This is a genomic window from Leisingera sp. S2M4, assembly GCF_055398055.1.
The window spans coordinates 2,880,827-2,992,155 of the sequence record NZ_AP040861.1; the positions used below are offsets into that span (position 1 = coordinate 2,880,827).

The window sequence follows — 111,329 nt, forward strand, 5'->3', positions numbered from 1 at the left end:
CTTCCGCAGCGATGACGTGGCGATGGGCGGCGAGGGCGCGCCGCTGGCGCCGTTCTTTCATTTCGCCTGCGCGAAATACATCGGTGCGACCCGGCCGTTGTGCTTTCTGAACCTCGGCGGGGTGGGCAACCTCACCTATGTCGATCCGCGGTTTGAACGTCCCGAGGACGCGGGTGCGCTGATTGCCTTTGACACCGGCCCGGCCAATGCGCCGGTCAATGATCTGGTGCAGGAGCGGCTGGGCATCCCGTGGGACGTGGACGGCAAGGTGGCGCGGTCCGGCACCGTGGAGACCGGCGCGCTGGAGCTGTTCCTGGCCGAGCCCTATTTCGCGCGAATGCCGCCCAAGTCGCTGGACCGAAACGATTTTGCCGAGATGGTCTCCTTGGTCAAGGAACTGTCTGATGCCGATGCCGCGGCCACGTTGACGGCGATGTGCGCCGCCGGGGTGGCGCAGGGGATGGAGCATTGCCCGGAGCCGCCCGAAATGGTGCTGGCCACTGGCGGCGGGCGGCATAACCCGGTGCTGATGGAGATGCTGCAGGTGTCGCTGGACTGTCCGGTGAAGCCGGTGGAGGACGTGGGGCTGGACGGTGACATGCTGGAGGCGCAGGCCTTTGCCCATCTGGCGGTGCGGGTGGCGCGGGGGCTGCCGACCTCGGCCCCCGGCACCACGGGCGTCAGCGCCTGCGTCGGCGGCGGCGTGGTCAGCGTGCCCGGCGAGGCGTGACAGGCGGCAGCTGGGGCGAGAGCTTCTGAAGAGTTCGCCATGGTCCGCGTAACGGGGCTGCGCCCGCCGACAGGTCAGCGCGGGATGTCGAAACCGGGCGCTGCCAGCTCGAAGCCCTCGAACTGGAAGCCGGGTGAAACCGTGCAGCTGACCAGAGTGTAGTCGCCAGTGCTGCGGGCGGCCTGCCAGTGGCCCTCAGGCACCACCAGCTGCGGTGCGCCCTTGGCCAGATCGGGCGTCAGCAGATGGTCCTGTGCCGGGCCTGCATCGCTTGCCGCCATCGACAGCACCAGCGGCGCACCGGCGTGGTAGAGCCAGATTTCCGCCGCATCGACACGGTGCCAGTGGCTGCGCTCATCGCCCTTCAGCAGGAAATAGATGCAGGTGCCGGTGGGGCGGCCGTCATTTTCGGCGCGCCAGGTTTCCTTGTACCAGCCGCCCTCGGGGTGTTGCTGAAGGCCGAGGTGCTCAATGATCTGGTCCGCGGTCATCTGGGGTATCTCCCGTTTGGTGCTGGTAAATCCCGGTTCCGGGCATATGTTTGGGCCATGACACTGATGATCCCGTTCGACAATACATACGCCGCCCTGCCTGGGGCCTTCCACAGCAAACTGCCGCCGGTGCCGGTGAAGGCGCCGGACCTGCTGGCTTTTAACGAAGACCTGGCCGCGGTGCTGGGCATCAGCGCCGGGGACGCGGCCGAGATGGCGCAGGTCTTTGGCGGCAACATTGTGCCCGAGGGGGCCGAGCCCCTGGCGCAGCTTTATGCGGGGCACCAGTTTGGCACCTACAATCCGCAGCTGGGCGACGGGCGCGCGATCCTGCTGGGCGAGGTGGTGGGGAGCGACGGCATCCGCCGCGACATCCAGCTGAAAGGCTCGGGGCGCACGCCCTATTCGCGGGGCGGCGACGGGCGTGCCTGGCTGGGGCCGGTGCTGCGTGAATATGTGGTAAGCGAGGCGATGCACAGCTTGGGCATCCCCACCACCCGCGCGCTGGCGGCGGTGGCCACGGGCGAGACCGTGTGGCGCGAGGGCGGCCTGCCCGGTGCGGTGCTGACGCGGGTGGCGGCCAGCCATCTGCGGGTGGGCACGTTCCAGGTCTTTGCCGCGCGCGGCGACACCGACAGCCTGCGGCAGCTGACGGAGTATGCGATTGCCCGCCATTATCCGGACGCCGAGAGGCCGATGGGGCTGCTGCGGGCGGTGCGCGACGCCCAGGTGGCGCTGATCTCGGCCTGGATGTCGGTGGGGTTCATCCACGGGGTGATGAATACGGACAATTCCTCCATCTCGGGCGAGACGATCGACTACGGGCCTTGCGCCTTCATGGATGTGTATCATCCGAATACGGTGTTTTCCTTGATCGACCGGGGCGGACGCTATGCCTATGCCAACCAGCCCAATATCGCGGTGTGGAACCTCGCCCAGCTGGCCACCGCGCTGATCCAGCAGCTGGAGGATCCGCAGGCGGGTGTCGAGGAAGCCACCGCGATCGTGCATGCGATGCCGAAGATGCTGGAGGAGGCCTGGCTGGCGCGGTTCCGGGCCAAGCTGGGGATCACCTCGGCGCGCGCGGGCGACCTAGAGCTGGTCACCGGCCTGCTGGAGCGGATGGCCCAGAACCAGAGCGATTTCACCAACACGTTCCGGGCGCTGGGCACAGGCACTGCGCGGGACCAGTTCACCGATCCGGCGGCCTTTGACAGCTGGGCCGAAGGCTGGCGGGCGCGGCTGGAGGGAGAGCCGGACCCGCAGGCGCTGATGCGCCGCACCAACCCGGCCTTCATCCCGCGCAACCACCGCATCGAGGAGATGATTGCCAGCGCGGTGGCCGGGGATTTCGCGCCCTTCCACCGGCTGAATACGGTGCTGGCGCGCCCCTATGAGGACCAGCTGGAGCACGCAGACCTGCAGCGCCCGCCCGCGCCGGAGGAAGTGGTGCAGGCGACCTTCTGCGGCACCTGAGCCGCCGGTCCGTCTCAGCCCGGCTGATCGTGGTAGACAAGGTCAAAGCATTCATCCGCAGCGGGCGGTTGGAAGTGCTTGGCAAACTGGTGGAACTGCGCCTCGGTTGCGGCAAAGGGGTGGTCCCCGCTTGCGTTGCGGCTGCGCAGCCGTTCGAGGCAGACCGCATCCGGCGGCAGCAGTACGTGCATCTGGTGGCGCAGGCCGCTGCGGCTGACGAGGCCGCGCAGCCAGTGCCGCTGCTGGCGCGTGTTGGCGGCAAAATCCAGCACCACCGACAGGCCGCTGTCCAGCAGCGCCGCGACGTGCGGGGCCATGATGGATTGCAGCCGACCGCTGCAGCGCAGGTAATCGGCGCCGGTGCGGAGCTGATCGGCAAACAGCGCCGCGAGCCAGCGGTCCTCGGCGATCAGAAGCGTGCCGGGCTGGCGGGCAAGCTGAGCCGCCAGGGTGGATTTGCCCGCGGCGATCTTGCCGCAGAACATGTGGAGCGTCGGGTGGGAAGAAGTCATGGAAGGACCCCGCGTGCGGTGCGGTGCGCCGGCTTTGCATAGAAGGTGGGAAGAAAAGTGTTCAGACAGGGTGACCCGGCCCGGCGGTTCAGGCCGGGATGGTAATTCGGATGCTGGCCTGCGGGCCGGTTGTCTGAGCGGTGGGATCCATACGCCAGACTTGCACCGGACCGCCGTCCGTGTCCAGCGGTGCCGCAGGAGCTGGGCCAGCCAAGGCGGCCCGATCTGCTTGTAAGGCGGCGCTGGACGGGTCAATCTGGCGGCAGGACAGCGGAGGGCGCAGATGCCGGATCATCCACCCCGGAACGGGTTGCGGATCGCGACCTATAACATTCAGAAATGCGTCGGCATGGACATGCGACGGCGGCCCGAGCGTATCCTGCAGGTGCTGGAGCGGCTGGGCGCGCAGGTCGCGGTCCTGCAGGAGGCCGACAAGCGGCTGCCGCCGCGGCCTGCGGCGCTGCCGCCGTTCCTGGTCGAGGAAACCGGCTGGCAGGCCGCGGACCTGGGCGGTGCGGGCTCTTTGGGCTGGCACGGCAATGCGGTCCTCTACCGCGGCGCGATCGAGCTGATGGACAAGGGCCACATCACGCTGCCGGGGCTGGAGCCGCGCGGCGCGGTCTGGGTGCGGCTGGATACGCCGCTGGGGCCGCTGCGGGTGATCGGTGCGCATCTGGGGCTGACAGGGCGCGCCCGACGCGAACAGATGCGCGCGCTGGCCCGCGCCGCCAAGACCGATGATGCGGCGGTGGTGCTGGCGGGGGATTTTAACGAATGGTCCCGCGCGCCGGTGCTGGAGCATATCGCGCCCTCCCTGACCTTCCTGCCGCGCAAGGCCAGCTTTCCGGCGCTGCGGCCGCTGGGCGCGCTGGACCGCATCGCCCATTGCCATCGGCTGAAGGCGGTGGCGCATGGGGTGCATGGCGCACGGCCGGCGCATGTGGCCTCGGACCATCTGCCGGTCTGGGCGGATTTCCAGGCGGTGTGAAACGTTCAGGGTGCTATGGCAACGGGGGAAAGGGGCTCCCGCGCCTGCGGGTGTTTCAGGCTGCGCCTGAACCGCCCTGGCAGGCTTGGGCCCGGCGCTGCTGCGCAGCGCAAGGGGGGGGCACAGGAGGCCGGTTGCGGATCGATTGCCGATGCGCCGCGCCGCTCATCTGGCCATGGATTTTATGCTGAGAGGCGCTGACGGGCAGGTCTGCCCGTCAGCGCCATTGCAAGTGTGTGATCCGCCAGCACCGCGTCAAGGGCAGGCCGCGCGTGCCGCGCGGTCCCTGCGGGACCCTTGACCCGGCGCTGGCGGATGGGGCGCGATCAGCGGGCGCGCTGCTTCTGGCTGCGGCGGCGCTGACCGCCGGGCTTGGCGCCCTGCGGTCTGGCGTTCTGGCCGCCCTGGGCACCGTGGCCGCCCTGGCCGCCACCGCCCCGGCGACGCGGACCGCCGCGACGGCCGCCGGGCTTGCCGCCCGGTTTACCGGCGGGGGCAGCGGGATCGGGCATCGCCTCCCAGGCGCGGCCGGAGGCCACGGGGATGGTCAGCTTCATCACCTTCTGGATCGCCTTCAGCTCATCCATCTCATCCGGGGCGCAGAAGGCCACGGCGGCGCCGTCCTTGCCCGCACGGGCGGTGCGGCCAATGCGGTGGACATAGGCGTCCGGCACGTTCGGCAGCTCGTAGTTGTAGACGTATTTCACATCCGGGATGTCGAGACCGCGAGCGGCCACATCGGTGGCGACCAGCACCTTGATGTCGCCGGACTTGAAGGCGGCAAGGGCGCGCTCGCGCTGGCCCTGGGATTTGTTGCCGTGGATCGCGGCAGCTGCAAAGCCAGCCTTGTCCAGGGTCTTCATCAGCTTTTCCATGCCCCATTTGGTGCGCCCGAAGACCAGCGTGCGTTCGTCCTTGTGGGTGTCCAAAAGCTCCTTCAAGAGGTTCAGCTTTTCAGCCTTGGCGATGAAGTGCACCGACTGGGTGATTTTGTCCGCGGCCTTGCCCGGGGGCGAGACCTCGATCCGGACCGGGCTTTGCAGATAGGAATTGGCGATCTCGTTCATCTGCTTGGGCATGGTGGCCGAGAACAGCATGGTCTGGCGTTCGGACGGGATCAGCGCCGCGATCTTGCGCAGGGTATGGATGAAGCCGAGGTCCAGCATCTGGTCGGCCTCGTCGAGCACCAGGAAGTCGCAGGAGCCGAGGTCCAGCGCGCCGCGATCGAGGATGTCGATCAGGCGGCCGGGGGTGGCGACCAGGATGTCGGTGCCCTTACTGATGCGGGAAATCTGCGGGTTGATGGAGACGCCGCCGACCACCAGGCCGACCTTCATCGGGGTGCCTTCGGTCAGCCCCTTCAGGGTGTCGGCGATCTGGTTGGCCAGCTCGCGGGTGGGGGCCAGCACCAGGCCGCGCACGGTGTGGGCGGCGGGCTTGCGGCCGTATTCCAGCATCCGCGCCACCAGCGGCACGCCGAAGGCGGCGGTTTTGCCGGTGCCGGTCTGGGCCAGGCCCAGCACGTCCTTGCCGTTCAGCGCATGGGGGATGGCGCGGGCCTGGATCGGGGTGGGATCGTTGAGGCCCATGTCCTTGAGCCGGGCGAGGAGCTGCTCGGGCAGCCCCATGGTCGAAAATTCAGTCACGTATTGTCCTTTCACGGCCCTGCGGATTGCACGAGCCGGATCCACCGCAACGCGGTGGTATCTTGCGGGTCAGGGACCTCGGGCGTGCACTGGCCGGATACCAGGCTGCTGGCCTCTGAAATCCCCACGCGTGATTTTGGGAACGGCGGCATATCACTAGACCCCGGACGATTGGTTGAGCGCTGATAGGCGCGGCCGGTTTTGGTCTCTGCTCACGCGGCAGGGAGGGATGCCTTTGCGCTAGATGGCTGTGGATAAGGCGAATGTCAACTGTTGATGAGGGCGAAAAGCCTGTTTTCGGCGCTGGGCGCATCCGCTAAAGAGAAAGGCCAGAAGACCGCGAGGACACCGATGCGAGAGACGATAATCGCCCGATGCGAGGCCAAGGGGCTGCGGATGACCGGCCAGCGCCGGGTGATTGCACGGGTGCTGCAGGACAGCGACGACCACCCGGACGTAGAGGAACTTTACGCGCGCGCCAGCGCACGGGATGCGGCGATCTCGATCGCCACGGTGTACCGGACCGTCAAGCTGTTCGAGGAAGCCGGCATCCTGGAGCGGCTGGAGTTCGGCGACGGCCGCGCGCGCTACGAAGACGCCGACCGTGAGCATCATGACCACCTGATCGACATGAACACCGGCGAGGTGATCGAGTTCTGCGACCCCGAGATCGAGGAACTGCAGGAAAAGATCGCCCGCAAGCTGGGTTACGAGCTGCGCGGCCACAAGCTGGAACTCTACGGGGTGCCGCGCAAGGCGGACTGAGGTCACCGGCACTGCCCACCCGGCGATTCCGCGGGCCGGGAGCTTGCGGCCATGGATAATGCGCCGTTGCATCACGAATGGTGATGCGACGCCCCACAGCAAGTCATGGGCGCAGGTCGCAATCAGAGTTGTCGCGCCGCAGAATTGTCGCTTTTGTCCCCGGACGTCCGGCACGCCCGCCGGCAAGCAACAGGAGCGCGCTTCAATGAACAATCTGCATGGCATTCTGCTGGTCATCGCGTCGATGGCGTTCTTCACGCTTGAGGACATGTTCATCAAGCGCCTGTCGGGCTCGCTGCCGGTGGGCCAGATCCTGATGCTGCTGGGCATGATCTGCGCGCTGGTCTTTGCACTGTTGGCCAAGTCCCAGCGGGCGGCGCTGTTTGCGCCGGCTGCCTGGCAGGTGAAGCCGGTGATGCGCGCCGCAACCGAGATGGTTTCGGCCATGGCCTTTGCAACGGCGCTGGCGCGGGTCGAGATCTCCACGGTTGCGGCCGTGTTCCAGGCGACGCCGCTGGTCATCACGATGGGGGCGGCGCTGTTTCTGGGCGAGGACGTGGGCTGGCGGCGCTGGTTGGCGATCTGCACCGGTTTCGCCGGGGTGCTGTTGATCATCCGACCGGGGCTGGACGGCTTTGAGCCCGCGGCCCTGCTGGTGGTGATTGCGGTGTTGGGCGTGGCGGCCCGGGACTTGTTGACGCGCACGATGAACAGCGCGGTTCCGTCTTCAGTCGTGAGCTTTCAGGCCTATATCACGCTGATCCCGGCGGGCGCCTTGTTGCTCGCCTTCACGCCGGGCGATGCCCAGATGCTGGAGGGCGTGGAATGGGGCATGTTGCTGGGGGGCAGCCTGTTCGGCGTCCTGGGGTACTACGGGATCGTGGTGGCAATGCGGGTTGGGGATGCGGCGGCGGTGACACCGTTTCGCTACACGCGGTTGCTGTTCTCGATCCTCGTGGGCGTGGTGGTCTTTGGCGAGCGGCCCGACGCGCTGACCCTGGCGGGGGCAGCGCTGATCATCGGTTCCGGGCTTTACACCTTCGTGCGCGAACAGCGGCTGGCGCGCCAGGCCCGGCGGCGGGCGGCGCAGCTGCAGGCCGGTCGCGCCACGGCCTGATGCCCGCATCCCCATCCTGCGCTGACCGTTGGCGCAAACAGTGAAATGTTAGCCCTAAACTCCCGAGAATAGGTGCGTTAGCGATAACGAGGGCGGTTTACTTTTCCGCGCCGACTGCTATGACGCTGGCAACGGAACGCGCCGCTTTTGGCCCAATCAAGGATGGACAGATGAGCACCATTATCGACATTCACGCCCGCGAAATCCTCGACAGCCGGGGCAACCCGACGGTGGAGGTCGACGTCGTGCTGGAAGACGGCACCATGGGCCGCGCCGCGGTGCCCTCGGGTGCATCGACCGGCGCCTATGAGGCGGTGGAAAAGCGCGACGGTGACACGTCCCGCTACATGGGCAAAGGCGTGCTGGAAGCGGTGGCCGCTGTGAACGGCGAGATCGCCGAGGAGCTGGTGGGCTTTGACGCGACCGAGCAGGTCGCGGTGGACCAGGCGATGATCGAGCTGGACGGCACCGACAACAAGGGCCGCCTTGGCGCCAACGCCATTCTGGGCGTCTCCATGGCGGTGGCGAAAGCGGCGGCGGATTTCACCTCGCAGCCGCTCTACCGCTACATCGGCGGCGCCTCTGCCCGCGTGCTGCCGGTGCCGATGATGAACATCATCAACGGCGGCGAGCATGCCGACAACCCGATCGACATCCAGGAATTCATGATCATGCCGGTGGCCGCGGAAAACATCCGCGACGCGGTGCGCATGGGCTCCGAAGTGTTCCACACCCTGAAGAAAGAGCTGTCGGCGGCGGGGCTGAGCACCGGCATCGGCGACGAGGGCGGCTTTGCCCCCAACATCGGCTCTTCCCGCGAGGCGCTGGACTTTATCCTCAAGTCGATCGAGAAGGCGGGCTACAAGCCGGGTGAGGAAATCTACCTGGCGCTCGATTGCGCGGCGACCGAATACTACAAGGACGGCAAATACGTTCTGGCGGGAGAGGGCAAGACCCTGACCTCGGAAGAAAACGCCGACTACCTGGCGGCGCTGGTCAACGACTATCCGATCATCTCCATCGAGGACGGCATGTCCGAAGATGACTGGGATGGCTGGAAGCTGCTGACCGACAAGATCGGCGGCAAGGTGCAGCTGGTGGGCGACGACCTGTTCGTGACCAACCCGGCCCGTCTGGCAGATGGTATCGAGCGTGGCGTGGCCAACTCGATGCTGGTGAAGGTGAACCAGATCGGCACCCTGACCGAGACCCTTAAGGCGGTCGATATGGCGCATCGTGCGCGTTACACCAACGTGATGTCGCACCGCTCGGGCGAGACCGAGGACGCCACCATTGCCGATCTGGCAGTCGCAACCAACTGCGGCCAGATCAAGACCGGCTCGCTGGCGCGCTCGGACCGGTTGGCGAAATACAACCAGCTGATCCGCATCGAGGAAATGCTGGGCGAAGTTGCGGAATACGCAGGTCGTTCCATCCTGAAGTAAGCGCAGGACCCAATGACGTCGGCGGGCTCGCTCCCGCCGTGGCCCCGCCAGGAAACTGGCGGGGTTTTTCGCGAGCGCGCGGCAGTTGCCCAAAAAACCTGTCCTTCTGTGGCCGTGGTCACAGAAGGGTGCGGTGGTTTTATGGTAAATTTTCGGTGTGCAGCGCGTTTGACGTTGCCGGAAAGGGGAACAGGCCATGACCATGCGAACGCTTCGCACAGTCGCAATCTGTGCATGTCTTTCAGCACTTTTGGGATGCAGTTACACCGGGAGTTATCCGTTCAGCGGCGCTCCGGTTTCGGAGGCTGATCCGGTACATCGGATGAATATCGTTTCGGTAACGGCCTTGCCACAGGGGCTGTAAGTACCGCGAGGCCGAAGACGCGGTGGCGCTGACGCCCTGAACGGGCCGGGGTAGGGCGTCAGCGAGGGCGATCAGATCAGCACGGTGCGGTGTAGTAGGTGCCGTCACCGCGGGAATAGGCGCACTGCTTGGTCTGGTTGTTCTGCGCAACCATGGTGCCGGCAGCGGCGCCACCAAGTGCTGCGATCAGCTTCCAGTCGTCGTCAGCCTTCAGCGCGTCGGCGGCAATCAGGCCAGCGGCGGCACCACCGGCGACACCGGCCACGGTGCGCTGTTCCGGCGTCATGTTGGTGCAGGCGCCCAGGCCCAGGGTAGCAGTGCTTGCAAGAACGGCGATCCAGCGGAAGGTCATGTAAAGTCTCCATTTGCATAGGTTCATGCAGCCCGCTGTCGGGCCGCAGATGACAGTAGAACTCTTGCTGTGAGAGAATTGTTCCGCAAAAAGTGAACGGCTGGCGGGAACAGGCGGAAAACCGCTGTGCCCCCTGTTTCGCCGTGGCCAGGGGCGCGCCCTCAGAGGTCCTTGGTCATCAGGATGTAGTTGGCGCGCGGCTGGAACCGGGTGCGCAGGTAGAGCCGCTGGGCGGTTTCATTGGTGCGGTCCACTTCAAGATGCAGGGCCCGCAGGCCGGCGGATGCCAGTGATTTCGGCAGTTCGGTCAGAACCTCGGTTGCGATGCCGCGACCGCGTACGGCGGGGCGGATGTAGAGCTCATCGACGAACCCGTCCATGCCGCCAAATTCGACCGACCAGCCAAAGGTAATGATGATGTAGCCGATCGGTGCCCGGGTGGGGCCGATCAGGTAGACCGCACCGTAGGGGTGCCCCTCCAGCAGCGGCGCGATTCCGGCGCGGCGATGCTCATCGCTGCTGTCCAGGCCGGTTTCGGCGTGAAAGGCGGCGACCAGAGACAACACCTGGTCAAGGTGCTCGGGCTTGGCGAGATGCAGGGCGGCGCTCATAGCCGCGCCAGCCGTTGTGTCAGCAGCTCGAAGAAGCCGTCCGCATCGGCGTCGCCGATGAACAGCGCGTTGGGCGTCCGGTCCGTCACCCGCCACCAATCGGCGACGGTCATGCCCAGAGTGAGATCAGAGCGGGTCTCGACCTCGACATTGACGTGGCGGCCGGAAAACAGCTCGGGCCGCAGCAGCCAGGCGATGACGCAGGGGTCATGCAGCGGCCCGCCTTCGGAGCCGTATTTTTCCACGTCGAAGCGTTCGAAGAAGTCCAGCATCTCGGCCGTGAAGTGACCAACCCGGCTGTCCAGTGCGCGGATCGCCTCGATGCGCGGTCGGGTGGCCAGCACCTTATGTGTCACGTCCAGTGGCATCACGGTGATGGGTGCGCCGGATTTGAACACGATTTCAGCCGCTTCCGGGTCGACGTAGATGTTGAATTCGGCCGCGGGGGTGATGTTGCCGACCTCGAAATAGGCGCCGCCCATCATCACCACTTCCTGCACGCGGCTGATGATGTCGGGGGCGGTGTTGAAGGCGGCGGCGATGTTGGTCAGCGGCCCCAGGGTGCAAAGCGTCACGGTGCCGGGATCGTGGCTGCGCAGCGCATCGATGATGGCGTCGACCGCGGAACCCTCCGCCAGTGGCATTTGCGGCTCCCACAGTTCCGGGCCGTCGAGGCCTGTTTTCCCGTGCACGTGTTCTGCCGTTACCAGCGGCCGGTGCAGCGGCGCAGGGCAGCCGGCGTAGACGGGCACATCGGTGCGTCCCGCGGCCTCTAGCACGATGCGGGCATTGGTCTGGGTGCGGTGCAGCGGGACGTTTCCGGCCACGCAGGTGATGGCCAGCAGGTCCAGCTCCTCGGGGCTGGCCAGCGCCAACAGGATGGCGACGGCATCGTCTTGTCCCGGGTCGGTGTCGATGATGATCTTTCTGCGGCTCATGGTCCTCTCCGCTGTTGATTGGGCATCCATCGGTGCGGTCGCGGTGGCGGATTGATCCGCCTTGTCTGGCCGGGGCGGGGGGCTTGGTGTTCCTGCCAGCGGCGGTGCGGGGTTGCGATGCCGGATTTCGAGTATTTGAAGAAAGATGAAAGCCGGGTCAGGCTTCGCCGCGCTCGTCCGCCTTGACCGCCTCCCACAGCGCGTCCATTTCGGCAAGGTCGCTGTCCTCGGGGCGTTTGCCGCGGGCGGCGAGCCGGGCCTCGACGCCCTCGAAGCGGCGGGTGAACTTGGCGTTGGCGGCGCGCAGGGCGGCTTCGGGCTCCACTCCCAGATGGCGGCCGAGGTTGGCCATCACGAAGAGAAGGTCGCCGAATTCCTCTTCGACCTCGGCTTGGGTGAGGCTGTCGCGGGCCTCGACCAGCTCGGCGCATTCCTCGTGGATCTTGGCGATGACGTTGTCGGCCGAGGGCCAGTCAAAGCCGACCCGCGCGGCGCGTTTCTGCAGCTTGTAGGCGCGCAAGAGGGCGGGCAGGCCGATGGCGACCCCGTCCAGCGTGCCAGTCTCGGATTTGTCGGCGCGCTCGGCCGCCTTGATTGCCTCCCAGTCCCGGGTCTGCTGTTCGGAAGATTTCTCACGGCTCTCGTCGCCGAAGACATGCGGGTGACGGCTGACCATCTTGTTGGCCATGGTGGTGACCACGTCCTGAAAGGTGAAATGCCCCGCCTCGGCGGCCATCTGGGCGTGAAAGACCGACTGGAACAGAAGGTCGCCCAGCTCGCCCTTCAGCTCATCCCAGGCTTCGCGTTCGATGGCGTCGGCAACTTCGTAAGCCTCTTCAATGGTGTAGGGAGCGATGGAGGCGAAGTCCTGCTCGATATCCCAGGGGCAGCCGGTCTTGGGGTCGCGCAGGCGCGCCATGATTTCCAGCAGGCGTTCGATGCCGGCGGTTTCGTCGTGGATCAGGTCAGTTTCGGGCATTGCGGCTCAGCTTGGTTCAGTGTCAGATGCATCATCCCGAGTCTGGAACAGGAGTCCACCCCCATGCCGGTCGTCAACCGAATTGCCGATTATGCCGATGAAATGAAGACCTGGCGGCGGCATCTGCACCAGATCCCGGAACTGGCGCTGGACCTGCCCAAGACCGCGGCCTTCGTGGCCGAGCGGCTGCGCGAGATCGGCGTGGACGAGCTGCACGAGGGCATCGCCACCAGCGGCATGGTGGCGATCATCAACGGTCAGGGCGAGGGGCCGACCATTGGCCTGCGCGCGGATATGGATGCGCTGCCGATCCCGGAAGAAACCGGTGCCGATTATGCCTCGACCCATGCGGGCAACATGCATGCCTGCGGCCATGACGGCCATACCACCATGCTGCTGGGGGCGGCGAAATACCTGGCGGAGACGCGCAACTTCAAAGGCCGCGTGGCGCTGATCTTCCAGCCCGCCGAGGAAGCGATCGGCGGGGCCCGCATCATGGTCGAGGAAGGCATCATGGAGCGCTTTGACATCGGCGAGGTCTACGCGCTGCACAATGCGCCGGGTCTGCCGGTCGGGCAGTTCCTGACCACGCCGGGCGCGCTGATGGCGGCGGTGGACACCTTTCACATCCATATCCAGGGCAAGGGCGGTCACGGCGCCATGCCGCATGAGACCCGCGACCCGGTGATGGCCGCCTGCGGGATTGCCCAGGCGATCCAGACCATCGTCAGCCGCAACCACCACACGCTGGAGGACCTGGTGGTCTCGGTCACCCAGATCCACACCGGCACTGTCGACAACGTGATCCCCGACACCGCCTACATCAACGGCACCGTGCGCACCTTCAATCCGCAGGTGCAGAAGATGGTGATGCAGCGGATGCAGGAAATCGTGGCGGGGCAGGCCGCCAGCTACGGCGTCGAGGCGGAGCTGGAGTATGAGGTCGGCTACCCGGCGACCATCAACGATGCGGAAAAGGCCGGGTTCGCCGTGGAGGTCGCGCGTGAAATTTCGGGCACCGACAATGTCGAACCTGACGGCGGCCGCGAGATGGGGGCAGAGGATTTCTCCTATATGCTGCAGGCCCGCCCCGGTGCCTATCTGTTCCTGGGCCAGGGCGAGAGCGCCGGGCTGCATCACCCCAAGTATGACTTCAACGACGAGATCGCGCCGATCGGTGCCTCCTTCTTTGCCCGGCTGGTGGAGCGCGCGCAGCCCCTGAGCTGAGCAGCAGCCGCTGCGGAGAGGTGACAAGCGCGCCGGAAGCCGGTATTTGATCAAATTACTGGCGGCCATCCGGCCGCGTTCACAGCAGAGAGGTGACGACATGGCGCTGGAAGATGCCAAAACGCAGGTTGACCAGGCTTTTACCCGGGATGATCTGAAAGGGCTGACGTTCGAGAATACCTTTGGCGGGGCGCTGTCCTTCCTGCGTCGCCGATATACCAAGGACCTGACCCATGCCGATATCGCGGTGACAGGCGTGCCATTTGATCAAGCCGTCACCAACCGCCCCGGCACCCGGCTGGGACCGCGGGCGATCCGCGAGGCCAGCGCCTTGCAAAGCCCGGATGCGCCCTATGGCTGGGGTTATGATCCGCTGAGCGAGCTGGCAATCGTCGACTATGGCGACCTGGCGTTCGACTATGCCAATGTTCCGGCCCTGCCGGAGACGCTGACGCAGCACATCCGCGGCATCCTGGAGACCGATACCGCATCCGTCACGCTGGGCGGTGACCACTACATCAGCTTTCCGATCCTGAAGGCCTATGCCGAGAAATACGGCCCGATCTCGCTGGTGCAGTTCGACGCCCATACCGACACCTGGCCGGATGATGATTTCTCCCGCGTCGATCACGGCACCATGTTCTACAAGGCGGTGAAATCGGGGATCGTGGATCCGGCGACCTCGGTGCAGGTGGGCATCCGTACCACCAACGAGGACACGCTGGGCGTGAACATCATCGACGCCCCCACCGTGCATGAGATCGGCCCGGATGAGACCGCGCGGCGGATCAGGGAGATCGTCGGTGAGCGCCCCGCTTACCTGAGCTTTGACATCGACGGGCTGGACCCGGCCTATGCGCCCGGCACCGGCACGCCGGTCTGGGGCGGGCTGACCTCGGCCCAGGCGGCGCGCATCCTGCGTGGCATTGCGGGCATCAATCTCAAGGGCGGCGACGTGGTCGAGGTCTCTCCCCCCTTTGACACCACGGGTGCAACTGCTATTGCCGGGGCACATGTGGCGATGGAGATCATCTGCCTTCTGGGCTGGAACATGAGGGACAATGACTGAGTTCAATCAACCGATCAGCGGAAATGACCTGGCGCGGTTTTCGGGCCCGAACACCTTCATGCGGCTGCCGCAGGCAACCTCGCTGGAAGGTCTGGACGTGGCGGTTCTTGGGGTGCCGATGGATATCGGCACCTCCTGGCGGTCGGGGACACGCTTTGGCCCCAAGCAGATCCGTGCCGAAAGCGCGATGCTGCGCCCCTACAACATGGCGACCGGCGCGGCGCCCTTTGACAGCCTGAACGTGGCCGATATCGGCGATCTGGCGATCAACACCTTCTCGCTGCCGGATTCGCTGCGCATCATCCAGGAAAGCTATGAGGCCATTCTCTCGGGTGGGGTGATCCCGATGGCGATGGGCGGCGATCATTCGATCACCCTGCCGATCCTGCGCGCCATTGCCGACAAATACGGCCCGGTGGCGCTGGTGCATGTCGATGCCCATGCGGATGTGAACGACGAGATGTTCGGCGAGCGCGAAACCCACGGCACCGTGTTCCGCCGTGCCTACGAGGAAGGGCTGATCGTTCCCGACAAGACCTATCAGATTGGCATCCGTGGCACCGGCTACGCGGCCACCGATTTCTCCGAGGCGCAGGGCTGGGGCTTCCAGCACTTTCCGGCGCAGGAGCTGTGGGGGCGCTCGCTGCACCAGATGGGTGCGGAAATTCGTCGCGATATCGGCAATAGGCCGGTCTATGTCTCTTATGATATCGATAGCCTTGATCCGGCCTATGCGCCGGGCACCGGCACGCCTGAAATCGGCGGGCTGACCACGCCGCAGGCGCTGGAGCTGATCCGTGCGCTGCGCGGGATCAATATCGTCGGCTGCGATCTGGTCGAGGTCTCGCCGCCCTATGATCCCTCGGGCAATACGGCACTGGTTGGCGCCAACCTGCTGTATGAGCTGCTGTGCGTGCTGCCGGGAGTAAAGACGAGGTAAGCGACCGGCGCTGGGCAGGACCTGCCGCCGCGGCGGGCGCGAGGAGGAGGCAGGGCTTGACCTTGATTGCGCAATGAAGCGACTGATGCTGCTGGTCTGGCTGGCCCTGGCTGCAGTTGTCGCTGTGCTGGGCTTTATCCGCTTGGCGCCGAGCGATCCCCTGGACTGGAACACCCAGCCGGAACTGTCCGAGGACAAGGAGTTTCAGGGCGGCGTCTTCCGGGTGGTGCGCACCGGCCCCGGCGGGCTGGAGCGCTTCCATCAGATCGCCAGCTCGGCGCCGCGCACCAGTGTTCTGGCGGGCGGGCCGCAGGACGGCATGGTGACTTATATCACCCGCACCCAGGTGCTGGGCTTCCCCGATTACACCACGGCTGCGCAGGATGGCGACTTGCTGAAGGTCTACGCGCGCCTGCGCTTTGGCCGCTCGGACCTGGGGGCCAACCGCGAGCGCATCAACCGATGGCTGGCCGAGATGGAGTGGGACGCGCCCTGATCTTCTCGGCGGTCCTCCCGCCGGTTCGCGGGTTTCTTGCAAAACCCCTCACCGTTGGGCGTGGCACCGCGCAAGGGCGCGGTGCGGGCGCTTCCCCGCGAAGAAACTGGCTGTGTTTCGGTGCTGTCAGGGATCAGAGCTCCCCTTAAGGCGTGTCCCGCGTGAGATCGTCATTCCGCGTCAAGGGCAAGCTACGCTGGCCTGCGGTCGCTGCGCCACTATTGATCAGGTGTTGCGCGAAGCAATGGCGGGGCTTTCCATTGCTGGGAGGTGACTGTAGGCTGGGCGAAAGAGCATTGTTTTAATTGGATAAAGAGGGATTTCCATGAGCAAGAAATTTACCGGGCCGGGGTTGACGCTGGCCTGTTGCGCGCTGTTGGCTGCCTGCGGTGGTGCCCCCGCGAGCAATGAGCTGCGTTTCAACTATGACGGGAATGGCCGGTTCAGCGGTGGTGCCGGTGCTGACTGGACCGAGCAGGAAATCCGCTCCCACGCCGCGAACACCTTGTGCGGCAATCGTGCGGTTGCGGAGTTCCAAGTCTCCGTCCTGCCAACCGCACCGGATTACAAGATATTTTCGGGCAGATGTGCCGCTGGGGGACCTGCCGCGGCCATCGCGGGCACAGGCCAGGACCACATCGTTGCTCAGCCGCCGACCACATCAGCGCCGACAACGGTGCCGACGGCAAGCAGCGGCGTCTGGGACGGCTCCACCCCATTCGTGGACTAAAGTGACGGGGCGGGGATGCCGGGAGCAGCCAGGGCATTCCCGTTGAGCTTCTGCCCGCCCGCTACAGGCGGCGCGGGTCTGGCCGCGAAGGGGGCGCGAGCTGGGGCAGCTCCGGCGGCGAGGGCGATACCGAGGGGGCTGTGGGCAGCGAGGCCGACAGGCAGCTGCTTTGCACCTCGCGCCACATCGGCACGTTCAGCGACATCTGGCACTGCGCCATGAACATGCGCCCGTCCACCTGCAGGCAGCGCATCTCGCCCAGTTCGACGCGGGCACCGGATTTATCGGTGCAGTAGCAGTCGATGGTTTTGCCACCCGGTCCGGTCACATCCGCCAGCGCGGCTGTGGAAGGCAGGCCCATGAAGATTGTGCTAATAAGGACTCTGGCATGTCGCATGGCTCTAGCATATCACATGGGGGTCAACTGCCAAAACATGAACAAGAATAGGCGCGTCCATGATCCCCGAGGAACGGCTGGAACAAATCCTGCAACGGTTTCAGTATCTTGAAGCTGCCATGGCGGATGGCGCCGGGGGCGGCGACATTGCGGCCCTCGCCAAGGAGTATTCTGACCTGCGCCCGGTGGCCGAGCAGGTGAGCTCCTACCGCAAGCTGCTGAGCGATCTGGCGGAGGCCGAAGCGATGCTGGGGGATCCGGACATGAAGGATCTGGCCGAAGAAGAGATCCCGGCGCTGAAGGCCGCGATCCCCGAGGCCGAGCGCGCGTTGCAGCTGGCGCTGCTGCCCAAGGATGCGGCCGATGCGCGCCCGGCCATGCTGGAGATCCGCCCCGGCACCGGCGGCGACGAGGCGGCGCTGTTTGCCGGAGACCTTCTGCGCATGTACCAGCGCTACGCCGAGGCGCGCGGCTGGAAGTTTGACATCATCGAAGAGCAGGCGACCGAACTGGGCGGCATCAAGGAAGTCGTGGCGCATATCAAGGGCGAGAATGTCTTTGCCCGGCTGAAGTATGAATCCGGCGTCCATCGGGTGCAGCGGGTGCCTGCGACCGAAAGCGGTGGGCGCATCCACACTTCGGCCGCCACTGTGGCGGTGCTGCCGGAAGCCGAGGACGTGGACATCCAAATCGATCCGAATGATCTGCGGATCGACACCATGCGGTCGTCCGGCGCGGGCGGGCAGCATGTGAACACCACCGACTCCGCCGTGCGGATTACCCATCTTCCTACCGGCATCGTGGTGACGAGCTCGGAAAAATCGCAGCACCGCAACCGCGAGATCGCGATGCAGGTGCTGAAGGCGCGGCTTTATGATGCCGAGCGGCAGCGGATCGACAGCGAGCGCTCGGCGGACCGCGCCAGCCAGGTCGGCTCGGGCGACCGTTCGGAGCGTATCCGCACCTACAATTTTCCGCAGGGCCGCATGACCGATCACCGCATCAACCTGACGCTTTACAAGCTGGAGCAGGTGATGGGCGGTGACCTGGACGAGGTGATCGACGCGCTGACCGCGGACAACCAGGCGCGGCTTCTGGCCGAGATGGGGCAGTGACCATGGCGGAAACCGCAGCACAGGCGATGGCGGCGGCAACGGCACGGTTGCGGGGGGCAGGGGTACCCGACCCGGCGCGGGACGCGCGACTGTTGCTTGCGCATGCGGCGCGGATCGAGGCCAGCCGGGTCACGCTGATCGCGCCGGAAGAGCTGGAGAGCGAAGTTGCAGAACGGTATGAACAGCTGATTTCGCTGCGGGCGATCCGCGTGCCGGTGTCGCACCTCTTGGGGGAACGGGAGTTCTACGGGCGTCGCTTCAAGGTGTCGCGGGACGTTCTCGACCCGCGCCCGGAAACCGAGATCCTGATCGAGGCCGCCTTGGCGCAGCCCTTCACACGGGTTCTGGACCTTGGATTGGGGTCGGGGTGCATCCTTGTAACTCTGCTGGCCGAACGGCCGGGGGCAACGGGGCTGGGGGTCGACATCAGTGAGGCCGCCTGCTTGCAGGCCAGCGCCAACGCTGTCTTGCACCGGGTGGAGGCGCGTGTGGACATTCGCCAATCGGATTGGTTTTCCGACGTCGAGGGGCGCTTTGACCTGGTCGTGTCCAACCCGCCCTATATCGCGCTGGAAGAAATGGAGGGGCTGTCGCGGGAGGTGCGGGAGCATGAGCCTGACATCGCGCTGACCGATGGTGGCGACGGGTTGGGTGCATATCGGATGATTGCGGCGGGTATCGCGGCGCACCTGGAGCCCGGTGGCCGGCTCCTGCTGGAAATTGGCCCGACACAGGGCGCTGCCGTCAGCGCTTTGCTCGAAGAGGCGGGGATGAGCGGTATCACCGTTCTGCCGGACCTTGATGGCCGGGACCGGGTTGTCTGCGCGCATTTGCCGCCTTTCAGCGAAAAATAGCGCGATAAATAGGGTTTTCGTCAGAAAAAACGCCGAAAACCCCATTGTGCCCCTTGTCTGAGGCTCCAAAAACGGGTTACTCAAAGAAAGCCGCTCGAGGAGAATGCCTTATAGGCGTTCCCGCGGCTACAAGCCCAAAATAGCTGATGATCCGGCGCTGAGGCGCGCATGTTTGGGTCTGCGGCGCATCAATTCAAGGCTGACGTTAGGCAGATGAGATCTTCCAAATCACGTTCACGTTCCAAGTCGAACCGTAACCGCCCGAACGGCGCCAATGTCGTGAACCGCGTGTTCGACAGCTCCGGCCCCGAGGGTAAGGTGCGCGGAACCCCGCAGCAGATCATCGATAAATACAACCAGTTGGCCCGTGACGCCCAGCTGAGCAATGACCGTGTTGCGACCGAGAATTTCCAGCAGCACGCCGAACATTACCTACGCATGCTCAACGAGGCGCAGCGTGAGATCGAGGCGCGCCGCGAGGAGCAGGAACGTCAGAACCGCGAACGCCAGGCTGAGCGTGACCGCGAGCGCGCCGAACGGCTGGAGCGCCAGGAGCGCGAGGCCGCGGCAGCAGCTGCAGCCCCGGCGGATCCGGCTTCGGCACCCCAGCCCGAGGTGATCGACCCGCGCGGTGACAACGGCAACGGCGAAGGCAGCGGTCTGGTGGAAACGCCGGAAAACCACGGCCAGGAGGATGCCGCGGCCGAGGCGCAGCCCAAGAAGCCAGCGCAACGCAAGCCGCGCACCCGCAAACCGGCCGCCAAGGCCGACGCGAAATCTGACGCCAAGGGCGAAGTGCAGCCCGACGCACAGCCGCAAGCGGGCTCCGACGAGGGCGGCGCGGCCGCTGCCGACAGCAGCGCAGAGGCCAAGCCGGCCAAGAAGCCGCGCACCCGGACGAAACCCAAGCCCAAGCCCGAGGACGGTCCGGCGGAAGCGGCAGAGTAAACCCTTTGCCACGAGCCTGGCCACTCCATGACATCAGGGCTGTACGCTCGATAAAAAGACCCCCGCAGCCCAAGGCTTGCGGGGGTCTTTTTATCTGAGTCCGGCCCGGGCAGCGTAATGGCGCGCAAAAGGCGCAGGTCTTAACTGTGAGGGAAAGGCTTGACCGGTGGTGAGCCTTGAGTGGGTCGCCTGGCCCGAACTCCGCTTACCACAGGGCGGGGTCGTCGAACGGCTGGAGGCACGTGCAGGGCCCCTGCAGCGGCGCAAAGGAGGCGGCATCCGTCGCGGTGTCGGCCGTTGACATCGCCTGCCAACCGACGGGCTGGCTCAGCGGGTGCGGCGGCGGCAATTCTTGTGCCGTCACCTGACGAAAGCCGAACCGGCCATAGTATGCGGGATCGCCGTAGGTGACCGCAATCTCTGTACCGTCCAGCCGCAACTGTTCCAAACCAAATCGGATCAGGGCCGAGCCAACGCCCTTGCCTTGCCAGTCTGGATGCACGGCAACCGGTGACAGCAGGGCCACGCGGCGTTTGTCCTGCGCGTAGTGCAGCGGAGAGAACAGAATACAGCCCGTCAGGGTCTGTTCCTGCTGGGCTGTGAAGACCAGTACATGGTCCTTAGCAGGCGCGGCCAGCAAAGCGGTCACCAAACCTGCTACCAGAGTGCCTTCCTCTGCATTAGCAGCGTCGGTAAAGGCCGTTTGGAACAGCTGGGAGATCGGCTTTGTCTCCGGAGAGGCTGGGGCGGAGAACTGCATGCCTGCCATCCGGGATCAGCGTTGCGCCGCGGCTGCCACGTGGCGTGCCAGCGCGCAGAAGGCTTCGAGGCTAACCTGCTCTGCCCGTTCGGTCGGGGGGATGCCCGCCGCATGCAGCAGGTCTTCGATCTCGGGAGAAATGCCCTTGAGCGAGGCGCGCAGCATCTTGCGACGCTGGTTGAAGGCGGCGGCGACAACGCGGTTCAGCACCGCCGCATCGGCTTCGAAGCGGGGCGCGGGCAGGGCATCCAGATGGACCACGGCGCTGGAGACCTTGGGTGGCGGGGTGAAGGCACCGGGAGGCAGCGACAACACGATCCGCGCATCGGCACGCCATTGCGACAGGAGTGCGAGGCGGCCATACGCCTTCGAGCCGGGCTGGGCGACGATGCGCTCGGCCACTTCGCGCTGGAACATCAATGTCAGGCTTTGCCAGAAAGGGGGCCAGTCCTTTGGCGTCAGCCAGCGCACCAGCAGTTCGGTGCCGACATTGTAGGGCAGGTTGGCGGCGATGCGGATCGGCGGCGTCAGATGCGCCAGCGTGTCGATCTCCAGTGCGTCACCATTGATGACGTCAAACCGGCCCGGATAGGCGTCGGCAATTTCCTGCAGCGCGGGAAGGCAACGGGCGTCCTTTTCTACTGCGAGCACCCGCCGGGCGCCTTCGGCCAGCAGCCCACGGGTGAGGCCCCCCGGCCCGGGGCCGATCTCCAGTACGTCGCAGCCCGACAAATCCCCCGCCTGACGGGCGATCTTGGCGGTGAGGTTGAGGTCCAGGAGGAAATTCTGGCCCAGCGACTTTCGCGCCGACAGCTGATGCTTCGCGATCACCTCGCGCAGGGGGGGCAGGGAGTCGATTGCGCTCATGTGGCTGAGGTACCTTGGGGCAGGGCGCAGGGCGCGCACGGGAAGGGGATGTTGCGGCTGGGGATATGTCCCGGCAGGCAAAGAATCAAGAGCTGGCAGCCATGGCCTGCGCCAGCTTCAACGCTTCGATCAGGCTGGTCGGGTTGGCCTTGCCGCTGCCCGCGATGTCAAACGCGGTGCCGTGGTCGGGTGAGGTCCGGATGAAGGGCAGCCCCAGCGTGACATTGACGCCGCGATCGAAATCCAGCGTCTTGATCGGGATCAGCGCCTGGTCATGATACATGCAGACCGCAGCGTCATAACGCGTGCGGGCGGCGGCGTGAAACAGCGTATCGGCGGGATGCGGGCCGGTAACGGCCAGCCCTTCGGACTGCATCTGTCGGACCAAGTCATTGATCCAGTCCAGTTCTTCATGGCCCATGGCGCCGCCTTCGCCCGCGTGGGGGTTCAGGCCGGCCACCGCGATGCGTGGGGCTGCGATGCCGAATTGCCGTTGCAGGCCGAGCGCGGTGATCTCGATGGTTTCGCGCAGGAGGGCAGGGGACAGAATGGATGGTACATCGGCGAGGGCAATGTGGATGGTGGCAGGCACCACGCGCAGCTGCGCGCTGGCCAGCATCATCACCACGCGCTCGCATCCCGCCAGTGCTGCCAGAAACTCCGTGTGACCGGGATAGGCAAAACCGGCGCCGTCGATCAACGCCTTCTTGTGGATGGGGGCCGTGCACAGGGCTGCGGCCTCGCCTGCCTGCACCAGCTGGACCCCGGTCTCGATCGCGCGGATCACACCTGCCGCATTTGCGGGGTCGGCCTGACCTTTGCCCGTGCTGCCCTGAAAGGGCAGCCGCAGGACCGGCATCGCATCCGTGCAGGCGGACAAGGCTTCCATCGGCGCGGTGATTTCACGAATGGGGGTGCCCGGAGGCAGGTGACGGGGATCGCCGATCCAGAAGAACGGGCAACTGTCGCGCAAGGTCGCCCACGCCTTGGCGGCGATTTCCGGGCCGATCCCTGCGGGTTCGCCGCAGCTGAGTGCAATCGGCCCGGTGCGGGTCATTTGATCTCGATGCGCGCGTTCGCACGCAGCTGTTGCAGGTAGCTGTCGGACAGGGAGGTCATCCGCTGCACCGTCAGCGCATTCGCCACCGCCTCACGGGTGGCGCCTTCGCCCAGATCCGCAGTGCGGCCGCAGAGCATCAGCACCATCAGGGTTTCGCCGTTGTTGCGGCTCAGCGCGGTCGAGGTTTCACCATTGTCGAGCTTGGCGAGCTCCAAAGCGATGTCATTTGGGATCTCGGCGGGCGGCAGGCTGTGGATTTCCAGCACGGAGGGATCTTGGTCCTTCGCCAGCCCGTAGAAATCGTCGCAGGTGTCAACGCTTTGGGCGACTTTGCGCGCCTTGGCCAGGTTTTCCGGCGTGCGCGGGCCGGGCAGGTAGTAGGTTGCGTATTCGATGGCTGTGTAGCGGGGGGCTGCCCCTTCGACTTCGCGCACACCGCGCATCTGGAACAACGCGATCGCGCCCTGCAGCGGCATCGGTTCGGAAATTTCACCCGGCTTCAGGGCCAGCACCACTTCCTGCAATTGCGGCGGCAGTTTGGTCAGCGTGACCCATGGCAACCGGCCGCCCTCGTCGCGGCTGGCGGCGGCAGAATACTGCGCGGCAGCGGCCGAGAAGGCGTCATACCCCTTGAGGCGGGAGACGTGCTCCACCAGTTCTTCGACCTGGGCGGCGTTCTGTTCTGTTAGCGGCACAATAAATTCCGACAACAGCACCTGCACGGTGCCGCTGCCGGCCTGCCCCATGGCGCGGTCAATCTCTGCGGCTGTGGGGCGGGCGCGGGACAGGAAGCGGGCTCGGGTGTATTCCCGCCAGCCAAGGCCCACCGTGGTGAAATCGCGCAGCGTCTGCGGGTCGACACCGTTCTGGCGCAGCACCGTCAGAAAGTCGTTCAGAGACAGGTTGGCGCGCCCCGCCAGTTCTTCCATGCCCTTGGTGATTTCTTCCTCGTTGGGCAGAATACCGGCCTGCTTCAGGACTTCGAGTTTCAGCCGGTCGTTGATCAGCTCCTTGCGGGCGGTTTCCACCGGATCGCCGGGAACCCGCAAGGCGGCCTGGAAGCGGGCGCGCTGTTCCAGTTCGTAGCGGGTGATGACCGCATCGTTGACCGTGATCGCCGGGGCAAAGAGGTTCTGCGCGGCGGCGGGCAGGCCGGTCCAGGCCAGCCCGGCAGCCAGTGTCAGCGCGGCTGCGGTGTTGAAAGCGCGGGAAAGGATGGATGCCGGGAACCGGGATTTCACGTCTTGCTGCATGACCGCCTGTACTGTTTGCTGCCGCTGTTCACGGAAAAACCGTTCAGCGAGATGGTAAAGCCGAAATCCGTCGTCGGCTCAACACTTGTTGTCGAGGTATAGCGACGGTTGACCGAAACGTCGACCGTCACGCATTCGTTGCTGTAGGCCACCCCAAGCCCTGCGCGGGTGGCGCGGGCATCGGACACATCATATCGCAAGCGGGCGCTGGCCGACCAGTTCGGGTTGAGGTCATAGCGACCATCGAGCCAGAGTTCCGAGGTCTCTTCGTCGCGTTCTTCGTCCGGGTCGGTGCCCAGCCAGAGATAGGTGCCCGACAGGCTGGAGCGGTGGGTGGTCCAGTCGCCGCGCAGCTCAGCCTTGGAGAAGTTGAACGACCCGTTCAACAGCCCGCGTGTTGACAGCGCCAGGCCTTTGCCGAACTTGATCTGCCCGGCCAGCAGCAGGTCCGAGGACGTGCCCCCAAGACCCGAGCTTTTGGTAAAGCGCGGGTCAGCTTCGCTGCGCAGAACATGACCGGCGGTGGCGTAGGCCTGCCAGCCGCTGGGGGCGTAGCGCGCCCAATTGGCCCCGTACACCAGCGTCAGCCCGTCTTCGCGCGCATCCGCCTCCGCAAAGCGGGACAGAGACAGCAAGTTGCCTTGATCGAATTCGACGAAACGGCTCTCTTCACTGGCGACGTCACCGCTGCCTTCATTGCGCCAGCCAATCTGCAGGATGGGCTCCAGATACTGGGTGGCGCCAGAGGCCTCCTGGCGTGTCATCGGCAGGCGGAATGTCACCGCGCTGCGCGGCGTGAACCGGGTCAGCCTTTCGGTATAAAAGCTGTCGTCATAAGAGCGGAAGGCGTCGGCGGCCCCGCCAATTTCCCACTCGGCCAGGATGCCGTAGCCAAGGCGCCAGCTGCGGCGCCACTCGATGTCGGCGGTCAGCCGGGTCAGGTCGCGGCCGTTGCTGGCGGTTTCCGTCCCTTCGAGACTGGAGCTGCGGTGGTGGCCGTGCCCCTGCAACGTCAGCCGCAGCTCGCCGCCCGTCAGGGCCGGATGATGGCGGGTCTGGTAATAGACCTCGGCGATGCCGGAGGGAATTTCGCTTTGAATTTCGCTGTCCCGCAGCGTCTTGTAGTGCGTCAGCGATGCGCGCAGAAGGCGATCGCGGCGGGCCCGCTCCAGAACGATGTCAGACCGCAAGCGGTCGAGATCGGGGAGGCCGTAGTCAGCAAGATAGGCATCGTCGGAAACGGTCTTGAAGTCGAAGCTGAGCTGATAGTCGCGCGGCAGCTGAAAGCGCCCCTCGAGGAAGGCATATCCACGGCCTTCGCCACTGTAGAGATCGTCGCGGGTATAGGCGCCGTTGAACTCGATCCGCCCAGTGCGAAAAGCCTGGCGGTAGCGCAGGTCCAGAGTTCGGGTGCTGGAGGAGATATAGGGCGCCAACGTCAGGTCACGGTGCGGGCCGAGCGTGAAGAAATACGGCAGCTTGATGCCGGTTCCGAGGTTGGAGGTGGAGCGCAGCGACGGGATCAGGAAACCGGTGGCCCGATCCAGTGACGGGTCCGGCAGGCGCAAGGCCGGGAAATAGACAACCGGCACATCGAGAATGCGAAACTGGGCGCTTTCGAAATACAGCTGTCGTTCGAGTTGGTCGTGGGTGACACGTTCGGCGCGGATCTGCCACAACGGAGGGCGCCCGTCGTCGCAGACATCACAGGAGGTCGCGGCGGTCTTGTACAGTTGCGTATAGCGCCCGCCGACACGCGACATCTGCAGCGAAGCCAGCTGAAGTTGCTGCTGAAACACCATGCGCGCGCCGGTCAACAAACCGTTGCGCAGATCGCGGTCCAGTTCCGCGGCGCTGGCCAGAATGGTGATCGTATCGCCTTGGTCGATGCGGATCGGCCCCTCGATGTCGAGGGTGCCGGTGGTTTGGTCGAAGGTGATCTTCGCGGCGCGGAGGCGGGTGTCGCCCTGGAAGGCTTCGACGTTGCCCTCGGCGACCAGCGTGCGGTCCGGCGTGATGAACAACTGGTCGGCGACCAGCATCGCAGGCGCGGTCTGCTCCTGCTGTGACACTGCCTGCGCCTGTACAGGCGCGTCAGCGAGCGCCAGCCAGGGCAACACGGCGGAAAGCAGCAGCCTGTGGCGCAAATTACCCGTCTTCGGCATGAAGGAGCAGTCCCAAAGTCAAAAGTATCGCGGCAACGGGGGGCGCCCAGGCCGCAAGGGCCACCGGGATCTGCCCGTTCTCGCCAAGGATTTGCGCGAAATTGCGGATGAAATAAAGCCCGAATCCCAGCAGGACGGCCATCAACACGGCAAGTCCGGTTCCGCCGAAGCGGGCATGGCGCATGGTAAAGGCAGCGCCGACCAGCACCATCGCGATCAGGAACAGTGGTCGGGCGAGTTGCGCCTGGTAGAGCACCTCGTATCGTTTGGTGCTGAAGCCAGCCTGCGAGAGTTCGCGGATGGTGGCGGGCAGATCATAGATAGAGATGCCACTGGAGGTGCCCAGCGTGTCGCGGATGCGATCAGTTGTCAGCGTCGTCGGCAGGCGCAGTTCGGCGTGCCGCACGGCGCCACCTTCCGGGTTCAGACCGGCCACCAGTGGCCAGGATTTAACGTCCTTCAAGATCCAGACACCATCTTCCAGCCGTGCCGAATCTGCGGTGATCCGGCGGACTGGGCCGCTGTCCTGCGCGTAACTGTGGATCGACACATCGTGCAAAGTGATCTCGGCAGCGTCGCCGCTGTAGCCCTTGGCGTGGATCACCGACTGGCCCTGGCTGCCGCCCTGACGCAGCCACAATCCCTCGCCGCTGAGCGACAGCGCCGAGGGGCCGCCATTGCGGTAGGTCTCCGCCAGGTCCTGGTAGCGATTGGTGGTGGCCGCCACGATCGGGTTCAACATGCTGACCGCCAGCCCGCCAATCACCGCGGCCACGAGAACCGGCGCCGCCAGGGCCCGGATGCCGGAGCGGCCGACTGCCCGGGTCACCACCAGTTCGCTGCTGCGGGCAAGGCCGACAAACAGCACGATGGTGCTGAGGATCATGATCAGCGGCAAAAACTCACTGAGCGCCGCAGGCAGGTTCAACAGGGTAAGGCCGATCAGCTGAGCCATGCTCAGATCGGCCGAATCGAAACGTCGGATCTGCTCGTTGAGATCGATCAGCAGCACCAGCGTCATCAGCACGGCGACAATCACCATGAACCATTGAACAAAGCGGCGCGCATAGTAGAAATCGAGCGTCATGCGGCGGCCTCCGGCGTCGCGGCGAGGATCCTTTTGGGCCGCCCCGCGAGGATCAGGAACACCAGCGCGAGCGCCAGACCCAATGCGGTCGGCGCATAAATCAGCGGCCACAGGTCGGGGTTCTTCACAACCGGTTCCGACACCACGCCGCGCAGCCCTTCGATGAAGATCAGGATGACAAACGCCAGCATCGCCTGACGCCAGACGCCAAACCGCGAGAACGTGCCGAGCATCAGCGTGGCGAAACCAATCAGGGTAACCGCGATACAGACCAACGCGCGGGCGAACCGCAGGTGCAGTTCCTCGGCCTGGGCGCCGGGGCTGTGGCCGTCCTTTTTCTGTACCTCCGCGCGGTTGCGCAGCAGTTCCAGGCTGGGGATGGCGCGGATATTGCGTGCGGAACTCTCAGCTTTGTTTGCCAAGACACTGATATCGTATGAAAAATCAGAAAAGAACGTGGTCGACAGCTGCTGGTTTCGGTGCGTCAGACGCTGCGCCATGCCTTCGACCATGATGAGGTGGGCACTGTCCTCGTCCCGGACCAGGAAGGCACGCGCGCCGGTGTAGGTGACGGTGACCTCGGGGTCGCGCCGGTCCGACAGGAACACGTCATTCAAGGTGCCGTCAGGATCGATCTGGCGGATATAGAAGGTCACCCCGTTGGCCGGGTGCAGGAAATCCCCTTCGCTCAGCAGTTTTGCGGTGATGTTGCGGGAGACTTCGCTCTCGCGCCGCTCGAGCTGATTGATTGAGGTCGGCAACAGGTAGTGGGTCAGCGCCGACATCATGAGCGCCGTGATGATGCCAAAGACCAGAGCCGGTCGCGCCATCTGCCAGGGGCTGGTGCCCGTCGCCCGCAGAACGGTCAGCTCGCTCTCGCTGTTCAAGCGGTTGGTGACCCAGACCGAGGCGCCAAAGGCGGCGATCGGCAGCACCATTCGGATCAGGTTGGGGAGGGTCAATGCGGTGAATTCAAGAAATACCAGCGCCGACTGGCCATTCCCGATGAGCCGGTCAAACAGCACAACCGCACGATTGACCCAGAACACCGCAACCAGAATCAGCGCGAAGAAGCCGAAGAACAGCAGGTACTGAGACAGTACATATCTGTCATATCTTGACACCCGATCCCCCCAGATCCTGCCATTGTTGTTTTGCCGGACCTTAGTGGATTTGCTGCGCGGGGAAAACTGCATTCTGGGGTTGATGCGAGATCCGCGCAGGCTCTGGCCGAAGCGAGGTCTGGTCAAGCGCGACCGCGCGCGATAGCTGTTTGCTCAACAAGCAACCGACCCAGCAGGAGAACGTGGCATGAGCAGCCTCACCCCGATCCGTTTTGCAGACTATGACCCCAAGGCCCTGTCCGGCATGACCGGCCGTGTTGCGGTGCTGGTCACGCCCGAGGGTAGCATGGATCAGGCGGCGCGGACCGCCAACCGGTTGAGCAAGGGCGCCATTGCCCGCCTGATCGAATCGGACGGTTTCAAGAAGGTGAAATCCGGGCAGGTTGTCTCCATTACCTGGCCCGCCGGGATGCAGGCTGAAGCCTTGGATGTGTTGGTGCTGTCGCGCAAGCTGACCCCGGTGGAGGCGCGCAAGGCCGGGGCCAAGCTGGCCTCGGTGGCAGCGGGCAAGCCACTGACGGTGATGGTCGGAAATATGAACAAGGCGGCGGATTTGACTTTGGGGATTGCCCTGCGTGGCTACGAATTCGAAAGCCACAAGACCGCCACCGACGAGGCACCCCGGGCCGAGGTGACGATTGCCAGCAAGGTGCCGTCCGATTTGGAGGCGACCTGCGCGCCGTTGTTGGCCGTGGCCGAGGGCGTGCATATGACACGCGATCTGGTCAACGAACCGGCCAATGTGCTGACCACCACCGAATTCGCCCGTCGGATCGACGAGATGAAGGCCATCGGCCTGGAGGTCGAGATCCTTGAAGAGGCGGACCTGGAAAAGCTGGGCATGCGCACATTGCTCAGCGTCGGGCAGGGGTCCGACAGCCCCTCCAAGGTTGCGGTGATGCAGTGGAACGGCGGTGCCAAGGATGCCGCCCCGCTGGCGCTGGTCGGCAAGGGCGTGGTGTTCGACACGGGCGGCATCTCGCTGAAGCCGGCGGGTGGCATGGAAGACATGACCATGGACATGGGGGGCGCCGGCGTTGTTGCCGGCACCATGAAGGCGCTGGCGCTGCGCAAGGCCAAGGCCAATGTGGTGGGCCTGGTCGGACTGGTCGAAAACATGCCATCGGGCAATGCCATCCGTCCCGGCGACGTGGTGAAATCAATGAAGGGCGACACGGTCGAGATCATCAACACCGACGCCGAGGGGCGATTGGTGCTGTGTGATGTGCTGTGGTATGCGCAGGAACGTTTCAAGCCTGCGGCCGTGATCGACCTGGCGACCCTGACCGGTGCCATCATCATCGGTCTCGGGCACGAAAATGCAGGCGTGTTTTCCAACGATGATGCCCTGTGCAACGCTTTCCTCAAGGCCGCAAATGCGGAAGGCGAGGGCGCCTGGCGGATGCCCCTGGGCAAGGCCTACGACGATCAGTTGAAATCGCGTATCGCCGATATGAAGAATGTCGGTGGCCGCCCCGCCGGCTCGATTACCGCGGCACAGTTCCTGCAGCGCTTCATTCAGGACGGTGTGCCGTGGATTCACTTGGATATTGCGGGTGTGGCCTCTGTCAAATCGGACACCGATTTTGCACCCAAGGGCGCAACCGGCTGGGGAGTGATGGCGCTGAACCGTCTGGTCTCGGACAAGTTCGAGGCGGAATAATCACGCATGGGGGCTGCCTATTTCTATCACCTGACGCGCGCGCCGCTGGAGGAGACGCTGCCGGTGCTGCTGGGCAAGGCCCGCGGCGTCGGATGGCGGATCGCGGTGCGCGGGCGCGATCCGGAGCGACTGGCCTGGTTGGACGATTGCCTGTGGCAGGGGCCTGCTGACAGCTTTCTGCCCCACGGCCTGGCGGGTGGCCCTCATGATGCGTTGCAGCCGATTTTGCTGACCACGGCTGCCGAGGCGGCAAATGCGCCAGACTGCGTGATGGCGGTGGACGGTGCCGCCGTCAGCCCGGAGGAGGTGCAGAGCCTGCAGCGGGTGTGCATTCTTTTCGATGGGACCGATCCGGACGCCGTCCAGCACGCGCGTGTCCAGTGGAAGTCCCTCACCGACGCGGGCTGTTCTGCCCAATACTGGTCCGAAGAAAGCGGGCGGTGGGAGAAAAAGGCGGAAAAATAGCGCCTCCGCCCGATTGGTCGGCGAGTTTTCGCCGGTTCCTCACGGGATTGTTTCAATTGTGCAGGAATTGCTCGCGTGAGCGTGCAACCCACAGTATGCCTGCTGCCAGTAAGGCTGGGACAAGTCGATCACGAGGGACGGATGAAGGTACGAGGTGTTCTTGGGCGAGCGCGCCTGACATTTGTGGCTGGCGCAATGTTGCTGACACTTGCGAATTGCGCGGACATGCAAAGCGGCTCGGTCAGTCGCGCCGAAGTGGACATGGAACGGCTGACCTTTGCAGTCGACGTGGCGCAGACGATGCGGTCCAAGGGCCAGAGGGTCTGGTGTGTACCGTTCGCCCGCAACGCCAGCGGGATCGAGATCTACGGCAATGCAAGAACCTGGTGGAACCAGGCCAAAGGCCAGTACCAGCGCCAGAAGACGCCGCATACCGGTGCGGTTATGGCCTTCACCGCCACAAGGTCCAATCCGCTGGGTCACGTGGCTGTCGTCTCCGAGGTCGAAGGGCCGCGTCGGATTCGGGTGAACCACGCCAATTGGCGCCGGAACCGGGTGTCTCTGGACATGGCAGTGGTGGATGTGTCGAAGAACAACGACTGGTCCGCCGTGCGTCTGGAAAGCAACCCCGGCGCACTCGGCCGGGTCTATCCGGTGACCGGCTTTATCCTGCCGCCCGCCAGCAAGGGCTGAACCGACCCGGCGCTACATGGCTGCGGGGCGGTGGCAACACTTGTCTCCAGCTACTTCAGGCAAAGGTGTCTGCTTCCAGCGCCGTCTTGGGGCTGGAGTCGCGGCTGACCGGCGGCGGTCAGCGGGTCAGCACCAAAGCGCCATTGCGGATCTCGATGCTGGACCAGCGTTGCAGATAGCCCATGCCAAGCAGGGATTGCTCCAGCTCGCCCTCGTTCACCCAGACGCGCAGATTGCGATCGGTGATGCCACCCAGTGAAATCTCGTCAATCCAGACCGAGGCGGTGCGCACCTCGCCGTTGGCGGTTCGCGCGCGTCCAAGATAGGCGAGGGCCTTGGTGTCGATGCCCGCGCGCTCTGCATCGCGCTCATTGAGGACAACCTGGCTGGCACCGGTGTCGACTAGGAACTCGACCGGCGTGCCGTTGACCTCGAGGGTGAGGTAGTAGTGCCCATCGCGCGAGCGTGGAACTTCGACGCGGCCAGTCTCTTGCGCGACGCTTTGCTGCGGGCGCACGGTCTGGCGGATGTCATCCCACAGCCCATAGGAGGCAATGACGCCGAGAAAAATGAAGATCCAGACCGCGAACATTTGCGCGGCCTTCCCAAGGGAGTTGCGGTTCTGGACAAAGACCCAGGACCCGACCGCAACAAGCAGGATCACCAGATAGATAACTCGTCCGATTTCATAGTCGCCCATCGCGGCACCTCCCCCTTGTTATGTAGGTGGGCAGGGCGGTGGTGCTAGGCTGCAAAACCATAAGCGCGCAGTCCGTCGAGGACGAATTGCACCGACAGGGCGGCCAGCAGCATGCCCAGAAGCCGGGTGACCACGGTGATGCCGGTCTTGCCCAGCAGGCGTTCGAACAGGCCGGAAAACAGGCACATCACCAGCAGGATTGCCAGCACGCAGACAACAACGCCCATGACCATTGCGAAACCGGCGAACCCCGGTTGCTGGCCGGTCAGCAGGATCACCGTCGCAATCGAGCCGGGTCCGGCGATCAGCGGGATCGCGAGTGGAAAGACCGAAGGGTCGTCAATGTCGTCGTCTTCACTGCGATCTTCGCGTCGCTTGTTACGGCGTTCAAACAGCATATCCAGCGCCGTCAGGAACAGAAGTACGCCCCCGGCGATACGAAAGGCGGGCATGGAGATGCCGACGAAGCCCAGAACCGCCTCGCCAAGAGCTGCAAACAAGGCCAGCAGAACCGCGGCGATGACGGTGGCGCGGATCGCGATGCTGCGACGTTGGCGCGGGGTCATGCCTTGGGTCAGCGCCAGGAAGATCGGTGTCAGCCCGATCGGGTCGACAATGACGAACAGGGTCACGAAAGAGGTGATCAGGAATGCGGTGTCGATCATTGCGCCTCGGCCTGCTCCAGCTTTTCAAGGGCGTCCATCCACAGGGTCTCCGCCCGGGCCAGCGCCTCGATACATTCGGCATGTTTCTTCTGCCAGGTCTCGATGTCGGCTGCTTTGCCCGGCTCGTACAGGCTAGGGTCGGCCAGCTTTTCGTCAAGCTTTTCACGCATGTCGGTCAGCTTTTCCACACGCGCTTCGGATTTGCGCACCTCTGCGCGCAGCGCCAGAAGCTGATCGCGGGAAGCCCGTTTCGGTTTGGCGGTCTTGATCGCCTCGGCCTCGGCCTTGGGGGCAGGTTTGTCCCGTGCCAGCAGCAGCGCGCGGTAGCTTTCCAGGTCGCCGTCATAGGGTTTGACCGTGCCGTCGGAGACCAGCCAAAGCCGATCCGCCACCAGGCTCAGCAGATGCATGTCGTGGCTCACCAGGATGACGGCGCCGGAGTAGGCTGTCAGCGCCTCGACCAGGGCCTCGCGGCTTTCGATATCCAGGTGGTTGGTCGGTTCATCCAATATCAGCATATGCGGTGCGTCGATCGTCGCGAGCAGCAGGCTGAGCCGGGCCTTCTGGCCGCCAGACAACCGCCGCACCTCGGTCTCTGCCTGGGCAGCCCCAAGGCCGAAACCCGCCAACCGAGAGCGCCACCGGCCCGGGGCTTCCTCCGGGCGAAGGCGGCGCAGGTGGTCCAACGGGGTTTCATCCACATACAGCTCATCAACCTGGTGCTGCGCGAAATAACCGATACGCAGTTTGGAGGACCGCGTCATCGAGCCAGCCATCAGCGGCAGACGGTCCGCGAGAAGTTTCGAGAGGGTCGATTTGCCCTGACCGTTCTTGCCCAGCAGGGCGATCCGGTCGTCCTGGTCTATGCGCAGGTTCAGCCGTTTCAGGATTTCGGTGTCCCCATACCCGGTGACGCCCCCTTCGATCTGGATGATCGGGGGCGACATCTCCTCCGGTTCGGGGAAGGTGAAGGCGCGCAGGGCGGCTTCCTGCGGGGTGGTGATCGGCTTCATCTTGGCGATCATCTTGAGCCGCGATTGCGCCTGCACCGCCTTGGACGCCTTGTAGCGGAAGCGGTCGACAAAACTTTGCAGGTGCGCGCGCCGCGCCTCCTGCTTCTTGGCCTCGGCTTCGGCCACCGCCAGCCTGGCGGCGCGGGTTTCGGCAAACGTATCGTAGTTGCCCTGATAGAGCGTGAGCTTCTTGTCTTCCAGATGCAGGATCGCGCCCACAGCCCGGTTCAGGAGGCCCCGGTCGTGGCTGACGATCAGCACCGTATGCGGGTATTTGGCCAGGTAGCTCTCGAGCCAGAGCGCGCCCTCGAGATCCAGGTAGTTGGTGGGCTCGTCGAGCAGCAAAAGGTCCGGTTGGGAAAACAGCACCGCTGCGAGGGCCACCCGCATCCGCCAGCCACCGGAAAAGTCCGAACACGGGCGCTGCTGGTCGGCATCGTCAAATCCCAGCCCCTTCAGGATCGAGGCAGCGCGTGCTTCCGCTGACCAGGCATCGATGTCGGCCAGCCGGGTCTGGATCTCGGCAATACGGCCGGCGTCCGTAGCGGTGTCCGCTTCGGCCAGCAGTGCGGCGCGCTCGGTGTCGGCGGCCAGCACCGTATTCAGCAGCGACACATCCGACGAAGGCACCTCCTGTGCGACACCGCCGATGCGGGCGCGGGAGGGCAGGGTGATGCTGCCGGATTCCAGCGCCAGCTCGCCCCGGATGATGCGGAACAGCGTGGTTTTACCGGTGCCATTGCGCCCGACCAGACCGACCTTGTGCCCGGTGGGAATATTGGCGCTGGCGCCCTCGATGAGCGGGCGGCCTTCGACCGAATATGTGATGTCCTGAATGCGTAACATGAGCAGCGGTGTGGCGCAGCCGTCGGGGGCTGTCAATCGGCCTGCCGCCTTGGGCGGCTCGAAAATCTTGTACCAAGATGCGCGCGTGCGTGTACGCGCTCTGAAAACATCTTCCCAAGCGCGCCAAGCCATGTTAGGCGGCGCGCGGAGTTTCCGGCCCAGGGACATCCCCCGCGGCCCATCAATCAGGAGAATGCCAAATGGCTCTGGAACGCACTTTCTCGATCATCAAGCCCGATGCAACCCGCCGCAACCTGACCGGCAAGATCAACGCCAAGTTTGAGGAAGCCGGCCTGCGCATCGTGGCGCAGAAGCGCATCCACATGACCAAGGAACAGGCTGGCAAGTTCTACGAAGTGCACGCCGAGCGCCCGTTCTACGACGAACTGTGCGAGTTCATGTCCTCCGCGCCGGTTGTCGTGCAGGTTCTGGAAGGTGAAAACGCTATCGCGAAGAACCGCGAAGTCATGGGTGCGACCAACCCGGCAGACGCCGCACCGGGCACCATCCGCGCCGAGTTCGCCGAGTCCGTTGGCGAGAACTCCGTGCACGGCTCCGACGCTCCGGAAACCGCTGCTGCGGAAATCGCATACTTCTTCTCCGGCATCGAGCTGGTTGGCTAAGCCATAGACGCTGGCTGATTTCAGCTGGTTTGAGGGGGCTGCAGCTTTGGCTGTCAGCCCCCTTTTTTCATCGATCCAATGTGCGGCTCAGCGGATGCTGCCAAGCCGGACGATTGCGCGGCCTCCCACGGTGGTGCATGCCGACATAAGAGGGCGCCATTTTCAGCTCGCGCGGCGGCGTGAGGCTGGAAAAGGGTTTGCGACCCAAGCGCTTAGGAAGCGGCTCCTTTGGCGGTGTTTCCTCGAGGTGGCGGCGCAGGAGGGCCGTGTTGCGAGTATTTGCCTTCCACGCCACGTCGAACAGGTCACCGACCAGCGGCACCGACCCGATGAGGGCATCGACACCGATATTGGCAGCCATCCGCGCCAGTATCGGGGCGGAAGCACCCATGCGGTAGCCGGAGTAGAGGATGTATCCGGCAGGGATCAGGGCGACAGCGTCGCCGACGCCGGGCACAAGCCCGGCAATGCTGTCCCAGCCAATCCGTACCCCGAGTACGGGGATACGGAAGGCGCGATCCATACGCTGAGCAAGACGATCCAGGGTTTCGAGCTTGCGCTCCTGAAGGGGGCTAAGGTCAGACATGTTCAGGTCTCCTCGCGATGATCCAGACCGCATGGACGATACCGGGGATGTAACCCAGCAGAGTCAGCAGAATGTTCAGCCAGAAATGTTTGCCCAGACCCACTTGGAGGAACACGCCAAGTGGCGGCAGAATGATGGCGAATATGATACGGATCAGGTCCATGCCGGGTCTCCTTGCTTCGCGTTGCACTCGTCAGGACAACGATTGAAACCGGCAAAAGGTTGCATCCCGGACAGAGGCGGCCCTTGGGGCTGGCTGGAGAGAGGCGCTGAGAGAAGGGCGACAGGCCGCGGCGCGGGCAGTCACCTGCCGTTCAGAGCGTCTTCAGATCGGCGACGCTGGCCCGCACGCCAATGGCGTCGAGTTCTTCCAGGAATTTGCTGTCGTGCTGCGGGCGGGCCTCGGCCTTGATCGCGTCAAAGCGTTTGCGCAGCTCTTCTTTTTCTCTGCCCTTGCAGTCATTCCACGGGCGTCCCTGCAGGGCCATGACCAGCGCGTAGTAACCGATGAAATGCGGCCGCGTGCCACTGCGGAGCAGGCGTGCGTAGGCGGCATCGGCACCGATTTCGCGCAGTTCCTCGGCCGAGTGGATACCCGCGGCGCGGCAGGCCTCTTCATATGCCGGGCCAAGGTTGCGAATGCTGGAGATCGGAGTGTTCATGGTTTGTTTCTATCGCGTCGCGCAAGGTTTGTCACCCCAAGATGTCTGCATGTGGCCGACTCCGGTCTCGCTATCTGCCACCTCAGCGCGGCGTTCCCTCTTTGCGCACGGCGCTGAACCACTCCGCCATGAAACGGCGCCGTTTCTGCGCATCGAGATAGACCAGCAACCCGGGGCCGAGGTGAATGGGTCGATGTCCGCTGGTGGTGTCGGTCAGGGATTCCGGCGGCGGGCTGAAGGGAAAATCCTCGGCAAGCGGGCGGGACCAGCCGGCGGTCACCAAGTGATCAACGAAGGCCTCTGCGCGTTTTGGCTGAGCGCCGCCGCGCAACAGTACCGCCGAGCGCATCATCAGATGGGTATAATCGACCGGATCCACGACGATGATCTTGTCGGCCAGATCCTTGCGCGCCCGGGCATAGCTGCCAAGGACGTTGTAGGCGACCAGAATGTCACCGGCGGCCACGCTTTCGATCATGGCGGCGGAACAGCAGAACAGCTGCGGGCGCAAGCTGCCGATCACCTCCATCAGCCGCCAGTAGGTTTCCGACGTGCGGGCATCCTGGGTGGCAAACAGGTAGCCCAAGCCACTGAGGGACACGTCATAGGTGCCCACTTTGCCGCGAAAACGCTCAGGTTTGGCGCGCAGCAGGGTGACCAGATCCTGCCGGGTGCGGGGAACCTCCTGCTCCTCGAACCCTTTGGTGGAAAAGACGATCGAGGCCGGTTCCATCGAAAACGCAAAGACATGGCTGCGCCACTCGCCCCAGGGGGGGATACGTGCGGTCGCGTCTGACTGGTAGGGCCTTGTGTAACCGTCATTGGCAAGCTTGGTCTGCAGATCCATCGCGGAGGAGAGTGCGACGTCAAACTGGTGCTCGCCCTCCAGGATCGCTTTCATGACCTGACTGCTGTTGGCCACGGTATAGTCCACCGCGGTCCCCGGGTTGCGGCGCAGAAAACTGTCGATCAGCGGTGCAAGAATATGCGTGTCGGTGGTCGAGATGACCCTCAGCGGAACGCCGTCCGCCGGGCCGATCCATCGGTGTTCTTCGATTTCAAAGCTGCGAGCAGGCTGGGCGTGGACGAACAGAAACAGCGCCAGCAGCAACTGGGTCGCTAAGGTCATCAACTTCTGCAGGTGCTTCATGGGGCTGGAAAACACAGGGTAACGCATGCGCCTGCTCCTGTTTCGCAATTCTTGATGAGGAGTTGGCCCGCGTGTGCCTCTGCAACCTCGCGGGCGATGGTCAGCCCCAGGCCGGAGCCAATGGTGTCGCGGGCATTGGCGCCCCGCACAAAGCGTCGGGTCAGTGCTTCGGTGTCCTCCTTGCCAAAGCCGCCAGCCTGGTCTTCGACCGTGATCCGCGCGAGGCCATCACGGGTTTCCACCCGGATCCACACCTGGCTGTCTTGCGGCGAATACTTGATGGCGTTGTCGAGGATATTGCGCACCGCGTTCTGGATCAGAATGCCGTCGCCGCAGGCGCGAACATCGGTTTCTGCGGCGAAGTGCAGTGTGATTTCCTTCATTTCTGCAACCGGTTGCAGCCTGTCGGCAAGCTCGCGGGCCAAGGCCGTCAGGTTGATGTCATCCTGCTCCAGGCTGTCGGTGCGAAAGGAGACCATGGCGTGGTCGAGAAGCTGCCCGGCGGCGCGCGAGCTTTCGTCGATGGCGCGGATCATCTCGCGCAGACCCACCCGGTTGGCCTCCTTGTCGACCCGCATCAGCATGACCTCGGCCTGGGTCCGGACGGTGGCCAGCGGCGTGCGGACGCGGTGGGCGGCCTCGGCGATGAAATCCTCGGACCGGCTGAGCGACGTCTGCAGGCGGCTGATGAAGGTGTTCAGCGAGGCCACCAGCGGGGCCATTTCCGAAGGCACCGGACGCGTCACCGGGCGCAGGTCCTTTGGGCCGCGCCGCGAAATCGCCGCAGTCAGCGCGCGCAGCGGCGTGATGCTGGACTGCGCGGACCAATAGGCCAGCGCCGAGGCGAGCAGGAAGAAGGCCACCCCCAGGTGAAGCGCCGAGCGGAACAGCTGGCTGAGCTGCACGTCCTGCCCGGTGCGGGTCTGCGCCACCGAGACCTGCACCAACACCGGTGCGCCGCTGACGGCCAGTCGCCGCGACAGAGTGACCACACGGATGCTCTCCTCCTTGTATTCGGCGGTCTGGAACAGCGGCTGGGCAACCTGGCCGGTGGAGCGGCCGACGGGCAGATCGGCATAGCCAGTCAGCAGTCGCCCGGCAGTGGTAATCCGGTAAAAAACCCTGTCGTCGCTGACATTCCCCAACATCGACAGTGCCGCGTAGGGGATGTCGGCGGTGATTTCGCCAGACTGTACGGACACCGAATCGAGGATCGAGCTGGCCGAGGCCAGCAGGATGCGGTCGTGGCTTTCTTCTGCCACGTTGCGCACGAACCCCAGCACCGCAAAGAACAACAGCGCGGCCAGCAGCGCCGCGCTGCCCACCAGCTGCAGCAGCAGGCGGCGGCGGATCGAGCCGCTGACATTGACGGTGCCGCTCATTCCAGCGACAGCCGATAGCCGAGGCCGCGCACGGTGGTGATTTGCGCCGAGGACCCCGCCAGATGCTTGCGCAGCCTTGCCACATAGACCTCGATCGCATTCTCCGAGACGTCCTCGTCATAGGAAAACAGCCGATCAACCAGCTTGGCCTTGGAGAAGATCTGGTCTGGAGCGTTCAGGAAGACCTCCAGCAACCGCAGCTCCCGGTTGCGCAGGGTGGCGGATTTTCCGGCCACGGTCAGCGTGCCGGCCATCGGGTCGAATTCCAGATTTCCGAATCGCCGGATGTTGGAGCTGACCCCGCCGCGGCGCCGCAGCACCGCCCGACAGCGCGCCTCCAGCTCGGCAAAATCGAATGGTTTGGTGATGTAGTCATCGGCGCCCAGATCCAGCATGCCGACCCGGTCGGAAATCTCGGAACGGGCGGTCAGCACAATCACCGGGGTTTCCTTGCGGTGGTCGCGATGGTCTTTCAGAAAGCTGCGGCCGTCGCCATCCGGCAGCATAATATCCAGTAAAATCAGATCGTAATCCGTGGTGCCGACAAAGGCGGTCGCGGTGGAGACATCGGCGGCGTGGTCCACCACATGGCCGTCCAGGCGCAGCCGGTCCAGCAGGGCGCTGGCCAGGCTCTCGTTATCCTCGACCAGAAGAAACCGCATGCCGGGTGATCCTTTCCTTACGCGCCGTGACAGGTTTGTGTCAGCTTGCTGTGTTCCCTTTCAGTCATGGGCGGCAAAACCGCGCTTTGTCAAATGGGAGGACATAATGACGAAATTTACCCTTACACGCCGGGTGGCGATGGCCGCGGCGGCGGCGGCACTGGCATTCGGCAGCCCGCTGAAGGCGGCAGAGCAGGTGGTTGACAGCATCCACTTCCTGATCCCCGGCGGCGCTGGCGGCGGCTGGGATGGAACCGCGCGCGGCACCGGTGAGGCGCTGACCAAATCCGGACTGGTGGGCAAGGCATCCTACGAAAACATGTCCGGCGGCGGCGGTGGCAAGGCGATCGGCTACCTGATCGAAAACGCCGACAGCAACCACGGCACCTTGATGGTGAACTCCACCCCGATCGTGATCCGCTCGCTCACCGGCGTGTTTCCGCAGAACTTCCGTGACCTGACGCTGGTGGCAGGCACCATCGGTGACTACGCAGCGATCGTGGTGGGCAAGGACAGCCCGATCAATTCGATGGAAGATCTGCTGGAAGCCTATCGGGCAGACCCGCGCGGCACGGCCGTTGGCGGCGGCTCGGTTCCGGGCGGCATGGACCACCTGGTTGCAGCGATGGTGATGCAGGCCGCGGGCGAGGATCCGACGGCGGTGAAATACATCCCCTACGACGCGGGCGGCAAGGCGATGGCAGCGTTGCTGTCGGGCGAGATCGCAGCCCTGTCGACCGGTTTCTCCGAGGCAATCGACCTGGCCAACGCGGGCGAGGTGAAGATCATCGGCGTTACCGCGGATGAGCGTGTCGACAGCTATCCGGACGCACCGACGATGAAAGAGCAGGGGCTGGACACGTCCTTCGTGAACTGGCGCGGCTTCTTCGCGGCACCGGGTCTGCCCGAGGACAAGCTCGCCGCCTATCAGGAGGCGCTGGCCAAGATGTATGACACCCCCGAATGGGAAGAGGTCCGGGCGCGCAACGGCTGGGTCAACATCCACAACTCGGGCGATGATTTCCGCAGCTTCCTCGAGGAGCAGGAAAAGGTCATTGGCGATCTGATGAAGCAGCTCGGCTTCCTCTGAGCGCCCACCCTGACGCTGCCGCGGCATGCGGGGGCATTGCCCTCGCGCTCCCGGGGTATTGAAAGCAAAAGGAAGGCGAGGCCTGGGCCTCCCTTCCGAGGATAACGGCACTGCCTTCCCCGTGTACGGCCCTTGGCTCATCAGCCTTCGCCGCGGGGCACGTCCCGCAGGCCATGGTTCACAGACCCTTTCCTATTGCCGAAAAATCTCCCGGGGGCCGCGTGCTCCGCGCGGCGGGGACTACGCTCCCCGCCTGATCGAAACATCCACCACAGGAGCCGCAAATGGCACTCGACCGCTGGATTGCCCTCGTCATCCTGATGATCTGCCTAGCCTATGGCTATGCAGCCTTCTTCACCATGGACGCGGGGCTGCCGCCGTTCATGAAACACAACCCGATCTGGCCCAGCACCTTCCCCAAGGTCCTGTCGGTGATGGCCATTCTGGCCGCACTGTTCATCCTGCTGGGGTTCGAGAAGGGCGCCGACGAGCCCAAGCCGATGGACATCAACTACCGCCGCCTGGCGGATTACAACCTGGGCCAGGCGCTGATGCTGCTGGGGCTGATGGTGGCCTATGCGCTGCTGCTGCGTCCGGCGGGCTTCCTGCCCTCGACCGTGGGCTTCCTGGTGCTGGGCGCCGTTGCGCTGGGCGAACGCAAGCTGCACATCCTGCTGCCCGTTGCCGCCGCTGCGGCCGGTCTGGTCTGGTATCTGGTGCAGGTGGTCCTGGGTATTTTCCTGAGCCCCTGGCCCGCATTTTTCATGAACGGAGGCTGACATGCTCGAAGGTATCATGATTGGCCTGGGAACGGCCTTCTCTCTTACAAACCTGTTGATGGTGATCGGCGGTTGCCTGATCGGCACCTTCATCGGCATGCTGCCCGGCCTTGGGCCGATGTCGATCATCGCCATCATGATCCCGGTGGCGATCTCCATCGGTGATCCCTCTGCCGCGCTTATCCTGCTGGCGGGTGTCTACTACGGCGCGATCTTCGGCGGCTCGACATCGTCAATCCTTATCAACGCGCCCGGCGTGGCCTCAACCGTGGCGACCAGCTTCGACGGCTACCCACTGGCGCGTCAGGGCAAGGCGGGTAAGGCGCTGACCGTTGCCGCCATTGCCTCGTTCTCCGGTGGCACAATCGGGGCGATCCTGCTGATGATCTTTGCCCCTGCGCTGGCCAGCGTGGCGCTGCTGTTCCATTCGGCCGAGTATTTCGCGTTGATGGTTGTGGGCCTGTCGGCGATTGCCGCCTTTGCTGGCTCCGGTCAGGTGGGCAAGGCGCTGTTGATGACGCTGCTGGGGCTGATCATGGCCACGGTGGGCGAGGGCGCACTGTTCAACATGCCGCGTTTCACCATGGGCGTCATGGACCTGCAGTCCGGCTTTGGCTTCATCACCCTGGCGATGGCGATGTTCGCTCTGCCGGAGGCGATGTACCTGGTGCTCGACCCCTCGCGCTCCAACACCGAAGGCGGCAGCAACGAGATCAAGGACCTGCGCATCACCCGCGAAGAAGCCAGGGCGATCACCCCGGTAATCGGCCGCCAGTCGATACAGGGCTTCCTGATCGGCGTGCTGCCGGGGGCAGGGGCCACCATTGCCTCCTTCCTGGGCTATGCGGTGGAACGCAACATCGCCTCCAAGGAAGAGCAGGAGCAGTTCGGCAAGGGATCGGTCAAGGGGCTGGCGGCGCCGGAAAGCGCCAACAATGCCGCCTGCACCGGGTCTTTCGTGCCGCTCCTGACGCTGGGCATTCCCGGCTCTGGCACCACGGCGATCCTCTTGGGTGCGCTGATCGCGCTGAATGTCTCGCCGGGGCCGCGGCTGATGGTGGATGAGCCGCAGATCTTCTGGGCGGTGATCATCTCGATGTATCTCGGCAACCTGATCCTTCTGATCCTGAACCTGCCGTTGATCCCCTATATCGCCAAGGTCCTGGCGGTGCCGCGCAACTACCTGATTCCCTTCATCCTGTTCTTCACCCTGATGGGGGCCTACATCGGCCAGAACAACGCCACGGAGCTGTTGATCCTGGTGGGACTGGGGATCTGCGCCACCGTGCTGCGCTTTGCCGACTATCCGCTGGCACCGCTGCTGATCGGTTTCATCCTGGGGTCGATGCTGGAGAACAACTTCGCCCGCTCGATGCAGCTCTACGATGGGCTCGGCTTCATCCTCGAGCGGCCAATGACCGTTGGCCTTCTGGGGCTGGCAGTGATCCTGGTGGTGCTGCCCAGCTACCGTGCCAGACGGGCACGGCTGCGCGCCAAGGGTGTCGCAGACGCAGACTGAAACAGAAAATGGAAGGCGAAAGCCTTCCATTTTTCTTTCTGGCGGGGGCGTTTCGGAATTTACTGCGTTGCCCGCTTTTGGCGGCGCCTCAACGGCCTTCAACGAAGGCATGACAGCGGGAGAGGTGTTCAACGAGATCGAGTCAGGGGCGATCCAGCGAACGCAACGGTGCGTTGCCTTGGGCAAGCAATCCAGATCTGTCTTCTGATGTAGTGCTTTTTGTGCTTTTCAACCCGAATGAAGAGGGGTTGGCTCCGGCGGTAGGGCGCGCAATGCACCATCAACACTACTGAAAACAAACGATCTTTCGCTCCGAATATCTCATCGAATCCGGATGTGTAAGAGTCTGTGCCACGATTGTTGCTATAGAGCAAGTTCTTGGCGCTTACAGTTGCATACCTACACTGCGCAAATGTAGGCGTAACAAATGTTTCCTACAGTAAACCACACGCTTCGGCAAAGCGCGTTCCAAAAGCGGTAAACTGAACTTCCAAATTGAGTTGCGGACCGAACGCATGCGGCGAGAAAAGTTGCTCTGGTGCAGATGCTTGCCGTTTTGCAATCTCCTGGGTCTCTCGAAGGCTTTCGTGGAACTCTTCAAGTGCCTGAGCCACATCCCTTTCATCACGAATTCGTGGCCCAAAGGATGACAGGTTATGAAACTGTTGGACTGGTGTTCTCTCAATAACACCTTGCCTCATTAGGTTGTCGGCCCAACTTGGTGATCCTTTTTCGGCCAGCCCATATTCTTCGGACTTTTTTTGAATGGCCGCGACCGCTCGTTTTTGAAGCTCCGCATTCTTCTTCCGTATTTTCTTTGCCTGATCCTCTTCCTCGGGCGTAAAACTCATAAGAGATTTGGGCGTAAATTGCTCAAAATTCTCTCCTACTTCTGCGTCTGTCCGTTGGATAAAGGCAAGCAGATCTATGATCTTCGCATCCATTGGCGAAAGGCTTTCAAGGATGCTGATATACGGCCGCTCAGCTTCTGTTTCTGCGTCAGGCTTGAGGGCGCGTGCGAAGAGGCCAGCCCACATGCCCCGGACATTTTCATCATCGGCCAGTGATAGACCATTCATCAGCAGATGAAGCTCTTCTTCCTTGGGCGGTGTAATGTCCTTCATGTCCACGTCGGCAGCATCAAGCTTCGCGCGCACTTCTTCCATGCCAAGTTTGGCGTTCAATTCACGTTTGCGCCTCACCCGGTCTCCGAGAATGCCAATACCATCCGCAACAAGGTCCCCCACGGCTTCAGCAGGCTTCCGAAGCAGGCCTCGGACCACATCGCCGAGTGCTGCATCAATCTCTTTGCCAACACTAACATCTATGGAAGTTTTTGGGCTACCGCCGCCTTCGCTCACCACGACATACTCCAATGCATGTTTCTATTGTCTGACCTGATTTTCTTACGGTTCAACGTCCTCATCGGAGACGCTCTGGGGTGAGCCATTGGGTCGACCCTTTGTTGCCTTCGATGCGCCGCTTGTCCCAGTAAGACCGACGATTGCGTTCTTTTGTTCGTTAACGAAATCCATCAGCTTATTCTTCGCGTCAGGGACTTCTGCGAAGAACGCTTTGATGGTCGGATTGTCGAGCGCCTCTTGCAGGGGTGAGCTGTGATCGACCTGCGAGACAAAACGGCTGGGCAACTCATCAAGTCGGGTCAGGGCAGAGCCAAACAGTTGCTTGGCAAACTCTTGATCAAGATTAACAGCTTCCTTCCTGTAACCTTCGTAGGCCTTTGAGATCGAAGCTTTGAACGCATAGTCCTCTGCCAGCTTGAAGCTTTGCCCAATGTTTTTTGTCGAAAGCCACGCAAGCCAAATGGGGCCACCCACCCCCAGAACGGTGACTAAGAGATTGAGTAGGATGACGGATGTCGATGCGTTGTTGCTCAATAGGCTCTCGTATGCTTCGAGCCTGAAATATCCGATCCCGACGGCGCAACCAAGAGCTACCGCCAGCAGGAAGACCCAGAACCAACCTGTTTTGGTCAGCGATTTTGATCGAGCCTCAAACGCACCAGCGAGACCGGCAGAGGTAGTGATACGGTAATTTTCATTGCATCTATCAACAAGTTGCTGTGATTGGTCTGCCAGTGACGAAGTGTCCTCATGCAGACTCTCAACCTTTGAGCGAACCGTTTTGGTCTCTTCCAAGTTGTTTTGAATAAGAGCGGTATTTTTCTGCGCTTCAGCCAACAGCTTTCTGAGTTCACCATTGTTGCGTCGCAGTTCTTCCATGTCGGTGGGAAGCTGCTCAGCGGCATCGTGCGCTGTTTCTATGGCTTTGATTTTTTCTTGAAGGCTCTCAGTGCGAGGGCTGAGATCCGCAAGGCGCTTCTCAATGCTGTTGATTTTTCTTGAAAGGTCTTTGGGGATGTATCCTTTCGTCTTGACTTTGTCCCAGTCCACATCGGCCGGCCGAGCCGGAAGATTGGCGTTGCAAAACAGCAAAAAGTCAAACGTAGATTTTGCGACTGAATACGGATCGCTGGTGAAATTGGCAAAATCGACTTGCTCGGCTTGGTTGGCGATAAGCGCCCAAAACTCATCCGCTGCGACGGTTTCAGGCTTCCCCTGATCCTCTGCCAGTTCACGTAGCCTGTTCGCAACTTCCCTTGCCAGAAAACAGGCATCTTCCGGAGTAAGTGCTGCCGCAGGCCAGTTCCTTTCCTTGAAAGTCGTGTCCCGTGGAATATGAGGAAGCCAAATCTGTTCGACACGATTTGCGATCCCTTCAAAGGCGACAGCTACTTCTTCAAGAGTCTTCATAATCTACTCGCTGATTTCAAATGCCACGTTGACCTATACCAAGCATAGAACCTGAATTGAAACACCTGAGTGGGATCAGCTTCAGATTGTGGGTGTCAGTTTCCAAGACTGACCCAATTCCGCCCCAAGAGCTATCAAACTCGCTTTGTAAATAGCGGGTTACACCCATCTCCCGTTAGCCAAACGCGTTAGACTAACGGAGATCCTCACATGACCGCGCAAATCGTCAATATCACCCCTGAAGTTGAAGCCGCAATCCACGCAGGTGAGCTGGCCAAAATCGAAATCACCGAAGCCCGCATGAGGCTGAAAGACGGTGTTTTCACGCTCAACGCCAAAGATCTTTTGCCCCAAAAGACAGAACCTAACGGAGACAAGAGTAAACCCAAATCAGGCGCGGAACGGCAGCGTGCGCTGGCTGAACGTAAGAGAGAAGCTGGTCTTGTCAGGGATTGGGTTCACAAAAGCGTTCTTTCGATGGCGAAAGAATTCGGCAAGCCTGAAGAGTTTGCGGCGGAAATCGAAAGGCTGCGGGCCCGTGCAGAAGAGGCTGAGGCAATGGTCGTTTCAGAAAAGCAACGTGCCGATGCCGCCGTGGCCGAGGTGCAGCGACTTAAATCCCGGCGCTGGTGGTGGTTCTGGCGCTGACAACCCCGCGCCTTGGGCTATTCGCCCAGGGCGCAGTCCCCGGCCATTCTACTTCGTTGCGGGATAGCGCCGGGGGCGTCGTCGTTATCCACCCTCGGACGCTTTCGCAGTCTGATCCCGCGTCGCGCGGCGGCTTCGATCAAAGCCACTTCTACATCAGTCAGGAAATCATAGATTTCGACTGAAGACATGCCCCATCCCTGAAACCTCATAAGATCCACATGCGAACACCTGCCACCGTCTACAACGACAGGCAGGTCCCACGGATCTTGATAAAAGAACGGCTCCAGTTGCAGGGAATAATAGGCCAGCCTGTCGCGAATTTTGATGAAATGCAGAAACTGTGGCGGCACATTCAGGATGCTGTAGTCACGCTCTTCCAGGTCTTTCATGAATTTCTGCTGGGGTGTCATCTTACGTCCTGAGATTCAAAACTCTGATCCAAAATCAGGTTCAGCTTGCGGGATACACCGTGGCCGCTTGCGATCCTGATATTGCGAACGGTTTTCGCATCGCGCCTGACTTGAACCTCTTGCTTGTCCAGAGTGGCTGCACGGCGCGCAGAGAACTGCTCAAAGGCTGATTTCTGCTCTGACAGCGCCTTCTGACCTGCCAGCAGTTCCGCCTCTCTCTGCGCCAAAGACTGCGCCTGTGCCTTATTCCGCGCTGCTTCTTGCTTGTTTCGCTCCCGCGCCACGCGGTCAGCTTTCGAGAGCGCTCGGGCATTGTCATGCAGGCGCTCGCGGTCCTTTCTCAGGCCATACTCTTCAGGCTCCACCCTATCCCTCGCGGTGAACTTTTTACGTTCCGGCGGCATGACCTCGGATAGCTGCATTTCACCACGCAGATATTCAAAGAAGGCGTCTTGCAACGCTGATCCTTGTGCTCGTGTATCGTCGCGCGGAATGGGCTTGCCTGTCTTACGGTCGATGAGCGCTTTGCCCGTTTTCTTGTCTGTCTTCACATATCGCTTGCTGGCCTGCTCTTTGGAGAACTTGGACACGCTGGCTTTCTTGACGACGCGCCCATCTTTGTAACGAAAATCGTATTTCGGTAGCAGGAAAGCATCCACGGTGTGCCTTCCAGTTTCATCGCGGTCGAGACGAGCGGCAAACACGGCATCGCCCCCATGAAACTCATTCAAGAATGTCACAGCATGATCGAGCATCCGCTGTTGCTGCGCCTTGGCTGTCCCGTCGATGAGGTCGGTGGGAAACTGCACAAGCGCATGGATGCAGGCTGTGCGGCCCGATTGCTTGACACCATCCATGTGTCGTGCGCGGGCCGCTGTCAGATCCAGTGTGCCGTAAACGAGCGGTTCTTCATCCCGCACGCGGCGCTTCTGGCTGCTTTCATCCTGCCGTTTCCCGTGCTTCTCTGCGCGGCTCAGACCCGACGATTTCAGCGCTTCCTGCCGCACCGCGCCTGACTTTCCCGCATTCTGTTTTTTGTCGTTTCGCATGGGGTTCAGGTAAGGCAGAAATTATCCGATCCAAAAATCGGATAACCCGCTAACCCTTTTGCTGTGCGCAAAAGGCAGGCCCTCCGGGGGGGGGCTGCGTTATCTTCAGCCGAGGTTTTCGCTTTAGGGGACACAGTCCAGATGCGAGTAGAAATCGCCCGTTTCAGAAAGCGCCCCTCCGGCCACTCGGTGTCTTTGTGGCGCATCCGTATCACGACATCTGTGTAGCCTGGGCGCGATCCCTCTTGGACAAGCAGCACGGCGAAGGTGATCTTGGTTTCATCAGCCCATTTTTGCAGTTGGGGGCGCAAGTGCCGCTGGATTTGGCTTGGAACAAGATTGGGCAGCGTATGGTCCGGTTGGGCGCCATATCCCTTTTGAGGCCCCAGCAGGCGAAATTCAGGCCTACGCTTTTTACGATGAAGCGGGATCTGTGCAAGCAACGCACCGCCAAACTTGCCATGACACAGAGCGATTTCGCTGGCGTCGATCAACCCATAGACATCCATGCCTGCCATTACGTCAAAGAAGTTCTCAGAAAACCGCCAAGTCAGGTAACGACCATTCGACGCAATTTCGAGATGATCGAAGATCCCGGGGATGGCGACCAGCTCGGCAACGGGTTTACGCAGAAAGCGGCTTGATCCGGTTTTGGACGGGAACCCCAGCTCGCGGAGTTCGGCGACCAAGACAAAGTGGTTCTGTGATCCTTCGTCTCCCTCGAACATGGGCCAGCCTTCTTCGGTTTGATCTTGCAGGAAGATTAACGCGAGGAAAAGCTTGGCTGTGGCGGCAGAGAACCCGGCCATTTTGATGAACTCCGCCACATATGCAGAGATGCGAAATTTGGTGTGATTGTAGTGCATTTTCATGTTCCTTTCTTGGTAGGCGGAACATGGGAACGTGGGCTTTGGGGCAAAAAGATTCCGGTAAAGATTTTCTGCGCATATGCTGGTGCGGTCGCCCCCCCTGCGAAATCACCTGCAAAAGTGCTGACGTAAGTCGCCAGATCCTACGGAAAGCCTGCATGCGTGACAATTTTGAACCCATAAGCTACTGATGGCGTGTAGAAATCCCCACACAGAAATGATGAAACATAGAAATCCAGAAACCGGGAAATGACATTGGTTTAGATGTGTTAGAGGGCAAACAGGTTGCCCCGTCTGCCCAAACTCAACACCTGTTTCCAAGTGGCTACCGCTCAAATTTCCTGTGCAAAGGAAGGTTCGCAGGTCACACCACGTGCAAGCGTTTTCGCGTTGCTTGCAAGTCAGACACTTTCGCCTTCTTGCTATCGGCAAAGGGGCTTTGGATCATCGAAACGTCGATGTCCACACGCTGCACAATCTCGTGCAGATATTCGAGATCATGACCATCGCCCCCGTAGTGCTTGAGGTTCACCGTATCCATCTCATGCCCCATCAGGATGTGGCGCAATTCACTCTCGGTGCGGGCCTTGATTTGCTCGACGTTGAACTGCGTGCGGAAGCTGTGAAAGTCGATGCGCTTTTCATAGACATCGTTGGCCTTGCGGAAGCGTGTAAAATCCTTTGTGAAGTTTTCTGACAGGGTTTTGCGGTTCTTACCACGCGTCAGGTGCGGGAACAGGCGATCTTCACCTTCGCGCCGCCGCATAGCCACCAGATCAAGGAAGCCAAGTGCAATCAGACTGTTGTGGAGAGGCACACGGCGCGTTGCCGCTTTGGATTTCAAACGCTGCCATGGTGCGCCTACCTTGATATCGAAATAGACAATACCGTTTTCGGTCCGGATATCGTCAAGGCGCAGCTGTAGCACCTCTTCTTCACGTAGACCGTGGAGAACCGCAATAATCACCGCCCAGAACAATGGATCGCCAATGTCGGTAATCTGTCCTTGGAATAGCGGGGTTCGGAACAGCTTCGGCAACTCATCTCCCCAGATCTTACGGCTGTTGTCTTCTTGCAGAATTTCGAGACGTTCCAGCTCCCCCTTGGACCACATTACATATTCCATGAAATTCTCTGAGAGGTAGCCAAGGGCCTCCATATAGCGCACGACGCGTTGGGCGTCCTGCATATGCCGATAGACCGTGTTCACGCGAAGCCGCGCGATGTTTTCCTGATGCTCAGCGGCTTCGATGTTGCCCTGACTTGCACCGGCTTTTTTTAACTGCGCGTGAACAAGCGCCTTGTTTTTCTGCTCCTCAAAGTCCGTCGCCTCAACGATTTCGCGGATCGTTCGGATTTCCTTGGAGGATTTGCCGTGGTTCGCTGGCACCCTCTGGATGATCGAAAACGCCTCAATAAAATCCGCTTTCGTCAGATCGCATAGCTGTTTGTCGCCAATGACGTCGATCATCAGCTTAGCGTTGGCCTTCAGATTTGAAAACGAGTTTCGCTCCCAAGACTCGCCTTTGGCTTTGACTGCAAGCTCTTCCGGTCGCTTGCCCTCTTTGCCCGCCAAACGTGCCTCACTGTATTTTTCATATGCTTCCGACAGTTTGATAGACGCCTTTTTCGGCGCCTTTGGGGGCGAAGGTTGGATCGGTTCAGACGCGGTCGGTGGCGCGCTGACAGGCGCAGAAGTGGTTGCGGTCGCAGGCTCTGCTACCATTTGAGCAACGGGGGCTGCATGAACCGCAATGGCCGCAGGTTCTACACGATAGGCAGGCATTGAGGGCGCAGCGTCCGCCTTCATCGCCGTCTCAAAGAAACGGCTGCGGCCAGAGAAAACACCCTGATCACGCTGTGCCCGCTCAACACTCAGATCCAGCAAAACGCGGGTCGCCTCATAGGCCAGAGCCACCCAATCACTGTTATCTTCGGAAACCTGCACGCCCAGACGCTCCGCCGCAGCGCGGACAGGCTCTCGCGCCACCTCTCTGTTGCGCAAAAGCAGGGCGTCTCGCAAGGTCGCTTGCAGCGCGTGTTCGCGTTGCAAGGCCTGTTGCGCTTCTTCACGGGTGCGTTCAGGTGCAATGGCGCGTGCGTGGTCCGATGCTACGATTTCAAATCGCACCAATTCGGTCAAAACCCGCTCCATCAGACCTGTTTCCATGTTCGCAACGCCTCTCGAATAGTCGAAGGCAAGGGAGCTGAGCCACGTCAAACGGCGGGCCAGCACCTCGGCCTCACGAACCACATCGGTCTTCAAGGAAAATACGAAAAACCGGTTTGAGGCGTTTTTTGAAAAAAGTTCCGGGACGCGCCGCCGCCAGTAAAACGCCGATGGTCTGCGTTCCAGATGCAAGCATGGTGTTGGTCTTCTCAATGCTCCGACTCCCACATGGGGTTTGTGTAAACGGATGTGACAGAGAATGTGCCCAGAACGACAAAAGCGCCCCAAGGTGGAGCGCTTTGTCGTTTATTTCCAACCTCTTAGAGGGAGATTGGCTCCGGCGGTAGGGATCGAACCTACGACCAATTGATTAACAGTCAACTGCTCTACCGCTGAGCTACGCCGGAATGTGAGGCGTGATATAGAGTTATCGTTCTTTGGCGTCCAGAGGAAAATTGCGGGTTTCGTGAGATTTTTTGCGAAGTTCAGAGGCCCTTGGGTGCCGAGCCACAGGCACCGGGAGCGGTGACCTCTTGACCAACTGTTTTGTGGAAACAGCGATCGCGCGTTGGCGGGATTTTAGAGCAGCGCTTGAGGTCGGACGGCAGAAACAGCTCATGCATCAGAAAAGAAAAAGGGCTTAGCGATGGTACGCTAAGCCCTTGAAACTTTTGGCTCCGGCGGTAGGGATCGAACCTACGACCAATTGATTAACAGTCAACTGCTCTACCGCTGAGCTACGCCGGAACGGTGCGTGCCGTATAGCGGCCTCTCGCTGGGTCGTCCAGAGGGGAGGAGCAAGTTTTTTCAAAAAAAATCAGAGATCGGCGCACTCGAAAACAGCATCGGCTGTCAGGGCCCCTTTCGGGCGCGCCAGAGCGCGTCCTGTGAGGTCGACAAGATGGGCAAGAACATTGCGTTCAGCCGCTTTCAGGAGCGCGGTGGGGGTGTCCGTATAGACCATTCGCGCCAGATCCGAGGCCGTCTCTGGCCCCTGTTTCAACGCGCCAAGAATTGCGGCCTCGCGGTTCAAGCGGTGCTGGATCAACCAGTCAAGTCGAGTGGCGGGGTCATGGACCGGTCGGCCATGGCCAGGATGGAAGACACGCCAATCCCGGGCGCGCAGGCGGCGGCAAGAGGCCATGAAGTCGGTCAGATCGCCATCCGGCGGAGACACCAGAGAGCTTGCCCAGCCCATCACATGGTCAGCGGTAAAGCAGGCGTCCCCCCATGCGAGGGCGATGTGGTTGCCGAGGTGGCCGGGGGTGTGGATCACTTCCAGCTCCCAATCGGAGCCTTTTATGACCTCGCCATCCCTGAGCGTGATGTCGGGGCAGAAGTCGGCGTCGATGCCCTCGCCGCCGCCCATCAGGCCATTTTCGACCAGGCGCGTCATGGCGGCGCTGCGCCCGGCCAGCGGGCCGCCATAGGCCAGCACCGGCGCGCCGCATGCCCGTGACAGCGGCGCGGCGAGGGGGGAGTGATCCAGATGGCTGTGGGTGACGATGATATGGCTGATCCTCTGCTCCGGTCGCACCGCTTCGAGAATCGCCTGCAGGTGGCTGTCCGAAAGCGGCCCCGGGTCGATAACCGCCAGATCAGTGTGCCCGAGCAGATAGGTATTGGTCCCGCGGTACGTCATCGGGGATGGATTCGGCGCCAGAATGCGGCGCAGGCCGGGTTCCAGAATCTCTGCGGTGCCCACGGTTGGGTTGAATTCGTCGTCTGCCTGCATCGGCCTGATCCTGCTGTTGGCATACCGGAGGGCGTTTCTCCGGTTCGTCTTTTCTATTTTCCTGCCAGCCTATAGGGTCTGCCCATGATTTTCCAATGGCTCAAACGATACGTGCCCCGCAGCCTCTATGCGCGTGCCGCGCTGATTCTGGTGGTGCCGGTGGTGGCATTGCAAATCGTGGTATCGGTGGTGTTCATCAAGCGCGATCTCGAAGATGTCACGGTGCAGATGACAGCTACGATCCTGCGCGAAATGCGGCTGGTTCAGCAGGTCCTCAACACCGCGCCGGACCGTACGGCTGCTTTGGCGCAGGCCTCGAGCATTTTGCATCCCCTGAACATGCAGCTTCAGTTTCTGTCCCCCGGCGCGGCGCCGCCCGAGGACGTATTCGGGCTGACGGAGTTTTCCGGCCGGGTGGTACGAGAGGAGATGAGCAAGGCGTTCCCCGCCTTCCTGGCGATACAGTTCCTCCCCGAACACCGCGTGCGGGTCTATTTCGACACTGTTCATGGTCCGGCAGAGCTGGTGCTTGACCGGCGTCGCCTGACAGCCGCAGCACCGCATCAGCTGATTGTCACCATGTTGCTGTTTGGCCTGGTCATGATGTTGATTTCATTTCTTTACATGCGGAATCAATTACGCCCGATCAAACGCCTGGCCAACGCGGCAGAGGCTTTTGGCCGCGGGCGCGTCGTCCCGTATTCACCGGCCGGAGCATTGGAAGTACGTGCGGCGGGCAGTGCGTTCCTGGATATGCGGGCACGCATCGAACGCCAGATCGAACAGCGTACGCTGATGCTGTCAGGGGTCAGCCACGATCTGCGCACGCCGCTGACGCGGATGAAGCTGGAATTGGCGTTGCTGGACCCGGAAGACGCCGCACCGATGCTGCGCGACGTCGAGGAAATGCAGGCGCTGCTGGATGCGTTTCTGGATTTCACCCGTGGCGCGGCGGTCAGCGAGCCGGAGAAGCTGGATCCCGAAGCCTTCGTGGCGGAGATCGTGGCTGGCTGGCAACGGCAGGAGAAACCGGTGGTGCTGGCGCAGGTGTCCGGCGGTGGGGAGGTCACGCTCCGGCGGCAGCCGATGCGCCGGGCGGTGGAGAATCTGATCTCCAATGCCGTGCGGTACGGCTCACAGGCCAAGGTCTCCCTGACGCTGACGGAGCGCTCGATGCGCATCAGGGTTGAGGATGACGGTCCCGGCATCCCGGCTGAGCAACGAGGGGATGCGGTGCGACCTTTCACGCGCCTTGATCCGGCGCGCAATCAGGATCGTGGGTCCGGTGTTGGCCTGGGACTGGCCATCGTCGCAGATACGGCGCGTGCGCATGGCGGCACCTTGCGACTGGGCGAAAGCACCGAACTTGGTGGGCTGCAGGCGGATATCGTGATCGCGCGCTGATGCAGGCTGTCTCGGCCCTCGTAGGCCGGGGCTTCGGAGACGGCGGCCGGTGAAATTGGCTTTAGTGGAATGGTAGGCCCGGCAGGATTCGAACCTGCAACCAAAGCGTTATGAGCGCTCTGCTCTAACCGTTGAGCTACAGGCCCGCCACGCTTGCTGGTTAGGGAATGCCGCGCGGGAGGTCAAGCGGTGATTGAGCGCGGGAAGGCCGCCGCTGGCTGACGCTGGCTTGACTGTCGGCACGGTGTGGCACCGAAACAAAGTGACTTGCGCTGTGGGGGTGCGCGCGGAGTGCCATGGGAAAGACTGTAAACCACCGGGGGTGTCGCTTTGGCTTTTAGGTCACTTGGGAGGGCGTCATCCCCGGTCTGATGCGACCCTTGCGGGGGTGGCGCAATCCCTTGTTCCCTTCTGTCGCGCCTTGCGTTAAAGGCTGCGCAACCCAGTTGAAGGAGCCAGATGATGACCAGCGGCAAGAACGGCCTGACCTATGCGGACGCAGGTGTGGACATTGATGCAGGCAACGCTTTGGTCGACCGGATCAAACCGGCTGCCAAGCGCACCAACCGCCCGGGCGTGGCCAGCGGGCTGGGTGGGTTCGGCGCGCTGTTCGATCTGAAGGGCGCAGGTTACAGCGATCCGATTCTCGTGGGCGCCACCGACGGTGTCGGGACCAAGCTGCGCATTGCCATCGACACCGGCCACGTTGATGGCGTCGGTATCGACCTGGTCGCCATGTGTGTGAATGATCTGGTCTGCCAGGGGGCCGAGCCGCTGTTCTTCCTCGACTATTTTGCGACCGGCAAACTGGAAACGGAAACTGCCGCCCGCATCATCGAAGGCATCGCCGAGGGCTGCGTGCGCTCCGGCTGCGCGCTGATCGGCGGCGAGACGGCTGAGATGCCCGGCATGTACCCGGAAGGTGATTTTGACCTCGCGGGCTTTGCCGTGGGCGCGATGGAGCGCGGCACCGCTCTGCCCGAGGGCGTGGCAGAGGGCGACGTGCTTCTGGGGCTGGCCTCGGACGGTGTGCACTCCAACGGCTATTCGCTGGTGCGTAAGCTGGTCGAGGTTTCGGGGCTTGGCTGGGACGCGGACTGCCCGTTTGGCGAGGGCACGCTGGGGGAGGCGCTGCTGACGCCGACGCGCCTGTACGTCAAACAGTGTCTGGCCGCGGTGCGGGCAGGGGGTGTGCATGCGCTGGCCCATATCACGGGCGGCGGTCTGACCGAGAACCTGCCGCGTGTGCTGCCCGAGGATCTGGGCGCCGACATCGATTTGAACGCGTGGGAACTGCCGCCCGTGTTCAAATGGATGGCCGAAACCGGCGGCATCGCCGAAGCCGAGATGCTGAAGACCTTCAACTGCGGCATTGGTATGATCCTGTCGGTCTCTGCCGACCGTGCGGACGCGCTGGTCAAGGTGCTGGAAGACGAGGGCGAGAATGTCGTGCGCCTCGGCACCGTCACCAAGGGCGCGGGCATGCGTTACACGGGCAAGCTGCTGTGAGCCACAAGCGGGTTGCCATCCTGATTTCCGGCGGCGGCTCCAACATGGTGTCGCTGCTGGAAAGTATGACCGGAGATCACGCCGCGCGCCCGTGCCTGGTGTTGGCCAACAACGCCGATGCGGGCGGGCTGGCCAAGGCCGCCGCCGCAGGGGTCAAGACGGCGGTGGTGGATCACCGGCCGTTCAAGGGCGATCGCGAGGCATTCGAGGCGGAGTTGGTAAAGCCGATCCTGGCGGCGGAAGCCGACATTGTCTGCCTGGCCGGCTTCATGCGGGTCTTGACGGCTGGCTTCGTCTCTCAGTTCGAAGGGCGGATGCTGAACATCCATCCCTCGTTGCTGCCGAAGTACAAGGGACTTCACACGCACGCCCGGGCGCTAGAGGCGGGTGACGCCGAGCATGGCTGCACTGTCCACGAGGTCACACCGCGTCTGGATGACGGCCCGATCCTCGGTCAGGCAAGGGTGCCAGTGCAATCGGATGACACCCCGGACACGCTCGCTGCGCGTGTATTGGTGCAGGAACATCTTCTGTATCCCGCGGTGCTGCGGCGTTACGCAGCGGGTGACAGAACGCCGGTTCTGCTGGGCTGAGCGGCGATTGGCCGGGTTGATTGCATTGCCGTGGCCAAGCGCGTATCACATGCCGACCCAGATGAGATTGAAAAGCCGTTATTGATGAAAACTCTGACCACAACCGAAGAATTGCAGGCGTTCTGCAAAGACGCCGCCCAGCACCCCTATGTCACTGTGGATACTGAGTTTCTACGTGAACGAACCTATTACTCCAAGCTGTGTCTGATCCAGCTGGCCTATTCTGGCGACGGCGAGAACGACGCCGTGCTGGTGGACCCTCTGGCGGAGGGGATTTCGCTGGAGCCGCTGTACGATCTCTTCCGAGATGAAAATGTGGTCAAGGTGTTTCACGCGGCCCGGCAGGATCTGGAAATTTTCTGGGTCGATGCGGGGGTCTTTCCCAAGCCCTTGTTCGACACCCAGGTGGCTGCGATGGTCTGCGGCTTTGGCGAGCAGGCGGGCTACGAGACCCTGGTTCGCAAGATCGTCAAGCAGGGGTTGGACAAGACCTCGCGCTTCACCGACTGGTCGCGTCGCCCTCTGAGTGAGGCGCAAAAGACCTATGCGCTGGCGGATGTGACCCATCTGCGCAAGATTTACGAATTCCTTGCAGCCGAGCTGGAAAAGAGTGGCCGGTCCCATTGGGTGGCCGAGGAATTGCAGGTTCTGACCGACCCTGCGACCTATGATATCCAGCCCAGGGAAGCCTGGAAGCGGGTCAAGACCAGAACGACGTCGGGCAAGTTCCTGGCGGTCGTGCGGGAACTTGCGGCGTTCCGCGAGGAATACGCCCAGAGCAATAACGTGCCGCGCAACCGGGTCTTCAAGGATGATGCGCTGGTGGAATTGGCCTCGACCAAGCCGCGCACCCCGGCCGAGCTTGGCGGCTCTCGTCTGCTGTTGCGTGAAGCCCGCAAGGGCGCGATTGCCGAGGGCATCCTCGCGGCGGTCGCCAAGGGCGTGGCTTGCCCGCCGGAAGACCATCCAAAGCCTGATCGCAGCAAGGAAAAGATGCAGGTGAACCCGGCGCTGGCCGACCTTCTGCGGGTTCTTCTGAAGGCCAAGACCGAGGCGGAGGGCGTCGCTGCCAAGTTGATTGCCCCCAGCACCGATCTGGACGCGATCGCTGCCGGTCAACGGGACGTGCGGGCGCTTCGCGGCTGGCGCCGTGAGGTGTTCGGAGAAGATGCCTTGCGGCTGTGCGAGGGCCAGATTGCGCTGGCTGCCAAGGGGCAGGCCGTGCAGGTGGTCGAGCTGTAATATCCTGCGGGCGTGCAGAGCTGCACGTCGAGGTAAAACGCGGAAACTTAATAGGAAAACGGCGCCCTGTTGTCAGGGCGCCGTTTTTTCATCAGCGGCGGCGGCTTTCGCGCGCGTTTGTCGCGCCATTCACCCTGACGACGCGAATGGCTGCCAGTTCCTGCGAAGACAGGCTGCGGGCGGCATGAACCGTACGGGTGGCGGCTGGACCGACGGGGGTCGGCTCCTGCGGGAATGTCACCCGAAATTCCAGAGTGAGCACACCGTCTGTCGCTTCACCTGCGCGGCGCAGCTCGACGTCATAGGCGCCCTGCCGGCTGGTGACCGCGGTGGCGCGAATGATGGCGCCGGTCGGGGTGGGCTCGATCTGCAGGTCGGTGATCTGATTTGCCAGCACGCTGCGATCCACCGCTTCGGGCCGGGAGAACACGCCGCGTTTGCGGCTTTCTTCCGGGATCAGCGGGTTGGTCCCCTCGGCTGCAACCACTTCAACCGGTTCAGATCTGCCGAACCAGTTGACCGGATTGATCCGCGACTCCTTCCAGCCGCACCCCGCCAGCACCAGCGCACCGGCCAAGGTCAAAACCAAGGGTTTTTGCATCTGTCCCGCCCCACTCAAAATGTGTTTGTTAGGAAGTACCCGATTGGGTGCAGCTTGAAAAGCGGTTGAAAAGGGCGGGGCAGGGGCTTAGGTGCTGAACAGTCCCGATAAATGCCGCAACTGAGGATGGACCGACAATGGCCGCAGCCGCCTTTGAAGAGATCGTGGAAGACTTCGAGTTCATGGAGGACTGGGAGGACCGTTATCGCCATGTGATCGATCTGGGCAAGGCGATGGAGCCGCTGGAGGATGCGCTGAAGGTCCCGGCGACCAAGGTCGATGGCTGCGCCAGCCAGGTCTGGTTGCATGCGGTTGTCGAGGGTGGCCGCTTCCGCTTTGATGGCGACAGTGACGCGATGATCGTGCGGGGACTGATCGCGGTGCTGCGCAGTCTCTACAATGGGTTGCCCGTCGCCGAGGTTCCCCAGGTGGACGCGAAGGCGGAGCTGGGGCGGTTGGGGCTGAACGACCATCTGTCCGCGCAGCGCTCGAACGGACTGCGCGCGATGATCGAGCGGATCCGGGAAACCGCGATGGCGCAGGCCTGACGAGGCCGGGCGAGGGGGGGTGCCCCTCGTGCTTGGCGGCGAATTTCAGGAAAGATGCGGGCGGCTATTCGGCCCAGCGGGTGATGGCGGTTTCCAGGTCGCCGTAGCCGGTGTGGCGGTGTTCGAATGCCAGCCCCATGCGTTCGGCGCAGTGACGGGCTTTCTCCACCAGCGCAGGATCGCGGGTCTGTGACTGGTAGACCAGCTTGGTGTAGTTGCCGAACACCATGTCCCGCAGCTCCGGGTTCCTGTCGAGACCCATCGGGCGCCAGACGAAGGCGTCGAACTGCTTGACCAGGAAGTCGGTCAGGTAGAAGGCGGTGATTTCGCCCTCTTCGGCGTGTCGGGCGAAGGTGTCATTGCCCTCGAAGAAGGAATAGCAGTGCGGGCCCGCCACCATTTCGACGCCCAGCTCGGCGCATTTGCGCTCCAGCGCGCCGCCGGTGCCGCAGTCGGCGTATACCACATAGATCTTGTCATAGACCGATGAATGCTTTGCCACGGCGCCTTCGATGGCGTCGGTGATCTGCTCCGGGTAGAGGTGCAGCTTGGCAGGCAGGCAGGTGAGGTCGATGTGATCGAGCCCGTTTTTATCCTTGATATCAAGGATTTCACGCGCAAGCGCGCCGCAGGCGATCAGCAGGATGCGGCCGGTCTTTTTCTCAGGGGCAGCCAGACCCTGTTCGGTGAGGGAGCTTTCCTCGAGTGTTCGCCCGGTCGGCGGGCGGAAGGCAGCCCGCTCGGTCAAGCGGGCTGCGCGTCCTTTGCGTGCCAAATCAGGCGCTCATCGAGTTGTGCTTGCGGGCGACCAGTTCCTTGGCCATTTCCACTGCAACGGCGGCGTCGCGGCAGTAGCCGTCCGCGCCGATGGCCTTGCCGAACTCCTCGTTCAGAGGGGCGCCGCCGACCAGCACGATGTAATCGTCGCGCAGACCCTGCTCCACCATCGTGTCGATCACCACCTTCATGTAGGGCATGGTGGTGGTCAGGAGGGCGGACATCCCCAGGATGTCGGGTTTGTGCTCGGCAATGGCCTCCAGGTAGTTTTCGACCGGGTTGTTGATGCCGAGATCGACGACTTCGAAGCCCGCACCTTCCATCATCATGGAGACCAGGTTCTTGCCGATGTCGTGGATGTCACCCTTCACGGTGCCGATCACCATGGAGCCGACGCGCGGTGCACCGGTTTCGGCCAGCAGCGGCTTCAGGATGGCCATGCCGCCCTTCATCGCGTTTGCGGCCAGCAGAACCTCGGGGACGAACAGAATGCCATCGCGGAAGTCGGCGCCGACGATGGTCATGCCACCCACCAGGGCCTTCGTCAGGATGTCGTAAGGCGCCCAACCGCGCTCGAGAAGGATGTTCACACCTTCTTCGATTTCCTCTTTGAGACCATCATAGAGGTCGTCAAACATCTGTTGAACGAGCTCCTCGTCATCGAGTTCCGAGAGGATGATGTCTTCTTCGTCCGACATGCGCCTATTCCTTGCTGACGGGCTGCGCCCCGTGTTGGCCTAGTTTTGGAACTTTTGTGACAGATTGCCGCTATGCGACTGCATTATTTGCGACATTGCTACAGTCCGAACCGACGTATAGAGGCAAAAATGACGATTTGATAATTCGGATTTTGCATGGAAATCTTCGTTTCCATTCATTTGTTCTTTATTTGTTCTCTTTGATGGCGCATATTGTGGCCATGACAGACATCGATGTGACCGTTCCGATGCGCCGCAAAGCGCGTGCCAGCCTCAGCAATGCGGCAGGCCGGTTCGATATGGGGCGCGCGGACGTGGATGACGGCTGGTCGCGGGACGACGCGCCTGAGGTGATTCCCACCGAGTTGAGGCTTGAGACCGCGCGCAGCCTGATTTCTTATAACCGCTCGCCCGATTTGCCGTTTGACCGCTCCATCAACCCATATCGGGGCTGCGAGCATGGCTGCATCTATTGTTTTGCCCGCCCGAGCCATGCCTACTTGGGGTTGTCGCCGGGAATGGATTTCGAAACCCGCCTGGTGGCGCGGCCGAACGCGGCAGAGGTGCTACGGCGCGAATTGTCGGCACGGAAGTACAAGGTCGCGACGCTCGCCATCGGTACCAACACGGATCCCTACCAGCCCTGCGAACGCGATCAGGGGATCATGCGCGCCTGCCTGGAGGTGCTGCGCGATTTCAATCATCCCGTGGCCATCGTCACCAAGGGCGCATTGGTGGAACGCGACATCGACATCCTTGCGCCCATGGCGGCCCTGGGGCTGGTGCGGGTGGGGGTGTCGGTGACGACGCTGGACGCGGATCTCTCACGCCGGATGGAGCCGCGCGCGCCGCTGCCTGCCCGGCGGCTGGCAACGATCCGGCGTCTGTCGGAGGCAGGCGTGCCGGTGCGGATCATGACCTCGCCGGTGGTGCCGGGGCTGACCGACCATGAGCTGGAGGCGCTGTTGGCGGCCGGTGCGGAGGCGGGCGCGGATGCGGCGAGCTGGATCATGCTGCGGTTGCCGCGCGAGGTGTCGGAGCTGTGGCAGGAATGGCTGGCCGAACACGTTCCGGGCCGGGCGGCCAAGATCATGGCGCGGTTGCGGGAGATGCACGGCGGGCGCGACTACGATCCACGTTGGGGCCACCGCATGCGCGGCGAGGGGCGGTATGCCGAAATGATTGGGCAGCGGTTCAAGGCAGCCTGCAAGCGGCTCGGCCTGCAGGAGCGCACGCCGCCGCTGCGCTGCGACCTGTTTTCCCGACCGCCGCAGCCCGGTGATCAACTGGCGCTGTTTTGACGCTGGGGGAACAGAATAATCGGCCCAATCGTGGTATGATGCAGCGTCACTAGTGGAAAGGAAGGTGGGCGATGTCTGCCGTAGCAGTAAAGGCGCGCGTGACCGGACGCGTGCAGGGCGTGGCCTTCCGCGCCTGGGCCAAGGCGGAGGCGCTCCGCCACGGGCTGACGGGTTGGGTGCGCAATGAGCCGGATGGATCTGTGCGGGCGTTGCTGATCGGGCCAGCGGCCAGCGTCGCGGACATGGTCAGACGCATGGGGCGTGGCCCCGGAGCGGCCTCGGTCACGGATGTGCGAACGGAAAAAGTTGAGCCGGATCCGCAGCTGAAGGACTTTCAGATCCTGCGTTAGGTGTCCCGCCACGAAAGATCGGCTGAGCGCGCTCAAGCCGGATCGGAAGGTGCAGACGGGGAGGGGCTGCGGGATAGAAACGCGGCACCGCAGGCAGTTTGCGGTGCCGCTTGTTCTGTGGGCCGCGTTGCCTCAGGCGCGACGGCGGCGGCGCGAACGGCGCTCGCCACCGGTATTGTCGTCGTCTCCGGTGCCGTCGCTTTCGGAGGTGAACGGTCCCAGCACTTCGACGATCTTTTCCAGCGCGGGGCGGTCGCCGCGCGGCCGGGTGTCGAGTGCTTCGCGCATAGCGCGCAGGTGATCTGGCATGGTGCCGCAGCAGCCGCCGATGATCTTGGCACCTGAATCCCGGGCCATCACGGCGTATTCACCCATCAGTTCCGGCGTGCCGTCATAGTGGATATGGCCATCGACATACTTGGGAATGCCGGCGTTGCCCTTGGAAATAATGGCGCGCTCGGTGCCTTGGGCGGCAAAGCCCAGCACGGTGCGCAGGATGTCGGATGCGCCGGTGCCGCAGTTTGCGCCAAAGGCCAGCGGGGCATTGTCGAATTCCTCGACCAGCTTGGCCAGATCAGCAGAGGTCACGCCCATCATGGTACGCCCGGCGGTGTCAAAGCTCATGGTGCCGCACCAGGGCATGTCGGCCAACTTGAAAGCCTCGGCCGCGGCGCGGAATTCCTCGGGCGCGGAAATCGTCTCCAGCCACAGGACGTCGACGCCGCCTTCCTTGAGCGCATCGGCCTGTTCGTGGAACATCTCGACCGCGACGGCATGGGACATGTCGCCCACGGGCTCGAAGATTTCGCCGGTGGGGCCGACGGAGCCGGCCACGGCAATCGGGCGACCGGCCTTGTCGGCGACTTCGCGCCCCAACTCCGCGGCCGCACGGTTCAACTCGCGCACGCGGTTTTGCGCATCGTGCAGTTTCAGGCGCGCGGCGGTGCCGCCAAAGCTGTTGGTCAGGAACAGGTCGCTGCCTGCGTCGACAGATCCCTGATAGAGCGCCATGATCTTCTTGGGCTCGCTCACGTTCCACAGCTCGGGTGCATCGCCGGACTGCAGGCCCATGGCAAACAGATTGGTGCCAGTCGCGCCATCCGCCAGCAGCACGTCGCGTGTTTCCAGCAGCTTGGTGAAAGTATTGGTCATTGGCCTCTTCCCGTATCAGTTAACCGGCCCGGCGGGCCGGGCGGTAAAAAGGGTATCCCGCCCCTGTGTCACGACGGGACCGCAAGGGCAATTCCATTTTATTCATCTTCATTATGAACGCCGTCCGTCCTGCGGGCCCGGCAGGCGACGCTCCTCGATATGGCTCGTGCCTGTTTGCAACGGGGGGGGATGCCCGCTCGCGCGCATGGGAATGGGCAGGGTCTCCGTCAGTCGGCTTCCTGCATGACCTCAAGCTGGGCTTGCGGCAGGAGTTCCAGCAGCTTGGCGCGGATTTGCGCCTCGCTCACGCGGGAGCCGAGATCTGCGGACAGCTTGCGCACCACGTCTTCGTGGCCGGCTTCCTCCAAATCGGCGGATACAACGGACTGTGCATATGAGGTCGCCTCCGTCCCGGTCTTTCCCAGCAGGTCCGCCGCCCAGAGACCGAGGAGCTTGTCGCGTCGGGCCTGTATCCGAAACCGCATGTCCGCATCATGCACAAATTTGGCTTCGAAGGCCTGTTCACGTTCGTCGAATAGCGTCATGGCCGTTCCTCATCTACCAGTTCACCCAAGTATACACATATATAAGATTGGAGCCTGAAACGGGCGCAGGGCAAGAAGAATATCGTGTTGCGCCGCAGTTGCGGCTACCATCGTCGCCGTCCTTCCGTGTTTCCAGCAGCCGTGGGCGGGCAGGACGATGCAGCGCGCTTGCGGCCAAGGCCCCCTTGGCTTATGAGGGCGGCACATATCAGGGCCGGATTCCCGGCATTGACCCCGAAAGGTTTGCAATGGCGCGTCGCAAGAAAATCTACGAAGGCAAGGCCAAGACACTGTATGAAGGTCCCGAGCCGGGCACGATCGTGCAGTATTTCAAGGATGATGCCACGGCCTTCAACGCCGAGAAACACGACGTGATCGAAGGCAAGGGGGTTCTCAACAACATCCTGAGCGAGTTTTTCATGCTGGGCCTGGCCCAGATCGGCGTGCCGACCCACTTCCTGAAACGGTTGAACATGCGCGAGCAGCTGGTGCGCAGCTGCGAGATCGTGCCGCTGGAAGTCATCGTGCGCAACTACGCCGCGGGCAGCATCTCCAAGCGGCTGGGCATCGACGAAGGCACCCAGCTGCCGCGCCCGATCGTGGAGTACTGCTACAAGGACGACGCCTTGGGGGATCCGCTGGTCACCGAGGAGCATATCGCGGCTTTCGGCTGGGCCAGCCAGCAGGACATGGACGACATCCTGAGCCTCGCGCTGCGCGTCAACGACTTCCTGTCCGGTGTTTTCCTGGCGGTTGGTATCCGGCTCGTCGACTTCAAGATCGAGATCGGCCGTATCTACGACGGTGACTTCCAGCGCTTGGTGGTCGCGGACGAGATCAGCCCCGACAGCTGCCGCCTGTGGGATATCAAGACCGGTCAGAAACTGGACAAGGACGTGTTCCGGCGCGATCTCGGCAGCTTGACCGATGCCTATTCGGAGGTTGCGCGGCGCCTGGGTGTCATGCCCAACAACCCGCCGGCGCCTGGCAAGCCGACGCTGGTGAACTGACGAAACAGATCCCGCTGCGCCGGTCGCGCCGCGGGATTTTGACTATTACTGGAAAGATGAAGTCCGTATGGGCTTCGCCATCGAAAACCTGAGGGATGATGCGATGAAGGCACGGGTGCATGTGATGCTGAAGAACGGGGTTCTGGATCCGCAGGGCGAGGCAGTGCGCCACGCGCTGGGAGCTTTGGGCTTTGACAAGGTTGAAGGCGTGCGCCAGGGCAAGGTGATCGACCTGGAGCTGGCCGAGGGCGCCACCGAGGCTGATGTCACCGCCATGTGCGAGAAGCTGCTGGCCAACACCGTGATCGAATCCTACAGCATCGAGATGCAGTGATGAAGGCGGCGGTAGTAGTCTTTCCGGGCTCCAACTGCGACCGCGATCTGGCGGTGGCGTTCGAGCAGGCCGGTTTCGACGTGTCGATGGTCTGGCACAAGGACAGCGCGTTGCCCGCAGGCGTCGATATCGTCGGCGTGCCGGGCGGGTTCTCTTATGGGGACTACCTGCGCTGCGGCGCCATCGCCGCGCAATCGCCGATTTGCAAGGCCGTGGTCGACCACGCGGAGCGAGGCGGCTACGCCATCGGTATCTGCAACGGGTTCCAGATCCTGACCGAGACCGGGGTCCTGCCGGGCGCGCTGCTGCGCAACGCCGGGCTGAAGTACATCTGCCGCACCGTGGATCTGAAGGTCGCAACCGCCGACAGCGTCTTTACCGAAGGGTACAACGTCGGCGATGTGATCGGCGTGCCGATCGCCCATCACGATGGCAACTATTTTGCCGACGAGGCGACGATCAAGACACTGCAGGACCAGGATCGTGTGGCCTTCACCTATGAAGACAACCCCAACGGTTCTGTTGCGGACATCGCGGGGATCCTGTCGGAAAACCGCCGGGTTCTGGGTATGATGCCGCACCCGGAGCGGGCCGCGGACGAAGGCCATGGCGGCACCGACGGGGCAGCAATGTTCCGCGCATTGGCGGGCATGGTCGCCGCTGCGTGACTTGAGAAGGCGGGGCGGCCGCAATAGGTATGGATTATGTCCGCCCCGCGCAATGATTTGAAACAGACCAGGTCCAAGGCCCGATCGCGCACGATTTCGTGGCGCGCGCGGCTTGCTTTGCTGGTGTTCATGGCCGCGGCGGCGGTTACCGTCTGGACGACCAACCGCGCGCTGACACACCGCTTTACCGAAAGCACCCGCAACCGCGCCGAACTGCGGTTGGCGCTCTATTCCGGCAACTTGCTGAGCGAGCTGCGCCAGCATGCCATCGTGCCGCAGCTATTGGCACGGGATCAGACGCTGATATCGGCATTGCAATCCAATGATTTTTCGCTGTCGACGCAGCGGTTGATTTCCTTCGTCGACGAAATTGGCGCAGCCTCGATCATGTTGCTGGCCAGTGACGGTCGCACGGTGGCAGCCACCGACCGCAACCGGCTGGGCGAAAATCACCGCAATGCTGCCTATTTCGTCGATGCGGTGCGGGCAAAATCGACCGTGTTCTCCGTTATTCCGCGCGAAGTCGGCGGCTATCGTTTCACCTATTCACGCCGCATGATCGACGCCACCGGGGTGCTGGGGGCCATCGTCGTCGAGGTCGATCTGCAAAAGTTCGAGCGCGCCTGGGCGGGTATCTCCGATGCGGTTCTGGTCAGCGACAGCACCGGTTCGATCATTCTTGCCACCGAAGCGCGCTGGCGCGGGCTCAAGGAGGCGGAGGCGCTGACGCTGCAAACCCCGGAAGGCGCGATCCAGAGAGCGATCCGGGCAACCACCGATTGGACCGCGCTGCCGCCCGATGCCTATTTGCAGGGCGAGGCGGTGATGCGCCTGGAGACGCGCGTGCCGTTCCAGGGGTGGCGGATGGCGTCTTTCACCACCTATTCCTCCGTGCGGGAGCGGGTGAACGCGGTGCTGGCGCTGGAAATCATGGGATTCGCCATTCTGCTGGCCCTGGCGTTCTATGCCCTGAGCCGCAAGACGGCGCTGCGGATGGCCCTGTTCCAGCGCGAGTCGGCAGAGCTTCGCGTATTGAACACCCGCTTGCAGCGGGAAATTGCCGAGCGTGAACGCATGCAAAAGACCCTTGCAGTGGCCGAACAGAGCCTTGCTCAGAGCTCGAAACTGGCCGCCCTGGGCGAGATGTCGGCCGCTGTCAGTCACGAGTTGAATCAACCGCTTGCCGCGATGAAAACCTATCTGGCCGGTGCCCGGTTGCTGCTGAGCCGCAACCGCCCCGATGAAGCGCTGGCCTCCTTCGGGCGCATTGATGATTTGATTGAGCGTATGGGCGCGATCACCCGTCAGCTGAAGTCTTATGCGCGCAAGGGCGGAGACACGTTCAGCCCTGTAAATCTTGGGGATGCGCTGGCGTCCAGCCTGTCGATGATGGAGCCGCAGCTGCGTCAGCGCCATGTCAAGATCACCCGCATTCTTCCGGAAGAACCTGTTATGGTGATGGGGGACCGGATGCGGCTGGAGCAGGTAATGGTCAACCTCTTGCGAAACGCCCTGGACGCCACCAAGTCTGTGGACGACCCGGAGGTGGAGATCCTGTTGGCCGCGGGCGAGACCGCGACCTTGTCGGTGCGTGACAACGGGATGGGGATCAAGGACTTCGACAACCTGTTTGAGCCTTTTTACACCACCAAGCAGCCCGGCGATGGGGTTGGTTTGGGACTTGCCATCTCTTCGGGGATCGTCAACGACCTCGGGGGACGGCTGACCGCCCGCAACGGCCAGAACGGCGGCGCGGTTTTTGAGATGCAATTGCCGATCCTGGTGGACGGCATCGAGGCGGCGGAATGACCGCGCCTAGAAAGATGGAGAGAGGACGCGCATGGCACAGGCTATGAAAATCGCGATCGTCGATGATGAACAGGATATGCGGCAGTCGATCAGCCAATGGCTGGCGCTGTCCGGATACGATACCGAGACCTTCTCCAGCGCCGAGGAGGCGCTGAAGGTGCTGGGGCCCGATTACCCCGGTATCGTGATCTCGGACATCAAGATGCCTGGCATGGATGGCATGCAGTTCCTGAAGAAGCTGATGGGCAGCGACTCGGCGCTGCCGGTGATCATGATCACCGGTCACGGCGATGTGCCGATGGCGGTCGAAGCGATGCGGGTCGGGGCGTTCGATTTCCTCGAGAAGCCCTTTAACCCCGACCGCATGTCGGAGCTGGCCAAACGTGCGACCAGCGCGCGGCGGTTGACCATGGACAACCGCGCCCTGCGCCGTGAACTGTCGGATGGCGGGCAGATCATGAAGAAACTGATCGGCCAGAGCCCGGTGATGGAGCGGCTGCGCGAGGATATCCTGGATCTGGGCCAGGCCGATGGCCATGTGCTGATCGACGGCGAGACCGGCACCGGCAAGACGCTGGTGGCCCATGCCCTGCACGCTGTGGGTAGCCGCGCGGGCAAGAAATTCGTGCTGATTTCCTGCGCTGCGCTGGAGGAAGATGCCTTGGCCAAACGCCTGTTTGGCCCCATGCAGCCGGAAGACAGCATGTTGCCCGCGATTGAAGAAGCCCGCGGGGGCACCCTGGTGCTGGAGGATATCGAGGCGCTGTCGGAAACCCTTCAGGCGCGCCTGCTGAGCGTCATCAACGAACAGGGCACGCCTGCGGAGACCCGGATCATCGCGATCTCGAACCTGCAGGAGGCTGGCAAGACCTGCGAGGATGCCCTGCGCCCGGATCTGTTCTACCGCCTCGCAGCACTGCGCATCACTGTGCCGCCGCTGCGGCAGCGGGGCGAGGATATCCTCACCCTGTTTACCCGCCTGTCCGAGCAATTCGCAGATGAATACGGCTGTGACGCGCCGCAGGTGAGCGCCCAGGAGGCGGCACAGCTGTTGCAGGCCCCGTGGCCGGGCAACGTCCGACAGCTTATCAACATTGCCGAACGTGCGGTTCTGCAATCGCGCCGGGGCTCGGGCACGATTGCGTCGCTTCTGATGTCGGATCACGAGGAGATGCAGCCGGTGATGACCACCGAGGGCAAGCCTCTGAAGGAGTATGTCGAGGCGTTCGAGCGCATGTTGATCGACAACACCATGCGCCGTCACAAGGGCTCCATCGCCAGCGTGATGGAAGAGCTTTGTCTGCCGCGGCGCACGCTCAACGAGAAGATGGCGAAATACGGCCTGCAGCGGTCGGACTACCTAGGCTAGGCGTCGCGGGAGCCGCGCGGCCTGCCGCCCGGATCGCACCACGGCTGCTTCGCTTCGCAAATCGGGAGGGGTAGCGGGGCGAGCGGTCTGAAAATTGAGCAAACTTTAACAGCCTGTCCGGTAAGGATGGGCTGTTTTCATTTTAAGTACTGCCGGTGACGAATGCCCATTGTCATTACCTATCCACAGGCCTTATGCTGATCCAACGGGCTGCAAACCGCATCGAGGTTCGCCCCGTTCTGATGAGTTTCGCTGACTTTGGTAGTCCTCCGGCATAATCCGCGATCACCACTGTCAGACCGATTGGCCCTCTGACGCAGAGGGCAGTTTCACGCCCAAGCCGGGAAACCCGGCAAAGGGATAATGTGGCAGGGCCGGGCACGACCCACCTGCCGGAGAAGAACCGCGATGACGCGCGCGAGAGCGAAGAGCACTGAGGCAGGAAGGCCGGGCATTGTTTCCGGGACCACCTGCTTCACCGCGCCGTCCGAGATCGCCCTGACAAGACATCACCCAAAACGCGCGCGGCCACCTGGTAGCAGGGGCCTGCGGGCGCGCAGGGTAGATGCACCAAGGACCAATGGCCAAGAAAATGCTGATCGACGCCACCCACGCGGAAGAAACCCGCGTTGTGGTGGTGGATGGAAACAAGGTTGAGGAATTCGACTTTGAGTCTGAGAACAAGCGCCAGCTTGCTGGCAATATCTACCTCGCCAAGGTAACGCGCGTCGAACCGTCGCTGCAGGCGGCGTTTGTGGACTATGGCGGCAATCGCCACGGTTTCCTGGCGTTTTCCGAAATTCACCCGGATTACTACCAGATCCCCGTCGCCGACCGCGAGGCGCTGATGGAAGAGGAGCGCGCCTATGCTGAGGCGATGCGCGCGCGCGACGAGGAAGAAGAGACCAAACCTGCCAAGCCCAAGCGGAGCCGCCGCTCGAAACCGGCCTCCAAGGCAGCCAATGCGTCGTCTGACGACGTGGTGGAAACGAAGGACGTGGAAACCCCGGACAGCGACAGCGCTGAAATCGCCGGGATGGAAACCATTGACCTGACCGAGAGCACCGAAGCCGCTGACGAGTCGACCGCGGAGCTGGCGGAGGTACCTGAGGACACCGGCGTAGACGCGCCGATCGAGGACAGCGCGCCCGCCGCGGAGACCGCCGACGCGGGCGAAGCCGAGGCGGCTTCCGACGCATCCGCCCCGGCGGGCGAAGAGGCTGGCGATGCCAGTGTCGCCGAAGCCGAGGATCAGGGGGCGTCTGACAGTGCCCCGGCATCGGATGCCGAAGAGCCCCAGGTTGACGAGGCCGAGGGCGAGGAAGCTCAGGCTGAAGACGCACCGGCCGAGGACGCACAGGCCGAAGAGGCCGTCGCTGCCAAGCCCAAGGGGCGGTCGCGTAGCCGCTCCCGGTCGCGCGGCAAGGCTGCGCCTGCCGCCGATAACGTCATCGGCGACGTAGTCGACCCGGAGGAAGTCGGAGACGACGCCGAAGGGCAGCGCGCCGATGCCGCCACCAAGGATGACAGCATCGAATCCGTTGCCGACGAGGATGACAGCGAAGACATCCGTCCGCCGCGCAAACCCCGTCCGCGTCGCTACAAGATTCAGGAAGTGATCAAGGTCCGCCAGGTTCTGCTGGTGCAGGTCGTGAAGGAAGAGCGCGGCAACAAGGGCGCGGCGCTGACCACCTACCTGTCATTGGCAGGCCGGTATTGCGTGCTGATGCCCAACACCGCGCGCGGCGGTGGCATTTCCCGCAAGATCACCAACGCGGCCGACCGCAAGAAGCTCAAGGATATTGCAACGGAACTCGACGTGCCGACCGGCGCGGGGCTGATCGTTCGCACGGCCGGGGCAAAACGCACCAAGGCCGAGATCAAGCGCGATTATGAATACCTGCAGCGGCTCTGGGAACAGATCCGCGAGCTGACGCTGAAGTCCATCGCGCCCGCCAAGATCTACGAAGAGGGTGACCTGATCAAACGCTCGATCCGCGACCTCTACAATCGCGAGATCGATGAGGTCCTGGTCGAGGGCGAACGCGGCTACCGCATCGCCAAGGACTTCATGAAGATGATCATGCCGTCCCACGCGAAGAACGTGAAGCACTACCAGGAAGCGCTGCCGCTGTTCGCGCGCTACCAGGTCGAGAGCTATTTGGCCGGCATGTTCAACCCGACCGTTCAGCTGAAGTCCGGCGGCTACATCGTGATCGGCGTGACAGAAGCGCTGGTGGCGATCGACGTGAACTCCGGTCGCGCCACCAAGGAAGGCTCGATCGAGGAGACCGCGCTCAAGACCAACCTGGAGGCTGCCGAAGAAGTGGCGCGCCAGCTGCGTCTGCGTGATTTGGCCGGTCTGATCGTCATCGACTTCATCGACATGGACGAGCGCAAGAACAACGCTGCCGTCGAAAAGCGCATGAAGGACAAGCTGAAGACCGACCGCGCCCGCATCCAGGTGGGCCGGATCTCGGGCTTTGGCCTGATGGAAATGTCGCGCCAGCGCCTGCGCCCCGGCATGATCGAGGCGACCACCGCGCCGTGCCCGCATTGCCACGGCACCGGCCTGATCCGCTCCGACGACTCCATGGCGCTGTCGATCCTGCGCCAGATCGAGGAAGAGGGCACCCGCCGCCGCTCCCGCGAGGTGCTGGTGCGCTGCCCGGTGTCCATCGCCAACTTCCTGATGAACCAGAAGCGCGAGCATATCGCCCAGATCGAGGCGCGTTACGGCCTGTCCGTGCGCATCGAAGGCGATCCGCATCTGGTCAGCCCTGACTTCGTTCTTGAAAAGTTCAAGACCGCGTCGCGCACAGTCCCGGCGGCAACGGCACCCGTGGTGTCGGTGGACACCTCGATCATGGATCAGGTCGACGCCGAAGGGGCCTCCAGCGCGGAAGAGGAGGCACCTGCAGACGTGGTTGAAGCCGCGGCCGAGGTGCCGGAAGAGGCTGCGCAAGAAGACAAGCCCAAGCGCAAGCGTCGTCGCCGTCGTCGCCGCAAGTCCGGCAACGGTGAGGCGAGCAATGGCGATCAGGCCGCTGGAAGCCAGGATCAATCTGGCGACACGGCCGAGGGCTCCGCTGAGGAAGCTGCAGATGAGACGCAGGCCGCCGAAGACACCTCCGCCTCGGAAGGCGAGACTGCCGACGAGGTGAAGGAAAAGAAGAAGCCGACACGCACCCGGACCCGGTCGCGCAGGTCCAAGCCGAAGTCGACCGAAGCTGAGGCCGAGGCGGCGGCTACGGACGCACCGTCCGAGCAGACTGAAGAGGCCGATGCGTCTTCGCAGGCGGAAGTCGCAGACGAGGCGCCAGTGACTGAAGTTGCAGAGGCTTCGGAAGGTGAGGTCGCAACTGCCGAGGACGCTGATCTGACCGCGGCATCGCCAACCGCAGAGGTCAGTGCAGACGCGCAGGGCGACGATGCACCGGGTGACGCGGAGGCAGAGCAGGCAGAAACGGCAGCTGAGCCTGCGGCGACAGAGCAGGCAGAGGCCGCTGCTTCGGACGAGGAAACCGTCGAGGTGACCTCGGCAGAAGGAGAGCCCCAGCCGTCTGCAGAAGACGTCAGAGTTCCGACTGAGGCTGAGAGCGTCGAGCCTGAAGCCAAGCCTGAGGCGGAAGAAAAAGCGCCGGAACCGGCACTGGCAGGCGCGGGGGCGGAAGCCGAACCGGCAACCCCGCCAAAGCCCAAGCGCCGCGGCTGGTGGTCGATGGGAAGCTAATCGCTAGACCGTCGACGGATCCACGTCGAGTTCAAGAGGCAGGCCTGCGGGCCTGCCTTTTTTGTGCCGATAGTTGAGGTCTATTGATCTCGCGCAGGCGTCGGATGCGACGCTTCTGGTCGACGCACAGCCGTTTGGTCCGAAAAGCCTTCGAACCTCGGGTCGCCAATCATACTTTGTGATTTTGCGGTGGTTTTAGCCGCGTTTGCGGATCAGGTAGACCTGATGGGTCCCGCCATCCTTTTGCCCAAGATACTCATGCCCTGCCTCGTGGCAGAAATGCGGCATGTCGACCACCGCCGCCGGGTCATCCGCCAGGACTTGCAGAACCGCACCCGGCTGCAGGGATTTCAACCGCTTGCGCGCTTTCAACACGGGCAGGGGGCACAGCAGCCCGATGGCATCCAAGGTTTCTTCGATCTCGCTCATGTGGTCCAGATAAGCGGGAAGTTTCAAGCTGTCCACAAGGATGTGACCACCGGTCGCGTGACCTTGGCCGATTGCTCGAATAAGAGTCGGGGCATGTTTGGAATCGAGATCATCGACGCAGGGCTGCTCCCTGCCATGCTGGTGGCGCTGCTGGGCGGCGTGATCAGTTTCCTGTCGCCCTGCGTGCTGCCGATCGTGCCGCCCTATCTGGCCTACATGAGCGGCGTGACCATCGGCGAGATGCAGGGCACCGTGGCCGCCCGGCGCAAGGCGATCATTGCGGCGCTGTTTTTCGTCCTCGGTCTGTCGACGGTGTTCTTGCTGCTCGGCTTCACGGCCTCGGCCTTCGGCGCCTTTGTGCTGCAGAACCAGGAGCTGTTTGCCCAGGTCTCCGGTGTTGTCGTGATCATCTTCGGCCTGCATTTCCTGTCCGTCTTCCGCATTCCATTGCTGGACCGCGAAGCGCGGATGGAGGCGGGCGAATCCGGCGGTTCGGCGCTGGGGGCTTACGTCCTGGGGCTCGCCTTTGCCTTTGGATGGACCCCCTGCATTGGCCCGCAGTTGGGGGCGATCCTGTCGCTGGCCGCCTCCGAGGCTTCGGTAAGCCGGGGCACGATTTTGCTGGGCGTCTATGCCGCAGGCCTTGGCGTGCCATTCTTGCTGGCGGCGATATTCCTCAACCGCTCGATGGTTCTGATGAACCGGGTGAAGCGCCACATGGGGGTGATCGAGAAGGCAATGGGCGGGCTGCTGCTGTTTGTCGGGGTGATGCTGGTCACAGGCCTGTTCACCACCTTTTCATGGTGGTTGCTGGAGACGTTCCCGGCACTTGCAGTTCTGGGCTGACGCGGCGCGCTCGCGGGTCACTGTGGGCCTTACTCTTGCCGAAAACCGCTGCTAGGCTGGTGGGCAGGCAGTTAGGGCAACGAGAAGAGTTCAGGGCAGGGCGTGGATCAAGGCAGCTCCCTTCAGCAACATGTGCGCAGGCGGCGGGTGTTCTACATTCCCGGCTATGACCCTATTCACCCGCGTCGCTACCGGGAGCTTTACCGCAAGGAAGGTGCCGCTCAGGCGAAGATCTCGGGCTACCGCCTTGCGGTGCAAGGGAAAAGCGGCCCCGGCGGTTTCGGCTGGGACGTTCAGGCGGAGATCGATGGCCGTGTCACCGCGGCCGAGGTCGAGGTTCTGGTCTGGTCGGACATCGTCCGCCACAGCATGACCGCGACAATCCCCGGGACGTACTGGCAACTTTTGCAGACGGCCTGGATCTATATCTCAACGGGCGCCTTGCGGCGGCTGATGCGGCTGCGCAAGGGGCCGGTGATCGCCGCGCTCTATCCGGTTGGAATGCTGTTGCTGCAGGCGCTGCTTGCGCTGTTGTTGGCCTTGGGTGTGGCCCAAATGATCGGGCTGCTGGCGGGGGCGGTAGGGGTGCATGAGACCGCCAGTGCGGTGTTGGGATGGTGCCTTGGACTGTCGGCGGGGTACGTGTTGCTACGCTGGTTCAAGAAGCAGGACGGCAGGTTCTTTGCCTACTACCTGATGCATGACTATGCACATGCTGCCTCCGACAAGGGCGCGATTGCACCGCAGATGGAAGAACGAATGGCTGCGTTCGGCAATCGGATCGCTGCCGCACTACAGGACCCCGATCTGGATGAGGTGCTGGTGGTCGGCCATTCCTCCGGCGCGCATGTGGGGGTCTCCGTGCTGGCGGACGTGCTCCGGGCGGGGAGGCCGCAGGATGGCCCGGCCCTCGGGTTCCTGAGCCTCGGGCAGGTCGTGCCGATGGTTTCGTTCCTGCCACGCGCGCAGCGCCTGCGCGCCGACCTGCAATACCTGTCGCAGCGACCTGAGCTGACGTGGGTCGATGTCACAGCGCCCGGCGATGGCTGCGCCTTTGCGCTCTGCGATCCGGTCGCGGTAAGCGGTGTCGCGCCCGAGGCGAAACGCTGGCCACTGGTGATTTCTGCCGCCTTCACCCAGACGCTCAGTCCGGCGCGTTGGAAACAACTGCGCTGGCGTTTCTTTCGGCTGCATTTTCAGTACCTGTGTGCTTTCGACCAGCCCGGCGACTACGACTATTTCCGCATCACGGCAGGGCCGCTGACGCTGGCCGAGCGTTTCGAGGGCCGCAAACCTTCTCGCTCGCGCATCGAGGTGCCGGTGTCGAAATTCACCTCTGTGGCCGCCAGATGACGGCGCCTCAGCCACCCAAACCCGCCGCCCGCGCGGACCGCGTGTCGCTCTGGCGGTACGCGCGCCTGTTCCGCCAGGACATTCTCTCGGCGCAGCCGGCCCGTCTGTATCGCGCGTGGATGGCGGAGTTTCGCACGCCTTTCTTTCGCAGCTTCCTGGTCAATGAACCCGAACTGGTGAAACGGCTGCTGAAGGACAGCCCTGAGGACTTTCCGAAATCGGACCGCATTGCGGAAGGACTGAAGCCGCTGTTGGGCCAATCCGTGTTTCTGACCAACGGGTCCGAATGGAAACGTCAGCGCCGCATCATTGATCCCGCCTTCGAGGGTGGTCGGCTGAAGGACACCTATCCGGCGATGCGCGCGGCTTCCGAGGCAATGGTGGCACGGCTGCGCAATCGGCAGGGGCAGGTCGAAATCGAGGCCGAGGCCTCGCATGTCGCGGCCGATGTGATTTTTCGCACGCTTTTTTCGATCCCCATCGAACACGAGGTCGCCGCAGAGGTCTTTCACCGGTTTCGCGACTATCAGCGCAGCCAGCCGATCCTGAATCTTGCAGCCTTTGTGCGCTTGCCAGGCTGGATGCCGCGCTTCTTTCGTCGCGGCACCCGGCGCAACGCCGCGGTCGTTCGGGGGCTGATCGCGCAGCTCACCGACGAGCGGATGCGTGCGATCCACGCGGGACAAGCGCCGGATGATCTCGCAACCAAGATCATGACAACCCGGGATCCCGAGACCGGGGGGGCGTTTGATGCAGCGGAAATGGTCGATCAGGTGGCGATCTTCTTTCTGGCAGGGCATGAGACCAGCGCCTCCGCCTTGGCCTGGGCGCTCTACCTCGTGGCGCTGTATCCCGAATGGCAGGAGGTCTTGTCGGAAGAGGCCAAAGCGCTCGAGGACGACAGTTTTGCCGCCGTGTCGAAGTTGCGACGCAGCCGCGATGTCTTTCGTGAGGCGCTGCGGCTCTATCCGCCGGTGCCGATGATGGTGCGCGAGGCGGCCTGTCCCGCGCGCTTTCGCAACCGGGACGTCCCAACGGGATCGCAGATGGTGCTCAGTCCCTGGCACCTGCACCGGCATGAGCGGCTGTGGGACAACCCGGATGGTTTCGATCCGTCCCGGTGGGAGACACCGAACGGCAAGCAGTGCCAACGCGACGCCTATATTCCGTTTTCGGCCGGCCCGCGGGTCTGCCCGGGGGCGGGGTTCGCGATGGTGGAGGGCGTGCTGATCCTGTCGATGATCCTGCGCCATTTTCGGGTTTGCACCGTGGCGGGGCGGGAACCGATCCCTGCCGCCCACCTGACGGTCCGGTCCAAGAACGGCATATGGCTGGAGATTGTAGAACGCTGAGCCGGGAGAAGCCGGATAAACTGGTGGATACAGGCGAGGGGTGGTGACAGGGAAAGGCGGGTAACGATCAGAAGTCCCGCGGTCTCAACCGCTTCTCAGTCGGCGCAGCACGAAAAGCCGGATGGCCGAGGCCAGACCACAGTCGTCCCCGCGGCTTTCGTCGATTTCAGCCGCCAGGTCGTTGATCGCACGGTCATCTTGCGCGGCGATTTCTCGGAAAGCGTCCCAGAACTCGTCTTCCAAGGACACGGATGTGCGATGGCCGCGCAGGGTGAGCGAGTGTTTCTTCGGCCGCCCGGTCATTCGTCACGCTTGTGGCCATCGAGGCGGCGGACGTCCTGCGCCTTGCGCGCCTTGGCCAGATCCTTTTCCGCCTTGGAGCGCCCGAATTCCACGGCATTCTGGTCGGCGCGGGCCTTTTTCTCGGCCCGCGCCTTTGCTTTTCTGTACCGGTTCAGATTGACCGGCTTGCCCATCAGTCCTTGGGACCGATCATCTGTTCGGGGCGGACCACCGCGTCAAAGGTGGCCTCATCCACGAAGCCCAGCTTGATCGCTTCTTCTTTCAGCGTCGTGCCGTTCTTGTGCGCGGTCTTGGCAACGGTGGTCGCGTTGTCGTAGCCGATGGTCGGTGCCAGCGCTGTCACCAGCATCAGGCTTTCCTTCATCAGCTTCTCGATGCGCGGCTCGTTGGCCTGAATGCCGTTCAGCATGCGTTCGGTAAAGCTGTCGGCCGCATCACCCAGCAGCTGGATCGACTGCAGCAGGTTGTACGCCATCATCGGGTTGTAGACGTTCAGCTCGAAGTGGCCCTGGGAGCCTGCGAACTTGATGGCCGCGTCGTTGCCCATGACATGTGCGGCAACCTGGGTCAGCGCCTCGGCCTGGGTCGGGTTCACCTTGCCCGGCATGATCGAGGAGCCCGGCTCGTTTTCCGGCAGGATCAGCTCGCCCAGGCCCGAACGCGGGCCGGAGCCGAGGAAGCGGATGTCGTTGGCGATCTTGTAGCAGCTGCCCGCGATGGTCGCGAGCGCGCCGGACAGGAACACCATCGCATCATGCGCTGCCAGCGCTTCGAATTTGTTCGGAGCGGTCACGAAGGGCAGACCGGTGATCTCGGCCATGTTGGCGGCCACTTCTTCGGCCCAGCCCTTCTGGGTGTTCAGGCCGGTGCCCACCGCGGTGCCGCCCTGTGCCAGCTCGTAGATGCCGGGCATTGCGGCCTCGACCCGTGCCAGCCCCTGGCGGATCTGATGCGCGTAGCCGCCGAACTCCTGGCCCAGCGTCAGCGGGGTCGCGTCCTGGGTGTGGGTACGGCCGATCTTGATGATGTCCTTGAACTCTTCGGACTTCCGCTCCAGCCCTTCCGCCAGCTTGGTCAGCCCCGGCACCAGCACGTCGCGCACCATCATCGCGGTGGCGATATGCATCGCGGTCGGGAAGGTGTCGTTCGAGGACTGGCCCATGTTGCAGTGATCGTTCGGGTGTACCGGATCTTTGGAGCCGATCTCGCCGCCGAGGATCTCGATCGCGCGGTTGGCGATGACCTCGTTCGAGTTCATGTTGGACTGGGTGCCCGAACCGGTCTGCCAGACGACCAGCGGGAAGTTGTCGTCGAACTTGCCCGCGACAACTTCGCTGGCGGCTTGAATGATGGCATCGGCGATCTTCGCGTCCAGCTTGCCGGACGCCTTGTTGGCCATGGCGCAGGCCTGCTTGATCACGCCAAGCGCGCGCACGATGGCCACGGGCTGTTTTTCCCAGCCGATCGGGAAGTTCATGATCGAGCGCTGCGTCTGCGCGCCCCAGTATTTGTCTGCGGGGACCTCAAGCGGGCCAAAGCTGTCGGTTTCGGTACGGGTGCCGGTCATCCGTCGCCTCTCTCGTTGTATGCGTCTGTATGCCGTTTAGCCTGCGCGCTGCACAGGCGCAATTGGCCAGTCGCGCGCAGCATAGTGTTTTGGCCCGCAAGGTATAGAGCGCAATTGTCGCAATCGCACCCCCTGCAAGTCGGGGAATATCTGCTATGATCCTTGCGGCGCGCTTTTTGCGAAGTATTCAGAAATCTCGCATAATCATCGGGCCTGCGCGGTCAGTGCCTTGTTCTTGATGCCTGTCACAGCGCAATATGTGACGGCGGGTATCTTTTGGAAGGTGAGGAAGGATTTGACGTGCCACGTTCTTTGACAGGGTCCCCCCAGATGTGCGCGAGCCTGCGAAACATGCGCTCGTGGCTGAAGGCTCGTGGCATGGCCGTCCGCCTGCGCATCGTGGCACATGTGATGGCGCTGGCGGTGGTCTGGGCGCCGATTTCTGTCTGCGCAGCCGAGATTGGTCAGTTCGCGGGTGAATATTCGGGATCAGTCGAGATTGAGGCCGCTGACGGACAGCAAGTGCCGCGGGACATCAGTGTCACGATCCGTGAGACCTCCAAGGGGTTCGTGCTGAAATGGGTTGCGACCACGGAAAAAGGCGATGGCCGCAGGAAGACCAAAAGCTACGAGATCGAGTTTCAGCCCAGCAACCGATCCGGGGTGTTCTCAGCGGCGATGCGGCGCAACGTCTTTGGCCACGCGGTGCCGCTGGACCCGATGGAGGGGGAGCCCTTTGTCTGGGGGCGGATCGACGGCGACACGCTGACCGTGTTTTCGATGTTCATCCACCCCAACGGCGACTACGAGATCCAGCAATATGACAGGACCTTGGCCGAAGGCGGACTGGATTTGGTCTACGTTTCCCGGCTGAACGGCGAGATCCGACGCAAAATAGAAGCATTTCTGACCCGCCTGTAACCAACCGCTGGCGGCCGTCCAGTTCTGCTGCCCGCCATTGGCGCGGCAATGGGTGCCCGGGTACTGTGCGCACACTTGCCTGTGACCCGGTCTGACCAGGGCCATCGGCGCCCACCGCCAACGGGGCGCCCAGCAAGTGCGGCAGGTCGATTTACTTGCGGAAACTGTCCAGCGAAACCACGTCGGCGTCTTTCTTTTCGCTCGCCGGGGCCGACGGCTCACTTTCGAAGGGCGCTTCGGAGTCCGGGAGTGTGGTCGGGGTCTCGCCCTCGTCTTCGGCGCTTTCGAACCGCAGGCCGAATTCCACGGACGGATCCACGAAGGTGCGGATTGCGTCATAGGGGATGTAGAGCGGCTCGGGCGAGTCGCCAAAATTCAGCGTGACCGCGAAGCCATCCTCATCGACGACAAGATTGTCGAACCAATGCTGCATGACGACCGTCATTTCGCCCGGATAACGGTCCGACAGCCAGTCTGCCAGTTCCACGTCCGGGTGATCGGTGTCGAAGGTGATGAAGAAATGGTGGTTGCCAGGCAGGCCGTTCTCGGAAACGTCCTGCAGCACGGTCCGGATCAGGCCGCGCATCGCAGAATGCATCAGGTTGCCATAGTCAATTTCACGGGACATGCAGTCACCCTTTGTTCATTTTGCGTTAAGCATAAGAGATTTTGGCGGAAACAAAAGGGCAGCCTGCGACGCTGACGGAGATTTTTTTGCCCCGGTCGGATTGCTCGCTAGTCCCGTGCAGTCAGCTGATTGCAAACGGGAATTGCGCCAGAGCAAGACCCGCGCCTGCCATCGCCACCAGGAGCGCCGGTAGGTTGCCACGGCAGATCCATCCGACCGCGGGCGCCAACAGCACAAGGGCGGCTGCAACGGGGTCCACGCTGCTCCAGACCGGGACAGGAAGATGCAGCAGCCCATGCTCCAATGTCCGCGTCTGTTCAAAGACCACGTGGATCAGGAACCACAACGACAGGTTCAGTATGACACCGGCGACAGTGGCGGTGACGGCCTTCAACGCCTGTCCCAGCCGCGGGTGCGTGGCGATACGCTCGACGTATGGGGCGGCGGCAAAGATCCACAGGAAGCATGGAACAAATGTCGCCCAGAGCGCGACGGCACCGGCTGCGAGGAAAAGGGCGGTGCCCTGTTGCGTGAGGCCCGACAGCATCGCCACGAACTGGGTCACGAGGATCAGCGGGCCCGGGGTCGTTTCAGCCAGGCCAAGTGCGTCGATCATCTGCCCGGCGGTAATCCAGCCGAACTGGCTTACCACGGTCTGGCTGATATAGGCCAGCACCGCATAGGCACCGCCAAAGGTGACCACCGCCAGTTTGGCAAAAAACCAGCCCAGATCGCTCAGGAAATCCGCGCCTGCCAGCTCCAGCGCCAACAGCGGCAGCAGCCACAAGGCCCCCCACAGGACAACGGTGGACAGCGTGGCGGCGGCCCGAAACGGGGCCGGGGGGGCGGCGGGGGCGGCGTCGGTGGCAGGGCGGCGCAAGAGGCCGATGACAGCGGCCGCGAGAACCACAAGGGGGAACGGTACATTCAGAAAGAACAGCGCCGCAAATCCGCCGCCAGCCAGCAGCCAGTCGAGAGAATTGTGCAACGCCTTTGCCGACAGGCGTCGCAGTGCCTGCAGGATGATGATCACCACCGCCGCCTTGATGCCCAGGAACGCGGCCTGAACCGCGGGCATTGTGCCAAATTGCGCGTAAAGCCAGACCAGCAGGCCGATCACCACGGCCCCCGGCATCACGAATAATAGCCCGGCAAACAGTCCGCCGAGCGTGCCCCGCATACGCCAGCCGGTGTAGGTGGCCAGTTGCATCGCCTCGGGTCCCGGCAGCAGCATGCAAAAGGACAGGCCGCGCAGGAAGCTATCTTCGCTCAGCCAGGGGCGGTCTTCGACCAGTTCCTTGTGCATGAGCGCGATTTGCGCGGCGGGTCCGCCGAAGCTGAGGAAGCCGATGCGGCCGAAGACCCGCAGCATTTCGCCCCAGCCGGGATTGGTGGAAGCCCTATCGGAGGGGGAGTTGGGGGATTCCGCCTGGTTCCGTGCCACCATGGTGCGCCTGCCTCGCTGGATGTCCGGTACCGTCACCGGAAGCTGCTGTCTTGGGCGTGCGTCCCACGCGGGCAGGGGGCTGTCAAGAGAGGTGCAGCGGGCGGGCGGTACCGGTTACTTGAGGCGCTCGCCCGTCATGCAGATCGCCATTGCGTCCGGCGGCAATTGCCCCAGCATTTCAAACATGTGGAAGTAATCCATGTTGGAATGCATTTCGACGATCTTGCCGTTTTCGATCCGCGCCATGACCTGGCCGGAAATTTCAAAGGGGGTGCCGTCTTCGGGATTGCTGGTGGAGGCGATCAGGCGCGCGGACACCCAATTCTCTGTCTCCATTGCATGGGTGATCGTGACCCTGATCGGCCCCAGCAGATTGCGCACCGCTGCAACAACTTCGGCATATTCCGTTTCCGGTTCTGCAAGCGCGGATACGGCACCGGAGATTTCAGTTTCCGGCGTCAGGAATTGCGAGACGGCCTTCAGGTTGCCCTTGCACCACACCTCGTCAAACCAGCGCTGTATCACCGCGGTGAGCGGCATGTCCGCGGTCTGCTCAGGGTCGAACGAGGCCGCGAGCAACAAGGCGCGTTGCGTCGCCGGGGGGTCGTTTTGCGCGTGATCCGTCGATTTTCTTACCGCCATGTCAGCCCCTGACCCGCCAGACAGGCGGCAATGGTGTCCTGTGGCAATTGTCCCAACTGCTCGAACAGGGTGATGTAGTCGAATTGGCCGTAGGATTGCGCCATCTTTCCGTCTTTGAACCGGATCATCACCTGTCCCGTTGTCTGAATGGGAGCGTCCGTCGCGGCGCAGCAGCCATTGAATTCAATGCGTGCGGCCAGCCACTCGCCCTGTTCCACAGCTTGGGTGATCGAGATTGCGATCTGCTTAACCTGATGGCGCAGCGCCGCCACAAAATCCTGAAAGTCGTTGCGATTGAGGGGCAGGGAAGGGACCACACCGGTGGCGGTGACGTCCGCCGTGTAAAAACGCTCCAGATCGCTCAGGTCGCCACGGCTCCAGGCCTGGTCGTACCAGGCTTGCAGGATTTCGGTCTTGGTCATGGGCGAGGTCACAGTTCAAACAGCTTTCTGCCAGTTTGGCGGTCGCCATACAGTGCCGAGGCCGGATTGAAAACATCTGAATTACGATAACGCGACGAGGCAGTCCGGCATACCTCGAACAGAAAATTGGCGCGTTCGGGGAAAGTGCAGGTTTCTGTTGCCAGGTACCTGCGAACCCCGCCTTACGCGGCTAGGCGCAAGGGCTTAGATTTCGATTACTCGAACTGCTTACGCAGCCAGAGCAACCGGAGCACGATTGTCGTTTGCAATTGTACTGTTTTCGCCGGTAACGGTGGCAGACAGCCGAGACAAAGCTAACCCCTTTAGACGTCCGTCGATCCTATTTCGGCCCCATGATCCCCAAACGAAGGATATTGGTGGAGCCGCCGGGTACCGCCCCCGGGTCCGATCCGCTTATTACGAGCGCGTTTATGTCCATAGTTCCACGAGGGAACACGGGCTATATAGTGCGCTTTTTACGGGTTGCAAAGGGGGCGTGCGGATTTCGATCCGCATTTTTAGACGGGAATTGTCAGTGGCCGTAGCCAAGCGCGAGCGGCGCGCGAAAGGCTATTCAAAGCTCCGGTGGCCTTTATTCATGCAGCTCTACTGGCTTGCAGAACAATTCATGACCCGGCCACTATCCGGGGGGGCGGCTGAATGCGAGCCGGGTGTTCGCTTCAAGCGCTGCGGGCGGCACGCGCGGCAAAGACATCCGCGGCGAGCTTGCGGGTTTCGCCCTCAAGATCCTCAAGCCCCGCCACCGCGGCCGCCCCGTCTCCCACCTCGATCGCATCGGCGATACGCCCATGTAGGGCGGTGATCGTGGCGCGGTCGCGGGCGCTAAAGGTGATCATGTTCATGAGCGGTTGCATGGCTTCCACCGCACCGGCCAGCTGGTAGGAGAGCACCGGGTTGCCGGCGCCATCCACAAGCGCGCGGTGAAACGCAACGTCGGACGCGCAGAACGCCTCATCGGTCAAACCCGGCTGCTGCTGGCGAAAGATTTCCGCCCGCATCGTCGCCAGTTGATCGGCACTGCAGCGAGCGGCCGACAGTGGCGCGCAAGCGCGTTCGAGCGCGTAGCGCGCCTCGCAGGCTGTGTCAAAGCTCACCGCGTTCATGCTCAGCAGCAGGGTCGAGGTGGTGATCTGCTGGGCATAGGCATCTTCAAAGCTCAGTCGCTTCACAAAAGCGCCGCCCGTGGCACCCCGCTGGGTGCGGATCAGTGACTGCGCCGCCAGGCGTTTCAGGGCCTCGCGCACGGTTGGCCGCGAGACTTGGAAATGCTCGGACAGCTCTGCCTCGGAAGGCAGGCGCTCATCCACGTTCAAGTCGCCCGAAATGATGGCATCCTTGATCGCCTGAGCGATCTGCACCGATAGATCGGCGGAACTGTTTGGGTCGATCCGCATGTGACTGCCCTGACGCTGCGTTACGCCGGAAGAGGCCCGGCCAGAAATAATTTGTCTGACATTTAAAAGTCTGACATTTAAAACTCAAGACGTGAGTCGCAGACCCTCTTACCCGGAGCGCGCCATGAAAGCCATTCTGGCACAACGCATCAGGACCATGGCAGGCTGGCATTGGCTGGCCCTCTTCGGGCTGATCTTGGGGGCTTGGATCGTTCTCTACGCGATGTCGGTTCCGGCTGAGCTGCGGCAGGCGAGTGCGCTTTACGGGCCGGATTTCTGGCGCGATTTCTGCACCCTGACCCCGGATGCGGCGGGTTTCGCGAAGATGGCGATGATGTGGGCGCTGATGTCGGCCGCGATGATGGCACCGACGGCCTTGCCGGCCTTTGCCACCTACGAGGATTTGTCCCACACGGCGCCCGATACCGACTTCACCCGGTTGGTCGGCGGCTATCTGGCGGTGTGGGGCGGTTTTTCCGCCCTGGCGGGGCTGTTGCAGCTGCTGCTGTTCCGGGCGGAGTTGATTACCGCCTTCGGCGACAGCAATTCCCGCTACTTGTCGCCAGCGCTGCTGCTGATCGCGGGGGGCTACCAGTTCTCGCCGATGAAGGAAGCCTGTCTCAGCAAGTGCCGACGCCCGCTGGTGTTTTTCATGCAGCATTGGGAAGAAGGCCCGTTGCGCAACGGGGTGCGGCTGGGGCTGGTGTGCCTGGGATGCTGCTGGGCGCTGATGCTGCTGGCTTTTGTCGGCGGGACCATGAACCTTGCCTTCATGGGGCTCGCGACGGTGATCATGATTTTGGAAAAGCTGCCGGAGCTGGGCCGCTACGTCACCAAACCGCTGGGTGCGGGTCTGGTGGGGATGGCGCTGGCGCTGGCCGCAGGAATTGTCTGAACATTAGGGAGGAAAGAAATGGCACTCGACGCAGCAGTGGGCACCGTGCCCTGGACCATCAAGGGGGAGCTGATCCTCAACTGCAACTGCACCGTCTTCTGCCCCTGCGTGGTATCGCTGGGCCAGCATCCGCCGACCGAAGGCCACTGCCAGGCCTGGGCGGGCGTGCGCATCGACGAAGGCAGCTACGGCGAAGAGGACCTCTCGGGCCTGAACGTCGGCCTGTTTCTCGAGATCCCGGGCAACATGGGCCGCGGCAACTGGAAGGCCGCCGCCTTCATCGACGAGCGCGCCTCGGAAGCTGCCTATGACGGGCTGGTCAACATCTTCTCCGGCGCTGCCCGCGGCACCACCGGCCTGTTCTCGCTTCTGGTGAGCGAGTTCCTCGGCGCCGAACGCGCCCCCGTGGTGTTCGAAACCGAAGGCAAGGAGCGCCGCCTGATGGTCGGCAAGAAGATCCAGGGATCGGTGGTGCCGGTTGAGGGCAAGGACGGCAAGGACATTGTCGTCACCAACACCGAATATTGGATGGGTCCCGACATCACCGTGGCCAAGGCCACCAAGGGCCGCGTGCGCGCCTTCGGCCGGGTCTGGGATTTCGACGGCCGCTCGGCCGAGATCTGCCAGATCGACTGGCACGGGCCCAAGTAGGCGGAGGGCAGGGCATGGCCAGCATCTTCCCCTCGCGCCGCGTCCGGCGCACGCCCTTCTCCCCCGGCGTCGAGGCGGCGGGCATGAAAGTCTGCACCGTCTACAACCGGATGATCCTGCCGTCGGTCTTTGCCAGCCAGGAGGAGGACTACCGCCACCTGAAGACCCATGTGCAGGTCTGGGACGTCGCCTGCGAGCGCCAGGTTGCGGTGCAGGGGCGGGACGCGCGCAAGCTGCTCGACCTGATCAGCCCGCGTGACCTCGACGGCATGGCGGCGGACCAGTGCTACTACATGCCCGCCATCGACCGCGACGGCGGCATGCTCAATGATCCCGTGCTGGTGAAACTGGCCGAGGACCACTACTGGATCTCGGTCGCCGACAGCGACTACCTGCACTACGTGCTCGGCATCGCCGATGCGCTGGCGCTGGATGTGCGGGTGTGGGAGCCGGACGTGAGCCCGCTGGCGGTGCAAGGCCCCAAGGCCGATGAGCTGATGGCCCGCGTCTTCGGCGAGGAGGCGCGGTCGATCCGCTTCTTCCGCTACAAGCGTCTGGCGTTCCAGGACACCAGCTTCGTGGTGGCGCGCTCGGGCTACTCCAGGCAGGGCGGCTTCGAGATCTACGTCGAAGGCAGCCACTACGGCATGCCGCTGTGGGACGCGCTGTTTGCAGCGGGGGCGGACCTCGAGGTGCGTGCGGGCTGCCCCTCCACCATGGAACGGGTCGAGGGCGGCTTGCTCAGCTACGGCAATGACATGACGCGCGAGAACACGCCCTTCGAATGCGGGCTGGGCAAATTCGTCAACTCGCCGCGCGACTACATCGGCAAGGCGGGCCTGATGGCCCGGTCCGAGCCCAAGCAGCAGATCCGCCCGGTTGAGATCAGCGGGGAGATCCCGCCGATCACCGCGCCCTGGCCGCTGATCGCAGATGGCAAGCAGGTGGGGCAGGTCACCACCGCCACCTGGTCGCCGGACTTTGCCACCAATGTGTCGATTGCCATGGTCGCGCGCTCGCACTGGGATGCGGGCACGGTTCTGGAGGTGGAGACGCCCTTGGGCATGCGCCGGGCCGAGGTGAAGCCCGGCTTCTGGATTTGACGGCGCCCGCAGGCGCCAAAAGGAAACAGCGGGAAAGCCCCGCGGAAAGGAGACAGGATGAAAGCTCTGGTCGTACGTAAGGAAGGCGACGAAAAGCCCGTTGCCGCGGTCGAGGACATCACCGAGGACATGCTGCCCGAGGCTGAGGTCACCGTGGCGGTGGACTATTCCACCGTGAACTACAAGGACGGGCTCTGCATCGGGCCCGGCGGCGGTCTGGTGCGCAAGTACCCGCATGTGCCGGGCATTGACTTTGCAGGCACCGTGGAGGCCTCCTCCGATGACCGCTACAAGCCCGGCGACAAGGTGGTGCTCACCGGCTGGCGCGTGGGTGAGGCGCATTGGGGCGGCTACGCCCAGAAGGCGCGGGTCAAGGCCGACTGGCTGGTGCCGCTGCCCGAGGGGCTGGACACCCGCCAGGCGATGGCCGTGGGCACCGCGGGCCTGACCGCGATGCTGGCCGTGATGGCGCTGGAAGATCAGGGAATGGAAAAGGACCACGGCCCCGTGCTGGTGACCGGCGCTGCCGGCGGTGTCGGCTCGGTTGCCACCGCGATCCTCGCCAACCTCGGCTACGAAGTCGCCGCCGTCACCGGCCGCCCGGAGCAGGCCTACTACCTGAAATCGCTCGGCGCCACCGAGATCGTCGCGCGTGACGAGCTGACCGAAGTCACCCGCAAGCCGCTCGAGAGCGAGCGCTGGGCGGGCTGTGTCGATGCGGTTGGCGGCGCGATGCTGGGCCGGGTGCTGAAGCAGATGAAATACGGCACCTCGGTTGCCGCCATCGGCCTTGCAGGCGGCGCCGCCATCGACGGCGCGCTGGTCACCCCCTTCATCCTGCGCGGCGTGAACCTCTTGGGCATCGACTCGGTGATGCAGCCCTTCGCCAACCGCCAGCGCGCCTGGCAGCGCATCGCCAGCGACCTGCCGATGGACAAGCTTGAGGCGATGGTGCAGCCCGCGACGCTCGCAGACCTGCCGGAGCTTGGCAAAGGCATTCTCAAGGGGCAGGTCAAGGGCCGCGTCGTGGTCGACGTGAACGCCTGACGCGGCGCGCACAGCATTTGCATAAATTTGACAGGGGGCGGTCTTTGGACCGCCCCTCTCTTTTCGCTGCTGCTTCCTCAGCGCGCTTCGACACAGCGTCCTGACGCTGTTGCGCCGCAGGCAGAAGCCGGTTCAGCCCGATCCCGGGCTGTCTGTTTTACGATCCTGATCATTGCTGTTAGGTAGCCCGCTCGCAGGAGGCTTTTGCCGTCCTGTCCCTGCCGACGTGCGGCGTGGAGATCGCGCTTTGATTGTATTTTGTCGGCGGTGGACGGGCGCGATGGCCATAGGATTGCGGCATGGATGCGCAGGTTTGCGCACACGCCACGGGGCTGGTCTGTCACAAATCTGTGGCAATGTCGCTTTTTCGCGGATTGGAGTCTCAATTTCGGCTCCGTCGGCGGCGGATCCTGCGGATGACAGAAGGACTGACTAAACGGGGAGACAAGTCATGACGACAGAATCTACTGAGTCCGATGCCGACTATGAGGTCGGGCAGGACAATATCCAGGTACTGGGACTGGATGTACATAACCCGGTGTTTGCCATTTCGGCTGTGACCATCGTCGCATTCGTCTTCTTTTCGCTGGTGTTCAAGGAGCAGGCCTCCGAATTCTTTGGTTGGCTGCGCCCGACGTTGACCAGCAAGTTCGACTGGGTCTTCATGATCTCGACGAACATCTTTGTGCTGTTTTCGCTGTTCCTGGTGGTGTCCCCCTACGGCAAGATTCGCCTCGGCGGCGATGACGCACGGCCGGACTACTCCTATGCCGGGTGGTTCGCGATGCTGTTTGCCGCGGGCATGGGCATCGGTCTGGTGTTTTGGGGCGTTGCAGAGCCGATCTCGCATTTCGGCGCCTCCGTCGGCGGCACCGCCGTTGGCGAGGATGGGCTGCGCACCGACTGGGCACCGCTCGGCGCCGCCGCAGAGAACCCGGAACAGGCGCGCTCTCTGGCGATGGCATCGACCATCTTCCACTGGGGCCTGCACCCCTGGGCGGTCTATGCGATCGTTGCCCTGGCGCTTGCCTTCTTTTCCTTCAACCGTGGCCTGCCGCTGACCATGCGTTCGGTGTTCTACCCGCTGTTCGGCGAGGCGACCTGGGGCGTGATGGGGCATATCGTCGATGTGCTGGCGGTGTTCGCCACCATTTTCGGCCTCGCAACCTCGCTCGGATTGGGGGCGTCGCAGGCGCTGGCCGGTCTGAACTACCTGTTCGGCGTGCCGCTGACCGACGGTATGAAGGTGGCGCTGATCGTGGCGATCACGCTGTTTGCCTTGGTGTCCGTGGTGGCCGGCCTGGAAAAGGGCGTCAAGCGTCTGTCCGAAGCCAACATGATTCTCGCAGCCGTTCTGCTGGTGCTGGTTCTCCTCGTTGGCCCGACTGTGGCGATCCTCTCCGGCTTCTTTACCAATCTGGTGGATTACGTGGTCTACCTGCCGGAACTGTCGAACTGGGTTGGCCGGGATGACACCAACTTCATGCAGGGCTGGACCACCTTCTACTGGGCATGGTGGATCTCCTGGTCGCCCTTCGTCGGCATGTTCATCGCGCGTATCTCGCGCGGGCGTACGGTGCGGGAGTTCGTCACCTGCGTTCTGCTGATCCCGACAGTTGTCGGCGCCCTGTGGATGAGCGTCTTTGGCGGTGCGGCACTGGATCTGGTCATGGGCGAAACAGGGCAGGCCCTGCAGGATGCGGCGCTTGAGCTGAAGATGTTCAAACTGTTTGAGACCTTCCCGCTGACCGGCATTCTGTCTTTCGTCGGTGTCATCCTGGTGGTGGTGTTCTTCGTGACCTCCTCCGACTCCGGGTCGCTGGTGATCGATACCATCACCGCCGGCGGCAAGACCGATGCGCCGACCGCCCAGCGTGTGTTCTGGTGCATTCTGGAAGGGGCCATCGCCGTTGTGCTCCTGCTGGGGGGCGGCCTCGGCGCGCTTCAGGCCGCCGCCATTGCGACCGGTTTCCCCTTCGCAATCGTGCTGGTGCTGATGTGCGTGTCGGTCTTCATCGGCCTGGCCCGTGAGCGACGCCTCAAGTAAGCAGGCCCATCGTGCGTAACCAGAAAGGCCCCGGCGTTCGTCGGGGCCTTTTTCATGTCGGCTGCGCGAGTGCCCGGGCGCGGCGACGCATACCGCGCAATCCCGGTTGACCGCCGGGCGGCGGGTCCGCTACGCAGGTTGTGTCCTGGTCTGACGTTTCTGACTTGCAGGACTGCCGACGGTCCCTCAATCCTGATGCGGGAGCGCGGCTCGGCTGGAAGACCTGCCATGCCCGGGGTGCCCCTGACATGTGCAGTCGGCCCCCGACCCGCAGCGATTGAGGAGACATGCGATGAGCGTTTTGGATATTGATTTCGTACGGGCACAGTTCCCCGCTTTTTCCGAGCCACCCCTTCAGGGGCAGGCGTTCTTTGAAAACGCGGGCGGCTCCTACACTTGTCGACAGGTAATCGACCGGCTGACCCGCTTTTACACCCAGCGCAAGGTGCAGCCCTATGCCCCCTACGAAGCCTCGCGTCTGGCAGGGGCCGAGATGGACGAGGCTCGCAGCCGGTTGGCTGCATTGATGGGCGTTGCGACCGAGGAGTTGAGCTTTGGCCCTTCGACCACGCAAAACACCTATGTGCTGGCGCAGGCGTTCCGCCAGTTCCTGAAGCCGGGCGAGGCGATTGTCGTCACCAATCAGGACCACGAGGCGAACAGCGGCCCCTGGCGGCGGCTGGCGGACGCAGGCATCGAGGTCCGCGAATGGCAGATCGATCCGCAGACCGGGAGCCTGGATCCGGCGCAGCTGGAAAACCTGCTGGATGACAAGGTGCGTCTGGTCTGTTTTCCGCATTGCTCCAACGTCGTGGGAGAGATCAACCCGGTTGCCGAAATCACCGCCATCGCCCATGCCGCCGGTGCCTTTGTCTGTGTCGACGGGGTGTCATATGCGCCGCACGGTCTGCCGAACGTGGATGACCTGGGGGCCGATGTTTACCTGTTCTCCGCCTACAAGACCTATGGGCCGCACCAGGGGGTGATGGTGATCCGCCGGGTGCTGGGGGAGCTGCTGCCGAACCAGGCGCATCACTTCAACGGCGACACGCTGTACAAACGCTTCACGCCCGCGGGTCCGGACCACGCCCAGGTCGCAGCCTGTGCAGGGATCGCGGATTATTTCGAGGCGCTGGCGGCCCATCACGGTCATCAGGGCGATACCGCCGAAACCGGGGCTTTTGTCCACGACCTGATGCGCGCTCACGAGGTGGACTTGCTGCAGCCCTTGCTGGACAGGCTCGTGGCGCGGAACGATCTGCGGCTTCTGGGGCCTTCGGACGCCACCCGGCGTGCGCCCACTGTGGCGCTGGCGTTGGGACGCCCGGCTGAACCGGTGGCGGCGCATCTTGCTGAGTTCGGCATCATGGCGGGCGGCGGTGATTTTTATGCCCAACGGCCATTGGAGGCTATGGGGGGTGATCCGGCGCAGGGCGTGCTGCGTATCAGTTTCACCCATTACACCTCAAGCGCCGAGGTCGAGAAGCTGACCGAGGCGCTGGACCGCGTGCTCTAACGCACCAAGACCAAAGGATAGACCATGAGCAGCTGCCCTCCCGTGATCTGGTGGATCAGGCGCGACCTTCGCCTGCATGACAACCCGGCGTTGAAGGCGGCGCTCGAACACGGCGGGCCGATGCTGCCGGTTTATATCTTGGATCCGCAGGAAGAGGCGCTGGGCGCTGCGCCCAAGTTCCGTCTGGGGCGGGGGCTGGAGCATTTTCAGCAGGTGCTGGAAGGGCTCGGCTCGCGCCTCATCCTGCGGCGTGGCGCCGCCGCCGCGGTGCTGGAGAAACTGTGCGCCGAGACTGGCGCGAAGATGGTCGTCTGGTCGCGTCTTTATGATCCAGAGGCCATCGCGCGCGACAGCGAGGCGAAACAGCTGCTGAAGGCGCAGGGGATCGACGCAAAATCCTTTAGCGGTCGACTGCTGTTTGAACCATGGACGGTCGAGACCAAGGCCGGCGGCATGTTCAAGGTCTACACGCCGTTCTGGAAATCGGTACGCAGCCGCGACGTTGCGGATCTTCTGCCCGCCCCGAACAGCCTGCCCGCGCCAAAGGCATGGCCCAAGAGCGAGGCGCTGGCGGATTGGGCGCTCGATGCGGGAATGTCGCGCGGGGGCGACGTAGTCGCCCGTTTCTGTCACGTGGGTGAGACGGCCGCGCTGAACCGGCTATCGGACTTCCTCGAGCAGCGGGTGGATGCCTACAAGGAACGCCGCGACTTTCCGGCGGAGGATGCCACCTCTGGCCTGTCAGAGAACCTGGCCTGGGGCGAGATCAGCCCGCATCGCATGTGGCATCAGGCGCGCGCGGCCATGCAGCGCGGCGGGCAGGGCGCCGAGACCTTCCTCAAGGAACTGGTCTGGCGCGAGTTCGCCTACCATCTGCTCTATCATTCACCACATATCCTGACCCGTAGCTGGCGCGATGAATGGGGCCAATTTCCCTGGCGCAAGGAGGACAGGGACAATTTGGCCGCATGGCAACGCGGCCAGACTGGCTATGATTTCGTGGATGCCGCCATGCGCGAGCTCTACGTGACCGGCAGGATGCACAATCGTGCGCGGATGATCGTTGCCAGCTTTCTGTCCAAACACCTGATGATCCACTGGAAATGTGGAATGGATTGGTTCGCGCAAACACTGGTGGACTGGGATCCGGCCAGCAATGCGATGGGCTGGCAATGGGTGGCGGGGTGCGGCCCCGATGCTTCGCCGTTCTTTCGCATCTTCAACCCCGATGGCCAGCTGCAAAAATTCGACGCGAAGGGCGTTTATACCAGCCGCTGGATCGCCGAAGGACAGAGCGCGCCGCCCGAGGAGGCTCTTGCCTTTTTCGACGCCGTGCCGCGCAGCTGGAACCTGACGCCGGACATGGCGCGCGCGACCCCCGTCATCAGCCTGCAGCACGGACGTGAACGGGCGCTGGCAGCCTATCAGAACATGCGCAACGCGGGCTAACGCACAGTTTTCTTGCCACAAAGCGTTCCGCGCCCTAGCATTTTGTAAGGATGCCGAGGAGGTGCGGAATGATCTTCACACAGACCGAAGGCCACAGCGATCTGCCGCGCTACTTTGCACCGGTCTTTGCGCAGGTGCAGCGGATGGAGGTCGGACAGCTGGACATCCACTTGCCCGATGGTCGCATCTTTCGGACCGTGGGGGCGAACCCCGGCCCGGCCGCGGATCTGCGCATTCACAACCCGGATTGCTTCACCCGGCTGATCCGCGAAGGTGATCTGGGCTTCTCGGATGCCTACCTTGACGGATGGTGGAGCACGTCGGACCTGCAGGCGTTCATGGATCTGGTGCATATGGGCGCCGACACGGTTTATGACGGGTTCCAGGGCCGCGCCCTGTTGCGTGCCTATGAACGGCTGCGCTTCTGGCTGCACCGCAATCACCGTCGCCAAGCGCGCAAGAACATCTCGCATCACTATGACCTCGGGAATGACTTCTACCGCCTGTGGCTGGATGACACGATGACCTATTCCAGCGCGCTGTTCACCACCGGCCAGCAAAGTCTGGAAGCGGCGCAGATTGCCAAATACGCCTCCCTCGTCGATCAGATGGGCGTAAAGCCCGGCGATCACGTGCTTGAAATCGGCTGCGGCTGGGGCGGGTTCGCGGAATACGCGGCCCGCGAACGCGGCCTGCGGGTAACCGGGCTGACAATCAGCAAGGAACAGCTGAGCTTTGCACGTCAACGCATTGATGATGCAGGGCTTTCTGATCAGGTCGAACTGCGGATGCAGGATTACCGCGACTGCCGGGGCCAGTTTGACGGCGTCGCCTCGATCGAGATGTTCGAGGCCGTTGGGCAGAAATACTGGCCGACCTATTTTGCCGCGGTGCGTGACCGGCTGAAACCGGGCGGACGGGCCACCTTGCAGATCATCACCGTTGCCGACCGCCGATGGGAGGTCTATCGCCGCGGCGTGGACTTCATCCAGAAATACATCTTTCCCGGTGGCATGCTGCCTTCGCCTTCAGCGCTGCGCGAGCAGGTGGAACAGGCCGGGTTGGGGGTGGTGCGCAAGATCGAGTTTGGCGACAGTTACGACCAGACATTGCGGCGCTGGCATGAGACCTTCAATGCACGCTGGGACCAGATCGCGGCCCTGGGGTTTGACGAGCGGTTCCACAAAATGTGGAACTTTTACCTGACCTCTTGCGCGGCAGCCTTTAAAACGGGAAATTGCGACGTAACGCAGATTACCCTGGCCCATCGCTGAACCGGGCAGGCCTGACAACGGAACCGCGCCCATGCCTACAGCCGCCCGCCTGATCGCCGCCATATCCTTGGGCGCGGTGGCTTTCGTGGTGTCCTACCTGGTGATGCCGCTGCTGCCGGAGGGCACGGATTTCGGCTATTTCGTACATGTGAATGTCGCCCTCGGGCTGCTGTCTGGCTGGATCTTCATGGGGCGGCGCGCCGGACGCGGGGTGGTGCCTGCCATCAACAACGGTCTCACCGGCATGGCGGTGATGGTGCTTTGGGCGCTGTTCGCGCAGGGCACATGGGAGATGTTTCGTCTGGCCATGCGCCATCGCTACGATGGCCCGTTCGAAGCGCTTTCGGCAATTTTTGTTATTGCGCTGGAGTACTTCTTTGTTATCGCTGTGCCCAGCGTCATGCTGACCTTGATCACGGGCGGCATCCTGGCGGGCCTGGTGACCGAAAACGCCTTTCGACGATGGCGCTGATTTTAAACAACTTATCAATAGGTTATGACACGTGGCTGATCTGTTTTTCTATGGCACGCTGCGCCATCTCCCGCTGCTCGAACTGGTGCTGGGTCGCAAAGGCGAAGATTTGGATGCCGTGCCCGCGCAGCTGCCCGGCTACGGCGTTTTCTGGGTCAAGGATCAACCTTTCCCCGCGATCGAGGCGCGGGCCGGATGCAGCGCGGATGGCCTGCTTGCGCGGGGGCTGTCTGATGCGGATCTGGCCGCGTTGAACTTCTATGAAGGCGGGTTCGACTATGCGCTGGAGCGTGTCACGGTGCAGCTTGCCGACGGCAGCGAGGCTGTCGCGCAGGTCTATTTCCCCGAGCCGGGGTTGTGGCAGACCGGCGATCCTTGGGACCTGGAGGAATGGGTGCGGCAGTGGGGGGCGCTTTCCCTGCGCGCGGCCGAGGAAGTCATGGCCTATCAGGGCCGGATGACTGCGCAGGAAGTGGCTCGCGTCTTTCCCTCGATCCGCCGTCGCGCGGCGGCCTGGTTGGCGGGACAGGCCCGCCCGGCCGATCCGGCGCATGATCCGGCGCGCGACGTCGTGGTGCATGATCACAAACGCGCCTACATGAACTTCTTTGCGATGGAGGAAATGGACCTGCAGTTCCGTCGCTATGACGGCAGCCTCAGCTCGGTCATCAATCGCGGCGCCGCAATGGTCGGCCATGCCTCCGTGGTTCTGCCCTATGACCCCCAGCGGGACCAGGTGCTGCTGGTCGAACAGTTCCGGGCACCGCCCTTCATCATGGGCGACACGTCCCCGTGGATGTGGGAGCCGGTGGCCGGGGTCATCGATCCGGGCGAAACTGCCGAGCAGGCGGCCATTCGCGAAGCGCAGGAAGAGGCAGGCGTTGCCATCCGGCAGCTCGAAGTGGTGACGCGGGCCTATCCTTCCAGCGGCGCGCTGGCCGAATTCATCCATGTGTTTGTCGGCCTGTGTGATCTGTCCGACCTCAACGGAGGTGGCGGCATGGCGGGGGAGGGAGAAGACATCCGCAGCGAGATCATCAGCTACGACACGCTGATGCTGAGGGTCGACGAGCAGGCCTACAAGGATTTGCCGCTGATGATCTGCGCATTGTGGCTGTCACGCCACCGGGAACGTCTGCGCGCCATGCATCTGTGACCGCTTCGCTGCTTGTGGTCGCCTGATGGCTTGGCTACACCTGAGGGGAACGATTGAAAGGGATACCATGCGCATTGCACGCGATCTGGCTGATGCCATCGGCCACACACCTCTTATCCGCCTGAACCGCGTCAGCGAAGAGACCGGCTGCGAGATCCTGGGCAAGGCGGAATTCATGAATCCCGGCCAGTCCGTCAAGGACCGCGCCGCGCTCTACATCATCAAGGATGCGATCGCCCGTGGTGAGCTGAAGCCGGGAGGCACCATTGTCGAAGGCACCGCCGGCAACACCGGCATCGGCCTAGCCCTGGTTGGGGCCTCGATGGGGTTCAAGACGGTTATCGTGATACCGGAAACCCAGTCGGAAGAGAAAAAAGACATGCTGCGCCTCGCTGGCGCGCAGCTGGTTCAGGTGCCTGCGGCCCCCTACAAGAACCCCAACAACTACGTGCGCTATTCCCAGCGGCTGGCCGAGGAACTGGCCAAGACCGAGCCGAACGGCGCGATCTGGGCCAACCAGTTCGACAACGTCGCCAACCGCCAGGCCCATGTGGAAACCACCGGCCCGGAGATCTGGGAGCAGACCGGTGGCAAGGTTGACGGCTTTGTCTGCGCCGTTGGGTCCGGCGGCACGCTGGCGGGCGTTGCCGAGGCATTGCAGCCCAAGGGCGTCAAGTTCGGTCTCGCCGATCCGCTGGGCGCGGCGCTCTACTCCTATTACACCGAGGGCGAATTGAAGTCCGAGGGCAGCTCGATCACCGAGGGCATCGGCCAGGGCCGCATCACCAAGAACCTCGAAGGCTTTACGCCCGATTTCAGCTATCAGGTGCCTGACGCCGAAGCGCTGCCTTATGTCTTTGACCTGCTGCACGAAGAAGGCCTGGTGCTGGGCGGCTCGTCCGCGATCAACATCGCCGGTGCCGTGCGCATGGCCAAGGACATGGGGAAGGGCAAGACCATTGTCACGGTGCTGTGTGATTACGGCACCCGTTACCAGTCGAAACTGTTCAACCCGGACTTCCTGCGGGAAAAGGATTTGCCGGTGCCGGAGTGGATGACCCATGCACCCGCCTCGATTCCCGGCGTTTTTGAGGACGTATGACACCTATCATAACCGCTTTGCGGGCATTGCTGCTGGGGCTGGCCTTGATGGCCAGCCTTGTCATGCCTGCCATGGCCCAGCTGAGCGAAGAATCGCGGGCCGCCTATCAGAAATGGCTCAAGACCGCGGAACGCGCCGAAGAGGTCATTGACGCCAACCGCGCCTCCAGCGCCGCAATGGAAGCCCTGCGGCTGGAGCTGACCAGTTACCGCCAGGAGTTTCTTGAGGCCCGGACCGACAACGGTGACCGGATCCGCACCCTGGAAAGTCAGCTTGAGGCCCTCGGACCTGCCCCCGGGGAGGGGGAAACCGAACCCGAAGACATCGCCCAGCTGCGTGCATCGCTGCAAAGCCAGCTGAACGAGCTGAAAGTACCGCGCATCGTCTCCGAAGAGGCCTATAACCGGGCCAACGGGTTGATCGCGGAAATCGACAAGATCATCCGCGAGCGCCGCACCCGAACCTTGCTGGAGCGCGGCCCGTCGCCGCTCAACCCTGAACATTGGGGGGAGGCCTGGCGGGCGCTAGCGCGCTCGGGCACCGCGCTCTGGAACGAAACCGCCTACAAGATCGGCAGCGCCACCACGCGGGAACGCATTCAGAACAGCCTGCCGGCGTTGCTCTTCCTGCTGACGATCTCGCTTCTGTTATTGCTGCGCGGGCGCCCTTGGGCGCATCGGGCGGGCGAATACCTGCGCAGCTTCGGCAGCAGTGGCCGCGGCGTGTGGACCTTCGTGGTATCGCTGCTGGAGGTCATTTTGCCGTTCGTCGGCATCATCTGCCTGGTGGCGGCTGTCAACCTGTCGGGTGTCCTGGGGATCCGCGGCTCGATCCTGCTGGATTACGTCCCGGGCTGGGCGTTGCTGATCCTGTCGTTCCATTGGCTCGGCAATCAGCTGTTTTCCAGCCGCATCGAAAACGAACTGGTGCCGGTACAGGAAGGTCGGCTGAATGAAACCCGCCTGATGGTGGACATCCTAGCGCTGATCCTTGTGGCGCAGGACGTGCTCCGACAGCTGGAGGTCATCGACAACCTGCCGCCGGAGGCGCATTCGGCGCTCAGCTTCCCGCTCATCCTGGCGGCGGCCCTGGTTCTGCTGCGCCTGCACCGCATCGGCGTCAAGCAGCGCCAGAAACAGGCTGAAACCGATACCGAGGAAGATGGCGCCCTCACGGCGGGCGCGAACCGCGTCATTTCGATCGTGCGCCGCGGCAGCTATCTTCTGGGGTTCATCGCGCCCGTTCTGGCAGCCTTTGGTTATGTCAACGCTGCCGAGGCGCTGATCTTCCCGGCGGTTTCCACCCTGGCGCTGCTCGCGGCCCTTCTGGTGGTGCACCGGTTCCTCGATGACCTCTATGGCTGGTTGTCGGGGCAGGGGCAGGACGCTCGCGAATCGCTGGTTTCGGTCATGCTCGGCTTTGCGCTGGCGGCGGTATCGTTGCCGCTGCTCGCGCTCATCTGGGGCGCCCGGGTGGCGGACCTGACGGAGCTTTGGTCGAAGTTCCTGGCCGGTTTCAGTGTCGGCGATGTGCAGATCTCGCCGACGGCCTTTTTGACCTTCGCCATCGTCTTTGGTGCGGGCTACACGGTCACCCGGCTGGTTCAGGGGTCGCTTCGCAACTCGTTGCTCCCGAAAACCCGAATCGATGCCGGCGGGCAGAATGCGATCACCGCCGGGCTGGGCTACGTCGGTATCTTTCTCGCCGCTCTGGCCGCGATAACCAGCGCGGGCATTGATCTCACGGCGCTTGGCTATGTCGCGGGTGCCCTGTCGGTCGGTATCGGTTTCGGTCTGCAGAACATCGTCTCGAACTTCGTGTCGGGCATCATCCTGCTGATTGAGCGGCCGATCTCCAAGGGCGACTGGATCGAGGTCGGTGGCCTGATGGGTTACGTGCGGGACATCTCGGTCCGCTCAACCCGGATCGAGACCTTCGATCGCTCGGACGTGATCGTGCCCAACTCAGACCTGATTTCCGGCACCGTCACCAACTTCACCCGCGGCAACACTGTCGGTCGGGTCATCGTTCCGGTCGGCGTGGCCTATGACACTGATCCGCGCAAGGTCGAGGCCATCCTGAGCGAGATCGCGCGTGCGCACCCGATGGTGCTGCTGAACCCTGCTCCCTCGGTGGTGTTCCAAGGGTTTGGTGCCGACAGTCTCAACTTTGAGATCCGTGCGATCCTGCGCGATGTGAATTGGGTTCTGTCCGTGAAATCCGACATGAACTACGAGATCGCCAAACGGTTCCAGGAAGAAGGGATCGAAATTCCCTACGCACAACGCGACATCTGGATTCGCAACCCCGAGGCGCTGGCCGCTTCGGGCGTGGCTGGGGCAGGCGGGCGCGCGATGCCCCCATCCTCGGCGCCTCTGAAACCGGATGCGGAGGATTTGAACCTGACGGACGACGCTGACGAAGGGGATTCGGATGTCGACAAGTGAAAGGCTGTTTGACAGCGACGCCTATGCCCGAACCGCAGAGGGGCGGGTGCAGGCCCACGTAGATCTGGGAGACGGGCAGATCGGAGTCGTGCTGGACCGCAGCCTGTTCTATCCCACCGGCGGCGGTCAGCCCGGCGACACCGGGCAGCTCAGCTGGGCGGGCGGGCAATGCCATGTCTCGACCACCCAGAAGGGCGAGGCGGGCGGTATTGTGCTGGTGCTGGCAGACGGCGACGTACCGCCCGAGGTCGGCGCGACCGTCACCCAGACGCTGGATTGGCAGCGGCGCTATGGCCACATGCGCGTGCACACGGCCCTGCACCTCCTCTCGGTCGTGATACCCTTCCCGGTATCGAGCGGGGCAATCACCGCCGAGAAGGGGCGGCTCGACTTCAACATGCCCGAAGCCCCGGCCGACAAACAGGCGGTGCAAGAGCAACTGCAGGCGCTGATCGACCGCGATCTGGATGTCGGCGATGACTGGATCACCGACGCCGAGCTCGATGCAAATCCACAGCTTGTCAAAACCATGTCCGTCGCACCTCCCCGCGGAGCGGGCCGGGTGCGCCTGGTGCGTATCGGTACCGAGGATGAACAGGTGGACCTGCAGCCCTGCGGTGGCACCCATGTCGGACGTACTGCGGAAATTGGTCGGATCCGGATCGGGAAGATCGAGAAAAAAGGCAAGCAGAACCGAAGGATATACCTGCATCTGGAGGGCTGAGACGGTTTTCGGGGATAAGTGAATTTTTTGCTGATTCAGCTCTTGCATTTCTCCCCGCAATCCTTCAAAAGCCCCCTCAACGGAGAGGTGGCCGAGTGGTCGAAGGCGCACGCCTGGAAAGTGTGTAGGCGGGAAACCGTCTCCAGGGTTCGAATCCCTGTCTCTCCGCCATAACCCCAATCATCGCGATCCGACCTTAGTGGCACCGCTGGTGTTTCAGTGTTGACCGGCTGCGTTGGGTGCTGACGACCTTTTGTCAGGGATACGTAAGATGCCGATTATGGGATGGTGCGCCCAACTCGACTTTGAGTTTTCCCGCGCGGCAATTGTTAAAGTATTCAACTTTTTTTCTTTGCGCTTGACCGTTTTCGCTTGTGACTGATTCGTGAGCCCAGCCCGCAGCGTTTCCGTTTCTGGAAACAAAGCATGCTATTTTCCCCAATTGGGCGAAGATGAGTGACTTTACGGAAAGTGCTGTTAACCATTGACTGATCTGCGTTCCGCCTGGTCAGGCTTTGACGTCTGTTTCCAATTTTTGGCCAATTGAATGCCAAAAGGGTCCGGTTTCCCCGGATTTCCGGCGATAGGCGTCGTTTGCTTTTGGAAATTCCCCGTCGTTGGTTCCAAAGTGGAAACAATGGCGACCGTCAGGACGGACGCGACGCGAAAGGGATTGGCTGCGGCCCCAGTTAATGCAGGTTTAAGGAAATTTTTATTCTTTGTGGAGCCGCGAGGCTCAAGTAAGCATGTTTCAGCCCATCTGGGGGGCAAGCGCTGTACGCTGCTGGATTGTCGGCCCGCAAAGACGCCCGGACGTTCGTCTGGTTGCATTGTCGCGGTGACGGAACGGCAGGTGAAGGCATCGCCACCGCGCGCCGGTTTTGATGCGCGGCGCGGTGGCTTCGTGCAGAACGCCGGTTTGGATGAGCGGATTTTATTCAGGGTTCCGCATAAGCGTGCGGCTGTTCGGCTGGTCCCGGGAAGGGGCTTGGGGCCAGATCGGTAAGGAGAGTGTTTGATGACCACGATTGTTGACGAGCCTGAGAACGGTCGCGACGGAATCGTCGAGGGGACCGGCGGCAATGACCTGATTGATGGGGATTATACCGGCGACCCTGAAGGCGACATGGTCGATAATGGCGATGCCATCGACCCTGCGGCAGGCCCCGACGATGACGTGATCGAAGCCGGTAGCGGTGACGACACTGTTTATGCCGGGTCCGGACAGGATACCGTGCACGGCGGCAGTGGTGATGACGTGATCCACGGCGATGGACATTCCGGTGGCTCCAGCGCGATCAGCGTTCGCATCGACGCCAACAACGGCGGGTACGTGAACAGTGTCTTTGCCTACACGATCGACCCTGCGACCGGCGAAATCGGCGATATCGTCGAGCTGACCGCCAGTGCAAAGGACAATGTCGGTCAGGTCTTCACTTATCACGCCCCGGAAGGTGCCTTGGTCGGGATCGGCATTTCCGGGCCGGGCGGCACCTTCTATTCCTCCGGCTATGGTGCGAATGCATCTCTGAACTCGGATGGGCTGCCGCACACCGGTGGCTTCGGCCAGAACCCGGACGGTTCGGTCTCGATCGGCTTTGAGGACATGGCTAATCTGGGCGACCAGGATTATGACGACGTCTTGCTGACCGTCGACCTCGGAACCTCGGGGGCGCGGTTAGACAACGCGCATTATGACTATGCCTCCGATCCCGAAGGCGCGGTCTATGGCGGCGACGACAGCCTTGTCGGCGGCGAGGGTGACGACACCATCATTGCGGGCGCCGGGGATGATACCGTCGAGGGCGGCGACGGCTCCGATTCGGTTGAAGGCGGGGCCGGGGATGATGTCATTGACACGTCCGGCGGTGACGCGCTGCCCGACCGTGGCTTTCCGGGCTACAGCGGGACCAATCCGAACATCCCCTATGTGCCTGCTGATGGTGACCCCTACGATGATCGCGATACGGTCATTGCCGGTGCCGGCAATGACACCGTCACCACGGGCGATGATGCCGATGTGATCGATGGCGGCAGCGGCATGGATGTGCTTGATGGCGGCATCGACGACGACAGTATAGACGGCGGCGCAGACGACGATGTGCTGATCGGCGGCGAAGGCTCCGACACGCTTGTCGGCGGCAGCGGCAACGACACCATTTACGGTGGCCTGGATCCGTCAGTTTCGGACCGGCTGAACATCACCGATGATGGCAGCGACGGACGCCCTGCGGATCCGGACCCGACCAACGGCCGGGACATCATCCACGGCGGTGCCGGGGATGACGTGATCTATGGTCAGGACGATGACGACCTGATCCGGGGCGGCAGCGGCAATGACACCATCGACGCGGGCATCGATGATGACACCGTCCTTGGTGGCAGCGGCGATGACGTCATCCGCGGCGGGCAGGGCGACGATCTGCTGCGCGGTGGGCGCGGCAATGACGCCATCGACCTCGGCGCGGGGGACGGCGAGGACCGCGCCTACGGCGGCGTCGGGTCGGACAGCTTTACCGGGATCAGTGCCGGTGACGTCGTCTATGGTGGAGAGGACCCGGATGGGTCCGACAACGACGTCCTGGATCTGACCGGTGCCGCCGAGGCGCAGAACCCCGGTGGCAGCCTCAGCGTGACCTATGATGCCAGCAACCCGGAAAATGGGACGGTGACGTTCTTCGATGCCGAGGGCCACGCCACCGGCAGCGCGGAGTTCTACGAGATCGAACGCGTGGTGGTGCCCTGCTTTACGCCCGGGACTCTGATCGCGACCCCCGATGGTGAACGCCGTGTCGAGGAGCTGAAGGTCGGTGACAGGGTCATCACCCGTGACAACGGCATTCAGGAGATCCGGTGGATCGGAAGCCGCGCCCTGGCAGCCGCCGACCTGGCGGACGCGGAGCATTTGCAACCGGTCCTGATCCGTCAGGGCGCTCTGGGCAACGGGTTGCCGGAACGTGACATGATGGTCAGCCCCAACCACCGCGTGCTGATCGCGAACGACAAGACCGCGCTGTATTTCGAAGATCGCGAGGTTCTGGTGGCGGCCAAGCATCTCACCGGGTTGGATGGTGTGGACCAGGTGGCGACCTCGCAAGTGACCTATATCCACTTCATGTTCGACCAGCACGAAGTGGTGTTGTCTGACGGGGCCTGGACCGAAAGCTTCCAGCCGGGCGACCATTCCCTGCGTGGACTGGACAATGCGCAGCGCAACGAATTGTTCGCACTGTTCCCGGAACTGAAGTCCGAACAGGGCCGGATAAGCTACGCCGCCGCACGCCGCGCGCTGCGCAAGCATGAGGCACATCTTCTGGTGCACTGAAAGGTGCAGTCGCAGCCTTGGGGGAGGTTGCGGCAGCTGGCAAGATGTGGCGGGGCGGGGCTTTAGGTCCCGCCCTTTCCGTATTGTCGCCTTGGGTGATCCGTGCGTGAGTCGGGGGCTCGGGTCAGCGCTGTTCAGTGCTACGCCATCTGGCCCAGTCTTCGGGCGTGTCCAGATCCGTCAGCGCCCGGTTGCCGGGCAGGGGCACGGGATGAACCGTCTCACGAACCAGCAGCGGGCGGGCGCCCTGGTCGCCCGGCAAACCTTGCAGCGCGGCAAAGCAGCGGCGGGGAAACAGGACGGGGTGCCCCGGTTTTCCGTCTGCCGTGCAGGCGCGCAGAATTTGTCCGTCATGCTCAGGCGCTTTCGCGGCGATGGACAGCAGGTCATCAGTGGTGATCTCCGGCATATCGGCAGGCAGTATCATCACTGCATTGGTCGCCACTGGCAGCGCCGCCACGCCGCGGCGGATAGAGGCTGCCATGCCGTCTGAGGCGTCGGGGACTTCGACGGGCCGCGCCGCGCCGATGTGGTCAGCACGCGGATGGTCGAGGCCAGGCAGCGTGACGTAGGTGACCAGTCCCGTCAGCGTGGCCCGGCGACACATCACCGACAACAGGGGCTGGCCGTCAACCACCTCCAGCAGCTTGTCACGTCCTTTCATGCGAGAGGAGGCACCGGCGGCGAGCAGAAGGATGGAAATCGTGGTCATCTGTATCGGGTCCTTGGCAACCGGTGGAACGGCCCTGCGCTCGCGGCAGGCGTGATCGGCACCGAGGAAATCAGCGATCGCCCACAGGCGCAAGCCGAGAGGCGGTAGCCGTGGATAGGTCAGCACCGATGACCAGATGTTTCGCGCGCGAAACATTCGGGTAGCGGCCCTGACGTATCCGTTGCGGCCAACTCAGCGGGGAGCGCGCGCCGCTCAGGCAACGGCGCGCAGGCAGGTCAGCATTGTTGTCCTGCCCGGGGCGGTTTCATCCACGCATTTGGGCGCCGTCGGCGTCAAACAGCGGCTCGGTCATCAGGCGCGCCTTGTACCGCTTTCCCAGGATTTCAATTTCCACCTGCAGACCGTCCTCGATGCGGTCCGTCGGCACGAAGCCCAGGGCGACGGATTTCTGCGCGTAATGCGAGTAGCCACCCGACGTGCAGAAGCCGACCACGGCGTCCTCAAGCCAGATCGGCTCATAGGCCACCACATCGGCGTCGTCCGTTTCCACCTCGAAGGCGCAGAGCCGTCGGGCAGGTCCGGCGTCCCGCTCGGCCTCGGCGGCGGCGCGGCCGATGAAATCCGCGGGCTTCTTGAAGGAGATGAAACGGTCGAGCCCGGTTTCGGCGGCGGTATAGTCGGGGGAGAACTCCCGCAGCCACGAGCCGAAGTACTTGTCGAGCCGGAGCGACATCATCGCGCGCATGCCGAAGGGTTTCATGCCGTGCGGTTGGCCTGCCTCCCACAGCGCGGTCCAGAGCGCGCGCTGGCTGGGCAGGTCGCAGAAGATTTCATACCCGAGCCCGCCGGTGTAGCTGACCCGCTGCACGATGCAGTCTGCCATACCCACGGTGAGACGGCGCACGTCCATGAAGCGCATCTCCGAAATGTCTTGCCGCGTGCAGGCCTGCAGAATGTCGCGGGCGCGGGGGCCCGCGATCTGGAAACCGGTACGGCTGTCGGAGATGTTCTCCACCCGAACGCCCTCCTGCGCGTGCTGCTGGAACCAGCGCATGTGATAGGCCTGCGCGCCGTAGGAGGCGGTGAGCTGGAACTCGTCTTCGGCGAGGCAGGAGATGGTGAAGTCGCCGATCAGCCGACCCCGAGGGGAGAGCATCGGGGTAAGCGACAGGCGGCCCGGCTGCGGCACGCGGCCCGCCATGATGCGGTCGAGCCAGGCGCGGGCGCCGCGGCCGGTGATGCGGTACTTGCCGAAGTTGTGAACCTCATTGATTCCAACAGCTTCGCGCACGGCCTTCACCTCGCGCGCGGTGGCGTCAAAGGCGTTGGAGCGGCGGAAGGAGGGGGTCTCGTACCGGGGTTCGCCGTCTGCGGCGAAGTAGTTCGGCACTTCCAGCCCGTATTGCGCGCCCCAGACCGCGCCCATGCGATCGAAGATGTCGTACATCGGTGTGGTGCGGAACGGGCGGGCGGCGGGCAGCTCCTCGTTCGGGTAGGCGACGGAGAAGCGTTTTTGGTAGTTCTCGATCACCTTGGGGCGGGTGTAGCCCGGGGTGATCCAGTTGCCGAAGCGGGCGCAGTCCATCGCGAAGGTGTCGCGCTCGCATTCGCCCTCGACCATCCATTGCGCGAGCATCAGGCCGACGCCGCCGCCTTGGGAGAAGCCGGCCATCACCGCACAGGCGGACCAGTAGTTCCGCATCCCCGGCACCGGGCCGACCAGAGGGTTGCCGTCTGGCGCGAAGGTGAAGGGGCCGTGGATCACCGATTTGACGCCCGCGCGCTCCAGCGCCGGGAAGCGGCGGTAGGCGAAGGCGATGGAGTCCTCGATCTTGTCGAAATTGTCGGGCAGGAGTTCGTGGCCGAAGTCCCAGGGCGTGCCGTCCACCGCCCAGGGTTTGCAGGGCTGTTCGTAGAAGCCGATGCAGAGGCCGCGGCCCTCCTGCCTCAGGTAGCTTTCGCCGGCCGGGTCCATCACGTGCGGGTGCTCGCCGCCCGCGTCGATGATGGCGGCGATCTCGGGCACCTCGTCGGTGACGATATACTGGTGCTCCATCGGGTGCAGCGGGAAGTAGATGCCGGCCATGGCGCCGACCTCGCGCGCCCAGAGGCCGCCAGCGTTTACCACGTGTTCGGCGTGGATGGTGCCCTTTTCGGTCACCACGTCCCAAGTGCCGTCGGGGCGCTGGTTGGTCTCCACCACCTTGCAGTGGGTCTCGATCGTGGCGCCGCCCATGCGTGCGGCCTTGGCGTAGGCGTGGGTGGTGCCGGAGGGATCGAGGTGGCCATCGAGCGGATCGTAGAGCGCACCGAGGATGCCGTCGGTATTGGTGATCGGCGAGAGCTTCTTCACCTCTTCAGGACCGATGATTTCGGTCTCCAGCCCCATGAAGCGGTGCTTGGCGCGCTCCGCCTTCAGCATGTCGAACCGTTCCTGGTTGTCGGCGAGGGTGATGCCGCCGACGTGGTGCAGCCCGCAGGACATGCCGGTGAGTGCTTCCAGCTCGCGGTAGAGCTTGATGGTGTAGCCCTGCAGCGCCGCCATGTTGGTGTCGCCGTTCAGCGTGTGAAAGCCGCCCGCCGCGTGCCAGGTGGAGCCGGAGGTGAGCTCCGAGCGTTCGATCAGCATGACATCGGACCAGCCGAGCTTGGTCAGGTGGTAAAGAACGGAGCAGCCGACAACGCCGCCGCCGATCACTGCCACGCGGGTGGTGGTTTTCATCTTGGCCTCCCTCTTGAACCGTCGTCTTCATTCTGGACATATGTGAACAGTAGTCCAGTCAGAAAACGACACCGCATGCCGCGGACCGCCGAATTTGTACCGGCGATCCACGGCATGACAGGGGGGGGCTGAGGTTGGGGTGAACCCGAAGGGGTCAGTAAAGCGGTCGGATCTTCAGGGCGGTGACGCGGTTGCCTTCCCGTTCGGTCACCTCGAACCTGAAGCCATGAAATGAGAAGACCTGCCCTTTTGTCGGGATGGTCTGGGCCTCGTGGATGACCAGACCGGCGATGGTGTTGGCCTCTTCGTCCGGCAGGTTCCAGTCTGTTGCCCGGTTGAGATCGCGGATCGTCGTCGCGCCTTCCACCAGGTATGATCCATCGGCGGTCTTCTTGGCGATGTTGCCCTCGGCCGGGTCGAATTCATCGGTGATCTCGCCGACGATCTCTTCGAGAATGTCCTCCAGCGTGATGAGCCCCTGCAAGGCGCCATATTCATCCACCACCAGCGCGAAATGCGAGCGCATGCGCAGGAACTGGCGCATCTGTTCATCCAGCGTGGTGGTTTCCGGCACGAAGTAGGGCGCGTTGGCGACCTGGGTGATGTCAAAGGACTTCAGCCGGTCCGCATCGCCGCCGGCACCGCCGAGTTGCTCGTACATGGCGCGGGACAGATCCTTGGCATGGACAACGCCGATGATGTTTTCCTGCTCGCCGCGGAACACCGGCAGGCGGGTGTGGGGGCTTTGCAGGCATTGCTCCAGGATTGCCTCGGGATCGGCATCGGCATCAATCATCTGGATATGCGAGCGGTGCAGCATGATCTCCTCGACGAAACGCTCGGAGAGGTCGAGCGCCCCAAGGATCCGATCCCGGTCCTCCTTTTCCACAACCCCCTCGGAGTGGCCGAGGTGCAGGGCGCCGGCGATCTCCTCGCGCACCGCCATGATGTGGCTGTCGGGGTCGATCTGTACGCCGAAGATCCGCAAGACACCGCGCACCAGCAGCCGCACCAGGCCAACCACCGGGGCCAGAACGGTCACCAGGACCGAGATCACCGGCGCCACCGCTGCGGCGGCCTTTTCGGCGTTGGAGATGGCATAGGTCTTGGGCAGAACCTCGGCAAAGATCAGCACCAGGAGGGTCATGACCAAGGTCGCCAGGGCAACGCCGCTTTCGCCGAAGGCGCGGGTGAACAGGGCGGTGGCCAGCGAGGTGCCAAGGATGTTGACGAGGTTGTTGCCCAACAGAACAGAGCCGATCAGGCGCTCGTTGTCCTCGGTAACGGTGAGCGCGGTCTGCGCCCCGCGCGAGCCCTTGTCGGCCTGGCTGCGCAGCTTGCCGCGAGACGCGGCTGTCAGTGCGGTTTCAGAGCCGGAGAAAAACCCCGAAAGCACCAGCAGCAGAACGATCGCCCCGGCGGTGATCCAGAAGGCGCTGTCAAATACGGTGGAGGCTGTGTCCATGGTGGGTCTGAAATCCGGTCGGTTGTGGAAGGTTTACCGCAGTTATGGGGGCTTGGAGCGCGCGCTTCAAGCACTGGAGGAGGATCAGTTGCCCTTGGCCAGCGGGTGGTGCTCCAGCACCAGTTCCTGCAGCCGCGCGTCCAGCACGTGGGTGTAGATTTCGGTGGTGGCGATGTCGGCGTGTCCCAGCAGTGCCTGGATGGCGCGCAGGTCGGCCCCATTGGCCAAAAGATGCGTTGCAAAGGCGTGGCGCAGCGTGTGCGGGGTCACCTTGTCTGGCGAGACACCGCCGGTGACCGCCAACTCCTTGATCAGCAGGTAGAAGCGGTGACGGGTCAGATGGCCGGACTTGCCGCGCGAGGGAAACAGGAAGCGAGAGGGCGGCTGGCCCTTCGCTTCGCGCAGTTCCTCTGCGGCATCGCGTTCCTGCAGCCAGGCCGCCAGCGCCTCGCGGGCGGGCGGCGACAGCGGTACCATGCGCTCCTTGCCGCCCTTGCCCAGCACCAGGAGCATGCGCGGATCGCCACGTGCGGCAGAGACCGGCAGGGACACCAGCTCGGTCACCCGCATGCCGGTGGCATAAAGCAGTTCCATCAGGCAGGTGTTGCGCAGCCGGTCCGCAACACTGCGGCCGGTTTGCCGGGCCGCGTCGAGCAGGCGGTCGACCTCGCTGACGTCCAGTGTCTTGGGCAGGCGTTTTTCCCGTCCGGGACCGCGGATCTGGATGGCCGGATTGTCCGCGCGCCATCCTTCCTCAAAGGCGAAGCGGTAGATCTGCTTGGTCGCCGAGAGCCTGCGCGCGCGGGTGGCGCGCGCCAGCCCTTGGGCGTCGCAGCTGATCAGATACGCCTCGAGATCGTCCTGGCTGGCGCTGAGAAAGTCGAGGTTGCGGTGTTCCAGCCAGCCGCTCAGGTCCTTGAGGTCACGTCCATAGGCCAGCAAGGTATTCTGAGAGGCGCCAGTCTCGGCGGCCTGAGCGTCGAGAAAGGTCGAAATCCATTGGAAGTTGTCGCGCGGTGCCGTCATCTCATTGCGGCTCCAGTAGCAGCAGCTGCAGGGCGGCGCGTCGGGCCGTGTCCTCCAGCCCGACCGCGCGGAAGGCGGCCAGGGCTGCGCTGAGATCGCCGAGATTGCCGTTGGCGCCGCGCCCATACAGCACCATCGCGCGCAGAATGGCCTCACCCAGCTGGCCATCGTCCAGCAGCTGCCGGATGCGGGCGGGCACCGGGCCGGGAGCGGTGAACCCCAGCGCGATGGCGCGGGCGGTGGCGTCAGGAGCGATGTCGGCGTCGGGGCGTCCTTGCGCGAGCGCGGCCAGGAAGCGGCTTTTGTCATCTTCTGCCGGGGCATCCAGCGCGGCCAGTTCGTATTGCGGCGACAGCAGCCTGATGCGCCAGGCCAACGCCGCGGTTCTCGGCTCGCTGATCGGAGCGCGGGCAAGATGGTCGGCAAAGAGGTCGGCAAACACCGTTTCGGTGCCGGCCGCCTGCATGGCGCTCCAAGCCTCGGCCAGGGTCTCCGTGATCTTTTCGGGGTCGGTGCCGTTCAGCGCCGATTCGAGCCGTTGAACAGCGGCAACCCGATCCCAGATACCGCCCGAAGCGGCGGGTTTGCGGGCGCTGAACAGCCCCAGGAATTGGTTCGGGTTCAATGCGCCGCCGCGCGCCAGCCGTTCGGCAGCCTCCAGCTGGGCTTTCCAGCCGGCGATGTCCCGTAAATCCGCAGCGGCAAAGGCGGTCGGCAAAGGTGCGGTCGGCATCGCCTCGCCAATGGTTTCAAACAGGCGGAAGGTCAGCGGATCAGGTTGCGAAGGGCGCGACAGGGGGGGCGCCTGCTCATAGAGATCGGGATTTAGAAACCGGTCCAGCAGATCGATCTGTGCCTGGGGCAGCAGCTCCAGCGCAATGGCGGTCTCCAGCATCAGCGCCGCCGTGGACCAGTCGCTGCGCCGCGCCGCGCAGAAGATCCGCGCAGCGTAGTTGTCGGACAGATGCGGATCCGCAGCCAGCGCCATGCAGGAGGCATCTTCGCCGCCGGTCAGCAGGGTGGCATCGAACCAGCGGGAAAACCGAGCTGGTGTGGCGGTTGGGCCCGCCTGCTCGGCCAGCGCCTGAGCCGCGTCCGTCGCCCCAAGTGCGAGCAGGCGGTCAAGCCGGGCCAGCAGGATCTGGTCGCCACCGTCCTCCGGTGCGCGGGTCTCCGACAACAAGAGGGTAAACAGCAGCGCCTGCATCGCCGGGCTGCGGCGCACCGGAACGGTGCGGATCAACTGGCTGATGTCACCGGCATCACTGCCCCGCCACAAGTCCGTGGGGAGGCCGGTCGCCGAGGCTGGCACCAGCCCGGCCGGCGGCCGCAAGGCCTCCAGCGGCGTGACCGAAACCTGCGGCAGCGCGGCGGTGCCGGTGACGGGTGGTTCCAGAAGCACGGTTCCGGGCAGTTCGCTGCGTGGCTGCGGCTTGTTCAGCCAGTCGATGGCCGTCAGCGGTTCCGTGGCGAGCGCAGGCCCGGCCAGCAGGACCGCGGCGACGGCCGACTTAATCCGCATTCAGCACCACCGGTTTGCGCACCTCGGTGCTCGGGGCGCTGAAATCAGCGCCAAACCACGGCCCGACATAGGTATAGGCAACGAGCCCTACTGCCGCTAGAACCACCAAGTAGATCAGATATTTGAACAATCGCCCCATGGGTCATCCAGTGCCTGTTTCCTGCTCTTTTGCGGAAGTTATATATTCCCTTTTCCGCAAGATCACGTCATTCACTGAAGAATGAGCGAAAAAGAGCAAAGCAGCGGCCAGAAGGCCGCAGGCCAGGTGCCGGGAACCTTGAAGAAGACCATCGTGATGGTGGGGATGATGGGCGCAGGAAAGACCGCCGTGGGCCGCGCGCTCGCGGCGCGGCTCGGGGTGCCCTTTCTGGACAGCGACCACGAGATCGAGGCCGCTGCCAACATGACGATACCAGAGATATTCGCGCGCGACGGAGAGCCGTTCTTTCGCCAGAAGGAACGGCAGGTGATCGCGCGCCTGCTGGAGGAGGAGCGCGGCGTGCTGTCGACCGGCGGCGGCGCCTTTTTGGCGGAGGAGAACCGCGAGGTGATTTCGGCCAAGGGCGTTGCGGTCTGGCTCAACGCCGACCTTGAGGTGCTGTGGAATCGGGTGCGCCATCGCGATACGCGGCCCCTGCTGCGCACCCCGGATCCGCATGCGACCCTCAGCGCCCTGTACCGCGACCGGGTGCCGCTTTACCAAAAGGCGGATCTGGCGGTGGTCTCGGATGGGCAGGCGTCGATTGAAACCATGGTTGACCGGGTGCTTGAGGCCTTGCAGTCGCGCCCCGATGTGCTGGAGTGGAAATGATGGAACGCAAGGTTCATGTGCCGCTGGATAGCCGCGCCTATGACGTTGTGATCGGCCCCGGCCTGCTGGAGCAGGCGGGCAAGCGGATTGCGCCGCTGCTGAAACGGCCGCGCGTGGCGGTGCTGACGGATGAGACCGTCGCGGCGCACCACCTGGACGCTCTGCGCGCCGGGCTGGCCTCGGACGGCATCGAAATGAGCGCGCTGGCGCTGCCGCCGGGCGAGGCCACCAAGGGCTGGCCGCAGTTCAGCCGCGCAGTGGAATGGCTGCTG

106 protein-coding genes, 4 tRNA genes and 1 other RNA gene (2 of these 111 running past the window's edge) are annotated in these 111,329 nt (G+C 63.2%); 56 read left to right on the top strand and 55 right to left on the bottom strand.

Features of this window, described 5'->3' with window-relative positions:
• On the top strand, positions 1-730 hold the 3' portion of the coding sequence (locus ACZ52D_RS13970; protein ID WP_464441674.1) for an anhydro-N-acetylmuramic acid kinase. Its footprint begins 356 nt before the window's first position; 730 of the gene's 1,086 nt are visible here — the last part of the coding sequence; its start codon lies beyond the left edge, outside the window; the stop codon is at positions 728-730.
• Positions 731-804: 74 nt separating this feature from the next.
• Here ACZ52D_RS13970 and ACZ52D_RS13975 read toward each other — a convergent pair whose 3' ends face one another.
• Entirely contained in the window at positions 805-1,221 is a 417-nt protein-coding gene (locus ACZ52D_RS13975) for a cupin domain-containing protein (RefSeq protein WP_464441675.1), read from the bottom strand.
• 57 nt (positions 1,222-1,278) lie between these two features.
• Here ACZ52D_RS13975 and ACZ52D_RS13980 point away from each other — a divergent pair, with 57 nt between their 5' ends.
• Positions 1,279-2,697: a protein adenylyltransferase SelO gene (locus ACZ52D_RS13980; RefSeq protein ID WP_464441676.1), complete on the top strand. Its 1,419-nt coding sequence runs from the start codon at positions 1,279-1,281 to the stop codon at positions 2,695-2,697.
• 14 nt (positions 2,698-2,711) lie between these two features.
• Here ACZ52D_RS13980 and ACZ52D_RS13985 read toward each other — a convergent pair whose 3' ends face one another.
• Complete coding sequence (locus tag ACZ52D_RS13985; protein WP_464441677.1) at positions 2,712-3,209, bottom strand: P-loop nucleotide/nucleoside kinase family protein; 498 nt, start codon at positions 3,207-3,209, stop codon at positions 2,712-2,714.
• A 283-nt stretch (positions 3,210-3,492) separates the two neighbouring features.
• Here ACZ52D_RS13985 and ACZ52D_RS13990 point away from each other — a divergent pair, with 283 nt between their 5' ends.
• A complete protein-coding gene (locus ACZ52D_RS13990; RefSeq protein WP_464441678.1) occupies positions 3,493-4,197 on the top strand; it encodes an endonuclease/exonuclease/phosphatase family protein in 705 nt (234 codons plus the stop codon).
• 326 nt (positions 4,198-4,523) lie between these two features.
• On the opposite strand, the gene ACZ52D_RS13995 is transcribed toward ACZ52D_RS13990, so the two are convergent.
• A complete protein-coding gene (locus ACZ52D_RS13995) occupies positions 4,524-5,843 on the bottom strand; it encodes a DEAD/DEAH box helicase (protein WP_464441679.1) in 1,320 nt (439 codons plus the stop codon).
• A gap of 351 nt (positions 5,844-6,194) precedes the next feature.
• On the opposite strand from ACZ52D_RS13995, the gene ACZ52D_RS14000 reads away from it, so the two are divergent.
• The 3 genes from ACZ52D_RS14000 (at position 6,195) to eno (ending at position 9,170) form a co-directional block, all read left to right on the top strand.
• Complete coding sequence (locus ACZ52D_RS14000) at positions 6,195-6,608, top strand: Fur family transcriptional regulator (protein ID WP_369924791.1); 414 nt, start codon at positions 6,195-6,197, stop codon at positions 6,606-6,608.
• A 205-nt stretch (positions 6,609-6,813) separates the two neighbouring features.
• Positions 6,814-7,725 carry a DMT family transporter gene (locus tag ACZ52D_RS14005; protein ID WP_417472319.1) on the top strand — a complete coding sequence of 304 codons (912 nt, stop codon included), beginning with the start codon at positions 6,814-6,816 and terminating at the stop codon, positions 7,723-7,725.
• Between the two features lie 170 nt (positions 7,726-7,895).
• On the top strand, positions 7,896-9,170 hold the full coding sequence (eno, locus tag ACZ52D_RS14010; RefSeq protein ID WP_464441680.1) for a phosphopyruvate hydratase: 1,275 nt from the start codon (positions 7,896-7,898) through the stop codon (positions 9,168-9,170).
• A 440-nt stretch (positions 9,171-9,610) separates the two neighbouring features.
• On the opposite strand, the gene ACZ52D_RS14015 is transcribed toward eno, so the two are convergent.
• From ACZ52D_RS14015 to mazG, 4 genes are all read right to left on the bottom strand, one after another.
• On the bottom strand, positions 9,611-9,886 hold the full coding sequence (locus ACZ52D_RS14015) for a hypothetical protein (RefSeq protein WP_222453423.1): 276 nt from the start codon (positions 9,884-9,886) through the stop codon (positions 9,611-9,613).
• 161 nt (positions 9,887-10,047) lie between these two features.
• On the bottom strand, positions 10,048-10,497 hold the full coding sequence (locus ACZ52D_RS14020; protein ID WP_417472317.1) for a GNAT family N-acetyltransferase: 450 nt from the start codon (positions 10,495-10,497) through the stop codon (positions 10,048-10,050).
• Positions 10,494-11,435: a nucleoside hydrolase gene (locus tag ACZ52D_RS14025; RefSeq protein WP_464441681.1), complete on the bottom strand. Its 942-nt coding sequence runs from the start codon at positions 11,433-11,435 to the stop codon at positions 10,494-10,496. Before ACZ52D_RS14025 ends, ACZ52D_RS14020 begins: the two co-directional genes overlap by 4 nt.
• Before the next feature lie 157 nt (positions 11,436-11,592).
• The gene (mazG, locus tag ACZ52D_RS14030) at positions 11,593-12,414 is read right to left on the bottom strand and encodes a nucleoside triphosphate pyrophosphohydrolase (protein WP_464441682.1); all 822 of its coding nucleotides are present in this window, start codon (positions 12,412-12,414) and stop codon (positions 11,593-11,595) included.
• Positions 12,415-12,477: 63 nt separating this feature from the next.
• On the opposite strand from mazG, the gene ACZ52D_RS14035 reads away from it, so the two are divergent.
• The 5 genes from ACZ52D_RS14035 to ACZ52D_RS14055 all read left to right on the top strand — a co-directional run bounded on the left by ACZ52D_RS14035 (position 12,478) and on the right by ACZ52D_RS14055 (position 16,876).
• Entirely contained in the window at positions 12,478-13,641 is a 1,164-nt protein-coding gene (locus tag ACZ52D_RS14035) for a M20 aminoacylase family protein (RefSeq protein ID WP_464441683.1), read from the top strand.
• 100 nt (positions 13,642-13,741) lie between these two features.
• Positions 13,742-14,710 carry an agmatinase gene (gene speB / locus ACZ52D_RS14040; protein ID WP_222453418.1) on the top strand — a complete coding sequence of 323 codons (969 nt, stop codon included), beginning with the start codon at positions 13,742-13,744 and terminating at the stop codon, positions 14,708-14,710.
• Positions 14,703-15,650 carry an agmatinase gene (gene speB / locus ACZ52D_RS14045; protein WP_222453417.1) on the top strand — a complete coding sequence of 316 codons (948 nt, stop codon included), beginning with the start codon at positions 14,703-14,705 and terminating at the stop codon, positions 15,648-15,650. Before speB (ACZ52D_RS14040) ends, speB (ACZ52D_RS14045) begins: the two co-directional genes overlap by 8 nt.
• 73 nt (positions 15,651-15,723) lie before the next feature.
• Positions 15,724-16,146 (top strand): DUF1499 domain-containing protein, encoded by a 423-nt coding sequence (locus ACZ52D_RS14050; protein WP_222453416.1) that lies wholly within the window; start codon positions 15,724-15,726, stop codon positions 16,144-16,146.
• A gap of 325 nt (positions 16,147-16,471) precedes the next feature.
• The gene (locus ACZ52D_RS14055) at positions 16,472-16,876 is read left to right on the top strand and encodes a hypothetical protein (RefSeq protein WP_464441684.1); all 405 of its coding nucleotides are present in this window, start codon (positions 16,472-16,474) and stop codon (positions 16,874-16,876) included.
• A 61-nt stretch (positions 16,877-16,937) separates the two neighbouring features.
• Here ACZ52D_RS14055 and ACZ52D_RS14060 read toward each other — a convergent pair whose 3' ends face one another.
• Complete coding sequence (locus ACZ52D_RS14060; protein ID WP_464441685.1) at positions 16,938-17,273, bottom strand: hypothetical protein; 336 nt, start codon at positions 17,271-17,273, stop codon at positions 16,938-16,940.
• Between the two features lie 59 nt (positions 17,274-17,332).
• Here ACZ52D_RS14060 and prfA point away from each other — a divergent pair, with 59 nt between their 5' ends.
• From prfA to ACZ52D_RS14075, 3 genes are all read left to right on the top strand, one after another.
• Complete coding sequence (prfA, locus tag ACZ52D_RS14065) at positions 17,333-18,388, top strand: peptide chain release factor 1 (RefSeq protein ID WP_464441686.1); 1,056 nt, start codon at positions 17,333-17,335, stop codon at positions 18,386-18,388.
• A 2-nt stretch (positions 18,389-18,390) separates the two neighbouring features.
• On the top strand, positions 18,391-19,242 hold the full coding sequence (prmC, locus tag ACZ52D_RS14070) for a peptide chain release factor N(5)-glutamine methyltransferase (protein ID WP_464441687.1): 852 nt from the start codon (positions 18,391-18,393) through the stop codon (positions 19,240-19,242).
• Between the two features lie 213 nt (positions 19,243-19,455).
• Positions 19,456-20,190: a DUF4167 domain-containing protein gene (locus ACZ52D_RS14075; protein ID WP_464441688.1), complete on the top strand. Its 735-nt coding sequence runs from the start codon at positions 19,456-19,458 to the stop codon at positions 20,188-20,190.
• Positions 20,191-20,395: 205 nt separating this feature from the next.
• Here the strand turns inward: ACZ52D_RS14075 and ACZ52D_RS14080 are convergent, their stop codons facing one another.
• The 7 genes from ACZ52D_RS14080 to lptF all read right to left on the bottom strand — a co-directional run bounded on the left by ACZ52D_RS14080 (position 20,396) and on the right by lptF (position 28,506).
• Positions 20,396-20,959 carry a GNAT family N-acetyltransferase gene (locus ACZ52D_RS14080; RefSeq protein WP_464441689.1) on the bottom strand — a complete coding sequence of 188 codons (564 nt, stop codon included), beginning with the start codon at positions 20,957-20,959 and terminating at the stop codon, positions 20,396-20,398.
• A 6-nt stretch (positions 20,960-20,965) separates the two neighbouring features.
• A complete protein-coding gene (rsmA, locus tag ACZ52D_RS14085; protein ID WP_464441690.1) occupies positions 20,966-21,817 on the bottom strand; it encodes a 16S rRNA (adenine(1518)-N(6)/adenine(1519)-N(6))-dimethyltransferase RsmA in 852 nt (283 codons plus the stop codon).
• A gap of 85 nt (positions 21,818-21,902) precedes the next feature.
• The gene (gene pdxA / locus ACZ52D_RS14090; RefSeq protein WP_464441691.1) at positions 21,903-22,874 is read right to left on the bottom strand and encodes a 4-hydroxythreonine-4-phosphate dehydrogenase PdxA; all 972 of its coding nucleotides are present in this window, start codon (positions 22,872-22,874) and stop codon (positions 21,903-21,905) included.
• The gene (locus ACZ52D_RS14095) at positions 22,871-24,130 is read right to left on the bottom strand and encodes a peptidylprolyl isomerase (protein ID WP_369924805.1); all 1,260 of its coding nucleotides are present in this window, start codon (positions 24,128-24,130) and stop codon (positions 22,871-22,873) included. Before ACZ52D_RS14095 ends, pdxA begins: the two co-directional genes overlap by 4 nt.
• Positions 24,115-26,295: an LPS-assembly protein LptD gene (locus ACZ52D_RS14100; RefSeq protein WP_464441692.1), complete on the bottom strand. Its 2,181-nt coding sequence runs from the start codon at positions 26,293-26,295 to the stop codon at positions 24,115-24,117. The genes ACZ52D_RS14095 and ACZ52D_RS14100 overlap by 16 nt, the downstream gene beginning before the upstream one ends.
• Positions 26,279-27,382, bottom strand: coding sequence for an LPS export ABC transporter permease LptG (lptG, locus tag ACZ52D_RS14105; RefSeq protein WP_464441693.1), 1,104 nt, complete (start codon positions 27,380-27,382; stop codon positions 26,279-26,281). Before lptG ends, ACZ52D_RS14100 begins: the two co-directional genes overlap by 17 nt.
• Positions 27,379-28,506: an LPS export ABC transporter permease LptF gene (lptF, locus tag ACZ52D_RS14110; protein WP_417472291.1), complete on the bottom strand. Its 1,128-nt coding sequence runs from the start codon at positions 28,504-28,506 to the stop codon at positions 27,379-27,381. Before lptF ends, lptG begins: the two co-directional genes overlap by 4 nt.
• A 187-nt stretch (positions 28,507-28,693) precedes the next feature.
• On the opposite strand from lptF, the gene ACZ52D_RS14115 reads away from it, so the two are divergent.
• The 3 genes from ACZ52D_RS14115 (at position 28,694) to ACZ52D_RS14125 (ending at position 31,327) form a co-directional block, all read left to right on the top strand.
• Complete coding sequence (locus tag ACZ52D_RS14115) at positions 28,694-30,169, top strand: leucyl aminopeptidase (protein WP_464441694.1); 1,476 nt, start codon at positions 28,694-28,696, stop codon at positions 30,167-30,169.
• A 6-nt stretch (positions 30,170-30,175) separates the two neighbouring features.
• Positions 30,176-30,634, top strand: coding sequence for a DNA polymerase III subunit chi (locus tag ACZ52D_RS14120; RefSeq protein ID WP_464441695.1), 459 nt, complete (start codon positions 30,176-30,178; stop codon positions 30,632-30,634).
• Positions 30,635-30,829: 195 nt separating this feature from the next.
• Positions 30,830-31,327 (top strand): CHAP domain-containing protein, encoded by a 498-nt coding sequence (locus ACZ52D_RS14125; protein ID WP_464441696.1) that lies wholly within the window; start codon positions 30,830-30,832, stop codon positions 31,325-31,327.
• A 118-nt stretch (positions 31,328-31,445) separates the two neighbouring features.
• Here ACZ52D_RS14125 and ACZ52D_RS14130 read toward each other — a convergent pair whose 3' ends face one another.
• The 3 genes from ACZ52D_RS14130 to ACZ52D_RS14140 are packed head-to-tail and all read right to left on the bottom strand — an operon-like array spanning position 31,446 to position 34,551.
• Positions 31,446-32,027, bottom strand: coding sequence for a retropepsin-like aspartic protease family protein (locus ACZ52D_RS14130; RefSeq protein WP_222453400.1), 582 nt, complete (start codon positions 32,025-32,027; stop codon positions 31,446-31,448).
• Positions 32,028-32,071: 44 nt separating this feature from the next.
• A complete protein-coding gene (locus tag ACZ52D_RS14135) occupies positions 32,072-32,692 on the bottom strand; it encodes a MarC family protein (protein WP_464441697.1) in 621 nt (206 codons plus the stop codon).
• Positions 32,689-34,551, bottom strand: a complete 1,863-nt coding sequence (locus tag ACZ52D_RS14140) for an ABC-F family ATP-binding cassette domain-containing protein (RefSeq protein ID WP_464441698.1) — start codon at positions 34,549-34,551, stop codon at positions 32,689-32,691. Before ACZ52D_RS14140 ends, ACZ52D_RS14135 begins: the two co-directional genes overlap by 4 nt.
• 200 nt (positions 34,552-34,751) lie before the next feature.
• Between ACZ52D_RS14140 and ndk the strand changes: the two genes are divergently transcribed.
• Positions 34,752-35,174, top strand: coding sequence for a nucleoside-diphosphate kinase (gene ndk / locus ACZ52D_RS14145; protein ID WP_222453397.1), 423 nt, complete (start codon positions 34,752-34,754; stop codon positions 35,172-35,174).
• A 67-nt stretch (positions 35,175-35,241) separates the two neighbouring features.
• Here the strand turns inward: ndk and ACZ52D_RS14150 are convergent, their stop codons facing one another.
• From ACZ52D_RS14150 to ACZ52D_RS14175, 6 genes are all read right to left on the bottom strand, one after another.
• On the bottom strand, positions 35,242-35,760 hold the full coding sequence (locus tag ACZ52D_RS14150) for a DUF4112 domain-containing protein (protein WP_417472284.1): 519 nt from the start codon (positions 35,758-35,760) through the stop codon (positions 35,242-35,244).
• Positions 35,753-35,923 carry a YqaE/Pmp3 family membrane protein gene (locus tag ACZ52D_RS14155; protein ID WP_222453395.1) on the bottom strand — a complete coding sequence of 57 codons (171 nt, stop codon included), beginning with the start codon at positions 35,921-35,923 and terminating at the stop codon, positions 35,753-35,755. Before ACZ52D_RS14155 ends, ACZ52D_RS14150 begins: the two co-directional genes overlap by 8 nt.
• 151 nt (positions 35,924-36,074) lie before the next feature.
• Positions 36,075-36,422 (bottom strand): TfoX/Sxy family protein, encoded by a 348-nt coding sequence (locus tag ACZ52D_RS14160; RefSeq protein WP_464441699.1) that lies wholly within the window; start codon positions 36,420-36,422, stop codon positions 36,075-36,077.
• A gap of 82 nt (positions 36,423-36,504) precedes the next feature.
• Positions 36,505-37,551 (bottom strand): ABC transporter substrate-binding protein, encoded by a 1,047-nt coding sequence (locus tag ACZ52D_RS14165; RefSeq protein ID WP_464441700.1) that lies wholly within the window; start codon positions 37,549-37,551, stop codon positions 36,505-36,507.
• A gap of 17 nt (positions 37,552-37,568) precedes the next feature.
• Positions 37,569-38,954, bottom strand: coding sequence for a sensor histidine kinase (locus ACZ52D_RS14170; RefSeq protein WP_464441701.1), 1,386 nt, complete (start codon positions 38,952-38,954; stop codon positions 37,569-37,571).
• Positions 38,951-39,616: a response regulator transcription factor gene (locus tag ACZ52D_RS14175; RefSeq protein WP_369924813.1), complete on the bottom strand. Its 666-nt coding sequence runs from the start codon at positions 39,614-39,616 to the stop codon at positions 38,951-38,953. Before ACZ52D_RS14175 ends, ACZ52D_RS14170 begins: the two co-directional genes overlap by 4 nt.
• 106 nt (positions 39,617-39,722) lie before the next feature.
• On the opposite strand from ACZ52D_RS14175, the gene ACZ52D_RS14180 reads away from it, so the two are divergent.
• The 3 genes from ACZ52D_RS14180 to ACZ52D_RS14190 all read left to right on the top strand — a co-directional run bounded on the left by ACZ52D_RS14180 (position 39,723) and on the right by ACZ52D_RS14190 (position 43,004).
• Entirely contained in the window at positions 39,723-40,706 is a 984-nt protein-coding gene (locus ACZ52D_RS14180) for a tripartite tricarboxylate transporter substrate binding protein (RefSeq protein WP_222453390.1), read from the top strand.
• A 284-nt stretch (positions 40,707-40,990) separates the two neighbouring features.
• On the top strand, positions 40,991-41,485 hold the full coding sequence (locus ACZ52D_RS14185) for a tripartite tricarboxylate transporter TctB family protein (RefSeq protein WP_464441702.1): 495 nt from the start codon (positions 40,991-40,993) through the stop codon (positions 41,483-41,485).
• Position 41,486: 1 nt separating this feature from the next.
• Positions 41,487-43,004, top strand: a complete 1,518-nt coding sequence (locus ACZ52D_RS14190; RefSeq protein WP_222453388.1) for a tripartite tricarboxylate transporter permease — start codon at positions 41,487-41,489, stop codon at positions 43,002-43,004.
• Between the two features lie 434 nt (positions 43,005-43,438).
• Here ACZ52D_RS14190 and ACZ52D_RS14195 read toward each other — a convergent pair whose 3' ends face one another.
• Positions 43,439-44,380 carry an Abi-alpha family protein gene (locus ACZ52D_RS14195; RefSeq protein ID WP_464441703.1) on the bottom strand — a complete coding sequence of 314 codons (942 nt, stop codon included), beginning with the start codon at positions 44,378-44,380 and terminating at the stop codon, positions 43,439-43,441.
• A gap of 30 nt (positions 44,381-44,410) precedes the next feature.
• Positions 44,411-45,778 carry a hypothetical protein gene (locus ACZ52D_RS14200; protein WP_464441704.1) on the bottom strand — a complete coding sequence of 456 codons (1,368 nt, stop codon included), beginning with the start codon at positions 45,776-45,778 and terminating at the stop codon, positions 44,411-44,413.
• A gap of 210 nt (positions 45,779-45,988) precedes the next feature.
• On the opposite strand from ACZ52D_RS14200, the gene ACZ52D_RS14205 reads away from it, so the two are divergent.
• The gene (locus ACZ52D_RS14205) at positions 45,989-46,426 is read left to right on the top strand and encodes a hypothetical protein (protein ID WP_464441705.1); all 438 of its coding nucleotides are present in this window, start codon (positions 45,989-45,991) and stop codon (positions 46,424-46,426) included.
• 17 nt (positions 46,427-46,443) lie between these two features.
• On the opposite strand, the gene ACZ52D_RS14210 is transcribed toward ACZ52D_RS14205, so the two are convergent.
• From ACZ52D_RS14210 to ACZ52D_RS14240, 7 genes are all read right to left on the bottom strand, one after another.
• The gene (locus ACZ52D_RS14210) at positions 46,444-46,818 is read right to left on the bottom strand and encodes a hypothetical protein (protein WP_464441706.1); all 375 of its coding nucleotides are present in this window, start codon (positions 46,816-46,818) and stop codon (positions 46,444-46,446) included.
• Positions 46,819-46,835: 17 nt separating this feature from the next.
• Complete coding sequence (locus tag ACZ52D_RS14215; protein WP_464441707.1) at positions 46,836-47,888, bottom strand: hypothetical protein; 1,053 nt, start codon at positions 47,886-47,888, stop codon at positions 46,836-46,838.
• 5 nt (positions 47,889-47,893) lie between these two features.
• A complete protein-coding gene (locus tag ACZ52D_RS14220) occupies positions 47,894-48,760 on the bottom strand; it encodes a hypothetical protein (RefSeq protein ID WP_464441708.1) in 867 nt (288 codons plus the stop codon).
• Between the two features lie 361 nt (positions 48,761-49,121).
• Positions 49,122-51,119 (bottom strand): tyrosine-type recombinase/integrase, encoded by a 1,998-nt coding sequence (locus ACZ52D_RS14225; RefSeq protein ID WP_464441709.1) that lies wholly within the window; start codon positions 51,117-51,119, stop codon positions 49,122-49,124.
• Positions 51,120-51,259: 140 nt separating this feature from the next.
• A tRNA-Asn gene (locus tag ACZ52D_RS14230) sits at positions 51,260-51,334 on the bottom strand.
• Between the two features lie 265 nt (positions 51,335-51,599).
• Positions 51,600-51,674: transfer RNA gene (locus ACZ52D_RS14235), tRNA-Asn, on the bottom strand.
• 70 nt (positions 51,675-51,744) lie between these two features.
• On the bottom strand, positions 51,745-52,662 hold the full coding sequence (locus tag ACZ52D_RS14240) for an MBL fold metallo-hydrolase (protein ID WP_464441710.1): 918 nt from the start codon (positions 52,660-52,662) through the stop codon (positions 51,745-51,747).
• An 84-nt stretch (positions 52,663-52,746) separates the two neighbouring features.
• Here ACZ52D_RS14240 and ACZ52D_RS14245 point away from each other — a divergent pair, with 84 nt between their 5' ends.
• Complete coding sequence (locus ACZ52D_RS14245) at positions 52,747-54,066, top strand: ATP-binding protein (RefSeq protein WP_464441711.1); 1,320 nt, start codon at positions 52,747-52,749, stop codon at positions 54,064-54,066.
• Between the two features lie 70 nt (positions 54,067-54,136).
• Here ACZ52D_RS14245 and ACZ52D_RS14250 read toward each other — a convergent pair.
• Positions 54,137-54,212, bottom strand: a tRNA-Ile gene (locus ACZ52D_RS14250).
• 316 nt (positions 54,213-54,528) lie between these two features.
• Between ACZ52D_RS14250 and purM the strand changes: the two genes are divergently transcribed.
• From purM to rnd, 3 genes are all read left to right on the top strand, one after another.
• On the top strand, positions 54,529-55,575 hold the full coding sequence (gene purM / locus ACZ52D_RS14255) for a phosphoribosylformylglycinamidine cyclo-ligase (protein ID WP_464441712.1): 1,047 nt from the start codon (positions 54,529-54,531) through the stop codon (positions 55,573-55,575).
• Positions 55,572-56,168 (top strand): phosphoribosylglycinamide formyltransferase, encoded by a 597-nt coding sequence (purN, locus tag ACZ52D_RS14260; protein WP_222453384.1) that lies wholly within the window; start codon positions 55,572-55,574, stop codon positions 56,166-56,168. Before purM ends, purN begins: the two co-directional genes overlap by 4 nt.
• 84 nt (positions 56,169-56,252) lie before the next feature.
• Positions 56,253-57,410 carry a ribonuclease D gene (gene rnd / locus ACZ52D_RS14265; protein ID WP_222453383.1) on the top strand — a complete coding sequence of 386 codons (1,158 nt, stop codon included), beginning with the start codon at positions 56,253-56,255 and terminating at the stop codon, positions 57,408-57,410.
• Positions 57,411-57,501: 91 nt separating this feature from the next.
• Here the strand turns inward: rnd and ACZ52D_RS14270 are convergent, their stop codons facing one another.
• Positions 57,502-58,011 (bottom strand): hypothetical protein, encoded by a 510-nt coding sequence (locus tag ACZ52D_RS14270; protein ID WP_417472266.1) that lies wholly within the window; start codon positions 58,009-58,011, stop codon positions 57,502-57,504.
• A 137-nt stretch (positions 58,012-58,148) separates the two neighbouring features.
• On the opposite strand from ACZ52D_RS14270, the gene ACZ52D_RS14275 reads away from it, so the two are divergent.
• Positions 58,149-58,559 carry a SufE family protein gene (locus ACZ52D_RS14275; protein ID WP_222453381.1) on the top strand — a complete coding sequence of 137 codons (411 nt, stop codon included), beginning with the start codon at positions 58,149-58,151 and terminating at the stop codon, positions 58,557-58,559.
• Positions 58,560-58,623: 64 nt separating this feature from the next.
• Here ACZ52D_RS14275 and ACZ52D_RS14280 read toward each other — a convergent pair whose 3' ends face one another.
• Both ACZ52D_RS14280 and ACZ52D_RS14285 read right to left on the bottom strand, forming a co-directional pair.
• Positions 58,624-59,334, bottom strand: a complete 711-nt coding sequence (locus ACZ52D_RS14280) for a DUF1638 domain-containing protein (protein WP_464441713.1) — start codon at positions 59,332-59,334, stop codon at positions 58,624-58,626.
• Position 59,335: 1 nt separating this feature from the next.
• Positions 59,336-60,034 carry a corrinoid protein gene (locus ACZ52D_RS14285; RefSeq protein WP_222453379.1) on the bottom strand — a complete coding sequence of 233 codons (699 nt, stop codon included), beginning with the start codon at positions 60,032-60,034 and terminating at the stop codon, positions 59,336-59,338.
• Positions 60,035-60,255: 221 nt separating this feature from the next.
• Here ACZ52D_RS14285 and ACZ52D_RS14290 point away from each other — a divergent pair, with 221 nt between their 5' ends.
• Positions 60,256-61,335, top strand: coding sequence for a PA0069 family radical SAM protein (locus tag ACZ52D_RS14290; protein ID WP_464441714.1), 1,080 nt, complete (start codon positions 60,256-60,258; stop codon positions 61,333-61,335).
• Between the two features lie 71 nt (positions 61,336-61,406).
• Entirely contained in the window at positions 61,407-61,685 is a 279-nt protein-coding gene (locus tag ACZ52D_RS14295) for an acylphosphatase (RefSeq protein ID WP_222453377.1), read from the top strand.
• 132 nt (positions 61,686-61,817) lie between these two features.
• On the opposite strand, the gene bmt is transcribed toward ACZ52D_RS14295, so the two are convergent.
• A complete protein-coding gene (bmt, locus tag ACZ52D_RS14300; protein WP_464441715.1) occupies positions 61,818-62,837 on the bottom strand; it encodes a betaine--homocysteine S-methyltransferase in 1,020 nt (339 codons plus the stop codon).
• A 227-nt stretch (positions 62,838-63,064) separates the two neighbouring features.
• A complete protein-coding gene (locus ACZ52D_RS14305; protein WP_369924824.1) occupies positions 63,065-63,382 on the bottom strand; it encodes a DUF1476 domain-containing protein in 318 nt (105 codons plus the stop codon).
• Between the two features lie 248 nt (positions 63,383-63,630).
• On the opposite strand from ACZ52D_RS14305, the gene purC reads away from it, so the two are divergent.
• From purC to ACZ52D_RS14335, 6 genes are all read left to right on the top strand, one after another.
• Positions 63,631-64,392, top strand: a complete 762-nt coding sequence (gene purC / locus ACZ52D_RS14310) for a phosphoribosylaminoimidazolesuccinocarboxamide synthase (protein WP_222453374.1) — start codon at positions 63,631-63,633, stop codon at positions 64,390-64,392.
• 103 nt (positions 64,393-64,495) lie between these two features.
• Complete coding sequence (gene purS, locus ACZ52D_RS14315) at positions 64,496-64,726, top strand: phosphoribosylformylglycinamidine synthase subunit PurS (RefSeq protein WP_222453626.1); 231 nt, start codon at positions 64,496-64,498, stop codon at positions 64,724-64,726.
• Complete coding sequence (gene purQ, locus ACZ52D_RS14320; RefSeq protein ID WP_222453373.1) at positions 64,726-65,394, top strand: phosphoribosylformylglycinamidine synthase subunit PurQ; 669 nt, start codon at positions 64,726-64,728, stop codon at positions 65,392-65,394. Before purS ends, purQ begins: the two co-directional genes overlap by 1 nt.
• 36 nt (positions 65,395-65,430) lie before the next feature.
• On the top strand, positions 65,431-67,203 hold the full coding sequence (locus ACZ52D_RS14325) for an ATP-binding protein (RefSeq protein WP_369924826.1): 1,773 nt from the start codon (positions 65,431-65,433) through the stop codon (positions 67,201-67,203).
• Between the two features lie 31 nt (positions 67,204-67,234).
• The gene (locus ACZ52D_RS14330; RefSeq protein ID WP_222453371.1) at positions 67,235-68,572 is read left to right on the top strand and encodes a sigma-54-dependent transcriptional regulator; all 1,338 of its coding nucleotides are present in this window, start codon (positions 67,235-67,237) and stop codon (positions 68,570-68,572) included.
• A gap of 580 nt (positions 68,573-69,152) precedes the next feature.
• Entirely contained in the window at positions 69,153-72,305 is a 3,153-nt protein-coding gene (locus tag ACZ52D_RS14335) for an Rne/Rng family ribonuclease (RefSeq protein ID WP_464441716.1), read from the top strand.
• 195 nt (positions 72,306-72,500) lie between these two features.
• On the opposite strand, the gene ACZ52D_RS14340 is transcribed toward ACZ52D_RS14335, so the two are convergent.
• Positions 72,501-72,734: a sulfurtransferase TusA family protein gene (locus ACZ52D_RS14340; protein WP_417472255.1), complete on the bottom strand. Its 234-nt coding sequence runs from the start codon at positions 72,732-72,734 to the stop codon at positions 72,501-72,503.
• A gap of 93 nt (positions 72,735-72,827) precedes the next feature.
• Here ACZ52D_RS14340 and ACZ52D_RS14345 point away from each other — a divergent pair, with 93 nt between their 5' ends.
• The 3 genes from ACZ52D_RS14345 (at position 72,828) to ACZ52D_RS14355 (ending at position 76,285) form a co-directional block, all read left to right on the top strand.
• Positions 72,828-73,580: a cytochrome c biogenesis CcdA family protein gene (locus tag ACZ52D_RS14345; RefSeq protein WP_464441717.1), complete on the top strand. Its 753-nt coding sequence runs from the start codon at positions 72,828-72,830 to the stop codon at positions 73,578-73,580.
• 102 nt (positions 73,581-73,682) lie between these two features.
• Complete coding sequence (locus ACZ52D_RS14350) at positions 73,683-74,933, top strand: hypothetical protein (protein WP_464441718.1); 1,251 nt, start codon at positions 73,683-73,685, stop codon at positions 74,931-74,933.
• Positions 74,930-76,285: a cytochrome P450 gene (locus ACZ52D_RS14355; RefSeq protein WP_464441719.1), complete on the top strand. Its 1,356-nt coding sequence runs from the start codon at positions 74,930-74,932 to the stop codon at positions 76,283-76,285. Before ACZ52D_RS14350 ends, ACZ52D_RS14355 begins: the two co-directional genes overlap by 4 nt.
• A gap of 84 nt (positions 76,286-76,369) precedes the next feature.
• On the opposite strand, the gene ACZ52D_RS14360 is transcribed toward ACZ52D_RS14355, so the two are convergent.
• Genes ACZ52D_RS14360 through fumC form a run of 3 tightly spaced genes read right to left on the bottom strand, consistent with a single transcriptional unit; the run spans position 76,370 to position 78,155 of the window.
• The gene (locus ACZ52D_RS14360) at positions 76,370-76,588 is read right to left on the bottom strand and encodes a ribbon-helix-helix domain-containing protein (RefSeq protein ID WP_222453366.1); all 219 of its coding nucleotides are present in this window, start codon (positions 76,586-76,588) and stop codon (positions 76,370-76,372) included.
• Entirely contained in the window at positions 76,585-76,761 is a 177-nt protein-coding gene (locus tag ACZ52D_RS14365) for a DUF4169 family protein (RefSeq protein ID WP_464441720.1), read from the bottom strand. The genes ACZ52D_RS14360 and ACZ52D_RS14365 overlap by 4 nt, the downstream gene beginning before the upstream one ends.
• Positions 76,761-78,155 carry a class II fumarate hydratase gene (gene fumC, locus ACZ52D_RS14370; RefSeq protein ID WP_222453364.1) on the bottom strand — a complete coding sequence of 465 codons (1,395 nt, stop codon included), beginning with the start codon at positions 78,153-78,155 and terminating at the stop codon, positions 76,761-76,763. Before fumC ends, ACZ52D_RS14365 begins: the two co-directional genes overlap by 1 nt.
• A gap of 351 nt (positions 78,156-78,506) precedes the next feature.
• Here fumC and ACZ52D_RS14375 point away from each other — a divergent pair, with 351 nt between their 5' ends.
• Positions 78,507-79,076: a hypothetical protein gene (locus tag ACZ52D_RS14375; RefSeq protein WP_464441721.1), complete on the top strand. Its 570-nt coding sequence runs from the start codon at positions 78,507-78,509 to the stop codon at positions 79,074-79,076.
• A gap of 151 nt (positions 79,077-79,227) precedes the next feature.
• On the opposite strand, the gene ACZ52D_RS14380 is transcribed toward ACZ52D_RS14375, so the two are convergent.
• The 6 genes from ACZ52D_RS14380 to ACZ52D_RS14405 form a co-directional block, all read right to left on the bottom strand.
• Positions 79,228-79,704, bottom strand: a complete 477-nt coding sequence (locus ACZ52D_RS14380) for an SspB family protein (RefSeq protein WP_464441722.1) — start codon at positions 79,702-79,704, stop codon at positions 79,228-79,230.
• Between the two features lie 121 nt (positions 79,705-79,825).
• Positions 79,826-81,151, bottom strand: coding sequence for a chromate efflux transporter (gene chrA, locus ACZ52D_RS14385; RefSeq protein ID WP_464441723.1), 1,326 nt, complete (start codon positions 81,149-81,151; stop codon positions 79,826-79,828).
• Between the two features lie 114 nt (positions 81,152-81,265).
• On the bottom strand, positions 81,266-81,793 hold the full coding sequence (locus ACZ52D_RS14390; protein ID WP_464441724.1) for an ester cyclase: 528 nt from the start codon (positions 81,791-81,793) through the stop codon (positions 81,266-81,268).
• Positions 81,784-82,215 (bottom strand): ester cyclase, encoded by a 432-nt coding sequence (locus ACZ52D_RS14395; RefSeq protein ID WP_222453359.1) that lies wholly within the window; start codon positions 82,213-82,215, stop codon positions 81,784-81,786. The genes ACZ52D_RS14390 and ACZ52D_RS14395 overlap by 10 nt, the downstream gene beginning before the upstream one ends.
• 143 nt (positions 82,216-82,358) lie before the next feature.
• Positions 82,359-82,709: a transfer-messenger RNA gene (gene ssrA / locus ACZ52D_RS14400) on the bottom strand.
• 186 nt (positions 82,710-82,895) lie between these two features.
• Positions 82,896-83,630: a FadR/GntR family transcriptional regulator gene (locus ACZ52D_RS14405; RefSeq protein WP_464441725.1), complete on the bottom strand. Its 735-nt coding sequence runs from the start codon at positions 83,628-83,630 to the stop codon at positions 82,896-82,898.
• Positions 83,631-83,754: 124 nt separating this feature from the next.
• Between ACZ52D_RS14405 and ACZ52D_RS14410 the strand changes: the two genes are divergently transcribed.
• From ACZ52D_RS14410 to ACZ52D_RS14480, 15 genes are all read left to right on the top strand, one after another.
• Entirely contained in the window at positions 83,755-84,525 is a 771-nt protein-coding gene (locus tag ACZ52D_RS14410; RefSeq protein WP_464441726.1) for a DUF2182 domain-containing protein, read from the top strand.
• Between the two features lie 18 nt (positions 84,526-84,543).
• Positions 84,544-85,176 carry a DUF1326 domain-containing protein gene (locus ACZ52D_RS14415; protein WP_464441727.1) on the top strand — a complete coding sequence of 211 codons (633 nt, stop codon included), beginning with the start codon at positions 84,544-84,546 and terminating at the stop codon, positions 85,174-85,176.
• A gap of 14 nt (positions 85,177-85,190) precedes the next feature.
• Positions 85,191-86,279 (top strand): dimethylsulfoniopropionate demethylase, encoded by a 1,089-nt coding sequence (locus ACZ52D_RS14420; protein WP_464441728.1) that lies wholly within the window; start codon positions 85,191-85,193, stop codon positions 86,277-86,279.
• 57 nt (positions 86,280-86,336) lie between these two features.
• Positions 86,337-87,326, top strand: coding sequence for an acryloyl-CoA reductase (gene acuI, locus ACZ52D_RS14425; RefSeq protein WP_464441729.1), 990 nt, complete (start codon positions 86,337-86,339; stop codon positions 87,324-87,326).
• Between the two features lie 451 nt (positions 87,327-87,777).
• The gene (locus ACZ52D_RS14430; RefSeq protein ID WP_222453353.1) at positions 87,778-89,373 is read left to right on the top strand and encodes a BCCT family transporter; all 1,596 of its coding nucleotides are present in this window, start codon (positions 87,778-87,780) and stop codon (positions 89,371-89,373) included.
• A 292-nt stretch (positions 89,374-89,665) separates the two neighbouring features.
• Positions 89,666-90,889, top strand: coding sequence for an aminotransferase class V-fold PLP-dependent enzyme (locus ACZ52D_RS14435; protein WP_464441730.1), 1,224 nt, complete (start codon positions 89,666-89,668; stop codon positions 90,887-90,889).
• Between the two features lie 24 nt (positions 90,890-90,913).
• Positions 90,914-92,338, top strand: coding sequence for a cryptochrome/photolyase family protein (locus ACZ52D_RS14440; RefSeq protein ID WP_464441731.1), 1,425 nt, complete (start codon positions 90,914-90,916; stop codon positions 92,336-92,338).
• Positions 92,339-92,406: 68 nt separating this feature from the next.
• Entirely contained in the window at positions 92,407-93,612 is a 1,206-nt protein-coding gene (locus ACZ52D_RS14445) for a class I SAM-dependent methyltransferase (RefSeq protein WP_464441732.1), read from the top strand.
• Between the two features lie 31 nt (positions 93,613-93,643).
• The gene (locus ACZ52D_RS14450) at positions 93,644-94,084 is read left to right on the top strand and encodes a TrgA family protein (protein ID WP_369928977.1); all 441 of its coding nucleotides are present in this window, start codon (positions 93,644-93,646) and stop codon (positions 94,082-94,084) included.
• A 31-nt stretch (positions 94,085-94,115) separates the two neighbouring features.
• A complete protein-coding gene (locus ACZ52D_RS14455) occupies positions 94,116-95,240 on the top strand; it encodes an NUDIX domain-containing protein (RefSeq protein WP_464441733.1) in 1,125 nt (374 codons plus the stop codon).
• Positions 95,241-95,307: 67 nt separating this feature from the next.
• The gene (locus ACZ52D_RS14460; protein ID WP_464441734.1) at positions 95,308-96,342 is read left to right on the top strand and encodes a cysteine synthase A; all 1,035 of its coding nucleotides are present in this window, start codon (positions 95,308-95,310) and stop codon (positions 96,340-96,342) included.
• The gene (locus ACZ52D_RS14465; protein WP_464441735.1) at positions 96,339-98,789 is read left to right on the top strand and encodes a DUF3772 domain-containing protein; all 2,451 of its coding nucleotides are present in this window, start codon (positions 96,339-96,341) and stop codon (positions 98,787-98,789) included. Before ACZ52D_RS14460 ends, ACZ52D_RS14465 begins: the two co-directional genes overlap by 4 nt.
• Positions 98,776-99,513: an alanyl-tRNA editing protein gene (locus ACZ52D_RS14470; protein WP_464441736.1), complete on the top strand. Its 738-nt coding sequence runs from the start codon at positions 98,776-98,778 to the stop codon at positions 99,511-99,513. Before ACZ52D_RS14465 ends, ACZ52D_RS14470 begins: the two co-directional genes overlap by 14 nt.
• An 81-nt stretch (positions 99,514-99,594) precedes the next feature.
• Positions 99,595-99,684 (top strand) — tRNA-Ser (locus ACZ52D_RS14475).
• Positions 99,685-100,531: 847 nt separating this feature from the next.
• Positions 100,532-102,838, top strand: a complete 2,307-nt coding sequence (locus tag ACZ52D_RS14480) for a Hint domain-containing protein (RefSeq protein ID WP_464441737.1) — start codon at positions 100,532-100,534, stop codon at positions 102,836-102,838.
• 124 nt (positions 102,839-102,962) lie between these two features.
• Here ACZ52D_RS14480 and ACZ52D_RS14485 read toward each other — a convergent pair whose 3' ends face one another.
• From ACZ52D_RS14485 to ACZ52D_RS14510, 6 genes are all read right to left on the bottom strand, one after another.
• Positions 102,963-103,706, bottom strand: coding sequence for a nucleotidyltransferase family protein (locus ACZ52D_RS14485; protein ID WP_464441738.1), 744 nt, complete (start codon positions 103,704-103,706; stop codon positions 102,963-102,965).
• A gap of 109 nt (positions 103,707-103,815) precedes the next feature.
• Positions 103,816-106,233, bottom strand: a complete 2,418-nt coding sequence (locus ACZ52D_RS14490; protein WP_464441739.1) for a GcvT family protein — start codon at positions 106,231-106,233, stop codon at positions 103,816-103,818.
• A 154-nt stretch (positions 106,234-106,387) separates the two neighbouring features.
• Positions 106,388-107,698 carry an HlyC/CorC family transporter gene (locus ACZ52D_RS14495; protein ID WP_222453341.1) on the bottom strand — a complete coding sequence of 437 codons (1,311 nt, stop codon included), beginning with the start codon at positions 107,696-107,698 and terminating at the stop codon, positions 106,388-106,390.
• Between the two features lie 84 nt (positions 107,699-107,782).
• On the bottom strand, positions 107,783-108,724 hold the full coding sequence (locus ACZ52D_RS14500; RefSeq protein ID WP_369928991.1) for a site-specific tyrosine recombinase XerD: 942 nt from the start codon (positions 108,722-108,724) through the stop codon (positions 107,783-107,785).
• A gap of 1 nt (position 108,725) precedes the next feature.
• Complete coding sequence (locus tag ACZ52D_RS14505) at positions 108,726-110,246, bottom strand: hypothetical protein (protein WP_464441740.1); 1,521 nt, start codon at positions 110,244-110,246, stop codon at positions 108,726-108,728.
• Positions 110,236-110,385 (bottom strand): hypothetical protein, encoded by a 150-nt coding sequence (locus ACZ52D_RS14510; protein ID WP_222453338.1) that lies wholly within the window; start codon positions 110,383-110,385, stop codon positions 110,236-110,238. Before ACZ52D_RS14510 ends, ACZ52D_RS14505 begins: the two co-directional genes overlap by 11 nt.
• Positions 110,386-110,466: 81 nt before the next feature.
• Here ACZ52D_RS14510 and ACZ52D_RS14515 point away from each other — a divergent pair, with 81 nt between their 5' ends.
• Together ACZ52D_RS14515 and aroB are read left to right on the top strand one after the other, a co-directional pair.
• On the top strand, positions 110,467-111,057 hold the full coding sequence (locus ACZ52D_RS14515; RefSeq protein ID WP_369928996.1) for a shikimate kinase: 591 nt from the start codon (positions 110,467-110,469) through the stop codon (positions 111,055-111,057).
• Positions 111,057-111,329, top strand: the beginning of a protein-coding gene (gene aroB / locus ACZ52D_RS14520; protein WP_369928998.1) for a 3-dehydroquinate synthase. Its footprint extends 834 nt past the window's final position; 273 of the gene's 1,107 nt are visible here — the first part of the coding sequence; its start codon is at positions 111,057-111,059; its stop codon lies beyond the right edge, outside the window. Before ACZ52D_RS14515 ends, aroB begins: the two co-directional genes overlap by 1 nt.

Excerpts from the sequence above, each read along its gene's own strand:
- ACZ52D_RS14155 (WP_222453395.1), bottom strand. The coding sequence starts at position 35,923 with ATGGACCTGATCCGTATCATATTCGCCATCATTCTGCCGCCACTTGGC.
- ACZ52D_RS14430 (WP_222453353.1), top strand. The coding sequence starts at position 87,778 with ATGACGACAGAATCTACTGAGTCCGATGCCGACTATGAGGTCGGGCAG.
- ACZ52D_RS14375 (WP_464441721.1), top strand. The coding sequence starts at position 78,507 with ATGCGCTCGTGGCTGAAGGCTCGTGGCATGGCCGTCCGCCTGCGCATC.
- ACZ52D_RS14470 (WP_464441736.1), top strand. The coding sequence starts at position 98,776 with ATGTCGACAAGTGAAAGGCTGTTTGACAGCGACGCCTATGCCCGAACC.
- ACZ52D_RS14445 (WP_464441732.1), top strand. The coding sequence starts at position 92,407 with ATGATCTTCACACAGACCGAAGGCCACAGCGATCTGCCGCGCTACTTT.
- ACZ52D_RS14200 (WP_464441704.1), bottom strand. The coding sequence starts at position 45,778 with ATGAAGACTCTTGAAGAAGTAGCTGTCGCCTTTGAAGGGATCGCAAAT.
- ACZ52D_RS14190 (WP_222453388.1), top strand. The coding sequence starts at position 41,487 with ATGCTCGAAGGTATCATGATTGGCCTGGGAACGGCCTTCTCTCTTACA.
- ACZ52D_RS14100 (WP_464441692.1), bottom strand. The coding sequence starts at position 26,295 with ATGCCGAAGACGGGTAATTTGCGCCACAGGCTGCTGCTTTCCGCCGTG.
- ACZ52D_RS14335 (WP_464441716.1), top strand. The coding sequence starts at position 69,153 with ATGGCCAAGAAAATGCTGATCGACGCCACCCACGCGGAAGAAACCCGC.
- ACZ52D_RS14305 (WP_369924824.1), bottom strand. The coding sequence starts at position 63,382 with ATGACGCTATTCGACGAACGTGAACAGGCCTTCGAAGCCAAATTTGTG.
- purQ (WP_222453373.1), top strand. The coding sequence starts at position 64,726 with ATGAAGGCGGCGGTAGTAGTCTTTCCGGGCTCCAACTGCGACCGCGAT.
- pdxA (WP_464441691.1), bottom strand. The coding sequence starts at position 22,874 with ATGACCCGCACCGGGCCGATTGCACTCAGCTGCGGCGAACCCGCAGGG.
- ACZ52D_RS14480 (WP_464441737.1), top strand. The coding sequence starts at position 100,532 with ATGACCACGATTGTTGACGAGCCTGAGAACGGTCGCGACGGAATCGTC.
- ACZ52D_RS14115 (WP_464441694.1), top strand. The coding sequence starts at position 28,694 with ATGAGCAGCCTCACCCCGATCCGTTTTGCAGACTATGACCCCAAGGCC.
- ACZ52D_RS14465 (WP_464441735.1), top strand. The coding sequence starts at position 96,339 with ATGACACCTATCATAACCGCTTTGCGGGCATTGCTGCTGGGGCTGGCC.
- ACZ52D_RS14275 (WP_222453381.1), top strand. The coding sequence starts at position 58,149 with ATGGCCGCAGCCGCCTTTGAAGAGATCGTGGAAGACTTCGAGTTCATG.
- ACZ52D_RS14515 (WP_369928996.1), top strand. The coding sequence starts at position 110,467 with ATGAGCGAAAAAGAGCAAAGCAGCGGCCAGAAGGCCGCAGGCCAGGTG.
- ACZ52D_RS14485 (WP_464441738.1), bottom strand. The coding sequence starts at position 103,706 with ATGTTTCGCGCGCGAAACATCTGGTCATCGGTGCTGACCTATCCACGG.
- ACZ52D_RS14220 (WP_464441708.1), bottom strand. The coding sequence starts at position 48,760 with ATGAAAATGCACTACAATCACACCAAATTTCGCATCTCTGCATATGTG.
- prfA (WP_464441686.1), top strand. The coding sequence starts at position 17,333 with ATGATCCCCGAGGAACGGCTGGAACAAATCCTGCAACGGTTTCAGTAT.
- ACZ52D_RS14490 (WP_464441739.1), bottom strand. The coding sequence starts at position 106,233 with ATGAAAACCACCACCCGCGTGGCAGTGATCGGCGGCGGCGTTGTCGGC.
- ACZ52D_RS14380 (WP_464441722.1), bottom strand. The coding sequence starts at position 79,704 with ATGTCCCGTGAAATTGACTATGGCAACCTGATGCATTCTGCGATGCGC.
- ACZ52D_RS14240 (WP_464441710.1), bottom strand. The coding sequence starts at position 52,662 with ATGCAGGCAGACGACGAATTCAACCCAACCGTGGGCACCGCAGAGATT.
- ACZ52D_RS14450 (WP_369928977.1), top strand. The coding sequence starts at position 93,644 with ATGCCTACAGCCGCCCGCCTGATCGCCGCCATATCCTTGGGCGCGGTG.
- acuI (WP_464441729.1), top strand. The coding sequence starts at position 86,337 with ATGAAAGCTCTGGTCGTACGTAAGGAAGGCGACGAAAAGCCCGTTGCC.
- ACZ52D_RS14330 (WP_222453371.1), top strand. The coding sequence starts at position 67,235 with ATGGCACAGGCTATGAAAATCGCGATCGTCGATGATGAACAGGATATG.
- ACZ52D_RS14295 (WP_222453377.1), top strand. The coding sequence starts at position 61,407 with ATGTCTGCCGTAGCAGTAAAGGCGCGCGTGACCGGACGCGTGCAGGGC.
- chrA (WP_464441723.1), bottom strand. The coding sequence starts at position 81,151 with ATGGTGGCACGGAACCAGGCGGAATCCCCCAACTCCCCCTCCGATAGG.
- ACZ52D_RS14510 (WP_222453338.1), bottom strand. The coding sequence starts at position 110,385 with ATGGGGCGATTGTTCAAATATCTGATCTACTTGGTGGTTCTAGCGGCA.
- purC (WP_222453374.1), top strand. The coding sequence starts at position 63,631 with ATGGCGCGTCGCAAGAAAATCTACGAAGGCAAGGCCAAGACACTGTAT.
- ACZ52D_RS14135 (WP_464441697.1), bottom strand. The coding sequence starts at position 32,692 with ATGATCGACACCGCATTCCTGATCACCTCTTTCGTGACCCTGTTCGTC.
- ACZ52D_RS14440 (WP_464441731.1), top strand. The coding sequence starts at position 90,914 with ATGAGCAGCTGCCCTCCCGTGATCTGGTGGATCAGGCGCGACCTTCGC.
- purM (WP_464441712.1), top strand. The coding sequence starts at position 54,529 with ATGACCAGCGGCAAGAACGGCCTGACCTATGCGGACGCAGGTGTGGAC.
- ACZ52D_RS14270 (WP_417472266.1), bottom strand. The coding sequence starts at position 58,011 with ATGCAAAAACCCTTGGTTTTGACCTTGGCCGGTGCGCTGGTGCTGGCG.
- ACZ52D_RS14020 (WP_417472317.1), bottom strand. The coding sequence starts at position 10,497 with ATGAGCGCCGCCCTGCATCTCGCCAAGCCCGAGCACCTTGACCAGGTG.
- speB (WP_222453418.1), top strand. The coding sequence starts at position 13,742 with ATGGCGCTGGAAGATGCCAAAACGCAGGTTGACCAGGCTTTTACCCGG.
- lptG (WP_464441693.1), bottom strand. The coding sequence starts at position 27,382 with ATGACGCTCGATTTCTACTATGCGCGCCGCTTTGTTCAATGGTTCATG.
- ACZ52D_RS14410 (WP_464441726.1), top strand. The coding sequence starts at position 83,755 with ATGAAAGCCATTCTGGCACAACGCATCAGGACCATGGCAGGCTGGCAT.
- ACZ52D_RS14245 (WP_464441711.1), top strand. The coding sequence starts at position 52,747 with ATGATTTTCCAATGGCTCAAACGATACGTGCCCCGCAGCCTCTATGCG.
- ACZ52D_RS14125 (WP_464441696.1), top strand. The coding sequence starts at position 30,830 with ATGTTGCTGACACTTGCGAATTGCGCGGACATGCAAAGCGGCTCGGTC.
- ACZ52D_RS14180 (WP_222453390.1), top strand. The coding sequence starts at position 39,723 with ATGACGAAATTTACCCTTACACGCCGGGTGGCGATGGCCGCGGCGGCG.
- ACZ52D_RS14205 (WP_464441705.1), top strand. The coding sequence starts at position 45,989 with ATGACCGCGCAAATCGTCAATATCACCCCTGAAGTTGAAGCCGCAATC.
- rsmA (WP_464441690.1), bottom strand. The coding sequence starts at position 21,817 with ATGAGCGCAATCGACTCCCTGCCCCCCCTGCGCGAGGTGATCGCGAAG.
- ACZ52D_RS13980 (WP_464441676.1), top strand. The coding sequence starts at position 1,279 with ATGACACTGATGATCCCGTTCGACAATACATACGCCGCCCTGCCTGGG.
- ACZ52D_RS14165 (WP_464441700.1), bottom strand. The coding sequence starts at position 37,551 with ATGACCTTAGCGACCCAGTTGCTGCTGGCGCTGTTTCTGTTCGTCCAC.
- ACZ52D_RS14175 (WP_369924813.1), bottom strand. The coding sequence starts at position 39,616 with ATGCGGTTTCTTCTGGTCGAGGATAACGAGAGCCTGGCCAGCGCCCTG.
- prmC (WP_464441687.1), top strand. The coding sequence starts at position 18,391 with ATGGCGGAAACCGCAGCACAGGCGATGGCGGCGGCAACGGCACGGTTG.
- ACZ52D_RS13990 (WP_464441678.1), top strand. The coding sequence starts at position 3,493 with ATGCCGGATCATCCACCCCGGAACGGGTTGCGGATCGCGACCTATAAC.
- ACZ52D_RS14340 (WP_417472255.1), bottom strand. The coding sequence starts at position 72,734 with ATGAGCGAGATCGAAGAAACCTTGGATGCCATCGGGCTGCTGTGCCCC.
- fumC (WP_222453364.1), bottom strand. The coding sequence starts at position 78,155 with ATGACCGGCACCCGTACCGAAACCGACAGCTTTGGCCCGCTTGAGGTC.
- ACZ52D_RS14215 (WP_464441707.1), bottom strand. The coding sequence starts at position 47,888 with ATGCGAAACGACAAAAAACAGAATGCGGGAAAGTCAGGCGCGGTGCGG.
- eno (WP_464441680.1), top strand. The coding sequence starts at position 7,896 with ATGAGCACCATTATCGACATTCACGCCCGCGAAATCCTCGACAGCCGG.
- ACZ52D_RS14025 (WP_464441681.1), bottom strand. The coding sequence starts at position 11,435 with ATGAGCCGCAGAAAGATCATCATCGACACCGACCCGGGACAAGACGAT.
- ACZ52D_RS14415 (WP_464441727.1), top strand. The coding sequence starts at position 84,544 with ATGGCACTCGACGCAGCAGTGGGCACCGTGCCCTGGACCATCAAGGGG.
- ACZ52D_RS14140 (WP_464441698.1), bottom strand. The coding sequence starts at position 34,551 with ATGTTACGCATTCAGGACATCACATATTCGGTCGAAGGCCGCCCGCTC.
- mazG (WP_464441682.1), bottom strand. The coding sequence starts at position 12,414 with ATGCCCGAAACTGACCTGATCCACGACGAAACCGCCGGCATCGAACGC.
- ACZ52D_RS14345 (WP_464441717.1), top strand. The coding sequence starts at position 72,828 with ATGTTTGGAATCGAGATCATCGACGCAGGGCTGCTCCCTGCCATGCTG.
- ACZ52D_RS14210 (WP_464441706.1), bottom strand. The coding sequence starts at position 46,818 with ATGAAAGACCTGGAAGAGCGTGACTACAGCATCCTGAATGTGCCGCCA.
- ACZ52D_RS14435 (WP_464441730.1), top strand. The coding sequence starts at position 89,666 with ATGAGCGTTTTGGATATTGATTTCGTACGGGCACAGTTCCCCGCTTTT.
- ACZ52D_RS13985 (WP_464441677.1), bottom strand. The coding sequence starts at position 3,209 with ATGACTTCTTCCCACCCGACGCTCCACATGTTCTGCGGCAAGATCGCC.
- ACZ52D_RS14495 (WP_222453341.1), bottom strand. The coding sequence starts at position 107,698 with ATGGACACAGCCTCCACCGTATTTGACAGCGCCTTCTGGATCACCGCC.
- ACZ52D_RS14395 (WP_222453359.1), bottom strand. The coding sequence starts at position 82,215 with ATGACCAAGACCGAAATCCTGCAAGCCTGGTACGACCAGGCCTGGAGC.
- ACZ52D_RS14355 (WP_464441719.1), top strand. The coding sequence starts at position 74,930 with ATGACGGCGCCTCAGCCACCCAAACCCGCCGCCCGCGCGGACCGCGTG.
- ACZ52D_RS14285 (WP_222453379.1), bottom strand. The coding sequence starts at position 60,034 with ATGTCGGACGAAGAAGACATCATCCTCTCGGAACTCGATGACGAGGAG.
- ndk (WP_222453397.1), top strand. The coding sequence starts at position 34,752 with ATGGCTCTGGAACGCACTTTCTCGATCATCAAGCCCGATGCAACCCGC.
- ACZ52D_RS14005 (WP_417472319.1), top strand. The coding sequence starts at position 6,814 with ATGAACAATCTGCATGGCATTCTGCTGGTCATCGCGTCGATGGCGTTC.
- ACZ52D_RS14405 (WP_464441725.1), bottom strand. The coding sequence starts at position 83,630 with ATGCGGATCGACCCAAACAGTTCCGCCGATCTATCGGTGCAGATCGCT.
- speB (WP_222453417.1), top strand. The coding sequence starts at position 14,703 with ATGACTGAGTTCAATCAACCGATCAGCGGAAATGACCTGGCGCGGTTT.
- bmt (WP_464441715.1), bottom strand. The coding sequence starts at position 62,837 with ATGACCAATACTTTCACCAAGCTGCTGGAAACACGCGACGTGCTGCTG.
- purS (WP_222453626.1), top strand. The coding sequence starts at position 64,496 with ATGAAGGCACGGGTGCATGTGATGCTGAAGAACGGGGTTCTGGATCCG.
- rnd (WP_222453383.1), top strand. The coding sequence starts at position 56,253 with ATGAAAACTCTGACCACAACCGAAGAATTGCAGGCGTTCTGCAAAGAC.
- ACZ52D_RS14360 (WP_222453366.1), bottom strand. The coding sequence starts at position 76,588 with ATGACCGGGCGGCCGAAGAAACACTCGCTCACCCTGCGCGGCCATCGC.
- ACZ52D_RS14095 (WP_369924805.1), bottom strand. The coding sequence starts at position 24,130 with ATGCAGCAAGACGTGAAATCCCGGTTCCCGGCATCCATCCTTTCCCGC.
- ACZ52D_RS14075 (WP_464441688.1), top strand. The coding sequence starts at position 19,456 with ATGAGATCTTCCAAATCACGTTCACGTTCCAAGTCGAACCGTAACCGC.
- ACZ52D_RS14160 (WP_464441699.1), bottom strand. The coding sequence starts at position 36,422 with ATGAACACTCCGATCTCCAGCATTCGCAACCTTGGCCCGGCATATGAA.
- ACZ52D_RS14500 (WP_369928991.1), bottom strand. The coding sequence starts at position 108,724 with ATGACGGCACCGCGCGACAACTTCCAATGGATTTCGACCTTTCTCGAC.
- ACZ52D_RS14050 (WP_222453416.1), top strand. The coding sequence starts at position 15,724 with ATGAAGCGACTGATGCTGCTGGTCTGGCTGGCCCTGGCTGCAGTTGTC.
- ACZ52D_RS14290 (WP_464441714.1), top strand. The coding sequence starts at position 60,256 with ATGACAGACATCGATGTGACCGTTCCGATGCGCCGCAAAGCGCGTGCC.
- ACZ52D_RS13975 (WP_464441675.1), bottom strand. The coding sequence starts at position 1,221 with ATGACCGCGGACCAGATCATTGAGCACCTCGGCCTTCAGCAACACCCC.
- ACZ52D_RS14055 (WP_464441684.1), top strand. The coding sequence starts at position 16,472 with ATGAGCAAGAAATTTACCGGGCCGGGGTTGACGCTGGCCTGTTGCGCG.
- ACZ52D_RS14420 (WP_464441728.1), top strand. The coding sequence starts at position 85,191 with ATGGCCAGCATCTTCCCCTCGCGCCGCGTCCGGCGCACGCCCTTCTCC.
- ACZ52D_RS14060 (WP_464441685.1), bottom strand. The coding sequence starts at position 17,273 with ATGCGACATGCCAGAGTCCTTATTAGCACAATCTTCATGGGCCTGCCT.
- ACZ52D_RS14505 (WP_464441740.1), bottom strand. The coding sequence starts at position 110,246 with ATGCGGATTAAGTCGGCCGTCGCCGCGGTCCTGCTGGCCGGGCCTGCG.
- ACZ52D_RS14365 (WP_464441720.1), bottom strand. The coding sequence starts at position 76,761 with ATGGGCAAGCCGGTCAATCTGAACCGGTACAGAAAAGCAAAGGCGCGG.
- ACZ52D_RS14170 (WP_464441701.1), bottom strand. The coding sequence starts at position 38,954 with ATGAGCGGCACCGTCAATGTCAGCGGCTCGATCCGCCGCCGCCTGCTG.
- ACZ52D_RS14080 (WP_464441689.1), bottom strand. The coding sequence starts at position 20,959 with ATGGCAGGCATGCAGTTCTCCGCCCCAGCCTCTCCGGAGACAAAGCCG.
- ACZ52D_RS14015 (WP_222453423.1), bottom strand. The coding sequence starts at position 9,886 with ATGACCTTCCGCTGGATCGCCGTTCTTGCAAGCACTGCTACCCTGGGC.
- ACZ52D_RS14150 (WP_417472284.1), bottom strand. The coding sequence starts at position 35,760 with ATGTCTGACCTTAGCCCCCTTCAGGAGCGCAAGCTCGAAACCCTGGAT.
- ACZ52D_RS14185 (WP_464441702.1), top strand. The coding sequence starts at position 40,991 with ATGGCACTCGACCGCTGGATTGCCCTCGTCATCCTGATGATCTGCCTA.
- ACZ52D_RS14325 (WP_369924826.1), top strand. The coding sequence starts at position 65,431 with ATGTCCGCCCCGCGCAATGATTTGAAACAGACCAGGTCCAAGGCCCGA.
- ACZ52D_RS14000 (WP_369924791.1), top strand. The coding sequence starts at position 6,195 with ATGCGAGAGACGATAATCGCCCGATGCGAGGCCAAGGGGCTGCGGATG.
- ACZ52D_RS14130 (WP_222453400.1), bottom strand. The coding sequence starts at position 32,027 with ATGGGCGACTATGAAATCGGACGAGTTATCTATCTGGTGATCCTGCTT.
- ACZ52D_RS14460 (WP_464441734.1), top strand. The coding sequence starts at position 95,308 with ATGCGCATTGCACGCGATCTGGCTGATGCCATCGGCCACACACCTCTT.
- ACZ52D_RS14035 (WP_464441683.1), top strand. The coding sequence starts at position 12,478 with ATGCCGGTCGTCAACCGAATTGCCGATTATGCCGATGAAATGAAGACC.
- ACZ52D_RS14120 (WP_464441695.1), top strand. The coding sequence starts at position 30,176 with ATGGGGGCTGCCTATTTCTATCACCTGACGCGCGCGCCGCTGGAGGAG.
- ACZ52D_RS14390 (WP_464441724.1), bottom strand. The coding sequence starts at position 81,793 with ATGGCGGTAAGAAAATCGACGGATCACGCGCAAAACGACCCCCCGGCG.